The organism is Bradyrhizobium sp. ISRA442 (assembly GCF_038085055.1).
Taxonomy (GTDB): Bacteria; Pseudomonadota; Alphaproteobacteria; order Rhizobiales; family Xanthobacteraceae; genus Bradyrhizobium.
Map to the genome: position 1 here is coordinate 55,225 of NZ_JALGCN010000016.1, position 110,943 is coordinate 166,167.

The following is a 110,943-nucleotide window of genomic DNA, read 5'->3' on the forward strand; positions in this document are numbered from 1 at the left end:
CACCGCTTTTGGCAGGTTGCCACCAGCGTAACATTTGAGCAATTCCCGTGCCATCAGGGCCACAGTTTTTGCAGTGCGGCCAAGACGTCTCACGAACCGCGCCGCTCACACGCACAGTCATTCCGGGGCGATGCGCAAGCATCTCGAGATTCCGGGTTCGCGTCTTCGACACGCGCCGGAATGACGAAATCACTCCAGCGTCGCCAGCAGCCCCGCCATCAGGCGACCGCGTTCGACCAGGCTGTCGACCTCGATATACTCCTCCAGCGTGTGGCCGTTGCCACCACGCACGCCCAGGCCGTCGAGCGTGGGAATTCCCATGGCCCCGGTGAAGTTGCCATCGGAGCCGCCGCCGGCGCTCGCATGCGGCAATTCTGCCCCGAGCGCCTTTGCGATGCCGCGCGCTTTCTCATAGAGCGCCATGGTGCCGGCGTCCGGTTCCCAGACCGGCCGCGTCACGCCGCGCGTCACCTTGAAGGTGACATCATTGGTTGTACCCGAGAGCGCCAGCATCCTCTCGACGCCGCGGTCGAGATCAGCCTGGCGCTTGGCCATCGAGAGCGCTTCGCCGGTGCAGGTCGTGGCGACGCAGTTGACCCATTGTCCGCCATGCACGACGCCGACCGAATAGGTACAATCGTCCGTCGTCATCGCGTCGATGGCCAGGATCTGGCGCGCCATCTCGCGGATCGCCGAGCGCCCCGCCGACAGCGTCGCGCCGGCGTGACTGGGCCGGCCCGTTGCTTCCAGGTTAAAGCGCGCGATCGCATAGCGACCGGTGGTCACGCCGTTGTCGGCGCGGCCAGGCTCCGGCACCAGCACGTATTTGTTGCGGGCGGCCTCCGCCTCGATGATGTCGCGCGTCGAGGGCGTGCCGACTTCCTCGTCGGGCGTGAACAGCACGGTGATCGGCAGCGGGGTCGTGACGGAAGCGCGCAGTAGCTGCCGGATCGCCTCCAGCGACAGATAATTGCCGCCCTTCATGTCGTAGATGCCGGGGCCGTAGCACCTCGCCCCGTCGCGCCGCCACTTCAGCTTCTCGATGGTACCGACGGGATGGACGGTGTCCATGTGCCCGGCGATCAGGATGCCCGGCTGGCCCTGCTTGGGGTGCGGAAAACGGGCGCGGATGACGCCGCCGAAGCCCTGCCGGCCGGCGATGCGCTCGATCGTCGCACCCATGATCGCCATCTCCCGCGCTGCAAGATCGAGCATGCTATTCACGGCTTCCGCGTCCCAGGTCGGGCTTTCGCATTCCACCCAGCGGCGCAGACCCTGGAGCATGGCCTCGGAATCAAAGGGAAGATTGGCTGGATTCATCATCGGGATCTCTCAAGCTTCGAAAGATGGAACGCGCATTGCATCGGCGCAGGCGGGATGAGCGGTTAGAGTTGTAGAGCCAAACCGAAGTTTGTGGAGCCCGTGCGCGCGCCGCCATGGGCTGCAGCGAAACCGGATTGACGCGCTCAAGGCTGTCTGCAAGTCTCGAAAAGATAAAGGCAATTGCATGAGGTTCGTACGCTCAAAGAACGATCCGAATGCTCAACCAATAATCTGCCTTTGAACAGTTTCACGTCAGGAGAAACTTTCCATGTTCCACTTGATGCGCCGGGGGTGTCGCGCGTTCGCCTCCAAGCTTGCGTTGTCGGTCGTCGCGCTTTCGACGGCGCTGGCTTCGCCGGTGCTCGCGGCCGGCAAGACCATCACGGCGGTGATGCATTCCGACCTTCGCATCATCGATCCGATCTTCACCACCGCCTACATCACGCGCGACCATGGCTACATGGTCTACGACACGCTGATCGCGACGGATTCGAACTTCAAGATCCAGCCGCAGATGGCGGACTGGAAGATCTCCGACGACAAGCTCACCTACACCTTCACGCTGCGCGACGGTCTGAAGTGGCATGACGGAGCGCCGGTGACGGCGGAAGACTGCGTCGCCTCGCTGAAGCGCTGGGCCGCGGTCGACGGCATGGGCCAGAAACTCCTGGACTTCACCGCGAGCATCGAGGCGACCGATGCCAAGACCATCACGCTGAAGCTGAAGGAGCCCTACGGCCTGGTGCTCGATTCAATCGGCAAGCCGTCCTCGCGCGTGGCCTTCATGATGCCGAAGCGCCTCGCCGAGACGCCCCCGGACAAGCAGATTCCCGAACAGATCGGCTCCGGTCCCTTCAAGTTCGTGCAGGGCGAATTCCAGCCCGGCGTGAAGGCGGTCTATGTCAAAAACACCGATTACGTGCCGCGCAAGGAGCCGGCGAGTTGGACCGCCGGCGGCAAGGTGGTGAAGGTCGATCGCGTCGAGTGGATCACCATGCCGGACTCGCAGACCGCGGTGAACGCGCTGCAATCAGGCGATATCGACTTCATGGAAGTGCCGCCGTGGGACATGCTGCCGGTTCTTGAAGGCAATTCCGACCTCAAGGTCGAAGTGCTGAACAAGTTCGGCTACCAGACGCTCGGCCGCATGAACTTCCTCTATCCGCCCTTCGACAATCCGAAGATCCGTCGCGCGGCGCTGCTGGCGATGAACCAGAAGGACGTGCTCGACGCGCTCGTCGGCAATCCCAAGTACTACAAGATCTGCGGTGCTTTCTTCATCTGCGACACGCCGTTCGCGACCGACGTCGGCTCCGAAACGCTGGTCAAGGGCAACGGCATGGCGGAAGCCAAGAAGCTGCTCGCCGAGTCCGGCTATGACGGCACGCCCGTGGTGGTCATGGTGCCCGGCGACGTCGTGACGCTGAAGGCGCAGCCGACAGTCGGAGTCCAACTCCTCCGTGAGGCCGGCTTCAAGGTCGACGCGCAGGCGACCGACTGGCAGACGGTCGTGAGCCGCCGCGCCAGCCAGAAGCCGCCGAAGGAGGGCGGCTGGAACATGTTCTTCACCAACTGGGTCAGCGCCGACGTGTCCAACCCGATCGCCAATCTCTCGATCGGCGGTCAGGGCAAGAAGGGCGGCTGGTTCGGCTGGGCGGAAGATCTCAAAATCGAGCAGCTCAAGGACAAATTCGTCCGTGCCACCTCGCTCGACGATCAGAAGAAGATCGCGGCCGAGATCCAGAAGGAAGCCTATGACCAGGTGATCTACATCCCGCTTGGCCAGTATCTGGCGCCGAGCGCGTGGCGGAAATCGCTGACCGGCGTGCTCGACGGCGCGGCGACGCCAATCTTCTGGAACATCGACAAGACGGAATAGGCGCTTCCGCGTCTCTCATCCGCTCCTGGACTTCGAAGGCGCCGCTGTGGTCAGCGGCGCCTTCTCATTTGTCGTTCCCGCTTGGCTGAAAAGGCGTGGAGCTTTTAACCCTTCCAGTTTCCGATCATTGCTATTTGTTTCCATCCTGAAATAAATGTGCCGTCTTCGCGCATTACTTTCCTTGCCTCGATTTGATTCACGTGCCGGTCGATTTTGCATTCCAGGCGATGGCCGCACGGTCGGATCGCTCGCCGACGCGGTGGCGCCGGCCTTTCCTGCGCTGGCTCGATGCCGTCGAGACGGGTTGGGCCGTGCCGCTGCTCCTGGTCTGTTTCGTCGCGATCTGGACGCTGTATCTGGTCGTCGCTTATGCCGGCAGCGGCCTGCACCCCGATACGCTCGAGACATGGACGCAGGGGCGGCATTTCGCGTGGGGCTATCATAAGCATCCGCCGCTGATGGGCTGGGTTGCTGCGGCCTGGACTTCCGTCTTCCCGGTGAGCGACTGGTCGCTCCGATTGATGGCGATGGCGAATGCGGGGCTTGCGTTGTTCTTCGTCGACTTGGTCTCGCGGCAGTTCGTGACCGGGCACAAGCGTATCCTAGTGCTGCTGCTTCTGATGCTCACGCCGGCCTACCAATTCCACGCCCAGCGCTTCAACGCCAATGCGGTGCTGCTCGCGGTTTGGCCGCTGGCGACCTGGTGTTTCCTGCGCGCGTTCGAGACCCGTGCCGCGTTCTGGGCGATTGCCGTAGGCTGCACGACGGCGCTGGCGATGGTCGGCAAATATTATTCCGTCTTCCTCGTCGCGAGCTTTGCATTTGCAGCGCTGGCGCACCCGGCGCGACGAGCCTATTTCACCTCCGCTTCTCCATGGATATCGGTTGTCACCGGGCTCGCAGTCCTGTCGCCGCACATCTACTGGCTCGCGACGACCGGCGCTTCGACCTTCACCTATGCGTTGGCCCACGCCAATGGCAACGCCGCGACCTCGCTCGGCGAGGTCAGGAATTTTCTGCTGGGGCTGGCAGCGGCCATGAGCGTCTCGGCTGCGCTTTGGGTGTTCATCGCCGGCACGCGGCTGAGACAATTTCCAGCCGACTTCGCCGCGATGAGCCCGAGCCTGCGGCTTCTCTTCTACATCGCAATCGGCACCATCGTGCTGCCGGTCCTGACGTCGCTGGCGATGGGCACGGATCTTCCGTCGCTGTGGGCGCTGCAGGGGCTGTTCTTGTTTGCCGTGCTCGTGGTCTGCGGCACGCGCTACCCGATCGAGCGGTTCCATACTGTGAACCTCGCGATCGCCACGGCCGGTGTCGCGCTCGTTGCTGTTCTCGTCGCTGCGCCGATCCATGCCGTCTACCGCAACATTCATGGCTATGAGGAGGGGCGGAATTTCTACGCCCAGGCAGCGAATGAGCTGACGCGCCAATGGCGCGAACTGACCGGCGAGCCGCTCGGCGCCGTGAGCGGCGACGATGCGCTGGCCTTCGCGACGGCGTTCTACAGTCCGGACCATCCGTATTACGCGCGGCCCTTCCAATATCAGTACACCTGGGGTCTGCCGCGCAAGATGACGCTGGATCGCGGTTGGGCCGCGCTCTGCTTCCGCGGCCAAGCCAGTTGCGGCGCGTGGATGGACTGGGTGTCCGCGCGTGCCGGGCACTTCGTCAAGCGCGAATTCACTGTGCAGGCCACGGTATGGGGCGAAGCCGGCATCACGCGAGAGGTTGTCGTGCTCATGGTGCCGCGTACGGTGCCCGAAAGCGCGGCCGACGATTTCAGTGCCAGCAGACGCGGGGCCGAGTAGGGCCCTCGTTCAGCAGTGGCTGTCGCGTATCCGTTCGAGGCCATCGGTCGCGAAGGGTGGAACGAAAACGGTCTGCTCGGGACTGGACGACGAACGCTCCGCTTCCGTGCGTTCAGGAGCGCCGCGGTCTTCGTTGCGTTCCAGTTCCATTAAGCCGACCCTCTCGAATTGCTGCAACACAACATCGAGGGCGCGGGGAAGTTCCCTGCGTCTCGGTTTTACGCGACCGGAAGAACCGTTGTGTTCCACCCTATAATTGCGATCGCCACGAGCGTCGAGCTTGGCCGTGGAGTGTCAGAGGGACTGACGGATGCTCGATCACGTCATCGCCCGTTTCAACGTTTGATTGAAAACATCGGCCTGTCGCCGTAATATGCGAGTGCAATTGCTTTTTCGATATTCATTTTGATTGGGAGGTTGCGATGAATTTGATTACGCGCGCCGGTGCCTGGTGCAACGGTGAGGTCGGATACATTGCGTGGGACAGCAAGGCGAAGATCGAAAACTGCGCCGGCTTCATGGTGACGCGCGTCCATGAGACAGGAGAGGACGCCGGCCAGCGCCGCATCCTGCCGACCTGGATCGCCTTCACCGATCAGAACAATCCCAACTGGAACGAGCAGGATTCCTCGGTCTGGCCGATCCAGCGCTTCGAGTGGCGCGACCTGACGCTGCGCAAGTCGCGCGACACGACGAAGGTGCGACCGATCGATTTCAGGGTTCACTACGAGATCGTGCCGGTCGGATTGACTGACGGTCCGGGTCGAAAGCCCGTCCCGCCGTCTCCCACCGCGCCCGCGACCGATGCGCACGGGCTGCCGAGCTTCGAGGGGCCCAAGCATCAGCTCTACCAGATCGGCGAACCGGCCAGGACCAATTCGATCGACGTGACGCACACCTATGGCGAGGGGATCTCCGCCACCTTCACCAACGGTATCCTCTCGACACAGAACCTGGTCCGGCAGCTCAGCTCCGTCGGCAAGGCCCCACCGAAGAAGGCCATGAGCGAGGCGGCCTCGCCGAACGCGAAGACGCGCGTTCAGGGTGCGAAGAAGAAGGAGGATCATCTGCTGGCGGTGCTGAAGCGGGAGATCGTCAATCCCAAATCGCAGATCCGCGCCTTTCTCACCGGTGACGTGTTCGCATTCGTAACGAAATTGCTCGACCGCGCCAGGAAGGAAGACGGCGAGGTCTATCTCGCCCTCTACGAGTTGCACGACAAGCCGCTGATCGACCTCCTTGTCGACGGCATGAAGAGCGGGCAGGTCCACATCATCCTCACGACCGCCGGAAACGAAAACCCGAACCCGAAGGGCACGCCGAAGGAGAAGCGCAAGCCTGTCGTCTGGGACACCGAGAACAATGATCCGAGAGCCAAACTGCACGCCGCGGCCGGCAAGAAGTACAGGGATCGCGTGATCGACCGCATGTTCAACTCGTCGGCGCGGATCGGCCACAACAAATTCGCGGTCTACGTCAAGGGCGGCAAGCCGCTCGCCGTCATGACCGGCAGCACGAACTGGACCGAGACCGGGCTCTGCACCCAGTCCAACAACACGATCATCGTCGAGGACGAGGCGATCGCCGCCGACTATTTCGCCAACTGGACTCGCATGAAGAACGAGAAGCTTGCTCCGCGAGAGGCACTCACGGTCAAGAAAGGCACCAAGACGATCGTCGGCGCCAAGCCGAACAACAACAAGCAGGGCGCCGGCATCAGGACACAGAACCAGGCGATACCGAAGCGGCGGCAGCTCCACGGTGGCGGAATCGGCAAGGTCTGGTTCTCGCCGAACACCGATCAGTCGGCCGTCCCCAAGAAGAATCCCGTGCGGCCGGTCGATCTGCAGGAGGTCTATCAGCGCATGGATGCCGCCAAAAAGGCGATCCTGTTCCTGACCTTCCTGCCGAGCCGCGGCGGGGTCAACAGCGTCGTCGGCGAAGCCGCGCAGCTCGCCGAGAAGGCCGGCGCGCTCGCCGACAAGGGGCTGTTCGTCATGGGTGCGATCAGCGATCCCACTGCGCTTCCAGGCTACACCGCCCCTGTAAAAGACGCGCCCAAGCCGAAGGGGATCAAGCTGCCGCCGCCGGCGATCTGGTGGCCGAAGGGCGACAAGAGCCGGATCGCGATGATCCGCGCGGCCGCCGTGCGCATTCCCTTCGGCAATCTTCGTCCCGAGCTGCTCACGGCCGGCCACGCCATCATCCACGACAAGATCATCGTCATCGATCCTCTCGATGAAGAGCACTGCACGGTGATCACGGGCAGCCACAACCTCGGCTACAAGGCCTCGTACTGCAATGACGAGAACCTGCTGATCATCGAGCGCAATCGCGAGCTTGCGATCTCCTACGCCGTGCACGTGATCGATCTCTACGACCACTACGTGATGCGGGCGCGGCTCGAGGAGAAGATCCGCAAGGACATCATCGCCGGCAAGCTGAAGTCCTATGAAGCAGCAGCAGCGGAAGCCGAGCCGCGTGGCTTGCTGACGCTCGGATCGGACTGGCAGGACCGGCATTTCGAGAAGCGGCCGATGTCGAGTCTCGACTACTTCCTCGACGGTACGAAGGCGGCCGCGCCTGCAAACAAGGCCACGGCGGCATAGAGCCAGTCCCAACTCGCCCCGCTTGCGGGGCGAGTCCCGAATGCGCAGCCAGGACGGTCGATGAGGCTACTGCGGGGCTGTTTGCGTCGGCCCCGCGGCAGCGGCTCAGATACCCTGGTCCTGTCCAGCAGCGTTCCGATGATGCGGCCTGAACAGCCGGCCCTTCTCGACGATCAGCACGATCGCCAATGCAAACAGCGTCGACAGGAAGAAGCCGGTCGAGAACGGCAGCAGCGTGCCGTCAAAGCTCTGGCCGATAATCATGCCGACGACGATGCCGATCAAGGTCGTGATCGAGCCGTAGAGCGAGGACGCGGTGCCGGCGATCTGGCCCTGCGGCTCCATCGCGAGCGCCGTGAAGTTGGCGATCATCATGCCGAAGGAGAACATCATCAGTGCCGACAGTGCCATGAACAACGGCAGCGGCAATGCATCGAGGCTCACCGTAAGCAGCATCACGCCCGCCACCGCCGCATAGAGCACCAGCGCGCCGTGCGAGATCACGCGCATGCCGAGGCTGCCGACCAGCCTGGCGTTGAGGAAGGCGGCAATGGCGGTGCCGGCCGCGATCGCGGCGAAGGCGAGGGGGAAGTAGTGGCCGAGATGATAGATGCCGGTGAAGACCTGCTGGGCCGAGAAGACAAAGGCGAACAGCGCGCCGATGACACTGCCGGCGGCGATCGCATAGCCGATGGTCTGACGGTTGGTGACGGTCTGGCCGAAGGCCGCGAGCACCTCGCTCGGTGCGAGCGATCTGCGCTCCGAGGCGGGCAGGGTCTCCGGCAGCCGCAGCACGCTCCAGGCCAGCGCGAGCAATCCGTAGAGCATCAGCACGACGAAGATGCCGCGCCATTCGGTCACCAGCAGCACCGCCTGTCCGAACGAGGGCGCGATCACGGGCACCGCGATGAACACCATCATGGCGAGCGACATCACGCTCGCCATGCGCCGCCCGACATAGCAGTCGCGCACGATCGAGGTCGCGATCACGCGCGTTGCCGAGGTGCCGAGACCCTGAAGCGCGCGCGCCAATAGCAGCGTCTCGAAGGAGGGCGCGGCGACCGCCAGCACGCTCGCCACCGCGTAGACGGCCATGCCGCCGAGCAACACCGGCCGCCGGCCGAAACGGTCGGACAGTGGCCCCATCACGAACTGTCCCGCGCCGAAGCCGATCAGGAAGGTCGACAGCACGAGCTGGAGATGGTTGGCGACGGGAATCTTGAAAGCTGCCCCGATATTGGGCAGCGCCGGCAGCATCATGTCCATCGCAAGCGGATTGAGCGCCATGATGGACGCGATCACGATGACGAATTCGGGAAAACCCATCGGGCGGTGTCCCGAGGACACCCAACTGTCGGCGTTGACGTCGGACAAGGAAGCTTACCTCTGATTTCAGAGGCGGTTGTACCGGGAATGCTGCGCTGCACAACCCATGTTTCGGGATGGGTGGTAGGCGTACGGACAAGAATTGGTGAGTAGGATCTCTCTCGATTGGCGTGGCCTGTCCGCACGCGCGAACCAGCGCAAACTCCATTAGCGACGAGTGCCGACCGTCCGGTCGCGCCATGGAAACCATGGATTCACCATGCTCGCCTAAAGGTAGACCTCTGGCGGAGTCTGTCCGCTGGGCAGGGTGAATCTGAAACGCATCCTCTTCACTGTGGCGGCCGACCGATAAGGCGACGCGCGTTGGCGGCGCCAGGAAACCAGGACAGGCAAGGCATCCGCAGGTGTCCGACGTCTCAAATGCAGCACGATGGTTGGAACCGTCAGCCGATCTCGGCTCGCCGCGGGCGACCTGGCTTGCCTGCCTGATCGCGCTGGTCGCGCTTCTGGTGTTCGGCAATCTCGCCAATGACGCGACGCTCGATGTGAAATACGGCTGGGATGTCCGCGTCAATTGCGCGGCGGTCGAGGCCCATGTCGACGGGCTCGATCCCTATTTCGTCCGGAACTTGAAGGGCACCAGGCTCTCCTATCCCTATCTGCCGGTGACGCTGGACGCCTTCCGCCCGCTCTGCGCGGGCGGCGTCCTCGCCGGTCACTACAGGAGCATCTATCTCGTCCTCGCCGTGCTCTGCGGCCTAGTGCTGCCGGGTCTCGCCGGAAGGCGCACAAGCCTGCGCGAGGTTGCGCTCAAAATTCTCTGCGCGCTCGGTGCGTTCGTCGGCTTCGAATGGGTTTCGGCCTCCGGCAATTTTGCGATCCTCGGCGGCCTGCTGAGCGCGGTTGCGCTGGCGCTGCTGTTTCGCCCCGGCGCGCCCGGGCGGCCCGGCGATCAACGCCTCGGCTCGCGCATCGCGGGCGCCGCGCTGCTCGGCGTCATCATGTCGTTCAAGCTGGTGTTCTGTCCCGTGCTTGCGGCGCTCTATTTCGTGCCGCTGCCGCGCCGTCAAAAGTTCACTCTGATCGCGGGCGCGGGCCTCGGTTTCGTATTGCCGATCCTGATCTCGATGCTGCTGTACCCGGATCTGTTTTCGAGCTGGCTGCTTGCGATCAAGGGACAGATCCCCAACCAGCACTCGGTCTATATCGAGGAAGCCAACCCGTCGCTGCTCTTGCTGGCGCGGAGCCTGATGGACCATGTCGGGCTCGCCGACAGCAAGCCGGCCGTGTTCGCGCTCTACGCTTTCGCCGCGGCCGCGCTCGTGCTCGCACCGTTCGCCCTTACGGTGCTGCGCACCGTTGCGAATGGACAGATATCCGGTGAGGAATCGTTTCTGGCACGCATGGACCGCTGGCTGATGGATCACCCGCAAGCGGCCATGCGGATCACCATGCTTGCCATGTACGCCTTGTATCTTTGCTCGCCGCGCCTCAAGGAATACGCCTTCTTCGAGCTGGCGCTCTATGTCGCCGTTCTCATCGCCGATCTTCCGGCCGCCGCGCTCGCCGCCGTGCTGACGGTCGCGATCGTCGCACCCACATTGGCCTCGATCTCCGGCAATGCCTTCATGGACGGCTTCGGCCAGCTCGCGACCGCGTTGGTCTGCTTCTGGATCCTGCTTGCCCGGCAGCTCGTGCCGTCGGACCTCGTGGTGCGGGCAGCCGGGGTCGAACCGGCACAGCGCTTGCGCACCGAGGGATTTTAAGTCCCTTGCGTCTACCAATTCCGCCATGCCCGCTTGATCCAACGAGATCAAACACTTAAAGCCCCTTCGGCCGTCTGGAATTGGCGCTTCGTAAGGCCGGATGGGCGCTTCTTCCTTAAGCGAGGCGGCCGCGCAAGGCAAAGCCTCAATCCGGACATCTGTTGTTGCTTTAGGCATTCTCAATCCAAGGGGACTATTGATCCGGCATGCCTGCTTCGATCCTAAATTGCCTGCGCGCCTGCAGTGCGCTCGCCGCGCTGGTCGCGGCCGGCTTCGCGCTGTCCGGCTGCGCCGGCATGAGCGACACGGTCTCACCGGCCTTCGCCGATCCCGGCAAGTACGAATTGTACGATTGCAAGCAGCTCGAGACCGAACGCAAGACGCTCGCCAGCCGCACCGTCGCGTTGCAGAAGCTGATGGACAAGGCGGAGACGGGGGCCGGCGGCGCGGTCGTGTCCGAGCTTGCCTATCGCAATGATTACATCGCCGCGCGCGGGCAGGCGCATTTTGCGGAAGAGGCCTGGCGCCGCAACAAGTGCCGGGAAACGCCGCCGGACGCCACGCCGTCCGTGTCTACTCCGCAGCGACCGGTCATTAAGCCCGCCCCCAAAATTCAATAGCGCGGTCCGCTGAGACGCGGCGGCCCTGCGCGTTGGCCTCAGTGGCGCCAGCCGTAGATCCAGTCCTGCCGCGCCAGCATGCGCTCCGGCCCGAGCGCGCGGATCGCAAGATCGCGCGCGATCGCGAGCGGGCCGGTGAAATGATAGATGCGACCCTGCTGCCGCGCGGTCCGCTGCACGCGGCGGACGCGGGCCTGCCGTGCCCGCCCGTATTGCTTCAGCGCAGCGGCGATGCCGGCCGCGCTCTCGGCAGCCTCGCCAGTCAGATGCTGGGCGAGCACGGCAGCATCCTCGATCGCCATGCCGGCGCCTTGGGCCGCAAATGGCAGCATCGCGTGCACGGCGTCGCCGAGCAGCGCAATCGGTCCTTTGCTCCAGCCACAGCCCTCGGGAAGAGTGAATAACGCCCATTTGCGCCAGCTATCGACCGCGCCGAGCATCATCCGCGCAGAGGCTGGCCAGCGCGGCGCGGCGAAGGCATCCATCACTTCGGACGGATCGCCCGGTGTACTCCAGCCGGGCCTGTTCCATGTTCCCGGCAGCACCGCGACCACGTTGATCTGGCGTCCGCCCGCAATCGGATAGGCGACCAGATGGGCGTTCGGGCCCATCCAGAGCTGGACCCGGCGCGCGGTGTATTCCCTGGGGAGCTGCGTGGCCTCGAAAGTGCCGCGCCAAGCGATCAGTCCGGAGAAGCGCGGCTGGACGTCGGGAAAGAGCTGTTTGCGCACCGTCGACCAGACGCCGTCGGCGCCGATCAGCGCGCTCGCCAAATCGTTGCGACGAATCGTGCCGCTGCGGTGGACGATGGTCAGCCCCTTGGCATGGGGCGCCACGTCCTCGAAGGTCGCGCCCAGCTTCAGCTCGACGTCCGGATGGTCGGAGACTGCTCCGGCGAGGGCCGATTGCAGATCGGCACGGTGCACCACCCAATAGGGGGCGCCGGCGCGCGTCGATGCGGCTTCACCAAGCGGCATGCGCAGCAATTCGCCGCCGGCGCGCGCGCTCATCACGCAGACCGCATCCGGAGTCACGGCCCGCAGCTTCAGCCGGTCCTCAAGGCCGAGCTCGACCAGTACCCGGCTCGCATTGGGTGAGAGCTGCAGACCGGCGCCGACTTCCTCGAGCCGCTCAGCCTTTTCCAGTACGACGACGCGAAAGCCCCTGGCCGCGAGCGCGAGCGCAGCCGTCAACCCTCCGATTCCGGCACCGGCGATGGCGATCGTTCGGGAGCGGGCCACCCCTGACCGATGAAACGGTCAGGCCACCTTGTCTTTCAGGACGCATTCCGGCGGCCGGGCCTCGCCGGCCTTCAGGTCGGCCGCGAAGCGATACAGCGTCGAGCAATAGGGGCAGATGATCTCGTTGTCGTTGCCGAGGTCGAGGAAGACGTGCGGATGATCGAACGGCGGGTTGGCGCCCACGCACATGAACTCCTGCGAGCCGATCTCGATGACGGGGACACCGGCATCGTTATGGAAGTGCGGGACGACATGGTCGGACATCGTAGTTCATCCTGGAGTGGCAATGGCGGCGGACACAATCACTGGTCACACAGCGCTTTTTAACGCGGCGGACCATACTGGGGGGTGCAGATGATTGCTAGTCCAGCGGAACCGAAAGGTTCGCAACTGCCCCATGCTCATTTGCTCATGCAAATTCGACACAATCTTGTCGCCTCGGAGAAGCCCTTCTTTCGTCGGGGACGTTGTGTCGCAAATTTGGCATACTATTTCTGTGGACGGGCACATTTCCGACGAAAGACGAACGATCAGGCGAGCGACCAGGTTGTGCGCATGAGGTGGCTACGAATCAGCACTGCGTTGACCGGCATCGCGGCATGCAGCTTCATGCTCGTGCAGGTGGTGCCGCATGCCCGCGAGGCCGGCGCGATCTTGATCGCAAAGGACGATCCGGCGGTGCTGTCCGAGCTCAAGCTCAACGATGTTCTGCGACAGAATGAGCGTCTGGTTCAGGATAACATCGAGGCCGCGCTTGCAGCGAATGATGCCGATCTTGCCAATAGCTTCGTCGAGCTCGCGCGTGACCGCAACATCGCGCTTCCCGACGACCTCCTGAACCGGGTGAGCGATGCGGTCACGGATGAAAATTCCACCTCGCATTTCGCAAGGCGGTTCGCCACCGGCCTGATCACCGGCAGCGCCGATGATGTCGCGAGCTTGTCGGGAACGGTCGCCGGCGATCTCTTCGTGATCGGCGACATCAGGGATGTGGTGCGCGAGGGCAAGCATCTCGCCATGGGCGAGGATACCGATCGCCTCGTGCTCGGACTTGCTGCCGTGGGCCTTGCAGTGACGGCCGCGACCTACGTGTCCGTGGGCGGCGCAGCGCCGGTGCGCGCCGGGCTGACGCTGGTCAAGGACGCCCGCAAAGTAGGGCGGCTCAGCGAGGGACTGGCGGCATGGGCCGGCCGGTCAGCACGTGAGGTGGTCGACACGCCGATGCTCCAGAACGCGGTTGCCTCGGGATCGGTGCTCCGGCCGCGCGAGACCGCGAGCGCGATCAAGGCCGCGTTCCGTGCCGAGAAGGCCGGCGCGCTGGTCCGGTTCGGCAAGGATGTCACACGCGTTGCTGAAAAAACCGGCACGCGCGGCGCCATGGACACGCTGCGCATCGCTGAAGGCCCGAAGGATGTCGCGCGCGCAGCCCGGCTTGCCGAAGCGCAGGGCAGCAAGACGCGCGCGATCATCAAGCTCCTCGGCCGCGGCGCGCTGCTGCTCGCCGGCGGCGCGTTCGATCTTGCGCTGTGGCTGTTCGGCGCGGCGATGACACTGTTCGGCCTGTTATCCTCGATCAAGGCGACGACCGAGCGCCTCACGCAAGGCTGGTGCGATCGCAGACGGCGGCGGAGATTGCGCCAGGCACAGATCGCGGCTGAGGCCGCTCTGGCGGGCGCGGCCATCAAGGCCTAAAATCAACCTTTCCCCTCACAACGCGGAATATGTGATGCCGAGCTTCCACAACGGCGCTGTCGAAATTGCCTATCTCGACGAAGGCGAGGGCGATCCGATCTTCCTGCTGCACGGCTTTGCCTCCAGCAAGAACGTGAACTGGGTCTATCCGACCTGGGTCTCGGAATTGCGCAAGAACGGCCGTCGTGTGATCGCGCTCGACAATCGCGGCCATGGCGAAAGCTCAAAGCTCTACGAGCCCGCGCAGTATTCGATCCCGACCATGGCCGGGGATGTGCTCGCACTTATGGATCATCTTGGCATCCCGCAGGCCGACATCATGGGCTACTCGATGGGTGGGCGCATGACGGCCTGGCTCGGGCTCAACGAGCCGCAGCGCCTGCGCTCGGCGATCCTCGGCGGTATCGGCATCGGCGGTCTGATCGAAGGTACCGGGCCTGGGGAGAACGTGGCCAAGGCGCTGGAAGCGCCGTCGCTCGACGACGTCACCGATCCGGTCGGGCGCACCTTCCGCGCCTTCGCCGATCAGACCCGCTCCGACCACCGTGCGCTCGCAGCCTGCCTGCGCGGTACCCGTGAGCTCATGACGAGGGGTGAAGCTGGGCGCATCGACGTGCCTGTGCTGATCGCAGTCGGCAGCAATGACGAGGTCGCAGGCTCGGCCAGCGCGCTCGGCGCGATCATTCCCGGCTCGGAAGTGCTCGACATTCCTGGCCGCGATCACATGCGCGCGGTCGGCGACAAGGTGTACAAGACCGGCGTGCTCGACTTCCTCTCACGCCGCGGCTGACGTCCCCTCTGCCGGCTCCTCGTCGCCGAAGTGGCGCGCCAGCGCCATCAGCACCACGAAGGTCGCAAGCCACACCATCCGTGCGCCGTAGCGGTCGTGCGGGCCCGAGATCACGCCGCAGATGAAGGCGTTGCCGAGCAGCGCCAGCGTCACCGTTGCTCCGAGCAGCGTCAGATCGTCGAGCCGGCGGTTCGCCAGCGCGTGCGCGAGCAGGCCGAGCAGCGCCAGCATCGAGAAAAGCGCAACCGGCACGTGCAACCAATTGACGTAGTCGAAATCGACGCCCCAATGCTGCTGGCGCGCGGCGCGCATCGGCTTGACCTGCGCCGGGATGTAGCGCTCGATGATGCCGTAGGTGTGCGGAATCCAGCCATTGGTGCCTTCGCCGGTCGCCACATGCAGCAATTGCTGGCCCATTGCCCTCAATGCCGCGCCGGCCTGCCAGGCCGGATAGTCGGCGAGCGAGTGCACGACGATATAGCCCATCTCGTCGTTCATCCCCTCGAACCGGCCGAGCGTGTTGAACATGCTCTTGCCCCACAAGAACTCGTCGGCGGTCGCCGGCAGCTCGTTGCGATAGGGACAGAGCTTGAAGCTTTCGCGCGGGCAGTGGTCGTTGAGATAGCGTGCGACGATGCCGTCCTGCATCATGCGGCCGAAGGCGACGCCATAGCCGCCGGGCGTCCACGCCCATTTGCCCGACAACGCATGATTCGCCGACACCAGCATCAGGCCGCCCACGATGATGGTGAGGCTCGCCTGAGCCAGTCCCGACCGCGGAAGACGGCACTTGAGGAACGGCCGCGCCATCCAGCCGACGGCGCAGAGCCCGAACAGCACGCCGAGCGTAGCGCTGTGTGTCGCGGCGGCAAAAGCGGTGAAGCCGAACAGCGAGAGTCGTTCGAGGCCCGAGATCCGATCTCCTCCGACGATTAGAAGGAACAGTGACAGCACCGACAGCCCCGCGAAGATGTCGGTGAGCAGCATGCTGGCGAGCCAGGGCAGCGCAGTCGACAGGATCAGGAGCAGGCTGATCGCGACGAAGCGGGACGTCTGCATCAGGCCGAGCACGCGCAGGGTAAGCTGCAACAGCCACAGCGTTGCCAGCGACTGGAGGGCGAGATTGATCCAGAAGCCAAAGCCCTCGCCGTAGTGCAGATACAGTCCGAACACCGTGGAGCGGCTCGGGACGAGGTAACCCTCGTACCAGCGCGCGAGGTAGCCGCCTGTATCCCATTGAAGCAGGGGATAGCCGTTCCAGAATGCCGGCGCGATCATGAGGAGGGGCAGCGCGACCGCGGCCAGCCGGAGCCAAAGCGATCCTGCGGCGCGGGCGCGCGATATTTCGGTGGTGATACTCAAGTCCGGTCCCCGTTCCGTCGGAGAATGCCCGCAATAACCGTTGAGGCGGAATTCACCAATAGTTTGACGCGGCCCGGCTTGAATTTGACGAAACTCTGACCACCTTGAGCCGACACTGCTACCTGGGGGCGTCAGAATAAGTTGTTTTGATTCAAGGCTTTGGCGAGCTTTCGTGGGTCAAGGCGCTGTTCACTCTCAGGCAAGCCGGTCAGGACTTTGTCGCCTAAGCTGTGCTATAGACCCAGTAAAACGAGCCAATTCGAAAGAGCAGATCCCATGGCAGTGCATCAGGTCAATCCGGGTGGAAAGCTCGCATCCCTCGATCCGATCTGGGATCGGGTGCGGAGCGAAGCCGAGGACATCGTGCATCGCGAGCCGGAGCTTGCGACCTTCATCTATTCGACGGTGCTGCATCACAGCCGCCTGGAGGATTCGGTGGTGCACCGTCTCGCCGACCGGCTCGATCACTCCGCGCTCTCGGGCGACCTCGTGCGCCAGACCTATGACGAAGCGCTGCGCGAGGATCCCGATCTCGGCAACGCCTTCCGCGCCGACCTCGTCGCCGTCTACGACCGCGATCCGGCGACCTCGCGCTTCATCGATCCCTTGCTCTACTTCAAGGGCTTCCATGCGATCCAGACCCATCGTCTCGCGCACTGGCTCTATCTGAAGGGCCGCAAGGATTTCGCTTTCTATCTCCAGAGCCGCGCCTCGGCGGTGTTCCAGACCGACATCAATCCCGCCGCGCGCATCGGCCGCGGCATCTTCCTCGACCACGCCACCGGCTTCGTCTGCGGCGAGACCGCTGTCATCGAGGACGACGTCTCGATCCTGCACGGCGTCACGCTTGGCGGCACCGGCAAGGAGAACGAGGACCGTCATCCAAAAATCCGCCACGGCGTCATGATCGGCGCGGGTGCAAAAATCCTCGGCAACATCGAGGTCGGGCATTGCGCGCGCATTGCTGCGGGCTCGGTCGTGGTGAAGCCGGTGCCGCACAACGTCACCGTCGCCGGCGTGCCCGCCAAGATCGTCGGCGAGGCCGGCTGCGCCGAGCCGTCGCGCACCATGGACCAGATGATCAACGCGATGGGGCTTTGATTTTCACAAGGGGCGGGATTTTCCGCCCCGATCGTCCCCAAAATTCTCGGGAATTCATGCTGGCGGTTCGTCGCGTCTCGTCCTAAAACCCCGCCAACTCAGATTTCGATTGGAGACTTGCCGTGGACGTTAAGGAAGTGAGGAAGCTCGACGCGTATTTGAAGCGCGTATTCGGCAATCCCAAGATCCGCGTCGTGCCGCGGCCGAAGAAGGACGACTCCGCCGAGGTCTATATCGGCGAGGAGTTCATCGGCGTGCTCTTCGTCGACGACGAGGACGACGACCGCTCGTTCCAGTTCCAGATGGCGATCCTCGAAGACGATCTCGTCGATCAGGAGTAGCGACGACCGCGTCGTTCAGTCGGGGCCGCGCGGCGCGCGACCCCGTCATTCTATTTCTTTGCAAGAATGCGAGCCGCTCGACGCCAAGCGGCTCTCGCTCGTGACGGAGTTCATCGACGCATCGGTCGAGCGCGATTTCACGGTCGAGGATCTGGCGTCCGTGGCGCGCATGAGGCCGGCGATTTCTCCCGCAGCTTCAAGGCGGCGATGGGCGCGGCGCCGCTCGAATATGTCAGCCGTCAGCGTCTCGATCTCGCCAAGCGGCTATTGTCCACCAGCGATCGCCCGCTGGTCGACATCGCCTATGCCGCGGGATTCTACTCGCAGGCCAATTTCAATCGCGCCTTCCGCAATGCCGTTGGAACGACGCCAAGCCCTTACCGCGCGCAGAAGCTTCGCGACTGACGCGCTGGGTTGGTGATCTGGGGCGCGTGTTCATAAGCTTCGGTCATGTCGGCTTTGCTCCGGTAGCGGCGACTTTTGTGCAGGCGCGGCAAATGACGCGATAGGCCACAAGGCAACATCTGCGAAAACCCAAACTACGGTGATTCGCCAGAAAACCCGACGGATCGCGTCCGGCGCTAGATCTAGACATCGCCCAGTGCGTCTAAAACGAACTTAGTTGGCTCGGGGCGGGGAGCGTGATCAGCCGCGAATGACTTCTTGATCCAGCCTTTCTCTCCATTCACCAGTATCGGCGGGAAGGCGGGAACGTCGAAATGCGCAGCTTCCCAGAATGAAACGAGCTGGTCGCCTTCCTCGGAAACGAGCCTAAGCTCAAGAGTGTCGCCGGCATATACCTTTCCGCCGCTTTGGTGATGGGACGGAGCGGCGGCATCGGTCAGCAAGCGCAAATGTGGCTCTGCGATTTGCGGCGTGGCAGCGAATCGCCGTCCGAGTTTCGTAGCGGAAACGCATGCGGTTGATTCGCGCGCTTCATCCTGTCGATGAAGCGAGAGCGCATCGTAATGAGGCTCAGCGCATACCGACCCCGGTATTCGTTCAAAAGAGTACCAATCGTCGCCAATCAAGCCGTAGGCTTTCTCAAAACGACCAAGTCCAACCAGCGTCTTTGCTATTGAGCCGCCGCTGTTTCCCAATGTCGTAATGAACGTACGAGGCTTGTTATCGCGAGTAATACGCATCCGTTGCCAAGATTCCACCTCGGCTTTACGCGCGATAGGAGCGACGAACCGCGCTTCCACAAACGAATAAAGGTAACTCCCAAACGGAAGAACGGCTATCGCCGCGAGGAAGAGCGCGAACAGATACTGACGACGGTTGATCGCGAGCCAAGAGCCGTAAGCGGCCCCAATGATGAGTCCATAGAGCGGAAGCTGAAAAAGTAGAATCTCGATATAGACATTCATCATCGGCGCGGATCGATCCACCTTTCGATGACCACCAAAACGTAACTTTCTTAATATGAAGCTATTCCAATAGAACGATTGATTGCATTGGGGTTTGAGATCGAAATTGTCCGCTATGGCTGATCCGGTGCGACAGGCCCGAGGTTCGCGATGATGCCATCTTGCCCCTGTTTTGCCCGACGCATCAAGTCTTATTCGAAAAATACGAAATGCATCGTGCCGGCGCCCGGCCACTTTGCATGGGGTTGTTTTCGATATTTTCGGCGGGCGGCTCCGCCCCGTCCTGCAAAGCTGATCTCACGGCAGGGCAGAGAGGCCGCGCTCAGCCCTTCGGCCCGCGGAGCTGCACCGTCAGCCTGTCCATAGCCGACGCCACCTCGCGCCATTGCGACAGCCAGCTCCGCGGAAAGCGGAAGGTGAGATCGGCGCCGTCGGCGCGGCGTTCCGCGAGACACATGCCCGGGGTTGCGGCATCGCGCGTGCAGCGCGCGGTCAAGGCCGGGTTCACGCCGGAAAACAGATCCTCGCTGCCATAGGGGGTCTCGCTGCGGAACATTCGCATCGTCAGCCCATCTTCGGGCATCGTCGTCGCCTGGTCGAGATAGCGCGGATAGATCGTGCTGACGCGCAGTTCAGGCGCCAGCGCATCGTGGTGCGCCGCGATCGACAGGAAGATGCGGTCGATCGGCTGCATCGCCTCGTCCACGGTGTCGGCCGTGACGTGCTTCGGTGCGCCCGGGGGCTCTAGCGAGGGATAGAGGAAGTCGAGATCGATGCGCTCCTGCGGTCCGGAGTGTCGCTGGATCTTCATCCGGATCGCGGCGATCGGCACGTTGAACAGCGTGCCGCCGACGCTCACCGGCAATTTGTCGGGCGCGTTCACCCCGCCAGCGCCCCAGGTCGGCCACAGGAGATAGGCGACCAGCGCGACCGCACTCGCCGCCACGGTGCCGCTGAGCACGATCGGGACGAGATGCGCCCGCGTGCGCATCCTGTGGGAGCGAGGGGAGGCTGCCGAAAACACCGTCATGAACTTGCGCGCGTGAGCCGGGGAAGTCGGCCGATGGCCGACGAATCAGTCGCGACTATGCCATGCGACAGCGGTTTCGCGGAGCATTCCCGGCTGCTGGCAGGCGCGAGGGGGCTCTGCGTACGCCGCCCGGCGCCGTTAACCGTCCCTTAAGGATAATGTAGCGTTAAGGCGCGCTTTTTGTCACAGGAAGGTGCCCGGCGTTGCGTAAGTGCGGAACCGTTCCGATGACACCTGAGACCCTGAATACGTTCTTCTCGATCTGCATCGGATTTGCGCTCGCGGGCGCGCTCGTCAACGGATACCAGGCGATCGCGCAGCGGCCCGCAGGTTTCGGGTTGCTGCAGGAGGGCGTAGCCCCGAAGACCTTCGCAGCGGTGCCGTTCCTGGTGTTCGCCGCCCCCTTCATCATTATGCGCAACACGCTGCGCGGGATGCGGGTGGAAAGCCGCCGCTTTGAATTCGTGATGATGGCGACCGTCATCGCCGGCTTCTGGAGCATGATGAGCGGCACCTTCTTCCTGATGACGCTGCGCGCGGCCGGTGTCCTGGCCTGATAGCCGCGTTCCAGGGGCTGCCGGCACGGCGGCCCTTTGCTTCAAGCCCGCCGTTTCGCTATGCCAGGGTCAGCGTGACAGGAGACCCTCAATGGCGATCTACGAGCTCGACGGGCAGGCGCCCGATCTTCCCGCCGACGGCAATTACTTCATCGCGGAGACCGCGACCGTGATCGGCCGCGTGCGCCTGAAGCCGGGCGCAAGCGTCTGGTTCGGCGCCGTGCTGCGCGGCGACAACGAGTGGATCGAGATTGGCGAGGGCTCCAACTTGCAGGACGGCTCGACCTGCCACACCGATCTCGGGTTTCCGCTCGTCATCGGCAAGAACTGCACCGTCGGTCATAACGTCATTCTGCACGGCTGCACGATCGAGGACGGCGCGCTTGTCGGCATGGGTTCGATCGTGATGAATGGCGCGAAGATCGGTCGCAACAGCATCGTCGGCGCGGGCTCCGTCATCACCGAGGGCAAGGAATTTGCCGAACGTTCGCTGATCATCGGCTCGCCCGCGCGCGCGATCCGCACGCTGGATGATGCCCAGGTCCAGAAAATGGGAAGTGCGGCGAAGTTCTACGTCGCCAACGGTCCGCGCTTCAACAAGGGGCTGAAGCGGATCGGCTGAGGCCCGGCGGTCGCCTTCGGAGCGCGAGCGTGACCACGCACCGCGCGGTTCCGGACCGTAAAAATACCGGTCGGAGTTTTAAGTTCTCACTAGCGTGATCGTGCCTACCCTGGAGCGTTTTCAACCAGGGGGGTGGCGCCATGGATGCTGCGGCGCTCGGATCCGGGATCGATGCCGGAACCAAACTATTGGGCAAGTTCGTTCGTTTCGCGCGCGGTGCAGACACGCTGAGCGTCGCGGAAAAGGTCTACAGCATCGCCGGTTTTCTCGCGATCGTCACCACCTTCCTGCTGGTGATGTCGATCCAGTCCGTGCGGTTGCAGACGACCTATCGACACATGCATGCGTCCTCGGCCGAAGCGGCCATCAACATCGGCCGCATCAACGCGCTGATCTATGCAGTCGTGATGGAATCGCGGGGCATCTACATGTCCGCCGATCGCGGGCGGGCGAAACCGTTCGCCGATGCGCTGCTGCAGCGCAATCGTGAGCTTGCCGAGGTGGTGAAAGGCATGGAGGCAACCATCGGCGACGACGACGCCGAACTGTTCTCCACTTTCCGGCAGCGCATCGCGCAGTTCATCGATTTCCGCCAGGAGCTGGTGCGACGCGGACTGGAGATCAGCACGGCCGCGGCACGCGAATGGGGTGACAACGACGCCAACCGGACGCTGCGCAGCAAACTCAACAGCGATATCGAGGCGCTCGCACGTATCTACAGGGAGCGCGCCCGCGAGGCGGACGAGCTCGCGAACGAGAACCGCTATGCTGCCGCCTATCTGTTCGCGCTTGGACTCGCGGCGCTGCTCCTCGCGGGGCTGAACGTCGTCGTCATGCGTGGCTCGGTGGTGGGCGCGCTGTCCGACATCACGCAGGCGACCGACCGGATCGCCGCCGGCGACGTCAAGAGCGAGGTGCCGCATCTGCGACGCCACGACGAGATCGGTCACCTCGCACGCGCGGTCCAGAACTTCCGCGACGCCGTCGCCCGTATCTTCGAGCTCGAGGAGCTCGAGCTCGGCACCGCGCAGGCGCGCGACGCGGCGATGACCGAGCGCGACAAGTTCAACGACAAGTACCAGGCCAAGAAATGGCAGCTCTCGGCCGCAATCACCAGTATGCCGCAGGGACTGATCATGCTCGACGGCAAGACCAGCGTGGTCGCGATGAACAGCAATTACCGGCGCATCTACAATCTGCCCGAGACGATCCAGGCCGGATCGACGCTCGAGGAGATTCTGCAGCATCGGGTTAGAAGCGGATTGTTCAGCGGCGACGTCACGAAATATGTTGCGGCGGTCCGCGACCGCATCGCCAGGCGCGAGCCGGCGGCCTATGAAATCAACCTGAACGACGGTCGCACCATCAAGATCTACGAGCGTCCGATGGACGGTGGCGGCTGGGTCTCGGTGCAGGAGGACGTCACCGAACAGCGGCAGCAGCAGCGTATCCTCGAGCGGATGGAGCGCTTCCTCGCCACCATCATCGAGAACGTCGCCGAAGGCATCATCGCCAAGGACGCGCGCAACCTGCGCTACGTCTTCGTCAACAGGGCCGCCGAGAAGATGATCGGCATGTCGCGGGCCGAGATCATCGGCAAGACCGCGCGGGAATTGTTCTCCGCGGAGGCAGCCGAATTGATCGAGCGGCGCGACCAGCAGCTTCTCGCGCAGAAGCAGCAGCTCGAGCCGATCGTCGACACCATCGACAATCCCGTTCGCGGGCGCCGCGTGATCTGCGCCCGCCGGATCCAGATCGGCGGGGCCGGCGAGGAGTCCCACATGTTCGTGACCATGGTCGAGGACCGGACCGAGAAGATGGTGGCGGCCGCATAGCGATCGGCGCCTTATCTGATCAGCGGTGACGTGTCAGCTTCCCTCGGACCCGGGTGTCTCTTTTGAGGTCGCCACCTTCTCGTGACCCGCGGCCCACAGCGCATGCTCGTCGCTGCCTTCCTGGTATGGGTTGGTTTCGGCTGGAATGTTTTCGCGCGCGGCGCGTTCGCCTTCCGCAAAGGGATCGCGATCTGTCATCGTGATTTCGCCTTTCTGGCTTTGGGGCGCGCGGTTAGCTTGCTCGATTCACTGTCGAGCCTGGCGCTCTTGCGCAATGCGTCCCTGAGGTCGATGGGAATGCCGTGCTTCTTCAACAGATCGGCAAAGGCTTCATCCGCGAGTTCCTGAAACGTCGCCATCCTGTCGCGCCCCAGTTGCTTCAGCTTGTCGAACGTATCCTCGTCGAACGCGATCAGTTTGCGCATGATCGTGGTTGCCTCCCTGCGTCAAGCGGACGTGACGGGATTTGTTCCGGAACGGGTCCGCGCCGGCATCGTTGACCGGCAAAGGAGAATTTCCGATGACCAGGTCGTCCGCAACCGTTTCAGGCAAAGCCTTGATCGTGATCTGCGGCATCGCTGCAATGCCGGTCGCGTCGCTCGCGCAGGGCACGGGCGGCACCGGATCGGGCGGCGGCGTTGCCAACGCACCGGCGCCGCCGCCCGGCACCAACAGTCTCGGCACAGCCCAATCCTCGGGCCCGAACGCAGCGCGCGGCGTCACGACGGGTACGGGCGAGGGTGCAGATGCTGCGGTCAAGACCGAGAACGAGAAGCTCGACAAGAAGATGAAGAGCATCTGCCGCGGCTGCTGACCCTCGCGTGGAAGTGAGCCAGTACGCCTGTCCCAAAGCTCCAAGGGACATTAGCTTGCCCTTGCTTTGAAGTGTGGACGGTTTCCACACGGAGGGTTGAGCGATGTTACGCAAGATGATCATGGCCGCCCTGGCCGTTGCGGCGGTCGGACTGTCGGCGCCTCAGGCGGCGCAGGCGCGGGGTGGTTTCGGGGGCTTCCATGGCGGCGCTTTCCACGGTGGCGGATTTCACGGCGGCGGCTGGGGCCATGGTTGGCACGGCGGCGGTTTCTGGCCCGGTGTCGCAATCGGTGCGGGTCTCGCCGGCGCAGGGTTTTACGGCGGCTATTACGGTTACGGCTACCCCTATTACGGCGATCCCTATTATTACGGCGCCGGCTATGACGACGGCGGGTACGGCGGCTGCTACGTCGCGCGGCAGCGCGTCATGACGCCCGCAGGATGGCGGATCCGCCGCGTCGATGTCTGCGATTAGGACAGGACGGCCCGTCGCGGCGTAAAAAATAAAAAACAAGGCCGTTGACGCAGTATACCGTCAACGACCTTGCCAGCCCCGGATATTGAAATTGGCTCACGCCATCCGGTACCGGCAAGCATGACGCGGAATCATACGGGCGAATGTGATCCAGTTCACAACTGGCGAAATTTAGGTCGGGGCATTCCGCCGCCGAATCAGCCGCGTGACCTGCGGGACCGGGCGCTCGCATGCGCCCGGCGGGCCGGCTTGCGCCGGGTGACCGTCGGCGTGTCGGCCTCGCTGGCCCGGGTGCTGGCGAAGGACTGCCGCAGCCCATCGACGGACTCGGTTAGGCCCGTGACCTGCTCCGACAGGCGCTTGGTCTCGGCCTGCTGCGCCGCCAGAAGCCGCTTCACGGTCTGGAGCTGATCCTGCACGACCTGTAGCTGATCGATCGACTCCTGCTGGGTGGCTTCCAGCCCCTTGGTCTTCTCGACGAGCTGTTCGGAGGCCTGTGCGGCGCGGGCCTGGAGCTGCCGGGACATCACCACCCGATCGGTCTCCGGCGCGTGGCCAGTGTAGACGCGCCAGATCGCGATCGAAGTGACACCGGCGATCAGCAGCAGAAGGGTTGCGGCAGTCAGCGCGATTGGCTGAGGGCCGAGACGAAGGAGGGGATTGGTCGGTCTATCCTCTGCGAGATCGATCATCGCTGACGACATCCAAATTGAAACTTGGAGGCGAAGACCGGCAACCTGTGGCCGCCGGGAGGTCCCGAAAACGTTACATTTCGGCAAGGAATGGGACGAAAAGGAGGCCGCAGGCCAAAAACGCAATTGTTCCAGTGCCGAAGGGATCGCCTGTTCTGAAAATCGAGACCGGCTTACCCAAAAAAGAACTCCCCGCCCATGCCGGATCCGGCGTAGACGAGGAGCAGGTCGTGTCGTGACGGGGCCAGATCCGGGCCGTCACATGAAGCTTGTCACGTCGTCCGCTACGGGCGGGCGGCCTTCATCGAAGGCTGGATGGTCATGCGGTAGGCAATGAATGCTTGACCGTCGAACCTCTCCACGACCTCGTCGCAGGCCGGGCATCGATACTCGCCTTGGCTTGCCGGCGGCGTCGCCAGTTCAAGCCGGCGAAAACCGGCGCCACACGCGGAACACGTGACATCGTTCTTTTTCATAGAAACCCCGTAGAAATACTGGTGCGGCCTCTTAACACAGGTTAGGGCGAAACTTGGGTCGCTTGGTTGTCGCGTGTCAAAAAAGATTCATGAACCGGGTCGTCCGCACAGGCGTTACGGCTGAAACGGTGAAAACGGTCCGGAATAGGTCTTTACGCGCGGCGCCGCATAGGGTCCGAGTCGCGAGGTTTTGAGCCCGAGCCGGACCAGCGATTCCGCCAGCGTCACCGCTGCGGCAACGCCGTCGATCACGGGGAGGCCGTGTGCGCCGGCTAGCTCAGCCGCCAGGTCCGCCATGCCGGCACAGCCGAGCACGATCGCCTCCGCGCGATCGTCGCGGATCGCGGCCGTGATCTCCGCGGAGATTTTTGCGAGCGCGTCAGCATTGCGCTCCTCGAGCGCGAGCACCGGCACCTCCGCGGCGCGGACGCGGGCGCAGCGCGCGGCGAGGCCGTACTTCATCAGATTATGCTCGATCGGCACGATGGAGACACTGAGCGTCGTCACCACGGCAAAGCGTGCGGCGATCAGGCTCGCCATGTGGAAGCCTGCTTCGCCGATGCCGATCACCGGCGCACGTGCGGCCGCGCGCGCGGCATCGAGGCCGGTGTCGTCGAAGCAGGCGATGATGTGGGCGTCAGCGCCGTCGCGATCGGCCTCGCGGATGCAGCCGAGCATGCCGGGCACGGCGAAGGCCTCGTCGTAAAAGCCCTCGATCGAGGCTGGGCCCATCGTCGGCTGGCGTGCATCGATCACCGTATCGGGCAACGCGGAAGCGCGCGCGGCGGCGGCAATCTTCGCCGTCATCGTCGCCGTGGTGTTGGGATTGACGACGTGAAGTCGCATCAGATCAGACAAGTCCCTTGCCGGCGTCCGAACCCTTCGCCGCCTGCCGCTTGTTCAACATATGGATGGTGCCGAGCGCAAGCGTGATCACGGCAAAGGACACCGGCGAGATCACCGTGCCGAGCGCATAGATGTCGGGTTTCGTCACCGTCGTGGTGAGCCCCTGGAGATCGAGCGGCAGCGTGTTCACCGGCCCGATCGCCTGGCTGGAGCGTGCGAGTTCATCCCAAGACAGCGTGAAGCCGAACAGACCGATGCCGATCACCGAAGGCAGGATGATCGGCAGCACGACGTGGCGGAAGGTCTGCCAGGGCGTCGCGCCGAGATCGCGCGCGGCTTCCTCCAGCCTGGGATCGAAGCGGTTGAAGATCGCGAACATGATCAAGAGCCCGAACGGTAGCGTCCAGGTCAGGTGCGCGCCAAGGCCAGAGGTGAGCAGGCCCATCGAGGTCTCGAAATTCTCGTTGAAGTAGCGCTTGATCAGATCGTCGACGATGCGGAATTCGAGGGAGATGCCGAGCGAGGTGATGATCGAGGGAACGATGAGGCTCGCGATCGCCGAATAGAACAGAATGCTCTGCGCCCTGAACCTGCGGCGGAAGGCCATGCCGGCGGCGACCGACAGCACGACGGTGACGGCCATCACCACGAGGCCGAGCAGCAGCGAGCGGCGGAAGGCGGCGCCGAGATCGACGATGCCTGTGCCCTCGAACAGTTTTGCCAGCCAGAAGGTCGATATCCCGTTCATCGGAAAGGTGAGGCCGCCCTGCGGCCCCTGGAACGACAGGATGTAGATCGCGATCATCGGCCCGTACAGAAACAGCACATAGGCCGCGAAGAAGATCGCGAGAACATAGAAGCTGCGCGGACGTCCCTCCTTCATTGCTCACAGCTCCTTCCGGATGTCGACGATGCGCGACATCATGGTGATGATCAGGAAGGTGATCGCGAGCAGGATGACCGCGTTTGCGGCGGCTGCCGGGAATTGCAGCGCGTTCAGCCGCGTCTCGATGATCTTGCCGGCGGCGGCGATCTGCTGGCCGCCCATCACGCCGATGGTGATGAAATCGCCCATCACGATGGTGATGACGAAGATCGAGCCGATCACGATGCCGGGTTTGGCCAAGGGAATGACGACGTTGACGAGGGTCTGGAAGCCGGTGGCGCCGGCGTCATAGGCGGCCTCGATCAGCGACTTGTCGATGCGCACCATCGAATTGAAGATCGGCACCACCATGAAGAAGGTGAAGAGGTGGACGAGCGCCAGCACCACCGAGAATTCGGAATAGAGCAGCCATTCGACCGGCTGATTGATCAGCCCGGTCTTGACCAGTCCCGAATTGACCAGACCGTTGCGGCCGAGCAGCGGGATCCAGGCAATCATGCGGATGACGTTGGAGGTCCAGAACGGGATCGTGCAGAGCAGCGACAGTCCCATCTGCCAGGTCTTCGACTTGACGTGGAAGGCGAGGAAATAGGCGACCCAGAATCCGATGAAGAGCGTGATCGCCCAGACCAGGAAGCAGAGTTTCAGTGTCTTCAGATAAGTCTTGCCGATGGTGCAGAGATCGGGGAGTTGTGCGATGCAGCCCTCGAACGTGTCGGTGTAGCCGCGGCCCGAGAACGCCGGCAGGAGCTGGTATTCGTTGTAGTCCCAGAAGGAGACGATGACGACGAAGACCAGCGGGATCAGAAAGAAGGCGAGAAACACCAGCATCATCGGTCCGGCCTGGAGCCAGGAGATGAAGGACGGCGACAGGCGCGCCGCCTTCGCGGCACGTGCTGTGTCCGATCCCCGGGCAAAGCCCGGGGAAGCCTGCTGCAGGATGTTTTCGGAGGTGTCCATCACGCGGCGATGAACTCGTTCCACTTGCGGACCATGTAATCGTTCTCGTCCATCACCGCGTTCCAGCACGCGACCGCGCCCATGCGGTCCTCGTAGGAGCCGCCGTCACGCACGGCGCCGGCCTTCTCCAGCAGCGAGCCGTCGGGCGCCTTGATGTCCTTCTCGGCCGGCTTGCCTTCCATCCAGTACGCCCACTCGTAGGGCTCCATGTGCGCCTTCGCGGTGGAGAGCACGGCGGAGTAGTAGCCCTGGCGGTTGAGATAGGCGCCGGCATAGCCGGACAGGAACCAGTTGACGAACTCATAGGCCCAGTCGAGCTTTGCGCCCGATACGCCCTTGGACACGCAGAAGCCCGAGGCCCAGGAACGGTAGCCTTCCTTCAGCGGCTGGAAGGTGCAGGCGATGCCCATCGAGCGCACCTTCGTCACCGCCGGCGACCACATCGACTGGATCACGGTCTCGCCCGAGGCCATCAGGTTGACGCTCTCGTTGAAGTCTTTCCAGAACGCGCGGAACTGGCCGGCCTTCTTGGCTTCCGTCATCACCTTCATGGTGAGATCGATCTCCTCCTTGGTCATGTTGCCCTTGTCGGCATATTTGTACTTGCCGGTGGCCTCCACGACCATCGCGGCATCCATGATGCCGATCGAGGGGATGTTGAGGATCGAGGCCTTGCCCTTGAACTCGGGATTGAGCAGCTCGGACCACGAGCTGATCGGCCGCTTGATCAGGTCGGGCCGGATACCGAGCGTGTCGGCGTTGTAGACGGTCGGGATCAGCGTGACGAATTCGGTCGCGGTCTTGGCGAAGGTCTTGGAGTCCTTGCCTTCGAGATAGAGCACCTTCCAGGGCGCGGTGCCCTGATTGCCGATCTTCTTACCGCCGGGCGTCTCGCCCTTGGTGAAGACAGGCGTGATGTTGTCGAATTCCTTGATCTTCTTGGCATCGAGCGCAAGGATGTTGCCCGACGGCACGAGCTTCTTCAGCGAGAAATATTCGGTGTCCAGCACGTCGAACGAGTTCGGCTGGGTCATCACGCGCTTGGTGACGTCGTCGGTGGTGGCCGTGATGTATTCGATCTTGATGCCTGTGTCCTTCAGGCATTGTTTCGAAATGTCGTCGCCTTCGTTCACGGCGGTGCCGAGATAGCGCAGCACCTTCGGCTCGGCCGACATCACGTAGGGGAAACCGGTGATGGCGCCGGAGCCGGCGGCAAGGCCGGCAAGACCCGCGGTGCCCTTGAGTAGCGTGCGGCGGCTGACGCCGGTCGTCCTGGTGGTCTCGGTCATATCAGTCACTCCTCTGTTGCGCATTGTCACGAACGATTGGCGCTATTGCAGGCGCTGCGCCTTGGCGGGGTCCCAGGTGGCGAGCACGCGATCGCCCGGACGGAACGGGTGCACGTCGAAGGTGGCTTCGGGAATATGGGAGAACAGGGCGGTGCCATCGTCGAGCGTGAGCGAGACGGCGACATAGGAGCCCTGGTATTCGGTCTGGGTCAGCAGCGCCGGCGCGCCGAACGCGCCGTCGGCGAACGGCACGATGCCGAGCTGATCGGCGCGCACGGCGATCCTCCGGCCGGCGTCGCTGAGCACGTTGTGACCGCCGATGAAGCGTGCCACGAATTCGGTGTGGGGATGGTGGAAGATGTCGCGGGCCGTGCCCTGCTGCTCGATGCGGCCATGGTTCATCACCACGATGTGGTCGGCGAGCGCCATCGCCTCTTCCTGGCCGTGGGTGACCTGGATGAAGCTGATGCCGAGTTCGCGCTGCAGCCGCTTCAATTCGCCGCGCATCTTCACCCGCAGGAACGGGTCGAGCGCGGAGAGCGGCTCGTCGAGCAAAAGGATCTGCGGCTCGGTGATGAGCGCGCGGGCAAGCGCGACGCGCTGCTGCTGGCCGCCGGAGAGCTGCGCCGGGAGCCGGCCCGCATAGGGGCTCATTGCCACGAGCTCGAGCAACTCGCCGGCGCGTCTGTGCCGGTTCGCGCGGTCGACGCCGCGCATCTTCAGCGCAAAGGCGACGTTGTCGAGCACGGTCAGATGCGGAAACAGCGCGTAGGACTGGAACATCATCGCCGTGCCGCGCTTGGCGGGCGCGAGGTCCGTGACGTTCTGTGCGCCCAGGATGATGTCGCCCGCGCTGACCGCCTCATGGCCCGCGATCATGCGCAAGGTCGAGGTTTTGCCGCAGCCGGAGGGGCCGAGCAGGCAGCAATAGGTGCCCGCCGGGATCTTCAGGTTGACGTTGTCGACCGCCAGCGTCGTATCGTAGCGCTTGGTGACGGCGACCAGTTCGAGGGCTGCGGGAGTGGCCATGACGTGTCCGCGTGGAGAGGGCGATGCTCCGCCTCTCTCCGCAAGGTCCATGCCAACAGCCCTTGGCCGGCCGAATTGCAAAACTGTGCAGCAGAGTCAGATCGTTAGATCGAATCCTGTGCGCCGGGGCGGCGCGCCGCGTTTGCGGGCGTCTGCACACAAAAAGGGCGAAGATTGTATAAAGTTTCGCCTGTGATTGGATACAGCTCGTCGACTAACATTCGTCGTGACCTTTGCCGACCGAGCCTCTCGTCCATGGCTGCCAAAACCCGCTCCAAGCCTGACACGCCGGACGCGAGCGATCGCGTCAGCCGGATCCGGGAGGGCGTGACCGCGGCGATCCTCGAGCATCGTTTGCTGCCCGGCACGAAGCTCGGCGAGGACGAGATCGGCGAGATCTACGGCGCGAGCCGTACGCTGGTCCGCACCGCGCTGCAGCAGCTTGCGCATGAGGGCATCGTCAGCATCGAGAAGAACCGCGGCGCCTTCGTCGCGCGTCCGAGTCCCGCCGATGCGCGAGAAGTGTTCGAAGCGCGCCGCCTGATCGAGCCCACCATCGTCGATCACGCCATCGATGCAGTGTCACCGGCCTGGCTCGATCGGCTCGGTCGGCATCTCGCTGAAGAGCGCGAGGCGGAGCGGCGCGGCGATGCGCGCGCCTCGGTCCGACTCTCCGGCGAGTTTCATCGTCTCGTCGCCGAGATGTCCGGTCACAGCATCTATCTCGGATTCCTCAAGGAACTGATCGCGCGCTCCTCGCTCATCATCCTGCTCTACCGCCGTCACGATACGCCCGCCTGCGGCACCGATCATCACGCCGAAATCGTCACCGCGATCCGCAAGCGCGACAGGGAGGCGGCGCGCGCGCAGATGCTATCGCACCTTCGCAAGATCGAGGCCGAGCTGTTCTTGAAGGACCCCGCCGCCGACGAGCTGCGGCTCGCGGACGTGCTTGGTGCGTGAACGCCCCGCGTCTGCCAGCCTGACGTTACTCACGGCGACATCTCTTTGATTCAATTGCAGTCGATCGCTCCGACCTCTCATCAAAGCAGATGCCAGGACCGCACAATGCCGCCGCGGTTGTAAGTTGACGAAGGCTAAACGTCGGCGTCAACTGGCGGCCAGACGTTGCTTGCCTGTCATCACCCCTCGCGTAGTCCTCCACCTCTGCGGAAGACCGAATATGTTGGGTTTGAGGATGCCGGCCAGAGTGTCCGGAGTCGCCGCATTGCTTGCGGCGATTGGAATGGTTCTCGGCAACCTGTCTTCCGCGCAGGCCCAGCAGGACTCCATGGTCCTGTTCCGCAATGTCCGGATCTTCGACGGCAAATCCAGCACGCTCTCCGCACCGTCCAGCGTGCTCGTCAGGAACAAGACCATCGAGAAGATCTCGACCGGCGACATCGCGGTCACGGGTCAAACCGTCGATGGTGGCGGCCGCGTGCTGATGCCCGGGCTGATCGACGCGCATTGGCACGCGATGCTGGTGCGGCCGACGCCGGCGGCGGCACTCGCAGGCGATGTCGGCTACAACAATCTTCTGGCCGCAGCCGAAGCGACAGCCACGCTGATGCGCGGCTTCACCACCGTGCGCGATATGGGCGGGCCGAGCTTTGGCTTGAAGCAGGCCATCGACGAGGATCTCGTCGCAGGTCCCCGCATCTATCCGTCCGGCGCCATGATCACCATCACCGGCGGCCATGGCGACTTCCGGCAACTCTCCGATCTGCCGCGAACGATCGGAGGAATGCTGAGCCGTATGGAGCGGATTGGCGGTGCCATGGTCGCCGACAGTCCCGACGAGGTCCGCGTGCGTGCGCGCGAGCAGCTCATGCAGGGCGCTTCGCAGGTCAAGCTGACGGCGGGCGGCGGGGTGGCTTCGCCCTTCAGCCCGCTTGATGTCTCGACTTTCACCGAGCCCGAACTGCGCGCGGCGGTCGAAGCCGCTGAGAACTGGGGTACCTATGTCGCGACGCACGCCTACACCCCGGTCGCGATCCAGCGCTCGATCGCGGCCGGCGTCAAATGCATCGAGCATGGTCATCTCATGGACGAGGCGAGCGCCAAGTTGATGGCAGAGAAGGGGATCTGGTTGAGCACGCAGCCGTTCCTGGATCTCGGCGGCGCCGCTGCGCTCGGACCTGCCGAGCAGGACAAGAAGCGGCAGGTCGTCGCCGGAACGGATAGGGTCTATGCGTTGGCCAGGAAATACAAGATCAAGACCGCGTTCGGCACCGACGTTCTGTTCTCGAAAGCGCTGGCGGATCAGCAAGGCGCCATGCTGGCTGCGCTCGCGCACTGGTACACGCCGGCCGAAGCACTGACGATGGCGACATCGACCAACGCGGAACTATTGAGCCTATCGGGCGCGCGAAATCCCTATCCAGGTAAGCTCGGCGTGGTCAAGGAGGGCGCGTTCGCCGATCTCTTGCTGGTCGACGGCAATCCGCTCGACAACATCAGGCTCGTCGAGGATCCCGCGAAGAATTTTGTGGTGATCATGAAGGACGGGAAGATCTACAAGAACAGTCTTGCACACTGATAAAGGCGTGCATCGATTGCGTCCTGCACGCGCGCGAAGGCGTGATGCGCTGAAATTGTTGACCAATCCTAGTCCCGATCGTCCGCAATCGGCTTTCTACGCCGCAGCCTGGTTGCGATATGAGCGATTGCGATGGTCCTTGAAGAACTTGTCACAATCTCGGGCCTGTCATCCAAGGCGTGACTTCTCAGCGTCTCCAGGACCAGGAAGAATTTTTCCGCTAGCATGAGTCAAGCTCGCTGACGAATTGATCTCCGTATTGAAGTGACCGGATTGTTGATGATTCAATCACTTGCGACGCTGAGCCGCAAACGAATTCAGCTCAGGAACCGTCCCGACTGTTTGATGCCGCTTTCCTAGCGAACGGTGACCGGTATATGTTATCGAACTGTCATTGAAACGTCATGTCACCGGAAATGTTGAAGCGCGACGCAACGTCGGCCCGTAAGAATCCGAACGGGCTGGAGGGGAGTCCTGTCCCGCAGGACAATAAGAGGGCGGCGCAATCCGCCGTCTTCTCCAGTCAACAACTTGCAGAACCCGGCGCCGCGCCGACGCTCATCGAAGACGTTGCGCTGCATGAGGCGCCGTCCCGCAGCGAGACGGCAACACCGGAGCGGCCTCTGCCAAACGGCGCCGCGCACGCCGGCGAAATCGAGCTCAAGCTTCTCGTCGATGCCGATCGCATGGCGCATTTCAATGCCGCTCCGATCATCGCAGCGAACGCGCGCAACAGGGGCGCACGCAAGCATCTCAAGTCCGTCTACTATGATACGCCGGAGCGGGCGCTTCGGCGTGGCGGCTTGAGCTTGCGCGTTCGTCAGAGTGGCGCGCGCTTCGTCCAGACGGTGAAGACCGAAGCCGCAGACGATCCGCTGCGCCGTGGCGAATGGGAGGCGAGCGTCCGGTCGCTTGCGCCCGATCTCACCCTGGCGATGCCCTTCATCCCGGCCAAGCTTCGCGATGAAGTCGAAAGCCAGCCGCTCGAAGCGGTCTTCACGGCCGACATCCATCGCCATGCACGCATCATTGACCTGCCGTCCGGGACGGTCGAGGTCGCCTTCGACCAGGGCATCTTGAAGGCGGGCGATCGATCGATGCCGGTGAGCGAAATCGAGCTGGAGTTCAAGAGCGGCAGCGCGAGCACGATCTACGAGGTCGCGCTGCGACTTGCGGAGCATGGGGCAGTGACACCCTCGATCCGCAGCAAATCGGCGCGGGGCTTCGACCTTGCCGCCGGCACGCCGCCACAGGCAAGACGGCCGCGAAAGCTTCGCCTCGACACGTCAGTTGCCCTCGACGACGCCTTCGCAACGATTCTGCGCTCCTGCTTCCATCATCTTCTTCAGTCGCTGCCGGCTGCCGAGGACGGTCGCAATCCGGAAGGCGTGCATCAGCTTCGCGTCTCGCTACGCCGCCTGCGATCGGCGCTGGACCTGATGCGATCGGTGGGTTCGCTCAGCAACCTCGACGCGCTGCGGTCGGAAGTAAAATGGCTGGCGCAAAGTCTTTCCGCCGCGCGCGACTGGGATGTCTTCCAGCTTCAGACATTGCCGGCGATCGCAGAGGCCTGTCCCTCGGTCGCCGGCTTCGATGCGCTGGAACAGGTCGCGGCCAGGCGCCAGTCGGACGCCTATCGAACGGCACACCAGGCGCTTGATGGCCGTCGCTGCGCGAACTTCGTGATCGGCCTCGGCGGCTGGATCGAGGCGCGCGGCTGGCGCAACGACGTCGTCGCGGAGGATCTCGGTCGCCTCGCCGAGCCCGCCGTCAGCTTTGCAGAGCGCATCCTGTCGGCGCAGCATGCGAAGGTGCTCAAGCGCGGCCGGCGCTTCAAGTTGCTCGAAGCGGAAGAACTGCACCGCTTGCGGCTGGCGACGAAGCGACTGCGTTATCTCAGCGAGTTCCTGCTGCCGCTGTTCGAGGACCGCAAGTCCGCGAGGCGTTTCTCGCGCAGGCTTGCCGATCTGCAGGAGGAACTCGGCGCCTTCAACGACATGGCGATCACCGCATCGCTGCTCGACGGCGTCGCTGCCGAGACGCCCGACAGCGGCACCGCGGTGGCCGCGATCGCCGGCTGGCAAGCCCGCGCGTCGATCGGCGTCGCGCCATCCTTGCGCAGCGCGTGGCGGGATTTCACGGCCGCGCGCGTGCCTTGGTCGCGGCAAGCCCGGCAGGACTGATCGCTCTCGCGTCCAAAAAGGTTGCGGCCAGGCTTTGGGGGAAGCCTGGCCGCGCGCGAACCGGTCTGGGACGGGGAGGGGTGGGGATGTGACCGGGTCGCGTAACTTGTCCTCTCGTAACTACTGGTCTTTGGCGCTGGCGGTGGAGACCGCCGGCCTGGTATCGCCGAGCGAGACCCAGACGTTGGGATCACTCTGCGACTGACGCTTGACGAAGCGGTAGCCGGTCTCCGTCCAGGCAACGACGTTCTCGTTCTGATTGTCGAGAACGAACTCGCCCTTGTCGGTCTTCACCGTCAGCACCGCGTGCCCTTCGCCCTTCTTGTCGCGCACGACGGTGATGAGCAGGGCCTCGCGCGGCCACCCGGCGTCGATCAGCATCTTGCGCTTCAACAGCACGTAGTCTTCACAGTCGCCGTAACCGTCAGTCGGCAGCGACCACTTCTCGATCACGCCCCAGTGCTCCTGGTCGGTCAAAGGCTTGACGGTCTCGTTGACCCAGCGATTGACCTTGACGAGGTCGCGCCACGCCGCCTGCGACATCACGATGTCGCGCGGCTGCGAAGGACCGCCTTGGCATTGGGCGGTATTCTCCGCACAGAACTCGACCCAGCCGATCGGCGCACGGGTGGTGTCGCCGAGGCTTGCGTAGAGCAGACGGCTTTCACCAGCCTGCACTGTCGCGCTGATCCCGAAGAGCATGGCGGCGAACGCTAGCCCTTTCCCCTGTCCCGTGAAGTCGAACATCATGGCCCCCGTTTCTTGTTGGGACCACGATTGCACCGAGCTTTTGAGTTGCCGCTAAGTCGTCCAAGTCAAGTCGAGACGAATACAAGTAAAACGCCCCGCGAATTCGATCTATACTTGAATAGAATTCGCATAAAATGCGAAATTACTGCAATTGATTCAAATTGTAGGGATTAACGTGGAAACGCTGGCGGAACCGGCGTTTCAGCGCGCTGAGGGACCGCGTGTTAACCGCTTTCTAGCGCCGCCCGCGGATACGAAAAAGGCGGCGTCCGCATCACGGAGGCCGCCTTCGAGGCTGGAAAACCAGGGTTTTAGCGCGACTGCGCTTTACCGTGCGGTAACGCTCTCTTCGAGTGTCTCGGCCGGCTGCTCGTGGATGAACTCCAGCGCGAAGCCGTCCTCGAGGTTTCGCACCACGCGGCCCTGGACCCGGCCGAGCATGACCATCGATTTCAGCGACGGCCGGTTTTCCGCGGCGATGGCGGCGCCGGACAGCGACAGGTCGATGATGCGGCAGGTCATCTTGGTGCCGTCCTCGAGCGTCAGCACCGCGATCGGGTTGCGCGGCACGATACGGTCGTGGCGGCGATCCTCCGGCAGGTTGAGGATGTCGCGGTTTGCGAGCCAGGTGAGTTGGGCGGCGAGCTTGTCCCGCTTGCGCGGCGTCGCCCCGATCGTCATGGCGAAGCCGTTGTCGATGATCCGGGTGATCTTGCCCTCGACGCGGCCGATATGGTCGAGATAGGCGACCACGCGGTCGCCGACATTGCCGATGCCCGGGGCCAAAAGCGCGAGCCCGCCCGGCGACATATTGATCACCTGGCAGGGGAATTCACGGCGGTCCGGCAGCATGTAGCGGCCGAGCAGGTGCACTTTCACCCGCTGGAATCGCCGACGCTCCTCGGCGGCCGGAAGAAATTTCTTGTTCGCCAACGCCATTTTCGCTACCCGACCCCCGCCCGGGCGGAGTCCGCACGACCCTAAAGCGCATAGGGTTAACGCGCCGTTATGATTAGCGTGCCGCTGCTGGATTGGTTGGGCCGGCCTGGCGTCGGAGCGCAGCGAAATCCGGGACCGCCGGCCCCGCATTCCGCCTCGCTGCCGCAGCGCGCATCGTAAGATTCGGAATCCAAACGTGAGTTGCGACTCCCATTGCCGGCTCCCACTCTGCGCCCGGCTGGGAAGGGCACAATGACCAGGGCGATCATTTTCGATTTTGACGGCGTCATCGCCGACAGCGAAGTGCTGTCCAACACCGTATTGGCCGAGATCGTGACCGAGCTGGGCGTGCCGACCACGCTCGAGGATGCCTATCGCGACTACATGGGCAAGCGATTTCACGAGGTGATCGCCGCTATCGAGACCGCGGTCGGTCGAACGCTGCCGCCGTCGTTCGGCGAGCACTACCAGGGTCGCACCCTGACGCGGTTCAGGCAGGAGCTTGCGCCGGTCGCGGGCGTGCGGGAGTTCATCACGCGATTCACTGGCCTGTCCCGCTGCATCGCCTCGTCCTCCTCGCCGGACCGCCTCGCCGTGTGTCTCGAGGTCCTGGACATGGCTTCGCTGTTCGAGGGGCGGGTGTTCAGCGCCTCCAATGTCGCGCGAGGCAAGCCGCATCCGGACATCTTCCTGCACGCCGCCGCCGGGATAGACGTACCGCCGCGCGACTGCATCGTCATCGAGGACAGCGCGAGCGGCGTCATCGCCGGGCGCGCGGCTGGTGCAACGGTGATCGGGCTGCTTGCTGCGGGACACATCCGTCAGGGCCACGCCGCCACGCTCAGGGACGCCGGCGCACACTACATTGCAGCGGACTATGTTGAGGTCGAACGGATCGTCGGATGTCTGCTCGCGAGCCAGAATTGACCCGCCGTAGCACGGATGCGCAGCGATATCCGGGTCTAGGTCCTTCCCGGATTCCGCTTCGATTCGTGCCACCTACGAACTTGCTTGGGACGCCTCCTCCAATACAATCGCTCTCATGGAACAGAACAGCCTCTACGATCGGCCCGACCTTTATGACCTAGTGGCTCCGCGAGACCTGACCCTGGAGCGCTTCTATGTCGAGACGGCCCGCGAACGAGGTGGCCGCGTTCTGGATCTTGCGTGTGGAAGCGGCCGCTTGACCATTCCACTGGCGCAGGCAGGCCTGCAGGTCATTGGAGGCGACATCTCTCCCGAGATGCTGGAGCGCGCGGGGAGCCATGCCAAAGCGCAGGCGGTCGAGCTCGATCTGGTTCAACTGGACATGCGCGACTTCGATCTCGGCGGGCGGACCTTCGACACCATCATTGTCGCCATGAACTCGGTTCTGCACCTTCATAGTCCGGACGATTTCAGCGGCTTTTTCCGTTCGGTCGCGCAACACCTTTCGCAGAATGGCAGGCTCGTGTTCGACGCGTTCATGCCGAACGTCGCCATGCTCAACTGCGATCCCGAGAAGCGTCAATTGGTCGGCACAGTGGTCCACGGCACGCTCGGCCCGGTCATTGTCGAGGAGACCGCGAGGTACGATCCGCTGACCCAAGTCCGTCACGTGGATTGGTATTGGTCGACGGAGGCAGAGAAGGATTTCTGGAAAGTCCCTTTGCAGATGCGCAACATCTTCCCGCAGGAGATGCCATTGCTCATCGCATCGGGTGGCCTGCGCCTCATCGAGCGCTTTGGTGATTTTGATCGCAGTCCCTTGGTTGCAGGAAGCCTTCGACAGATATGCGTGTGTGGTCCTAGACTAGCGTCTTGATGGAGACTGAGTGGGATAGTCACGCAGCATCGGCGTTGTTCCGACCGTAGCCCCGATGGAGCGCAGCGGGGGCAGCCGATCCCGCATTCCGCGTTGCTTGATGCGGGCTACGAACAACCGCGGCTTGGCACGATCGCGCATCTCACTTAGGCTTCACCTCAGCCCGCACCATCAATCATAACAAGCGGGCATCGAAGGAAACAGCCATGGAGCAAATCCGCGTCTGCACCCACGCCGGGCCGGGCACTGAACCCATCATTCGCACCGTGCCGTGGCCGAAGGTCGGCCGGAAGGGGGCGCTGATCAAGATCGGCGCCTGCGGCGTCTGCGGCACCGACCTGCACATCCTGAAAGGCCATTGGCCGAAGCCGTTGCCCTGGCCGTTCACGCTTGGACACGAGCTCGGCGGCGTCATCGTCGAATGCGGCGACGAGTTCACCGAAGACTTCATGAGCAGGCCGTTGAAGGTTGGGTCGAAGGTGATGATCCCGCCGCTGATGCCCTGCGGCCGCTGCTACTACTGCATCCACTATCCGCAGACCGCTAACAAATGCCTGACGCCGGTCTATTACGGCCGCTATCTCGGCTTCGACAAGGTGCCGCATCTGTGGGGCGGCTGGGCCGAATATGTCTATGTCGATCTCGACATGCTGCCGGGCACCAAGATCTACAAGCTGCCCGACGACATGTCGCTGCGCTTGGGCGCGCTGTCGGAGCCTCTCACCTCCTGCATCCGCGCCTTCAACCGCGCCGCGCGTGCCGGCGGCTTCACCTGGGGCGACACGGTGGTGATCCAGGGATCGGGCCCGATCGGCATTCTGGCCGTCGCCGCCGCGCAGGAGATGGGGGCAGGGCGGGTGATCTGCGTCGGCGCGCCCGAAGAGCCCAGGCTCAGGCTCGCGCGCGAATTCGGCGCGGAAGCGACCGTCAACATCGAAGAGTTCGGGACTACCGAGGCGCGCATCAGGGCGGTGCGCGATATCGTCGGCGGCTTCGGCGCCGATCTCGTGATGGATTGCTCGGGCCATCCCACCGCCGGCCCCGAAGGCATCGAGATGCTGCGCGACGGCGGCACCTATGTCGAGATGGGCCAGTTCACCGATGCGGGCTCGATCGAGACGTCCTGGCACCGCATCTGCACCAAGGACCTCAACGTGCTGGGATCCTGGGGTTTCACCGGCAACGACCTGCCGCTCGGCGTCGACATGCTCTACCGCACCCGCGACAAATATCCGTGGCTGAAGATGCAGACGATCTATCCGTTCACGGAAGCGGGCGTTGCGCAGGCGGTCAACGATGCAATGGCGATGAAGACGGTGAAGTCGACCATCGTGCCGTGGCCGGAGCTGGTGGGATGATGGCGGCCAAAACGCGCAGAAGCGGGACGATGTCCAAAAAGTTCCATCGGGAATCCGCGAGTTATTCACGCTGAGGTGAAACTTAGGCCCAAGTTCCGGCTTTCACTTCGCGGGAGAGGTGCCGTGAAGCGAATTCTGAAACCCGTCACTTACATCCTGGCCGTTATCTACTTCCTGGTGGATGCGGTGTTCATGGCCGTGGCCCGGCCAATATCGCGCTGGCTTGGGCGGCATCTCGAATTCAAGCGATTGCGGGCCTGGATCAGATCACTGCCGCCTTATCCCTCGCTCGCCTTGTTTTCCGTGCCTGTGATTATCCTGGAGCCGATCAAGCCGGTGGCCGCATACCTCGCCGCTACGGGCCAGGTCCTGAGCGGCGCGGTGACTTTCATCATCGGCGAACTGCTCAAGCTCGTGCTGGTCGAGCGCCTGTTTCACCTCACGCGCGACAAGCTGATGAGGATTCCGGCTTTCGCCTGGGCCTATACGAAGTTCTCAGAGGCGAAAGCCTGGCTGCAAGCAACCGAGGCCTGGCGGGTCGTTCGCGCCTTGATCCGCACGGCACGGGACTGGGTTGCGCAGGCAAGAGCAAGGCTCATCGGCAGCTTCAGCAAGCTGGTGACCTCCAGGGATTAAGGACCGATAGAGTCCTACGCTTCAGACGAGCTTGCGTGCTGCGGCGGTTGCCTTGTCGCCGGTGTTCGGCGTGCCGGTCGGCTCGATCAGCAGAAGATGAACCTCCTCGCGTGCCACCGGGCGATGTTCAACACCTCTGGGCACGACGTAGAGCTCGCCCGGACCGAGCGTCACCGTGCGATCCCGCAATTCGATGTCCAAATTGCCTTTCAGGACGAGAAAGAAATCGTCAGTGTCCTCGTGCTTGTGCCAGGTGAACTCTCCCTTCACCTTCACCACCATCACGTCGCAATCGTTGAAGGTCGTGATCGTGCGCGGAGACCAGAGCTCCTGAAAGGTCGCGAGTTTGTCGGCAAGCGATATGCTGTCGCCCATGTGTCACCCGTATCTTACTCTCGTGAGGCACGATTTGGGATCAAATTGCCGACGCGACAAGGCTGGTATCGCTCAACCGGGCGATCTTTAGCCTCCTCACGATATCGGGTGAGCTCAACCTCCGCCGCCACCGCTGCCGACATCGCGCATTGGGCACACCATAGGCATGGTGATTTGTCTCCGCTTGGCGTAAAGCGACCGGATCAAATCGCCATATGCGGCTGGCCGCTTGCCGGGCACGCAGTTTCAGGCCCCCCGGCTCGCCGTTCTGCGCCTGAATTAACCAAGGTTTTCCATCTCGTGTCATTCCCGACCATGAGTCCGCCGCTCGCCCGAGCTTTGGCCGAGCGGAACTACGATCGTCCGACCCCCGTTCAACTGGCTGTGCTCGCCGGCGAAGCGGTCGACCGCGACCTTCTGGTTTCGGCCCAAACCGGCTCCGGCAAGACCGTTGCCTACGGACTGGCCATCGCCAAAGATCTGCTGGGCAGCGCCGAGCGGTTTGAGCCGGCCACCGCTCCGCTTGCCTTGATCGTGGCGCCGACCCGCGAGCTCGCCTTGCAGGTCCATCGCGAACTTGCCTGGCTTTATCAACATGCGGACGGGCGCGTCGTCTCCTGCGTGGGTGGCATGGATCCGCGCCGCGAGCAGCGCGAACTCGCCGCGGGCGCTCACATCGTCGTCGGTACGCCCGGCCGATTGTGCGATCATTTGCGGCGCGGCCGTCTCGACATCTCGGAATTGACGGCTGTCGTCCTCGACGAGGCCGACGAAATGCTCAATCTCGGTTTTCGCGAGGACATGGAATTCATCCTCGAGACCACGCCGGATACGCGCCGCACCTTGTTGTTCTCAGCGACGTTTCCGCGTGGCATCGTTGCACTGGCCAAGCAGTATCAACAGCAGGCCTTTCGGATCGAGGTCGCGGGCGATGAAGGTGGTCATGCCGATATCGAGTACCGCGTCATCCGGATCGCCCCCGGCGATGTCGAGCACGCGGTCGTCAACGTGCTGCGTTTTTTCGAGTCGCCGAGCGCTCTGGTGTTTTGCAGCACAAGGGATGCCGTCAGGCATTTGCAGGCAGCGCTCCTGGAGCGGGGCTTCTCCGTCGTCGCTCTGTCCGGCGAGTTGACGCAGAACGAGCGAGCCCTGGCGCTCCAGGCGTTGCGGGATGGACGTTCCCGCGTCTGCGTGGCGACCGATGTCGCGGCGCGCGGCATCGACCTGCCCAGCCTCGACCTCGTCATTCACGCGGATCTGCCCAAGGACGCTGAGGTCATGCAGCATCGCTCAGGGCGCACCGGACGTGCGGGGCGAAAGGGCGTCAGCGTCCTCTTGGTGCCGCCCGCGCGACGACGGCGTGCCGAACTGCTGCTGAATCTGTCCGGCATCGACGCTGTCTGGGGGACGGCACCCCAGGCGGATGAAATCCGCAAGCTCGATCATGAGCGCCTGCTGAGGGACGCCGTGTTCACGGAAGACGCAACCTCCGAGGATCTGATCCTGGCGCAGGCATTGTTGGCTGAGCGTTCGCCCGAGGATATCGCCGCGGCGCTGGCGCGGCTTTATCGCGCACGACTGCCGTCACCCGAGGACATCATCGATCCGGGCGAGCGCAGCGGCCGCCCGCGCGACGATCGCGGTCGTGACAAATTTCAAGCCGCGGATGGCGACGATCGCCCGGCAAGGGCCCGATCGAAATCGGGAAAATCATCGTCGCGTCACGGCATGGCGGAGGCCAGCGTCTGGTTCCGTGCCGCCATCGGGCGAAGAAAGAACGCGGAGGCACGCTGGCTGTTGCCGATGATCTGCCGTCGCGGCGGCATCGACAAACGTGACATCGGCACCATCCGGATCATGGACACGACCACCGAGTTCGAAATTTCCGAGCGGGTCGCGGAATCCTTCGCCGTCAAGATCCGGCGACCGGACAAGGAAGACAGCATCCGCATCGAGCCGATGGGGGACGCGCGCCAAGGGCAAGCGCATTCGGAGGAGCGGTCCCGCGCGCCTCGGCGCGAGGGCGGCGACAGTGATCATCGTGAACGTCGCGACGATCGCGCGCGCGACGCAGGTGGATTCAAACCACGCGGCAAGGCTCACGGCGAGCGCGGGCCGAAATTCGACCATGCTCCGACGTTCGGACAAAAAAAGAGGCATCGGAACAAGCCAGGCCACGCAGAGCCGCCTTCGGTCACACCGTGGCCCGTGAAGGGCGCGCCGGGAAAGAAGGCGAGGAAGAAGCGCCGAGGCTGAACTGCCGCCGTTCAGCGCAGACAGGTTCGGGGCGTGGCTTCACACCCGCGTGAGCAGTGGTGGAGATCACGTTCCGGCGCTGCCGGAGCGGGCGAGCTCGCGGAGCATGTAGGTCGCGCGCTCGCCGTAAGGCGCGAGCTTCCTGCGCAACGAGACATCGGCTGCGACCGCGCGGAAGCCGAGGCGCTCCCACAGCGATCGCGTGCGGTAGACCGAAACGAGCGCGAGCGTCGCGATGCCTGACGATCGCGCCAGGCTTTCGGTTGCCGCAACATAGGCGCGCGCCGCGCCACCGCCGCGATACGCAGGCAGCATGGCGACATCGTGTACATAGAGACAGTCCGCATCGTCGGGCAGCCTTTCCAGGAAGCCGTCGAGCGGCGGAATCAGGTGCTGCATCCAGGGGTGCGCGAGACCGTAGCCGACAATTTCGTCCTCCGCGACGAGCACCAGGCAGCCGTCCGGGCAGAGCCGCATTTTTTCTGCGAGCACCTCCGGCCGCTCGGGAAGATCGGGATGAATACGCGCGGCGATCGCGCTGATCGCCGGCAGGTCGGACGCGCGCGCGTAGCGCCAATGCGGCTTGTTCATGTTGATCGGTCGCCCCGTCTTGTCGATTCCAATTTATTCCGTTGTGCCGCCACACACAGCGAAAAAAATCCTTGCCGTCATCGCAGGAATACGACGCACCGTGCGGCGTCCTACTCATGCAAGCCATTTGCATGACAGGAGACACCATGACGACATCCTCGATCCGCCTCGCACTCACGCTCGCAGCATCGCTCGCGATTGCTCCCGCCGCGTTCGCTGCGCCGCCGACCAAGACCGGAAAGACGGACAAGGGCACCGTGCTCACCGATGCCAAGGGTATGACGCTCTACACCTTCGACAAGGACTCGGACGGCAAGTCGGCCTGCAACGGGCCGTGTGCGACAAATTGGCCGGTGCTGAAGGCGGGGGCGAGCGACACGCCGGGCGAAGGCTACACCATCATCACGCGCGACGACGGCTCCAAGCAATGGGCTTACAAGGGCAAGCCGCTCTATACCTTCGCCAAGGACCAGAAGCCCGGCGACATCACCGGCGACGGCTTCTTGAACGGCGCCTGGCATCTGGCGATGCCGTGAGCGCTCTGCTGCAAGACGCCAGAGGCACGGTGATGCCTGATCCTTGAGAGCGGACGCGTGCTGCTGGACGCAGCGCAGCGCCTTGCGATGCGAAGCATCGTCCAATGCGCTGCGCTGGTCCCTGCGGCCGGGTGCACACCTCGCACAATAATTCCGGATGGAGCTCAAACGGCGCCAAGGATTGACGCCTTTGCACCGCGCGCCGTCAGTAATCTGAAGTTGGTGCAAGCGATGACAGCAACTTCAAAGAAGCAAGATGTTTGTTTGCGCTGCGTCATCACATGATTCGAATAAAATCAAGCCGAGAGTCAGAAAGCGAACAGAAATCTCGAGTCTCCCTGCTCATAGTTGCTTCCGGCAGGGGGCGAGGGCGGCACATCCGCAGCAGCATCCCACCATCTTGAAAGTAGGGGCACTGGTTTCCCGGTGCGGCACGCACCTGGGAGCGTCGGGGAGCTTCAATCCACTATCTAGTTTCGCTTGAAAGGATGAATGCCCGTGAGTGATGCCAATGTGAAAGCCGAGACGAATGCCGCCCCGCTGAATGGGACGGCGAATGGAAGTGCAAAGCTCAACTTCGACTTACCTTTTTTCAACATCCGGACCATCTTCGGCGATCTCGCCGAGCAGAGCGCCACACGGGCCAAGGCAAATTTCGAGCAGATGAAGGCGGCTTCCGAGGAGATCACCGGAGCCCTCTGCGACGCCTGTTCGACCAATGCCAAGCGTGCCGCCGACTACAACACCAAGGTTATCGAAATATCCAATGCCAATACCACCTCCACGCTGGAATTCCTCTCCCAGCTTGCGGACGCGAGGTCGTTTGCGGATCTCGTGAACCTCTCCACCGCCCACAGCCGCAAGGCGTTTGACGCGGCTTCCGCTCAAAACCGGGAGCTTTGGGACCTCGCCCAGAAAGTCGCGACCGAGACGGCCGAGCCGATCAAGAAGAGCTTCAACCGGGTTCTGCGTAGGGCTGCTTGAATCGAAGCTACTGGCCGCGTGGGTCGGCTGGACGAGCGTCTTCGCAAAAAGAGACGCCGTCCAGCCGGTGCCGGCCTCCCTCACTGTTGAGGTGATGCCAAGCTGGAGGAAATCGGGATGGGTATGGTGATGATCAGGTGCCCGGAAACGGGAAACGCGATTCCGACGGGCATCGAGATGGATCGCGAAAGGTTTCGGTGCAGTGCGGTCTTCTTTTCGCGCACCTATTGCCGGATGTGCGCGGCGACGCACGAATGGTTCGCCAGAGAGGCCTGGGTCTACGAGTCGGTCTTGGCGAACGGGAAGTCCGGAGGCGGGCAGCCGTTCCGCGCCGGCGCGGCGTGAAGGAGCCTTGCGGCATCCTGCGAAACGATCCGATCGATCCGGCGGCTCATCACCTTGTAGCACTCGCAGGCGGCGACCTCGAGCCGTTGCCTGTCGATCTCGAGTTGGCCGCGCCGATTGGATTTCACGGCCCTTGATGCTCGAAGTGCGCGCACGACGTGCGTGACCGTGGTGCGCCGTACCCCGAGCAATTCCGACAATGTCTCTTGCGTCAGGTGCAGGACGTCGCCGCCGTCCGTCCGATCGTGAATGTGAAGCAGCCAGCGGGCGAGTCGCGCTTCGACGGAGTGCAGCGCATTGCAGGCCGCGACGTGCTGGACCTGCGTTAGCATCGCCCTGATGAGAATCTGGACCGCACCTGCGAGGGCGGGACTTCGCTCGAGCGCCGCCTGAAATCGCGCGGGCGAGATTTGCAGTGCGGTCCCCGCCACGCGGACGACCGCTGTCACCGGCGAGCGGAGGGGGCCGAGCGCCGTCATAAGTCCCACGGCGCCGTCGTTGCCGATCACGGCGGTTGCGGCGGTCTGTCCGTTCGGTAACTCCATGATGAGAGCGATTGCACCGCTGCAGGGGAAGTAGAGGTGGTCGATCCGATCACCCGCCCTAATCAGGACCTGATCGTGCTGGAGTGGTACTTTGCGCAAATGGGGTGCAAGCAACGCGAAGTCGGCAGGCGGCAACGCAGCTAACAAGCGATTACCAACTCTGGTCGCGTGCTCCATCATGGGAATCTTCCCTCGACGGAGGCCCGGCGGCTAACAAACGCATCCGGCCGAGCCGCGTTGCCGCATAGACGTTTGCCGCGGCAAACCGGCAACGTCCTCTAGCAGGTAAGGTTCCAGCAGAGGATCGCAAGCCGTCCGCGCCGACGCGGGAGCGGCTATCTCGGGTATTCGAGCTGCATCGCGACGAAATCGGCCGTGTGCTGTCCGTAGCGCGCGTCGATCGCCAGCAGCGTCTGGTCCAGCGCCTGTGCCGGCGGCAATGCGACGGCGGCCGGCGGTGTCTGCGTCGCCGGCCAGTCGGCTGCGATCTTGTCCGGCAGGATGCCGAGGCCGCCGCGGCTCGTCCGCGCGTCGGCCGTCGCCGCGAAGGTGAGGACGCGCGAGCGATAGGTCCGCGACCACGCGTCGGCGATCAGCGCGAGCGACACCTCGTCGATGCCGGGCGTCAGATTGATCCCGAGGTGCTCGCGCTTCCAGAATGTGAGCGCGTTGGCGATGGCGGAGCGAAGGGGCGCGTGAACTGGAACGCATCGCTGCGGTGACGTGCGTCCCATTCCGCAAGGCCGATGTCGCGGGCGACCGCCTCGGCCTTGCCGCGCCCGGCGATGGCCTCGATCAAGGTGACCGCCATCGGCATGGATGCGGTGATTCCGGTCGTCGTCGCGACACCGTGGTCGACGACCAGCCTGCGGTCTGCCACATAGCGGATCGCAGAATGCTTTTGCAGGTCGCGCACGGAATACCAGTGGGTCGTGGCCCGCTTGCCGTCGAGTAGCCCGGTGTTGGCGACCACTTTGGCGCCGACGCAGACGCCGATGACGATTGCGCCCTTGCCGGCCTGGGCCCTGATCCATTGCAGAGCCACCGGATCATCCTCGCGCGTCATCGCGGGCACGATGACGTAGTCGGCGCCATCCGGGTGCGCGGCGTCGAATTCAGTGATCGTCGTGTGCGGCTGCACCTTCAGCGCAGGATAGAGCGTGACCGGCCCCGGCTGTGTTGCCAGCGTGAGCACATCGGCGACATCGGCACGCGCGAGGATGCCATACGGCATCAGGTAATCGGTGGTCTCGCTCATGTCGTTGATGCCCACGATGGCGATCAGGGGACGCCGCCGCTTCGGCGGCTTCAGCGCCGCAAGCGTCGCCTCGGATTCGTCCCTGGATATTACAGGCGCAGCTCCGCGCGCCGGCGAGCCGGGCAGCATGAACAGCCAGGTTCCGCCGATCGCCAGCAGCAACGCCGCGCAGCCGAGGCCGCTCCACGCCAGAATGCGCCAGCTCATGTTGATGTCATCCGGTCTTCGCCGCTTCACGTGGCGCGGAAGCTACCCGGTCGGGGCGGCATCGGAAATGACGCAAATCCGGCAAAAACGGCCAAGCCGCAGGCGCGATCATTTGTCGCGCGGCGAGCTCTGCGCGAGATGTCTTGCGCCTAGCTTTCGAAGACTACCTCAGCCCCTCATACACCATCAGTCCGCGTGCGATTTGCAGCTTGCGGATGGCACGCGGCAGGAGTTTCTCCGGCTGGTGCAGATAGCGCCAGGAGGTGAGGGTGAACGCGCCGAGCGGGCCGCATTCGTCGTCGAACGGTGCGAGCACGCCGGTGATGCTCACCGGCGTGTGCGGGCGGGCGTTGAAGGGCAGGAGCAGAAGCTCGAGATGCGCTTTGCTGTCGTCCTCGCGCGCGGCGGTGAGGCCGGCGATCGCGCCGAGCGTCTCGTCGGCGACGACCGTAACGATCTCCTCGATCTCGCCGCGGCTTGCCGCGGTGAACCGTGCGGCAAAGCTCTGGTCCTTGAGGTCGCTGCCGGCGAGCGCGCAGACGCGGGTGCCGGCGACGCGGAACGGAAAGCCGAGATTCGGCTCGCAGGACAGGACGAAGATGTCCCCGAGCAGGCCGCGTACGGCGGCCGGATCGATATCGGCCCGGTCCGGCGCCCGGGCAGCGCCGCGCTTTTCGTTCCAATACGCGAAGAATTCGCGGCTCGACGGATGTTTCATGTTTGAACGCTTACCCCCGGGCGCGACCTCGCGGGACACACCTGTCCCGCTTCAGTGCACCCGCGATCCCTTTCGTTGTTGTGCAGGAGGGGATTTGCAGCGTCCATGCCGCGGGCACGTTTTCGGCCGCGTGGGGACCGGTTTTGCGTCGTTAACGTTAAATTAACGATGAGCTTTGCGCATCGGGCGCGGCTGGTATGGTGATCCCGATCGCAAGCCGCGCCGCTTTCAACCAGGTTCTCGGCGGGGCTGTACACAGGGCGTCAAACAGTTTGGTCACTGGCCGCGGGGAGGGGTGGGGATACTCCTTATTCCTCCAGGTGCCGGAAGGCCGACACGGACAGGGAGGGCTTTTCGCAGGGCCCTCCCTTTTCCTTTTGTGCACTTGCACCAGGTGGGCAAAGGCGACTATCTCCAAGCCTGTCGCTCCGTTCGCGCCTGAAAGCGAAGTACCCTTGGACTCCCCGCCAAATCTTCCACCAGACCAACCGGCTGCCATCGAGGAGGCTCCGCGCGAGCCTGTCCTGACGCTGCCGACGGCGCTGACCGTCTATATCGTCCTCTTGGCCTTCATCCATTTGCGGATGCTGCTGCCGGCGGACCTGGAGAACTGGACCATCGACGTCTTCGGCTTTATCCCGAAGCGCTACGATTCCTCGCTGCTCAACCTGCAGATCCCCGGCGGCACCGGGGCAAAGGTCTGGACCTTCGTCACCTATTCGCTGCTGCACGCCAATCTCACCCATCTTGGCTTCAACGTGCTGTGGCTGCTGCCGTTCGGCAGTGCGCTGGCACGGCGCTTTGGCGCGATCCGGTTCTTCATCTTCATGGCGGTGACCGCGGCGGCCGGCGCGCTCGCCCATCTCGTCACCCACGAGCATGCGGTGGCGCCGATGATCGGCGCCTCGGCCTCGGTGTCGGGCGCGATGGCGGCAGCGATCCGCTTTGCTTTCGCGCGCGGCAGCTTCCTGTCGTTCAACCGCGCGGATGCCGAAACTGCAGCAAAGGTTCCGGCGCTGCCGCTGTCGCGGGCGCTGCGCGATGGACGGGTGCTCGCGTTCCTCGCGGTGTGGTTCGGCGTCAACATCATCTTCGGCGTCGGGGCGCTCGGGATCGAGACCGAAGGCGCGAGCGTGGCCTGGCAGGCCCATATCGGCGGCTTCTTCACGGGGCTCTTGCTGTTTGCGCTGTTCGATCCTGTGCCGCGTGCGCGAAGCGATGCTGCGGATGCGTCATCACAGGACATTTCAAACCGTATTTGAAGCGGCGCTTGCGGCGCCGCCCGAATTCATCCATCATCGCAACGAAGAATGTTCCGAAGCAACAAGCCGCTAGCGGCGGTGCTTCGACAGGCGCCTGAAGCATGAACCGGCGCTGTAACTGTTAGTTGAAGACTCGCGAACAAGTCCGGGCCGCGCAAGCGGACGGACGGGATTCAGGGAGGCGACAATGACGGTACGTTCCATTCTTAGCGCCAAGGGCCATCAGATCATGAGCGTCGAGCCCGATGCCAAGCTCGCGACCGTGGTGAAACTGCTCGGCGAGAAGAAGATCGGCGCGGTGCTGGTGATGAATCAGAGCCGGCTGGAAGGCATCCTGTCCGAGCGTGACATCGTGCGCGTGCTCGGCGACCGAGGCGCAGGCGTGCTGGAGGAGCCCGTGAGCCAAGTCATGACCCGCAAGGTCGTGACCTGCAAGGAAACCGACACGGTGGCCGAGCTCATGGAGACGATGACCACCGGCAAGTTCCGCCATCTGCCCGTGGTCGACAACGGCAAGGTGGTCGGCATCATCTCGATCGGCGACATCGTCAAGCGCCGCGTGCAGGAATACGAAACCGAGCAGGAAGCCCTGCGCGACTACATCAAGACCGCCTGAACCGGGCTCAATCGCCGGCCTTCGGCGCGGTGCCGTCGGGCGCCGGCGCCAGAACTTGGATAGCCTCCTGAATCGAATCCAGCGCGCGCTCGGTGGCGCGCGTGCCGAACGCGATCAGATCGTCGGCGCGATGGAAGTCGAACCAGCCGATCTGGCCGACCCGCGGCGTGATCAGCATGTCCGGCGGGTCGCCGGCTAATCTGGCACGGGTGATGCGGTCTTGCATGATGTTGAAGGCATCCACCATCACCGCCGAGATGCCGGGCCGTCCGCCGCCGCCGAAGAACTCGCGCTTCACCGTGCGCTCCGGCGAGAAGAAGCGCGGAAAGCGCCGCTTCGTCGCGGGCTCTTCGGTCACAGGCGCGATCGGCTCGGGTACCGCACCATGCGAATAGATCGTCGTGGAATGGGTGAAAATGTCGCTTGAAAGGTTCGCCGCGATGACGATTTCCGCGCCGAGCGCCCGTGCGGCCGAGACCGGCACCGGGTTCACCAGCGCGCCGTCGACCAGCCAGCGGTCGCCAACCAGCACGGGCGAGAAGATGCCGGGCAGGGCGTAGGAGGCGCGCATCGCGTCGACCACACGGCCATGGGTCAGCCAGATCTCGTGACCGGTACGGACCTCGGTCGCAACGGACGCGAATTTCACGCCGAGGTCCTCGATCAGGGTCGGGCCGATCGATGCCTCGAGCCGGGTTGCGAGCTTCTCGCCCCCGATCAGGCCGGAGCCGTTGAGGCGGATGTCGAGATAGCCGAGGATGTTGCGCACGCCTTGCAGGCTGCGCGCCCAGTCCTCCAGCGTGTCGAGCTGCCCGGTCGCGTAGGCGCCGCCGACCACCGCGCCGATCGAGGTACCGACCACGACGTTGGGCACGATGCCGTTCGCGAGCAGCGTTCTCAGGATACCGATATGGGCAAATCCGCGGGCCGCCCCGCCGCCAAGGGCAAGGCCGATAACCGGTCGGCGAATGCTGCCGAGCCCGATCTTCTCGCCGTTCGAGACGCTTGCGCCCCGACCTTTCAACATGTCCAGCACCGAAACTCTCCTACGCCGGGGCCAGCCGCATCACCAGACTAGGCGCCACACTGCCGCGCCGCCAGAACCAGGACGAAGCATGGTTTATGCCGCTTTGGGAAGGGCACTGGGCAGGAGTATGGCGATGGGCTGTTGTCTTAAGTCTAATCACGCAGGCGTCAATCGGGTTCCAGATGACCGTATTTCCTGGGGTTCCTGAGGCTTGAATTTGCCGCGTTTTCGGTCAAAAGCAGGTGACATGATTAGTGGGGGTGACGGCATCATCAGATGGCGGCGCAGCGTTCGGCTGCTGCCGGCTGTAAGCCTTGCCGCATGCCTCTTGTTTTTCGGCCAAAACGCCGTGCAAGCGCAGCTTTTCTCCGATCGCCCGCCCCCGGTGCCACCGGCCTCGGTGCCAGACCCCGGCGGCGCGGTGAGCCTGGCGCCGCCTTCGGGACCGGGCGCCGCACCGCCCAGCCTGCCGCCGACCCTGACGCAGCCGACTTCCCCGACGATTCCGCCCGCGCTTACGACGGTGCCGCCGTCCGCGCCGCTCAACGTCGCCGCCCCCGGACAGGCCGTGCTCTCGCTGACCGCGAAATACGGCAAGGACCTGCCGGCGATCAGCAGCGGGCTGGTGTGGCGGGTGTTTGCCGACCGGCCGGACGAGAACGGCACCTTCAAGCTGATCCGCGAGGATCGCAACGCCACGCCCAATATCGTGCTGCCGCCCGGCAATTATGTCGTGCACGTCGCCTTCGGTCTCGTCAGCGCCGTGCGCACGGTCAGCCTGAAGGCGGAGACCGACCGTGAATCCTTCGTGCTGCCCGCGGGCGGCCTGCGCATCGAAGGCCGCGTCGGCACCAGCCGCATTCCGCAGAACCAGATCTCGTTCGCGATCTACAAGGGCAGCCAGTTCGAGTCCGGTGAGCGCGCCTCGCTGGTGCCGAACGTCGCGGCCGGCGACGTCGTGCTGCTGCCGGAGGGCACCTACTACATCATCTCCAACTACGGCGACGCCAACTCGGTGGTGCGCTCGGACATTCGCGTCCAGGCCGGCAAGCTCACCGACGTCACCATCACCCACCGCGCCGCCGTGATCACGCTCAAACTCGTCAGCGACAAGGGCGGCGAGGCGCTCGCCAATACCGCCTGGTCGGTGCTGACGCCAGGCGGCGACGTCATCAAGGAATCGATCGGCGCCTTCCCGCGCGTCGTGCTCTCCGAAGGCGAATACCGCGCCATCGCCAAGAACGAAGGCAAGGTCTACGAGCGCGGCTTCAACGTCGTGAACGGCGTCGACGGCGAGGTCGAAGTCGTCGCCCGCTAAGCTGAACGCGGGATACCGCCGGGCGCAACTCGCTGCGCACCCTTTTCCTGCTGATCGTCCGGATGGCCGTGACTGGGCTGATTCCGATCCTGCAGACTTCCGCAATATCGTACCGCACTTCTCATTCAGCGCACCAAATCCAGTTGTGGTGCGGCGAAGCGGCCGCGCAAGGCGATCACTGTTCCTTGTCGCCTGCTGACGCCCGTCATTCCCCGTCATTCATAGCGGTGAGCGGATGCTCACCATCATGTTTTTTGCGTTCTGATGTGAATACGAAACCGCGCGCAACACCTATCGCTGCAGCGCATTCCCAGAGCTGTGCATTCGTCACAGCCGGCCTGCGGCTACGCAATTTCGACAATCAATTTTATTCTCTTTCCGCTCCGCTGCGCTATATGTCGGGCATCGGTCCAAGGGAGCCCGGAGCGCAGAGCATCGACGCCTGCGCCGCCGGCAGTGAGCAGAAGGCCCAGCCCGTCGAGATGTTCGAAGTGGTCCTAACGAGGCGCAAGCGGTTTGGCTGGCGATGGCAAGTCAGCGACCAGTCCGGCAAGATATTTGCGGACGGGTTCGAGCGCACGCGTCCGGCCGCCAAGTATCATGGCGAGCGTGCGCTGTTCTTTCTCCTGTCACAGGCCTATCTGACCAACCGCTCCGCAGCCTCCAGCGAAGACTGATTGCGCGCCCTACGCTGTTCGGTGCGCGGCAGCAGCCGCTATCCCGCAGCCCGGATCGAGCGCATCGAAAGCCGGAATAGTCTCGTAGGGTGGGTTTGCCGACCGCGTCCGCCGTAGCTCAACCAGCGAAGGCGGAAGGCGTAACCCACCACGTCTCGCGACGGGAAGCTAAAGTGGTGGGTTACGCTTCGCTAACCCACCCTACAAGTCCTTGCGCTGCCCGTCGGGCAAAACACGCCAGCGATAGGTCAATTCGCTAGACGAAAATATTCGTCTTTACAGAAATTCTGTTTTGCCGTAGTTTTCGCTCACTCCGGCCCAAGGAAGAGGGGCGTATCGCGATCGTCACGACACGCGGGCCGGGCGGCGGTGGATGCAGGTCACGTCGGCGCGAAGGGCTTTGCAGGGCGGGCGACCGTGAGCGAAGGCATCGCGCACACGACCGGTGTGATCAGCGTACGGCAAAATCGTGTGGTCCTGGCGCCCGGAGTCTGTGCGTCAAGTCTTGCGGAGATGTGGCGGCCCGACCGGACCGCGCGCATCAGCCATCTGCAAGGCGACGGGGGCAATAGTGCATCGCTCCCCGGGGAGAGCGCGACATAAGCCGTTCCAACCACTGCGCAGGGAAGGCCGGGATGTTTTCCGGTTGCCCCGCGGTTTTTCCCGCTGTGCATTGTAGCGCAAACTACTCTTGCGCATGGCGGGCCATGGGAGCCAGCCGGCTCCCGGTCTTCCCTGCGCCCTCTTTCATTGGTGAGGGTGAAGCGACGAAGCAAGCTCGGGCGAAACAAGCCGCGAGAATGCGAAGCTATTTCCGAGACCGACATGCGAATTGAGAAAGCGATGCGTGTCCCCACACTTCGTCATTGCGAGCGCAGCGAAGCAATCCAGAATCCTTCCGCGGCGGCAGCCTGGATTGCTTCGCTGCGCTCGCAATGACGAGGTTGAGGCAGTTGCGTGCAATGCGCCCCACCGTCGTCCTGGCGAAAGCCAGGATCCATTACCCCGGTCAGCGTTATTGAAACGACGGCTGTGGCCACCATCGTGCCGAACAATAACCGCCTGTGGTTACGGGTCCTGGCTTTCGCCAGGACGACGAGGATGCGGCAACGTTTTCATCAGTCTCACAGCGCGTGAAAAGAAACTGTCATAGTCTCTAACGCGCACTAACCAACGCCTGACTTAAAACTGTCATAATCGCCCTTTGCGCGGAACGATCGCACGCTTTTTACATGCCGTTAAGTGGGCCTGCATTGGATGCGGCGGGAAGTTGCGTTGGGGACGATGATGAGTGCCGCAAAGAAAGCGCCGGGGAAATCGGCCACCGAGATGTTCGACGACATGCCGGTGCTTCAGCGCAAATGGCGTGCTGCGCTGCGCCCGGGCGAGCGGCTTCCGCGCTACGAGGATGTGATGCTCGGCAGCCTTGGGCGGCTCGCCGACCATATCGCACTCCTGAAGGGCGACGGCGCGCTCGAACTGTCGCGCAGCGGACGCTACGTGCAGAAATGGCTCGGCGACGAGCGCTGGGACATTCCGGTCACGGAGCTGGCGCCGGACTGCGCCACCGCACTGTCGGAAGCGGTGGCGAGCGCGCTCGAGAACGGGCGGCCGTATCAGGCAAGCGCGCATTGTGTCCGCGACGGCATGGTCAGGACCTACGACGTGCTGGCGCTGCCGACCGCCTCGCGCTGGGGCGCGACGTTGGTCGGTGCCTATGTCAACGAGCGCGGCGCTCAATACAATCTTCTCGACGCGATCTTCTCGTCGACCGACGACGCGGTGGTGTCGCTGGCGACGCTGCGCGACGCTCATGGCCAGCCGTTCGATCTGCAGGTCGTCCATCACAACAGGAGCGCGGAGCTGCTGCTGAACGTCGCGAACCGCGGCCTGTTGTGGCGCCGTATCAAGGAGAGCGGAACGCTGCTGGCCTCAAGCGAGATCATGGCAATCCTGTTTGCGGCGGTCTCCGGCGGCCGCAGCGAGCAGCTCGAGATCGAGGCGGATGGCCGCCATCTGCGCCTGAGCGCCACTGCCTTCGCCGATATCGTCTCGCTGACGATCTCCGACGTCACGGCGCTGAAGCGGCGCGACGCCTCGTTCCGCTTGCTGTTCGACAACAACCCGATGCCGATGTGGGTGTTCGACGCGGAGACGAAGAAATTTCTCGGCGTCAACGACGCCGCGGTCCAACACTACGGCTACAGCCGCGCCACCTTCCTGCGCATGACGCTGCCCGAGATCTGGCCGCAGGACGAGTGGGACAGCCACGCCGAAGCGCTCGAACGCATCGGCGATGCCTATCACTCCTCGCGCAACTGGCGGCATCTCCGCGCCGACGGCAGCGAGATCGAGGTCCTGACCTTCGGCCGCCGCGTCACCTTCAATGATCGCGATGGCTATCTGGTCGCGGTGGTCGATATCACCGAGCGGCGCAAGGCCGAGGCTCGCATCGCCCACATGGCGCACCATGACGGACTCACGGACCTGCCGAACCGCGAATATTTCCAGGACCGCTTGCGGCAGGCGCTCGACCAGTCCGGCGGCAAGCGGGTCGGCGTGCTCTGCATCGATCTCGACCTGTTCAAGAACGTCAACGATTCCTTCGGCCATCCCGTCGGCGACCGCCTGCTGAAGCAGGTCGCCGAGCGGCTCGCAACGGCGATCCGCGGCCCCAACCTTGCCGCGCGGCTCGGTGGTGACGAGTTCGCGGTGATCTTGGCGGCGGACGTCTCGCCGAACGAGGCCAGCGCCTGCGCCACGCTGCTGATCGAGATGCTGAGCGCGCCCTATGACGTCGACGGGCTCGAGACGGTGATCGGCGCGAGCATCGGCATCGCGTTGTCGCCGGGTGACGGCGCGACGTCGGAGGAATTGCTGCGCAATGCCGACATGGCGCTGTACCGCGCAAAGTCGGACGGCGGCGGCGTACACCATTTCTTCGAGCGGGAGATGGACCTCCAGGCGCAGAAGCGGCGAGATATGGAAGTCGATCTGCGCCGTGCCTTCGCCAATGGCGAGTTCGAGCTGCACTACCAGCCGCTGGTGTCGATCGCATCCGATCGCATCTCCGGCTTCGAGTCGCTCCTGCGCTGGCGCCATCCGGACAAGGGCATGATCTCGCCGGCGGAATTCATCCCCGTCGCCGAGGACATCGGCCTGATCACCCAGCTCGGCGAATGGGTGCTGCGCGAAGCCTGCGCCGAGGCGGTGAAATGGCCTGTTGACGTCAAGGTCGCCGTCAATCTGTCGCCCGCGCAATTCCGCAGCCGCAATCTGGTTCAGGTCGTGATCTCGGCCTTGGCGCAGTCCGGCCTGTCGCCGCGGCGGCTCGAGCTCGAGATCACCGAGTCGATCTTCCTCGCCGAGACCGATGCCAATCTCGCGATCCTGCACCAGTTGCGCGAGCTCGGCGTCGGCATCTCCATGGACGATTTCGGCACCGGCTATTCGAGCCTCAGCTACCTGCGCAGCTTCCCCTTCGACAAGATCAAGATCGACCGCTCCTTCGTCAAAGACCTCGCGCAGCGTCCCGATTGCGGTGCGATCGTGCGCGCCATCTCGGGACTCGGACGCAGCCTCAACATCACGACGACCGCCGAAGGCGTCGAGACCGAGGACCAGCTCGACTGGCTGCGCGCGGAAGGCTGCAACGAGGTGCAGGGTTTTCTGTTCAGCGCGGCGCGGCCTGCCGCCGAAATCGCCAAGCTGCTCACCGAGTTCGGCCAGCGCGCCTCACGGGCGGCGTAGTTCGGGAGGATAACAGTCGTAGACGAGGGCCTTGAAGGCAGGCGTGATGCGGCCGCGCTCGTTCTGGGTCTGCTGCATCATGATGTAGACCATGTCGAGCTTGGGATCGACGCCGAAATAGGTGCCGCTGCCCGAGTCCCACTTCAATTCGCCGATCGAGCCCGGCGGCGGCGGCTTCGCGTTGCCGGGATCGGTGCGCACCGCAAGGCCGTAGCCGTAGCCGAAACCGTCGCCCGGGAAATAGAAATAGTCGCGCCCGACGCCGGAGCCCGGCCCGATGTGATCGGTCGTCATGTCCTTGAACGCAGCCGGGCTCAGGTAGCGCTTGCTCTCGAACTCGCCGCCGTTGAGCAGCATCTGCGCGAAGCGCTGATAGTCGGTGATGGTCGAGAGCAGGCCGCCGCCGCCGGATTGCCATTCGGGATGGTCGAGGCGTTCGCGCTCGGCGGCGAGCAGGATGTGGTCGCTCGGCAGCGGACGCGCCATCCGCGCAAGCTCCTCCTCTGTCGCCAGCACGAACTTGGTGCTGCTCATGCCGAGCGGATCCAAGATGTGCTGCTTCAGGAAGTCGTAGAGCCTCTGTCCGGAAATCACCTCGATGACGCGGCCGAGCACGTCGGTCGAGTGACCGTAGCGCCACAGCGTCCCTGGCTGGCGCGCCAGCGGCAGGCGCGCGATGCGCTCGGCGAATTCCCTATTGTCGAACTGGCCCTCGAAGATATTGGCCGCCTTATAGGCCTGCTCGACCCATTTGCCGCCGATATAGTCGTAGCTGATCCCCGAGGTGTGCCGCATCAGATCCTGGATGCTCACGGGACGGTTCGGCGGCACGAGATCCAGCGCCAGCTTGCCGTCGGGCTTGGTGACCTCCAGCCCCACTTTGGTATCGGCAAAGGACGGGATGTATTTCGACACGGGATCGGCGAGCGCGAGCTTGCCGGCATCGATCAGCATCATCGCCCCGAGGCTCGTGATCGGCTTGGTCATCGAGTGGATGGCGAAGATCGTGTCGGTCGTCATGGCAAGACCGGTCCGGACATCGCGCACGCCAAATGTCTTCAGATAGACCGGCTTGCCATGCTGCTGGACCAGGATCACGGCGCCCGGCAGCCGGCCGCTCGTCACCTCATTGTCGAAGAACGCCGTGATACGGTCGAGCTGTTCGGGAGCAGGGGAGGGGACGCTGGAGGCGCGCCCGCGCGCCATCGTGCCGGCCAGCAGTGCCGCTCCGACGAGAAATTCACGCCGCTTCATCCGGGCTTCCTCCCTCGCCGGGATCAAAGCCGCAAGACGCTCAAGGCGTCAACAAGACATCGATTAGAATCGGGTCACGATCTCCGACAGGGCGGGGCGAGGGCGGTCCTCGCTCGGCTTGGTCGGCTTGCCGATATGCACGAAGCCGATGAGCTTTTCGTCCGGCTTGAGGCCAAGCCCGTCCATCACGTCGCGATCGAAGGCGAACCAGCCAGTCAGCCAGCAGGCGCCGTAGCCGAGCGCCGTCGCCGCCGTGAGAATGTTCATGGCGCTGGCGCCCGCTGACAATTCCTGCTCCCACCCCGGCACCTTCGGATGCGGCTTGGTGAAGCTGACGATGCCGATCACCAGCGGGGCGTCTGTGAGCCGCTTCCGCTCGATCTCGATGTCGGCCGCCGCCGCCCCGGGATTCTTCCGGGCGAAAACCTTGGCAATCACCTCGCCGGCGCGCGCACGTGCGTCGCCCTCGAAGATGATGAAGCGCCACGGCGCGAGCTTGCCGTGGTCGGGCACGCGCGCACCGATGGTCAAGATGGTCTCGAGCTCGGCCGGCGAGGGGCCGGGCCCTATCATCTCGCGCGGCTTGACCGAGCGGCGGGTCTTCAGGAGTTCGATGGCGTCCGGCACTTGCGGTATCCTCTTCGGCTGGTCGTCGGGCGTGCAATCCCGAGATAGGCATGCACGCCCGCAACCGAAAGCCGGTTTAGATCGATTAAAGGGATCAGACCGCACCCCGCGCCCGCCGGACGTCCGGCGGGGTCGCCTCGTCGAGGAGCGCGGCGAGCGCCTCCTGCGTCGTCATCACCTTCTGTCCCTCGCTGCCGAGCCGGCGGACGGAGACCGAGTGCGTCTCGGCCTCTTTCTTGCCGACCACGAGCAGCGCCGGGATCTTGGCCAGCGAGTGCTCGCGGACCTTGTAGTTGATCTTCTCGTTGCGCAGATCGATCTCGACCCGCAAGCCAGCGCGCCGCGCCTGTTCCACCACCTGCTTGGCGTATTCGTCGGCCTCGGAGGTGATGGTGGTGACCACCACCTGCACCGGCGACAGCCAGAGCGGGAAGTTGCCGGCATAGTGCTCGATCAGGATGCCGATGTAGCGCTCCATCGAGCCGCAGATCGCGCGATGCACCATCACCGGCGGTTTCTTGCCGCCGTCATGGTCGATGTAGAACGCGCCGAACCGCTCCGGCAGGTTGAAGTCGACCTGCGTGGTGCCGCACTGCCAGTCGCGGCCAATGGCGTCGCGCAGCACGTATTCGAACTTCGGCCCGTAGAAGGCGCCTTCGCCCGGATTGATCTCGGTCTTGATGTGGTTGTTCTGCGACTGGATCTCGCGCAGCACGGTGGCCATCACGCGCTCGGCGTGGTCCCACATCGCGTCCGTGCCGACGCGCTTGTCCGGCCGGGTCGACAGCTTGACGGTGAGATCGCCGGTGAAGCCGAAGTCCGCATAGGTCGACAGGATGAGATCGTTGATCTTCAGGCATTCGTCGGCGAGCTGATCCTCGGTGCAGAAGATGTGCGCGTCGTCCTGGGTGAAGCCGCGCACGCGCATCAACCCGTGCATGGCGCCCGACGGCTCGTAGCGGTGTACCACGCCGAACTCGGCGAGGCGCAGGGGCAGGTCGCGGTAGCTCTTCAGTCCATGCTTGAAGATCTGCACGTGGCCGGGACAGTTCATCGGCTTCAGCGCGAACCAGCGCTTGTCCTCGGCTTCGTCGCCGGCGGACTGCGCCGCGAACATGTTCTCGCGGTACCAGCCCCAGTGGCCGGAGGTCTCCCACAGGACCTTGTCGAGGATCTGCGGCGCGTTGACCTCGCTGTAGTCGCCGGTCAGGCGTCGGCGCATATAGGCGATGAGCTGCTGGAAGATGGTCCAGCCCTTGGGGTGCCAGAACACGACGCCCGGACCTTCCTCCTGGAAGTGGAAGAGATCGAGCTCGCGTCCGAGCTTGCGATGGTCGCGCTTCTCGGCCTCCTCGATCTGCCTGAGGTAGGCGTCGAGATCCTCCTGCTTGGCAAACGCCGTGCCGTAGATGCGGGTCAGCATCGGATTGTTGGAATCGCCGCGCCAATAAGCGCCGGCCACCTTCATCAATTTGAAGGCGTTTCCGATCTTGCCGGTCGAGGTCATGTGCGGGCCGCGACACAGATCGAACCAGTCGCCCTGGAAATAGATCTTGATCGGCTCGTCGCCGGGAATGGCGTCGACCAGCTCGACCTTGAAGGCCTCGCCCTTGTCGCGGAACACCTGCTTGGTCTTCTCGCGATCCCAGACCTCCTTGGTGAAGGGTTTGTCGCGCGCGATGATCTCGCGCATCTTCTTCTCGATCGCCGCGAAGTCTTCAGGAGTGAACGGCTCGTTGCGGAAGAAGTCGTAATAGAAGCCGTTCTCGATCACCGGGCCGATCGTGACCTGGGTGCCCGGCCACAGCGATTGCACGGCCTCCGCCAGCACGTGTGCGCAGTCGTGGCGGATCAGCTCGAGCGCGCGGGGATCCTCACGGCCGATCAGCTCGATCCTGGCATCCTCCTCGATTGGATCGTTGAGGTCGGCGAGCTCGCCGTCGAGCGCCATCGCCACCGTGCGCTTGGCCAGCGACGGCGAGATGCCCTTGGCGATATCGAGGCCGGTGATGCTCTTCTCGAATTGGCGCTGGGCGCCGTCAGGAAAGGTGAGGGTGACTTTGGCAGCGGGGGTCACGGGCTTCAGGTTGCTGAGGCTGTACTGGAAGCCGGATTCGGACTTGTGCTGGTCGGACATTGCTTTTCTCCTGAGGCTCACTCCTGCGAACGAGCGCAGGTAAGCGGGAACGAGCGATATATCAGGCGATTCGGCCCGTGCAATCGGGCATTTCCAAGAAAATGGACGCGTGAACCGTGGGTCTTGCACCAACTATTTCGCGGCACGCCCTTTAACTCGCTGCTGGCGTCCGCTACATGCACCTGCATGCAAAGTGCCCCCGCCGCCCGCCGTTTCGCGCCGACCGCCCTGATGCTTGGAAATATCGTCACCGGCTGCTCGGTGCTGGCGCCGGCGGGGATGCTGCCGGAATTGGCGGCGGGGCTTGACGTCAGTGTCCATGCGGCCGGCCTTCTGATCACCTTCGGTGCGATCACGCTGTGCATCGGCTCGCCGCTGACGGCCTGGCTGACCAGCCGCATCGAACGGCGAATGCTGCTCACCCTGACACTTGCGCTGCTTGCCGCGGGCAATCTGGCCTCGGCGTTTGCCTCCGACTATGCGAGCCTGCTCGCCATCCGCCTGGTGATGCTCGCGGTCGGCGCGCTCTATACGCCGCAGGCCGCCGGCACCGCCGCACTGATCGTGCCGGTCGAAAAGCGCGGCAGCACCATCGCATACGTCTTTCTCGGCTGGTCGCTTGCCGCCGCCGTTGGTCTGCCGCTGATCACCTTCATCGCCAGCCGCTACGGCTGGCGCGCGGCCTATGGCGAGATCGGCGTGCTCGGCTGTGTCAGCTTCCTGTTGTTGCTGCTGCGCCTGCCCGCAGGCTTAAGAGGCGCGCGGGTGGACCTGAAGACCTGGAGTGAGGTCGGCCGCAACCGGACGATCGTGCTGCTGCTTGCGATCACCATGCTGCAGATGTCCGGGCAGTTCGTAGTGTTCACCTTCATGGGACCGCTGCTCACAAAGATGACCGGTGCAAGCCCTGATGCGATCGGCCTGGTGTTTGCTCTCTACGGCGTCTGCGGTTTCCTCGGTGTCGCCGTCGCCAGCCGGATTGTCGACACTTGGGGGCCCTATCGAACTTCGGTGTTGTTCACCTGCCTGCTGCTCACGGGCATTGCGGGATGGGCGTTGAGTGCCGGCAGCTATGTGATGATGGCCATTTCGGTCGCGATCTGGGGACTGGGCTTTGCCTCGACCAATTCGATGCAGCAGGTGCGGCTGGTTGCGGCAGCGCCGCCGCTCGCCTCGGCAACCGTCGCGCTCAACACCTCGGTCCTCTACATCGGCCAGGCCATCGGCTCCGCCGTCGGCGGGCTCCTGTTTGCCGGCGAACTGCTGCACACGCTCGGCTTCGTGGCCGTCGGCTTCGTCGGCCTGGCGCTGAGCCTGGTCGCGCTGACCCGGCCACGGCCCGCCGCTGCGCCGGCCTAGTCCTTGCGTTTTCGTGTGCGCAAGGCGCTTGGCAAACCGCGCGGGAGAGCGCTAGAAGGCGAGGCATGGGGACCAAAGAGGGTTGACTGAGATGAGGATGATTTTGGCGGTTGCCGCGGTGCTCTATTCAGCGTCCGCGTTTGCGCAAACCGACAAGCCACCGATGGTCGGGGACAAGCCACTGGTGCAGGTCCAGTCCAAGGGGACCAAGCCGGCGGCCACCACCGCGGCGGCGCCGAAGGGCAAGCCGCAGTCGGTCGCGGTGCGGCTCCAGGCCTGCCTCGACATCGACGACGGCACCAAGGACCGCCTCAACTGCTACGACGCGGTGATCCCGCCGGTGCCGAAGCCGAAGCCCGCGAAGGCCAAGGGCGTCGCCGATTGCCGCTTCCTCAAGGAAGAGGACGAGCGGCTGGCCTGCTTCAACGGTTTTGCCGAGAGCATTCCGAAGCTGCCCAAGACCTAAGGTTCACGAGACCTGAGTTTCAAGAGACCTGATGCCGGCGCTCAGTCGCTCAGCCGGCTCAGCACCGCCCGGAAGGCAACGCCCGGCACTTGCAGTGCGCTGCCTTCGAACTCGGCCGTGTCGCCGTCCTCACGGCCGGTGAGCGTCAGGGTGATCCTGTCGGTCCCGAACAGCGGCTTGAAAGACGGATCGTCGTTGTAGCGCTCGGTCGAGATCTTGACCTTGATGCCGTCGCCTTCGCCCGTATAGGTGCCGATGAAGGCGAAGGCGGAATTGCCGCCCCGCATCTTGCCGTCGCTTACATAGACTACGCCACAGCCGGTGCCGTGAACCGTATGGAAGTCGACCTTATAGAGCCCCTGACGCACTGTCCGTCCCCGCAGCATTCCAGTTCCGATTCCGGGCGCACGTTATGGCCGCCGTTGGCGGAAACAATCCGGAGAAGCGCTGATAGGTTCGCCCATCAACATCACACTTTGATCAACGCGTGGAGGAATCGAAGACAGCGCAGCAGGACACTGGCGCTGGCGCTGTGCGGCCTAGCGGCTCGATGCGGATGAATTGGTCGCTACAACACGTGTCAGCGCCAGCGATGGCGTTTCGGACATCTTGACCAGCACGTCCTTGAGCGGATTGCGTGTCCAGGCGTGGGTCACATAATCGCGATGGGTGATGCCGTCGCCGGTTTCGACGAATATCACGCTGCCGGGACGCAGCGGACCGTCCATGGCCTCGGAGACGCTGATGCCCTTCTGACGCAGCATGCTCATCAGCTCGCGGTCGCGCCGGGCGGTGTAATGGGTGTAGGAGCTGACGAAGAAGCCGGAGCGATGGCTCTCGATCCACGACGCGAACTTGTCGAGCTCGCCATAGACGGCATCGAGCAGCACGACGCCGCGAACGCGGTCGCTGATGCCGCCCACCTCGAGGCTCCAGGCGGTGGGCAGGAAACCGCCGCTGTAGCCGACGATGACGATTGGCATGTTGGCGAAGGCGCGTGCGCTGCTGGGATCGCCGGTGAGGCGGGCAAGATGCTCGGCCGACTCCGCGATGAAGCGCTTGAGACCGCCGGGCTGCCAGAACTTGCCGGCGCTGGAGTCGGCGGCATCGACGGCCATCTGCGGTGCGAGGAGCACGGCGTTGGCGCCGGAATCGGTGATCTGCTGCGGCACAAGCTGCCGGTCGCGCACGTCGCGCGCCAACGTCGCGCCGTTGCCATGGAAGAACACCACGATCACGCCCGGCCTGCGCACGTCGAAATGCTCGGGGACATGCACCAGCACGCGGCTGTCGCTGTAGGTCTCGTCCTGCCAGTAGACCCGTCCCGAATAGCTGCGATGGCCGCGCCGGTCGCCCTTGGAGATGTTCAGGAACGGTGCGTCAGAGGCGGGGTTGTTGCCGAAATACGGAAAGGCCGACGATTTCATGCTGACCAGCGTCGTCAAGTCTTCGCGCTGTGGACGCTGATACGGAACCTGCGGCTCGAGCGACGCCACCTTGTAGGGCGGCTGCTCCGGCTCTTGCTGTACGGCGCGCTTGGGCGAGAAGTCCGACATCTGCCGCTGCAGGAAACTCTCGCTCACGGACGGGAAGCGATCCCTGAACTGCGGGCCAGGGAAGCGATCGTCGAACGTGTCGCCGCTTGCGACCTTGGTCTTGGCGACAACCTGTGGGTTGGCCTGCGAGTTCGCCGCGAGCGCCGCGGGATTGGGCGCGTTGCCGCATTGAACCAGCGTCAGCGAAAGCGTTGTCAAGGCTGAGATCAGGCCGATCCGGAGCGCACGAGCGTACACACCGGACGTCGTCCGGTGCGCACGCGCGTCAACTCTCAGTTTCGGAACGGCCCCGACCATCCACCCATGACCCCGATCCAGCGGCTTGAGGCTAATTGAGCCGACTGGCGTTTAGGTGACGTTAAGTGTCCGGAGAAACTTTCCCCACATCCGGAACGCCGCAAAGGACCATGCAATCGTGTCGTGATTGTGGGAGGGAAAGGCTGATTTGGCGGGCCTCAGGCGCGTTATTGCCCGGAAAGGTGCATGAAAGGTGGTTGGATACCGAGTTGGGCCGCCTCATTTAACCCTTGTTAACCCTGCTTGAATTGACTGGACCGGACTGCACGATGCGCCCACGAGGGCGACGCCTGAGGTTAAGAACCCCGATGACGGCATCAGATGCGGGAACTGCGCCCTGGACTGGCCGCCTGACTGAAGGTGGGGCCGGGGTGTCCGCGCTGGTCGCGACCGCCATCGTCGTTGCGGACATGGTCGGGGTCGGCGTCTTCACCAGTCTCGGCTTCCAGGTCAAGGACATCCCGTCCGGCTTCTCGATCCTGCTGCTGTGGACCGTCGGCGGCATCGTCGCGTTGTGTGGCGTATTCTCCTACAGCGAGCTCGGCGCGATGTTTCCGCGCTCGAGCGGCGAATACAACTTCCTCGGCCGCGCCTATCATCCCGCCTTCGGCTTTCTCGCGGGCTGGGTCTCGGCGACGGTGGGCTTTGCGGCACCGGTCGCGCTTGCGGCCATGGCCTTCGGCGAATATGCGAAATCGGTCTTCCCCGATCTGCCGCCGATGCCGCTCGCCATCGGCGTGGTTTGGCTGGTCTCGATCGTACAGCTCACCGGCGTCAGGCATTCCTCGACCTTTCAGTTGATCGCGACCATCCTGAAGGTCGTGCTGATCGTCGCGTTCCTGGTCGCCGGTTTCGTCATCGGCGCGCCGCAGCCGATCTCCTTCACGCCGCAAGCAGGCGACCTTGCCCATATCGTCAGCGCGCCCTTCGCGATCGGGCTCGTGTTCGTGATGTATTCGTTCTCGGGCTGGAATGCCGCGACCTACATCATCGGCGAGATGCGCACGCCGCAGCAGAGCCTGCCGCGTGCGCTGCTCGCGGGCACGCTGATCGTGTTGCTGCTGTATGTCGCGCTCAACGCCGTGTTTCTCTATTCAACGCCAATCGATGCGCTTGCGGGCCAGCTCGACGTCGCGAGCGTTGCCGGCAGCGCCATCTTCGGCAGCATCGGCGGCCGGATCGTCGGCGCGATGATCTGCGTCGGCCTGATCTCCTCCATCAGCGCGATGATGTGGATCGGCCCGCGCGTGATGATGACGATGGGTGAGGACATCCCGGCCTTGCGCGTGTTCTCGCGGCGGTCAGTGAGCGGCGCACCGGCCTATGCCATCCTGTTTCAGCTCGCGGTCGCCAACCTGCTCCTGTTCACGCGCAGCTTCGAGGTCGTGCTGGACTTCATCCAGTTCGCGCTGCTGTTCTGTTCGTTCTTCACCGTCGCAGGCGTCATCAAGCTGCGCATCACCGATCCCGACCTGCCGCGCCCCTATCGCGCCTGGGGATACCCGTTCACGCCGCTGCTTTTCCTGCTCGTGACCGCCTTCATGATGTACTACCTGTCGATGGAGCGGCCGCTACAGTCGCTTTCGGGGATGCTCGTCATGCTCGCGGGCCTGTTGATTTACGCTGTTTTCCGCAGGCGGCCGGCCGCCGCTGCCCCTTCATCACATCGCGAATAGACATGTTTCGATCCTTCAAGATTGCGGCCGTTGCTCTTGCTCTGTCGTTCGCGGGCGCTCCCTTCGCGCGCGCCGCCGACGTGACCTTTGACGACACGGCGCGTTTCCTCGCAGGCGTGCAGCCTTCGGCGGACTCGCCCCTTCTGCCATTGACGAGGGATCCTGTCTGGCAGCACCACGCAAAATTCTTCGACGGTGCCTTCGCCCAGCTCGAGCAGCGGCAATTGTCGAGGATCCGCAACTGGGCCGAGGTCAATCTTGCCGCGCCGAGGCCGACCATGTTCTACATGTTCAGCGGCCCGGACTTCCTCTACGCCGACGCCTTCTATTCCAAGGCGAGCACCTATGTGCTCGGCGCGCTCGAGCCGGTCGGCGCGGTGCCCGATCTGGCGAAACTGCCGCGCGGTTCGGTCGGTGCCGCGCTCTACAGCGTCGAGCGCTCGCTGAGCTCGATCCTGAGCTTTTCCTTCTTCATCACCAAGCACATGAAGGTCGACCTGCACGCCAACCAGGTCCACGGCACCTTGCCGATCCTCTACGTCTTCCTCGCACGCTCGGGCAAGACCATTCGCAACGTCGAGATGGTGGTGCTCGACGACAAGGGCGGGATGCATACGGGCAACGACAATCCGGGACCTAAGGCCACCCGCGGCATCCGCATCACCTTCGTCGGCAGCGACGGCGAGGTCCGCACGCTCTATTATTTCTCGACCGATCTCTCCAATCCCAGCGCGCGCGCAACGGGATTCCTGAAATTCTGCCAGACGCTCGGGCCCGGCAACAGCCTGCTCAAGAGCGCGTCCTATCTCCTGCATTCCGGCAACTTCACCACGGTGCGCGACTGGCTGCTCGCCAACAGCGCGACCATCATCCAGGACGATTCCGGGATACCGCTTGCGAACTACAATGCGCGGCAATGGCGGTTCTTCCCGTTCGGCGGGTATCTCGGACCGATCGACGAATTTCCCGGCCGCTACCAGGAGCGCTACGCCGAATTGTTCACGCGCGCCCAGCCGATCGATTTCGGCATCGGCTATCGCTGGCGCACGCATGAATCAAACTTGCTGCTGTCGGTGAAGGTGCCGGGAGGTGAGGCCGTGCCGGCGGCGGAGGCGACGTCATCCGCAGAGCCGTCCCCGAAGCCGCCGCGCCCGAAGCGGCTGCGTCCACCCGAGCCGATCCCGCCGCCTGGTCGCTTCTTCTGGTTCCGTTAGTCGCTACCAGTGCACGCTCTGGCTCGGCACGATGAACGCCGTTGTGCTCGGCGGCATGGAAAAGCTCGTCGCCAAGTACCAGCCTGAGCCCAGCACGAGCGCCAAAAGCGCGATGATGGCGAGCAGGTCGATGGTTCTGGGATCGTGGCCCCTCGGGCTAATTCGAAGATGCGAACCAAGGTTGAAATGAAAATGAGGGCTGATTTTCCAGCGCATTGTTGTTTCCTCCCGTGGGAGTATCAAAACAACGCGAGCGGAAAGTTCCGGTTCCGGTCGGGGCAGCGATGCACAAAGCACCGCAATAAAATCAGGAGGCATTGACGCCGCGCCAGCGGCCGTAGCGCCAGGGCAGGTACCAACGCGCGCCTTCGGGTGCGGTGAGCGGCACGCGATCGATGCCTGAAGTGCCGAAGGGATGGCAGCGCAACAAACGCGCGATCGTCATCCAGCCACCGGCCCAGAGTCCGAAGCGTTCAATCGCCTCGTCGCCGTAGACGGAGCAGGTCGGCAGGTGCCGGCAATTGTAACCGACCAATGGCGACAGCGTGTGCCGGTAAAGCCAGATCAGCGCACGCCAAAAATTGCGTGGGAGTCGCAGGAACGAACCGGCAATTGTGGAACCGACCTCTGATGCTGAATGCTTCATGATGATGTGCGGCCTGCCGCAAACCTATGCCTCGAGCTGCGCGGTTCCTATGCACGGAACAGCAACATGTTGCGCGCGTGCCATATTTTGCCTGTTTTTAGGGAGCAGTGCAGCAAGTCCATATGGACGATCTGTATTCCCCCGGATACCATTTTTGTGACAGCCGTGGGATAGGACATACGTCTGTATGATGGACTCATCGGGCGCGAAGCGGGGATAACTCGCGCAATATCGGGGCTTGGGGAAGGAACCATTTTGAGACTCCTGAAGTCGCTTGATCTTCGCGGTTGGTTGGTCGTGGGAACCGCTGCTTGTTGCGTCGCGCTGGCGGGCGCGGTCGCGACCTTCACCTCTACTGCAAACGCCGGCGCTGCGCTTGAAGAGCGCAAGCTGCCGATGAAGTTCAATTGGGTCGCATGCGAGCCGAACTGTCGCGGCTGGGTCAGCGCGGTCGGCATCATCACGGCGGATACGCCGAAGGCCTTCGAGGATTTCGCGCGCGGGCGCCAGCTTGGCGGGATGACCGTCGTCCTCGACTCCAGCGGTGGTTCGGTCAATGACGCGATCACGCTCGGCCGACGTTTCCGCAACCTCGGCGTCATGACCACTGTCGGCATCACGCAGCAGAACCGTGGCGGGCAGGGGGCTCGTCCGGCGGTCGCGCCCGAGGCCTACTGCGAATCCATGTGCGTGTTCCTGCTGCTGGCCGGCAAGAAGCGTTACGTGCCCGAGACTGCGCATGTACGAGTCCATCAGATCTGGATGGGCGATCGCGCCGACGACGCCAAGGCGGCGAGCTACAGCGCGCAGGATCTTATGATCGTGGAGCGCGACATCGGCCGGCTCGCCAAATACACCTTCGACATGGGCGGCGCGGGCGATTTGCTGTCGCTCGCATTGAACGTGCCGCCGTGGGAAGACCTGCACGAGCTCGACGCTGGCGAGCTGAAGCTCACCAATCTCGTGACGACTGACCTGGTGGCCGACGTGCTGCCGAACGTCAACGTCTCGGCGCCCGCGATGGCCGACCTTGCACCAAAGTCGCAGGAGAGGTTCGGCGAGGAACCGGGGCAGCCGCATCCGGCCAAGTCGACCAAGACGGCGGAAGCGTCGGTGCCGACCGGCGCCGCGCCGGTGGCGGCGTCGCAGAAGTAAGATTCTCCTGGTCATTCCGGGGCGTCGCGAAGCGGCGAACCCGGAATCCGGAGATTGCGGCGCGAGATTCCGGGCGTCGCGCTGGTGCGCCCGGAATGACATCAAGAGAGACTCAGCCCTGCGCGGCGGCCGGCTGCTTGGCTTTGGCCTCGATCTGGCCGATGGCATCGACGACGGCATCGAAGGTCAGCAGCGTCGAAGCGTGACGCGCCTTGTAGTCGCGGACCGGCTCGAGGAACTTGATCTCGGCCCATTTTCCGTCCGGCGGCGCGCCGTTCTCCTTCAGCATCTTGCGAACGGTTTCGCGTAACTCACGGAGTTCGCTCGCAGTCGAGCCGACGACGTGACTTGCCATGATGGATGAGGAGGCTTGGCCGAGCGCACAGGCCTTCACGTCGTGGGCGAAGTCGGTGACGGTGTCGCCATCCATCTTCAGGTCTACCTTGACGGTCGAGCCGCAAAGTTTGGAGTGCGCGGTGGCGGTCGCATCGGGGTCCGAAAGTCGCCCCAGGCGCGGAATATTTCCGGCCAGCTCGATGATCCGTTTGTTATAGATGTCGTTCAGCATGTGATGGAGTCCAGCACTTCCTCACCGGATCGGCCTTGGCGGGCGCCGTCCACGGTCCTATATAGGGGCGGAACTGGCGGAAAAACAGTCCAGCGGTTCGGCGGCGGCGATCCAGAATTCCGTGATCGACGTTAGGGCCGAGGACCTTTTGCGCCAAGATCGGTTGTTCTCTTCAGGCGTCCGGCGGTCCTGCCGCCCCGTCTGCCGGTGACACTCCGGCCGCAGGGCCGTCGAACGGAGTTGACATGGACGCATTGATCAAACCCATCCGCCCCAACAAGCCCGCCGACAAGCAGCCCGAGAGTCGCCCCGCGGAGCTCGATCCTTCCGAATTCCTCGCGGCCGCCGTCCGTGCCGACCAGCCGCGCCCCGCGCGCGCCGAGGCCGAGCAGGCGGTGAAGACGCTGCTCGCCTATATCGGCGAGAACACCCAGCGCGAGGGTCTGCTGGACACGCCGCGACGCGTGGTCGAGGCCTTCGACGAGCTCTATCAGGGTTATCACCAGTGCCCGGCCGAGGTGCTCGACCGCACCTTCGGCGAGACCGCCGGCTATGACGACTTCGTGCTGGTGCGCGACATCGAGTTCACCTCGCAGTGTGAGCATCACATGATGCCGTTCTATGGCAAGGCGCACATCGCCTACACGCCGGTGGAGCGCGTCGTCGGCCTGTCGAAACTCGCGCGGCTCACCGACATCTTCGCGCGCCGGCTCCAGACCCAGGAGCACCTGACCGCCCAGATCGCGGCAGCGATCGACGAGATCCTCAAGCCCCGCGGCGTTGCCGTGCTGATCGAAGCCGAGCATACCTGCATGTCGGTGCGTGGCGTCGCCAAGCATGGCGCGATGACGTTCACCAGCCGCTTCACCGGCATGTTCCGCGACAATCCGGCGGAGCAGGCCCGCTTCCTATCCCTGGTGCGAGGCACGCAACGCTGAGCCTCGCGCGTAACTGGCGAGGGCTTCGTGTCCACCCACTCCCATGAGATTGAGGAAGGGCTCTCCTTCCAGCCCCGGTTCGACGCGGCCGGCCTCGTCACCTGTGTGGCGACGGACGCCGCGACCGGCGACGTGCTGATGGTCGCCCACATGAACGACGAGGCGCTCCGCAAGACGATAGCGACCGGCGAGGCCTGGTACTTCAGCCGCTCGCGCAACGCCTTATGGCGAAAAGGTGAGACATCGGGTCAGACCCAGCGCGTGGTCGAGATGCGGACCGATTGCGACCAGGACGCGGTCTGGCTTCGTGTCGAGCAGGTGGGCGCGGCCTGCCACACCGGCCGCAGGTCCTGCTTCTACCGCAAGGTCGAGGCCGAGCGGGCAGGCGCGAAGCTCGTCTTCGTTGAAGCCGAGCGGCTGTTCGATCCGAACGACGTCTATAAGAAATAGCTCTCCGGTCATTCCGAGGCGATGCGCCAGCATCGAACCCGGAATCCATCGCTAGACATTACGCGCGGCTGAGTGGATTCCGGGTTCATCGTTACGCGATGCCCCGGAATGACCGAGAGAGGTCTATTAACTCCGCATTAACCATACCTGTCCCACGGTGAGACGACAGGGCGCCGAATTGCCGGCGCTGCTAAACGCCGCGCGGAGCGGGCACTCCATCATGTCGGTCGACAACTCCAGTGCCATGCAGACGGCCGGTATCGATCCGTCGCGGGCGCGCATCGCCGGCGCGATCAAGCAGGCCTCCAATCTCTCTGGCGTCAGCTTCGAATACATGCTGACCACCGCCAAGATGGAGTCGGATTTCAATCCGACCGCGGGCGCCACCACCTCGTCCGCGCATGGGCTCTATCAGTTCATCGACCAGACCTGGCTCGGCACGGTGAAGGAGGCTGGCGCCCAGCTCGGCTATGGCAGCTACGCCGACGCCATCACCAAGACCTTGTCCGGCAGCTACACCGTCGATGATCCCGTTCTGAAGCGGTCGATCATGGAGCTGCGCGATGATCCGGAGGCCGCTTCAAGCATGGCTGCGGCGCTGACGCAGTCCAACAGCTTCAAGCTCACCGGCCTGCTCGGGCGCCGGCCGTCCGACAGCGAACTCTACATGGCGCATTTCATGGGGGTCGGCGGTGCCGCCAAGCTGATCGCAAATGCCGAGGACAATCCGCAAGCGGTCGGCGCGCGCCTGTTCCCGAATGCGGCCGCCGCCAACCGCTCGATCTTCTACGCCCAAGACGGCCGCGCGCGCAGCATCTCCGAAGTCTATTCGGTGCTGAACTCGCGCTATGCGAGCGCGGCGAATTCAAAGGCGACGCGGAGCGCGATGGCGATGTATGGCGACACGCCGTCGATGACGCTGGTTGCGAGCACAAACGGTGTGCAGGCCACGCCCGTGATCGACAACGCTGCCTATCTCCAGACTTTCCCGGACACGCGCGCAGTGACGCCGGTCAGCGCAACATCGACAACGACGGTGGCTGACAATGCGCCGACCGCACCGGCGTTTCGCTCGATCTATCAGCCCGGCGACGCGACGCAGCCGGTCTCGACGACGGTGCAGAAATTGTGGGGCAACAATACCTCGCCGACCTCCGTTGCCTCGGCGATGCTGGAGGTGCGACCGCCGCAGCCGCTCGATCTCTTCAGCGATCGCAGCGGCACATTCTCAAGCTAGCATCTACTCTCATGTGCCGGACAAGGCGCAGCGCGCAAGCGATGCGCCGCCGAGCCGGACCCAGCTCGCGCGCGGAGAGTGGTGACAGGCGGTCTTTGTTCCCTTAACAAAACGTCAATAAAACCAGCCAGTTATGGTGAACGCTTTGTTAAGCGTCGTGGTTTATTTTGTCTTGCGGGTGACAAGCCGTCACCATTTTTCGTTGGTTGCGTAAGCCGGAAGGACCATGATCGTTCGGCAGTTCATCAGTTGGATCAGGACGGCGCCCGCTGGCGAGCGGGCAGAGGCAACGCGGGCCTTGGCCCGCGCCTGGTTGATTTCAGACCTTTCCCACGACGACCGCATTGCCGCCGAAGGCGCGCTGTTGATGCTGCTCGACGACCCGTCGCCCCTGGTACGCCGGGCGATGGCGGAAGCCTTCGCGCGCAGCGCCGAGGCGCCGGCGGCGATCGTGCGGGCGCTGTCGGCGGACCAACCGTCCGTCGCGCTGCCGGTGCTCGAACATTCCCCGCTGCTGATCGATGCCGATCTCGTCGACATCGTCGCCACCGGCAATGACGAGGTGCAATGCGCGATCGCGCGCCGCATCGCGCTGCCGGCCTCGGTCTGCGCCGCGATCGCCGAAGTCGGCTGCGCTGCCGCGGCCCTCGAGCTGATCGAAAACCCTTGTGCCGACCTCGCGCCGTTCTCCTGGGATCGCATCGTCGAGCGCCACGGCCATCTCGCCGCGATCCGCGAGGCGATGCTGGTGCTGGAGGATCTGCCGGCCGCGACGCGCGCAGCGCTCGTCGCAAAGCTGTCCGAGACGCTGGCGCAGTTCGTCGTGGCACGGAACTGGATCAGCGCCGACCGCGCCGGTCGCATGGCGACTGAGGCGCGCGACCGCTCCACCATGAACATCGCGGCGCGCTCGCGCGGCGAGGACATGCAGGGCCTGGTGCGGCATCTGCGCGTCACGGGGCAGCTTACGGCGGGCCTGATCCTGCGCGCGCTGTTGTCGAGCAATCTCGAACTGTTCGACGCGGCGCTCGCCGAATTGTCCGATCTGCCGCTGGCACGCGTCTCCGCGCTCCTGCACGACCGTCGCGGCAGCAGCCTGCACGCACTGCTCCGCCGCGCGGGCCTGCCGGAGGCGACCTTCGCGGCCTTCCATGCCGCGCTAGAGGCCTGCCACGAGAATGGCTTCGTCGATACCGACGCCGGAGCCGTGCGGCTCCGCCGGCGCATGGTCGAGCGCGTGCTCACCCATTGCGCGACGGATCGCGGTGCCACCGGGCCACTGCTGATCCTGCTGCGCCGCTTCGCAACCGAGTCGGCGCGCGAAGAAGCGCGGCTGTTCTGCGACGAGCTCGTCGCGGACGAGGCGATCGCGCCGATTTATGATGATCCGATCGCGGCGTAGTTCAACGCTGGCGATGGAGCCGGGCGGGACCCTCGAACTCCGTCATTGCGAGCGCAGCGAAGCAATCCAGACTGTTCCCGCGGAGGGATTCTGGATTGCTTCGCTGCGCTCGCAATGACGAGGGGAGAGTTAATCTCCCGGCACGATGCTCGGCGCCAGGATCGCTTCGAGATGCTCGGGACGATCGCGATTGACGTGGGTGAGATATTCGTCGGCGACCTTGCGCAGGCGGCGGCTGAGCTCGCCGGAGACGCTGAGGCTGTCGAGCCTGGTGTTCTCGTGCACGATCGCCGCGATGGCATTGATGTGGTGCGCGAACAGCTCCGCGGGGACCTTGGCGAGATCGGGCGCATGCTCGATGACCCGACACAGGCTCTCGGCGATTCCGGCCGCCGACGGGAAGCCGAACGTCGCGGCATCGCCCTTGATGTCGTGAGCAGCGCGGAACAGCTCTCCGCGCCGGGCGTCATCGAAGCCGTCTTGCTGGATGGCGGCCCAGGCGGCAGACAGCCGGTTGACCTCGCTCGTCATCCAGTCCTTGAACTCGCCGGAGAGGCCGGCCAGCGCCTGCTCGGCGCGCCCGACCGGATCGTCCATGTCCTTGGCCTCGACCCGACGCAGCACCTTGCGCAGCGGATTGGGCTGCGTGATCACGTGATGGGTGGCGAAGGCCTTGACCTCGATGTCCCTTGCGCTGTTCTTCGCCATGATCCCTGCCTCGCCTGAGACGTTGCGCTAGATGGAGGAGCGGGCCTTGTCGAGCAGCGAGGGCTGCTGGAGCACCTCGTGCTTCTCGCCGACGCGGCGCTCGGGACCCATATAGGCGGAGTTGATGTTGCGGCGGCGGTCGGGCCCGAAATAGGTCTTGGTCTTGATGAAGGGCCGGGGATTGGCGACCACGTTGAGGATGCGTTGATAGAGGGCCTTGGCCGAGATCGGCTTGGCAAGGAATTCGGTGACCCCGGCATCGCGCGCGACCGTGACCCGGCGCTTCTCTGAATGTCCCGTCAGCATGATGATCGGCGCGTAGGGGTTACCCTTGGACTCCGGCTGCCGGATCATCTGCGCAAGCTCGAGCCCGTCGAAGATCGGCATCGCCCAGTCGGTGATGACGATGTCGGGTACGTAATGGCTGTACATTTCGAGCGCGGTCGCGCCGTCCTCGGCCTCGTAGACTTCACGCGCGCCAAAGGAATGCAGCAGCGTCCGCAGGATGCGGCGCATGTGCGGATTGTCGTCACAGACGAGGAAGCGCAGCTTGTTGAAGTCGATGCGGAACATGACGCCCGGGCCAAAGCGGTCAACCTTCGTTAACCATATCGTGCCGGGGGTTAACGAAGGGTTGCGACCGGGGCTGGGGCGAGCTCAGGGCGAGGCGGCTTAGTAGCCGAACTGTTCGCGCAAAATGCGCTCTTCCAGGCTGTGGCCGGGATCGAACAGCATGCGCATCGAGATCGTCCTGTCGGCGAGCACCTCGACGCGGCGGACGTCGCGCACCTCGTCATGGTCGGCCACCGCCGCGACCGGGCGCTTCTCGCCTTCCAGCACCTCGATCACGACATAGGCCGTGTTGGGCAGGAGAGCTCCGCGCCAGCGGCGTGGGCGGAAGGCGCTGATCGGCGTCAGCGCCAGGAGCGCGGCATTGATCGGCAGGATCGGCCCCTGGGCGGAGAGATTGTAGGCGGTTGAACCCGCCGGCGTCGCCACCATGATGCCGTCGGCGATCAGCTCGGACATGCGCTCACGCTCGTCGATCAGGATGCGCAGGCGCGCCGCCTGGAAGGTCTGCCGGAACAGGGCGACCTCGTTGATGGCGTGGTGGAGATGCACACGGTCGCGCACGTCGGTCGCGCGCATCAGGAGCGGATTGATTTCGGATTCATGCGCCGCCTCGAGCCGCGTGCGCAAATCATGTGTCGAATATTCGTTCATCAGGAAGCCGACCGTGCCGCGGTGCATGCCGTAGATCGGCTTTCCCGTGTGCATGTTCTGGTGCAGCGTCTGGAGCATGAGCCCGTCGCCGCCGAGCGCGACCACGACGTCGGCATCCTTGGGATCGCAATTGCCGTAGCGTTCGGTGAGCTGGTTGAAGGCGGTCTGTGCCTCGCTGCTCGGGCTGGCGACGAAAGCGATCCGATCGTAGGGCTTGCTCATGATCTTCCGGGCGGATGCCGCTGGCTCGAGGGGGGTGCGCCAGGGTCGTCTATACGACCTGGGCCACCATTGTCGAGGATGACCACCTCGCAAGGCAAGTGGAGGGCGGCCGGCGCGGCGGCCCGTCGCGATTCAGGGTAAAGCCACCTGGATTTGCCCCCGGCCGGCACCTGCGGCGCCGCCGGAGCTCGTGATCCCCCAAACCGTCGCAATTCCTCGCTAGTATTGCGGCAGTCACCGGCACACGACCGATGGGCGCGTATTGCCGGGCAGGGAGACGATCATGGTCATGAGTTTGCCGGCGCTGCGCCGCACGGGGCTGGTGCTGGCGTTCTCGGCTTTCGTACTTGCAGGATCTGCACATGCGGACGATCCGCCGCAGCCGCGTCCCGAGGCGACCGCGCCCGCGGGACAGAAGGGCGGCCGTGGCGGCGGTGCGCAGTCCGCAGCACAGCCTTCGCCCTCCGCCGCCGAACAGCATCGCCTTCCCGCGGATGCGACGACGAAGCAGACGCTCGAGCTGCCCGGGCGAACGCTCGCCTTCACCGCGATCGCCGGCTCGATCCGTTTGTTCGACGACAAGCGCGAGCCGCAGGCCGATATCGCCTACACCTCCTATGAGCTCGACGGCGCCGACCGCGCTACGCGCCCGGTCACCTTCCTGTTCAATGGCGGGCCCGGCGCATCCTCGGCATGGCTCCAGTTCGGCAGCGCCGGGCCGTGGCGGCTGCCGTTCGATGGCGAAGCTCTCTCGCCGTCGGCCTCGCCCGAGGTGAGGCCGAACGCGGAGACCTGGCTCGACTTCACCGATCTCGTCTTCATCGACCCCGTCGGCACCGGCTACAGCCGCTTCGCCGCGAGCGGCGAGGATGCGCGCAAACGGTTCTATTCGATCGACGGCGACGTCAATTCGATCGCGCTGGTGATCCGCCGCTGGCTCGAGAAGCATGACCGGTTGCTCTCACCGAAATACGTCGCCGGCGAAAGCTATGGCGGCATTCGCGGGCCGAAGGTCGTGCGTCAGTTGCAGCTCCAGTACGGAGTGGGCGTCAGAGGATTGATCCTGCTGTCGCCGCTGTTCGACTTCCGCGAGTTCACCGGCACGAGCCTTCTGCAATATGTCGCGACGCTGCCGAGCTATGCGGCGGTCGCGCGCGAAGCCAAGGCGCCCGTGACGCGCGCCGATCTCGCCGACGTCGAAGCCTATGCGCGCGGCGAGTTCCTGGCCGACCTCATCAAAGGCGAAGCGGACAAGGAGGCCACCAATCGTCTCGCCGACAGGGTCGCTGCCCTGACCGGCATCGACCAGGCGGTGAGCCGCAGGCTCGCGGGCCGCTTCGATGTCGGTGAATTTCGCCGCGAGTTCGACCGCAAGAACGGCAAGGTGACCGGCCGGTACGACGGATCCGTGCGCGGCTTCGATCCGTTTCCGGATTCGGGCAGCTCTCGTTTCGGCGATCCCTCCGGCGACGCGCTTCGAGCGCCGCTCACCAGCGCCGCGGTCGATGTCCTGACACGCAAGCTCAACTGGCGCCCCGACGGCTCCTATGAAGTGCTGAACGGCTCGGTCGAGCGCGCCTGGGACTTCGGTCACGGCATCACCCCGCCGCAGTCGGTGTCGGAGCTGCGCCAGATCCTTGCGACCGATCCGAAGCTCAACGTGCTGGTCGGGCACGGGCTGTTCGATCTCGCCACGCCCTATTTCGGATCGCAGAGGGTGCTCGACCAGTTGCCGGCCTTCGCGACGTCGCGGATCAAGTTCGTCGTCTATCCCGGCGGCCACATGTTCTATTCCCGCGACGGCTCGCGGCAGGCGTTTCGCGGCGAGGTCGAGGCGCTGGTCAGACAGTAGGCCGGCGTTTGCGCGGCGGATATCGGCGCGCGATCTCGCGCGCCACGACGGCCTGTGATTTGACGTTGGCACCGGCGAGCCAGATGTCGCTGACCTTGCCGCGGCCATCGCGAATGCGCCGCACCGGCTCGCCATGGCTGGCATAGCCGGCGGCCGAGGCGAGCTTGCCGGTGTCGCGGCCGGTCACCTCGATCTCGGCGGCGTCCATGAACGGGTTGTTGAACTGCGGATTGGCGACGAGCACGCGGTTGCCCATCGGCACCAGATCGGTCGCGCCCCAGATCGTCCACCAGCGGCCGGTCCAGTCGCGCACACGCCGATGAGGGGCACCACGCGTCTGGAAGGTGCGCAGGATCTGCATCGCGCCATCCATCCAGATCGGCGCCGCGCCATCGATGGAGTTGCTCAAAATGCTGATCGCGACCTCGCACCCTGGGATCGAGCAGGTGCGGGAGATGTAGCCCTGGAAGGCGCCGCCATGGCCGAACCAGTCCCAGCCGTCGGTCTTGCCGGCGTTGACGCCGAGACCGTAATAGCCCTCCAGGCTTTGCGGAATGCGCCAATGATGTCGCGTCATCTCGCGGCGGCTCGCAACCGACAGCACGCTCTTTCTGGCATTGGGCGCGAGCTGCGCGAAGAATCGTGCCGTGTCGGCTGCGGTGGCGACAAAGCCGGCGGCAGACGTCATCGCGTGGCCGGGATTGTCGCCGGGGATCACGCATCGCTCGCCCAGCGGCAGTTTTCGCGTGTGGCCGCGAGCAAACGGCGCGCTTTTCGGAAGCGGCGCGTTCGGCTCGGTCTCATGCAGGCCCGCGGCCTCGATGATCTCACGCTTGATCCAGACGGGGTAGGGCTCCCTCGTCACCGACTCGATCACGAGACCGATCAGCCCAAAACCATGATTGGAATATTTGAAGCGCGTACCGGCTTCGATCGCGGTGGGCAGTTTCAGCTCTGCGCGCAGCTCCTTCTCGTTGAGGTAGGAGCGGCTGTCGATGAACTGGCCGGAATCGGCGCCGTCTCGCGTCAGCCCGGCGCTGTGCGACAGCACCTGCGCCAGCGTCGTCTCGGCGATTCGTGGATGCAGGCCGGTGACATATTGGCCGACGGGATCGTCGAGCCGCAATCGGCGCTGCTCGCGCAGCTTCAGGATGCCGGCTGAGGTAAAACTCTTCGAATGCGAGGCGATACGGAAGCGATGGCGCGGCGTGAGCTTCTCGCCGGTGTCGAGGTTGGCGCAGCCGAAGGCATGCTCGGCGACGACCTCACCGCGATGCGTGATGGCGATGATGACGCCTGGCTGTTGCGATCCGATCAGTTGAAATTCGATCCAGGAGCCGATGTAGTCGATCGCGGATCGTAGCCACGCGTCCATTGCACACCAATTGCGAGGGAGGGAGAATTGGTGCGCGAAAGCTAGCCGAAAAAGCAGAACCGGCACAACCCCGAGGGGTGTGCCGGTTCGTTTGCCTTCCGACGTCGGGAATATCTCAGTAGACGAGCGTCGTGCCGGTCGGCTTGTCCAGCGCGGCTGCGAGCGAGCGATACTCGCTGCTGTCGGTGCCGGCGAGCGAGGCGATCTTGTTCAGATGATACTGCGCCTGTTCGCGGTTGCCTTGCTCGAGCTGCCAGAGGCCGTAATACTGCCAGGTGCGGACGTGGTTCGGATCGTCCTTCAGCGCCAGCTCGTAATAGGTCTTCGACTGCTGGTAGTCGCCGAGCTTGCGGTAGGAGTAGCCGATCAGATTGGCGACATCGGCGACGTCCTCGCGCTTGAGCGACTTCAACTGGTCGATCGCGCTCGCATAATCGTGGCGGTCATAGATCGTGGCGTAGGCGGTGCGATAGGCGGCAAGGAATTTGGGATCGCTGATAGAGGAGCTCTTCCTCTTCGACTTCTTGCTCGACGAGTCCGACTTCGGCGGCGGCGAGGGGTCGTCGCTGCCCGCGGCGTAAGCGCTCGTCAGCACCGGTCCGGCCGCCAGCGCCATCGAGACGAGTCCCGGTACCAGAAGCATTGAAAGTCTGCGCATCTATCTTCTCCCGTATGGAACGAGGCGATCCTACACGAATGCCTGCTGACGGGAACACCCGGGTCGCGAAAACATTCCCGACCGCCCGGCTCCTCGCTCCGCCGAGCAGATGACAAACTTGTCATCCAGATGAACGGAAGCCTGCGATGCGCTTCAGGATGGGTTCAGCGCGCTCCGCCTAGGCTCTTTCCTACGATCGAAGGGTCGGCGAGAGGGCGCCGCCTCAAGATCCTTCCAAAGGAGACCACCATGCTGAAGACCATTTCCGCAGCTTTGCTCGCAGCCTCCGTGATCGCAGCCCCGGCCTTCGCCGCCGAAGCAGGCAAGACCACCACCCCCGCACCTGTGATCAAAGCGGACCAGACCCAGACCAAGGTGTCGAACACCGCCGCCAAGCCAAACGCCGGCAACAAGGCCGACACGAAGAAGGCCGCTGACGTCAAGGCGGATTCCAAGGCGAAGGCGATGAACGCCAACGCCGCGATCGCGCCCGCCGAGCACAAGTCCGTGCGCACGCATCGCCATCACCACAAGCAGGTGTCGGCGAAGAAGTCGCTGAAGACGCAGCCGGATGTCACCAAGCCGGCGGACACCGACAAGCGTAGCTGACGACTGATCCCGCGAGGCGGCATCCCCCGCATTGCCCGCCGCCTCGCGCGGAGTTCAGGCCGGCCCGTTTCGTCATGGCGTCCACGCGAAAGCGTGAACGCCGTCGCGGCGGGCCGGTGTGCTGTTCTAGCCGGCCGATAAGACCAGCGAATTCCCTTAGGCCAACCTTGGCGCTAGAACATCTCCGAGTCGGATTGGTCGGAGACGTGGATTGTGGGGCGATTGGCAAAACGTGCGGCGGTCCTCGTGCTGCCGCTGGCGCTTGCGGCATGTTTTGGCAGCGAAGGTGATCGCCCGTCGCTGATCGACGCGGGGCCGCAGCCGTTTCCCGACAATATCCGCAGCGACACGCTGGCGCTCATGCGCACCTACCTGAACAATCCGGTCGGCGTCCGCGACGCCAGCATGGCCGAGCCGGTGCTGCGGGAGGTCGGCGGCCGTCCGTTCTATGTGAGTTGCCTGCACTTTACGCCGCGCGAGACCGACGGCAGCTACAAGGCGATGCGCGAGCGGGCCGTCGTCTACGTCAACGGACGGGCGGACCGCGTCTTGGAGCGCGCCAACGAGCTCTGCGCCGGCGCGGTTTACACACCCTTTCCGGAACTGGAAAAGATGACGCGATAGTGCAAAGCGCGCCTTCATCGCTACATGGTAGGACGAGAACCGCCGGAGCCGCTGGATCACATTTTGGCGAGCTTTGAACGGGTGGTTGGGCTTTGCGACAAACTGTTACGGCACTGCTTGCGCGGACGATAGAATCTGTCGGCCGCAAGGAAACGCGACGGAACAAAAAACGCATCGTTGCCGCCCCGCCATAGTAACGGACGATCAACGTTCCGGCATCGTCGCGAGGCAACCAAATTCACGCCACGTTGTTTGCTGAGGGTCGAATTTGAAAGAACGGGGATGATCATGAAGACGATTTTGCTCGGCGCGGCAGCTCTGCTCGCGCTGGCAACGCCAGTGGCGGCAGCCGACATCCCGGCGCGCACCTACACCAAGGCGCCGCCGCCGGTCACCGCACCGCAGGTAGTCTACAACTGGACTGGTTTTTACATCGGCGGCCATGTCGGCGGCGCGTTCGCCGGGGACAACAGCTTCCAGTCGAGCGACGCCCGCTTCCTGGGCGGCGTGCAGGGCGGCTTCGATTACCAGTTCGCGCCCAACTGGGTTGTGGGTGTCGAGGCCCAGTATTCCTGGCTGCCGACCAACAACAACGGCGTGCTATTCCCGGGCGGCACGCAGGTGACGTCCAACACCGACCAGATCGGCTCGGTGACCGGCCGTGTCGGCTACACTTGGGGTCCCACGCTGCTCTACGCCAAGGGTGGCTACGCCTGGCGTAACAACAACCTCGGTGTCAGCGTCGCCGGTGTGCCGCAAAGCTTTACCACCAGTGGCAACAGCAAGGACGGTTATACCGTCGGCGCCGGCCTGGAATACATGTTCGCGCCGAACTGGTCGGCCAAGGCCGAGTACCAGTACTATAACTTCGGCAGCACCACCTTCACCTCCGGCCCGGCCGACATCGCCGGCGTTCGCGGTCGGGAGGACGAGCATACCGTCAAGGTCGGCGTGAACTACCGCTTCGGCTGGGGCGGCCCGTCGGGTGCACGCTACTGATCTGCCAGCGGCAACTGCGTCTGAAAAAGGCCGGCTTTGCCGGCCTTTGGTTTGCGGGCCGCCCGTCTGGCGCGAGCCTTGCACGCGATCTTTCCGCCAAGCGACCTTTCGACGCGCGCCTTCTCACGCGCGTCATGGGGCTGCGGTAAAGCAAAAATAATTTTTGCGACTTACGGAACTCGCGCTCCGGAGCGCGTTAATATGAAAATTCCCGGGCTGGTGGGACAACGAACATGCGTATCTTGGCGTCGGTGGTGATCTCGTTCCTCGTCGCGTTGCCGTGCTCTGCGCAGACCGTCCTCAAGTCCGAACCTTTGATGCTGGCCCCCTACGAGGTGGCTTTTGTCCGGGACAGCTCCTGTCCCTCCGGCAAGGTGCTGAAGGTCACCGGCGCGATCCGCGGGCTGCATCGCCGCAAGGCCTGCGTGGCTCTGACGGGCGAGCAGGCGTCTCTGGCGACCGCGACGCCATGAGCTGCCGCTGGCCGGCCGCCGGATTCCTTACGTGTTGAACTCGAGCTCCATTCGCGATTGCTGCTCGGCGTCCGCCTTGTTTTTGGCGGGGTCTTCGCCTTGGGCGGGCCGGCAGGGCTTGATTTCGTAGTCATTGTCGAGCACCCGGCGCGGCCCGGGCCGCTCATCGTCGTTGGCCACGTCCACGACCAGCCCGCTGAGCTGTGCGAGCTTCCAGACGTCGGCTTCAGCCGGATAGACCTTGCTGATTTGGGCGTCGTTGCAGAACAGGGCGTAGGGCATTCTTCCCGCTCCAATAATGCCCATTAACGGCTTCGCCGGGGACGGGGTTCCGAACCGGCTCCTGATCACGGCGCCGTGATCGGGACATGGGTGCCTGAGTCGTAAACGAGTCCTGAATCCCGGGAAAAAGAATCCCTGGGACTCTTCGCTCGGAATCAGCGGATGCTCCCGCCCATGACGACCGACCTGAAAACCTCCTGCGGGCACATGCTCCTGCCGCTGACGCTGGCACTGTTCGGCGCCTGCGCGGCCAATCTCGTCCTGGTGTGGTCGTGGCTGTGACCGGCTGAGGCGCCGCGTCTCACTTTCTGACCGGCGGGCGAGGTGGGACGTCGCGCATGGCCGCGCGGAGCTTGCTCAGGGTGGCCGCACAATATTCCTCGCGTTCGCGTTCGAACCGCTCCTGATGCCTGCGGAAATTGGCGATGCGGGCCTGCATTTCGCTCCGGAAATCGCCGCTCGTCCGCGGTGGCGGCGTGACCTCGAGGGGCTGGGGCGGCAGGACAGGCGGTGGCGGCTCGATCTCGGGTGCGGCCACCGGCGGCTGGACGGAGACGATTTCGGTGGGAACGGGCGGCGCAACCGCCGGCGCGTCCGGCCGGCGGAGCCCAGCCGCCTTGCCGGTCACTGATTGGACGAAGGCCATTGTCTGCGCGATCAGGGCGTCGCGCTCCGCGATCCACTTCATGATCCACCTCAGCGAAGCCATTCCAGCAAAGCGGCTGTGACGAATCAAGCTCGTTCGGAAGGGATTGCATATTTTTCCCTATAGCCTGACACTATGCGAATGGTTGCTCAGGACGAACAGTTGGACGAAGCGCTGGGTTTGAGGCTCGTGCGTGCCTTCCTCTCGCTACCGCCCGAGAAGCGGGCCAAGGTGATCGCGTTCGTCGAGGCCTTGGTGCGCGCCCACGGCCGGCCCGAGGATGGCAAGGAAGTGTCTCCAACCTGAAGCGTTTCGCTCGCGCGGGCACCGCCACCGAGCGGGTCAGCGAGCTCTCGGTCGCGGCGACACGGATCGGCGACGTCGTCAAGCTGATCAATACGATCGCCGGCCAGACCAATCTGCTCGCGCTCAACGCCATGGTCGAGGCCGCGCGCGCCGGTGAGGCCGGCCGCGGCTTCGCGGTCGTCGCGTCCGAGGTGAAGACGCTCGCCGAGCAGACGGCGAAGGCGACCGGCGAAATCAGCCAGCAGATTGCCGGCATCCAGAATGCGACCCAGGACTCCGTGAACGCAATCCGGGACATCTCCGCGACGATCGAGCGGTTGTCCGAAGTTCGCGCGGCGGCGTTTCTCCGCCGCATTTCGGCCTATCGCGCCAGCAGAACACCAAGCGCGAGTGCGAACAGCACGGCCGTCATTACGACGGCCGCGACCGCGCCGGCGGCGATCCTGGCTTTCTCTCGGGCGGTGGCAGGGCGCATGCGACGCGCACGTTAGCTCATGTTGAACTTCGATCCAACGTGTGGTTAGTGGCCGTCCCCGCGATGCAAGCGGCCATCATCCATGTCCGAAGGTCGATCCATGAGCGACGATGTCAGCGACGGCTGGGCCGATTCCGCGTCTGCATGGATCCTGGAGCAGGGTGAGGATGGCGACTACGGCCGCCGCTTCGTGCTGGACGCGCCGATGCGGGCGCGGATCGAGGGACGCGGCTTCGGCCGCGCGCTTGATGTCGGCTGCGGTGAGGGGCGCTTCTGCCGCATCATGCAGCGCGCCGGCATCGCCACTACCGGCATCGATCCGACCGAGGCGCTGCTCGCCCGCGCCAGGCAGATGGACCCGCATGGCGACTATCGTCAGGGGCGCGCCGAGACGATGGATGTCGATGCATCCTTCGATCTGGTCGCCAGCTATCTCAGTCTGATCGACATGCCGGATCTCAGGCCTGCGATCGCGAACATGGTGGCGGCGCTGCGCCCGGGCGGCACACTCCTGATCGCCAACCTGACGAGCTTCAACACCGCAGGTCAGCCGGACGGCTGGACGCGCGACGGCGAGGGCGTCCAGCGCTTCTCGATCGATCACTACATGGACGAACGGCCGATCTGGGTCGCCTGGCGCGGCATCCGGGTCCAGAACTGGCACCGTCCGCTCAGCACTTATATGACGCTGCTGCTCGATCACGGCCTCCAGTTGCGCCTGTTCACTGAGCCCGAGCCTACCGGCGGCGCGCCCGACCAAGTCGCCCGCCATCGCCGCGTGCCGTACTTCCACATCATGGAGTGGCAGAAGCCGGTTTGAGTGACGCGATTGCGGCAAACGAGCGTTGCGAGGAGGACGGAGGCGGCCGGTGCGACAAGAGTCTAGGGCTCTGACGGCTGGATGAACTGCCCGGTGAGAGCGGCATTGCGAAGGCCGTGTGACAAGGGCGGGCGGATCGCCCGTTGCTTCAATGATCGGCCTCGCGTTAAACTTTAGGTCGTGTGAAGCGGGCTCGCATTGCGGTGACGATGTCGGAGCAGGTCATGAGACTGATCGCTGTCGTGGCTGCCCTGCTGATCTGGTGTTGCGCGCCGGCGCGCGCGCAACAGGAAGGCGCGGCCCTCTACGCGAGGCATTGCGCGCAATGTCACGATGCCGCTGACCCCCAGAGTCGTGTGCCGGCGCGGAGCGCGATGCAGGCGATGTCGTTCGAGCACGTGCTGGGGACGCTTGCGACCGGCAGCATGGCAACAATCGCGAAGGAGCGCAGCGACGACGAGCGCCGCGCGATTGCCGCCTTCGTCACCGGCAAGGCCGCAACGAACAGTGCCGCGGCCAATGCGCAAGGCCGCTGCACGCAGCAGACCAGCGGCTTTCCGCAGGCGCTCGACGGTCCGCGCTGGAACGGCTGGGGCGTCGATGCCAGCAACAGCCGCTTCCAGCCGGCGGAGATGGCGGGCCTCACCGCCGAGCAGGTGCCGCGCCTGCGGCTGAGATGGGCCTATGCCTTTCCCGGAGCTTCGCTGTCCTTTGCGCCGCCGACGGTCGTTGGTGGACTCCTGTTCATCGGTGGCACCGATCGCAAGGTGCATGCGCTCGACGCGAAGAGCGGCTGCACGCTGTGGACCTTTGCGACCGATGCCGCGGTGCGCGCCGCCATCAGCTTCGCGCCGATCGCAGGCACGGATCAGTTCGCGATCTTCTTCGGCGATCTCAAGGCCAACGCCTATGCCGTGAATGCCCTGACCGGCGCACAGATCTGGAAGGTGAAGGTCGAGGAGCATCCGGCAGCCCGGATCACGGGCGCGCCGACGCTTCATTCGGGCGTGCTCTATGTCCCGGTGTCCTCGATCGAGGAGGTGGCCGGATCGCAGCCGAGCTACGAATGCTGCACCTTCCGCGGCAGCGTGGTGGCGCTTGACGCTGCGACCGGCAAGACGGTGTGGCAGGCCTATACAATCCCCGAGGTGCCGCATCCGACCGAGAAGAATACCAGAGGCACGCAGCTCTATGGACCGTCCGGCGCTTCGGTCTGGTCAGCACCGACGATCGATGCGAAGCGCAACGTCGTCTATATCGCGACCAGCAATGCCTACTCGAACCCGCCTGCAACGACCGCCGATGCGATCCTCGCTCTCGATCTTGCGACGGGAAAGCTGCTCTGGAAGCAGCAGGCGACGCCGAAGGACGCCTACGTCGTAGCCTGCTACAGTGCCGACAAGACCAACTGTCCCGAGGATCACGGCCCCGACCACGATTTTGGCCAGTCGCCGATCCTGGTCAGCTTACAGGACGGCAAGCGCATGCTCGTGATCGCGCAAAAGTCCGGCGTCGTGCACGCGCTCGATCCCGATGATGGCGGCAAGATCCTGTGGCAGACGCGGATCGGGAAGGGCGGCGCGCTCGGCGGCAGCGAATGGGGCTCGGCCGCCGACGGGGCTCGCATCTATGTCGCCAACTCCGACGTGCGCTTCCTTCGCGATGGCACGCGGCGCCTCGACGCCACGCAGGGTGGTGGCCTGTTCGGACTCGATCTCGCCAGCGGCAAGATCGCGATGGAGGTGCCGCCGGTCCCTTGCGGCGATCGTGCGCAATGCAGCCCCGCGCTCTCGGCCGCCGTCAGCGTGATCCCCGGCGTCGTGTTCTCCGGCAGCGTCAGCGGTTTCCTGCGCGCCTACGCAACGGGCGACGGCAAGCTGCTGTGGGAATTCGACACCGCGCAAGACTACACCGCCGTGAACGGCGCCCCCGCCCACGGCGGCGCGATCGACGGCCCCGGTCCGGTCGTCGCTGATGGCATGCTCTACAGCAATTCCGGCTACGGCCAGTGGAGCGGCGTCCCCGGCAACGTGCTGCTGGCGTTCGATGTGGGGAAGGAGTGAAGGCGAGGGGCGCGATTGTATTGGGGGCAGGGAAGCACACTGCTGCAACGTTCTCGTCATTGCGAGCGCAGCGAAGCAATCCAGAATCCTTCCGCGGACGCATTTCTGGATTGCTTCGCTGCGCTCGCAATGACGGAGTGTCGTGATAGCCCTCATCCGGAGGAGCGCGGCACGCGCGTCTCGAAGGATGAAGGCCCGCCTGGTTGCCTCGCCCCTTCGAGACGCCGCTACGCGATTCCTCGGGATGAGGATCGGCTGCGCTTACCCGCGCTACAAGACAGGAGGGGAAGTATCTCCGATGATAAATGCCAGATGCAGTTGCGGCGCTGTCGTGCTGTCGCTTCCGGGGCGATCCAGCCAGGTCGTTGCCTGTCACTGCATTGAGTGCCAGCGCCGGACCGGCGCGCCGTTTGGCGTAGGTGCCTTTTATTCCGTTGACCTCATCACGATCTCAGGAGCCCCAAAAGAATACGTGCGCGCCGCCGCAAGCGGCGGCATGGTCCGCTCCTATTTTTGTCCCGACTGCGGCTCAACGGTCTATTGGAAGGCCGACAACATGCCTGCGATGATCGGAGTTGCCGTCGGAGCAATGGCGGACACAGAATATCCGGCGCCCTTCAAATCGGTCTTCGAGCAGTCGAAACATCGCTGGGTCGAAATCAATGCCGCTGCCGTTGAGCGCTTCCAACAAAGCAGCGTGCCGAAGAATTCAAACTGACGCGCACCAAGCGCTGGTGCCGGCTGAGGGGATTGAACCCCCGACCTTCGGTTTACAAAACCGCTGCTCTACCGCTGAGCTAAGCCGGCTAGGCTGATGAAGCGGGGCGGGGCCCGACAATGCGCCGGAGCTGTCCGCCCGCCCGCGCGTCGCAATACCAGAGTTGGCCGGAAAGTGCCAGAACCCGCGCGGACATGAAACAGGCGGCCTTTGGGCCGCCTGTTTCATGTCGCGCTCAACCTAGACTGGCTTACTGGCAGCGATGCCGGAGCCCGTCATCGCCCTTGAAGTAGGTGCCGGGCGTGCAGACGAAACCGTTGCGCTGGGCGTAGGTGCGGGTATCCCAGCCGCGATAGCCAGTTTCAGGCTCGTCATGGCATTTGCTCCACGGATCTGGGACCGTTGCTAAGCGTGGCCGCGACGGAGTCGTTCCGCGGTTTCGCGGGAGCAGGGTCACATCGACATGATCCCGCAGGGGATGTGCTTTTGTGCCATGCAACCCGGCTGGTTCGGGCAGACTGGCGTGGCGCGTGGGCCCGTGCGCGGCGTTAACGCTTCGATACTGCGCTCGCTGGCATTTGCGCGACGCGCAATCCTTGCGCGTTAGGCTTACCGGAATTTGGCCGAACGGCCTTAACACTCTCTGCGCGGCGATCGGATAGGTTGCGGGCCGATAAATCGGGGCCCCTTCATGCGCGTTTTGGCGCTCGCAGCCTTTCTGATCGGATTGCCCGCGACGGCGCTTGCCGGCGAAGGCTTCGACGTCGTCATTCCCGGCCGTCCCGGTGTGCCCATCATCATCAACGGCATCGACGCGTCCTATGCCGTCGTCGAAGGGACCTGGGGCCTCGGCAAGAACGTCCAGGTGCAGCCGACGATCTATGGCGGACGCTATATCGGCGAGCGGCAGCCCTCCGACGTCGGCCATTACTATCCGACTCTGGGCTTGCGGCCGGGCTATGGCCGCCTCGAGGTCGAGCCGCCCGCCAATCGCAAGCTGCCGCGGCCGGCAGAGAGCTATCACCAGAGCTGGGGTGCGCAGTCCGCGCCACTACCGCCGCAGATGGATATTCCTGCTGATCCGCCGCCGGTGATCCTCGCACCGGAGATCAACGTCAATCCGCAGCACCGTCGACTTTCGCCTCACGCGGAAGGGCCCGGCAGGCCACTGAGGTAACGACCCAAGCAAACAAAGAACGTCAAATCCAACGAACGAAAATCGACAGGAGAGAGTAATGCGTCAAATGATTTCCGGACTGGTCGCGGCGGCTGCCGTGATGATTGCGGGGGCCGCGCCCGCCATGGCCTGCGGCTTTGCGACCTGCGCACCGGTTGCGCCGGTCTATACCGGCTGCAACACCGGCTGCGGTGGCTGGGGCTATGGCGCCGGCTTTGGCGGCTGGGGCTTTGAGTACCTCGCCGAGCCGATCACGCAGTACTACTACGTCAATCAGGGCCCGACCTATACCGGCCCCGGCGCGTTCGCGCCGTATCCGACCTATCGTGAGGACGCGGTGGTCGCGCCGGCCAACTACGGTTACGGCTATGGCTATCGCGCCGCTGCCTATCCCTACCAGCGTCCGTACTACCGTCCGTATCGCTACGGCTACGGTCCGCGCTACGGCTATCTGCCGCGCGTGCACTACGGCTACGGCCCGCGCTATGGCTATCGCCGCGCGCCGTACTACTACGGCGGCCACCGCGTGCTGCGTCGCTATTACTGATCGCTCAATCGGTTGACTTAGCGAAACGCCCGTCCGCGTGATGCGGACGGGCGTTTTGTCTTTCGTGCGGAACGGGGCGAGGGAGAGCACCTTTGTGGTGGCGCAACTTACCCCTTCATCAATCCCAGCCGGCTCGCACCGACATAGAGCGAGAGCACGGCGGCGTTGGAGACGTTGAGGCTCTTGATCTCGCCGGGCATGTCGAGCCGCGCCACGACGCTGCAGGTTTCGCGCGTCAACTGCCGCAGGCCCTTGCCTTCCGCGCCCAGCACGAGCGCGAGCGGCTCGCGCAAGGCGACCTCGCTGAGGTCCACGCTGCCCTGGCTGTCGAGGCCCACGGTCTGGAAGCCACGCTCGTTCAGCGCCGTGAGGGCGCGCGCGAGGTTTTGCACCGTGACCATCGGCACAAGCTCCAGCGCGCCGGAGGCGGCCTTCGCCATCACGCCGGTCGCTTCCGGACTGTGGCGCGCGGTGGTGACGATCGCCTTCACCGCGAAGGCCGCGGCCGAGCGCAGGATCGCGCCGACATTATGGGGATCGGTGATCTGGTCGAGCACCAGCACCATGCCTTCCTGTTTCAATGTCTCGATGTCAGGCGAGGGCAGGGGATCTGCCTCCGCCAAAAGGCCCTGGTGCACGGCATCGGGCGACAGCAGGCGGTCGATTTCCTGGGGCCGGACGATCTCGGGCGCCACGCGGGTCTCGATGTTTTCTTCCGCGAGCCGCCGGGCGGCGTTCTCGGTCAGCGTCAGCTTGCGGATCCGCCGGCGGGGGTTTTGCAGCGCCATGGTGACGGTGTGCCAGCCATAGAGAATGACCGGACCGTCGGGGTGCGAATCGCGGTCGCGCCAGGTCGGCCGGGGAGACGATTTACCCGGTCTGTTGAAGGGCTTAGCCCCGCCGCGGGGACCCTTGGGGACGAATTTTCGATCCTTCATGGGCTCGCTTGTGTCACGGGTTCCGGAATATGGCAATTTGGCCGTCCATCGGTGCGATTTTAGCTGTTCGCCTCGGTTGACTTTGCCCCACCGCATCGCCCATAAACGCGCCCGGCCGTTGCCCCGATACCGGGTTGTCCGCGGTCTTCACGTCTCCATGGCCGTATTCGGTCCGCCGGCAAGGTCCGGCCCGATTGTGCTGCCGTCGAGCGGGGGAGTGTCCCGAGTGGCAAAGGGAGCTGACTGTAAATCAGCCGCCTCATGGCTTCGAAGGTTCGAGTCCTTCCTCCCCCACCATCCTGCTTCGCGCTAACGCGCTACGCAGGATTGCAGCCCGCCAAAGCGAGAAAAGCGCTACTACCCCATCATCTCTCTGACCATCGGCACCACCTTGCTCCCGTAGAGCTCGATGCTCCGCATCAGCTTGTCGTGTGGCAAGGGACCCGCCGAATATTTCAACTGAAAGCGCGCGATGCCGAGGGCCTTTGCGGTCGCGGCGATCTTGCGCGCGACGGTCTCGGGCGAGCCGACATAGAGCGAGCCGTGCTCGGCCTCACTCACGAACTCGTCGCGCCCCATCGGCGGCCAGCCACGTTCCCTGCCGATGCGGTCGCGCATGGCCTTGTAATCGGGCCACAGCTCCTCGCGCGCCTGCGCATCGGTTTCGGCGACATAGCCGGGCGAATGCACGCCGATCGGTTTTGCCGGGCGGCCGAATTCCTTGAAGGCGCGGTGATAGAGATCGACATAAGGTGCAAAGCGCGCGGGATCGCCGCCGATGATCGCCAGCATCAGGGGCAGGTCATAATGTGCGGCGCGCACCACTGATTGCGGGCTGCCGCCGACGCCGATCCAGGTCTTGAGCTCGCCATTCTCGACCGGCGGATAGACGAGCTGGTCCCTCAGGGGCGGACGCAGCTTGCCTTCCCAGCTCACCGGTTTCTGCGACAACAGCGCGGCGAACAGGTCGAGCTTCTCCTCGAACAGCTCTTCATAGCGACGCAGGTCGAAGCCGAACAGCGGAAAGGATTCGGTGAACGAGCCGCGGCCGAGGATCACCTCGGCGCGCCCGCCTGAGAGCGCGTCCAACGTCGCAAAGCGCTGGAAGACGCGAATGGGATCGTCCGAGCTCAAGACCGTCACGGCCGAGCCGAGATGAATGCGCTTGGTGCGCGACGCGATCGCGGCCAGCACGGTTTCGGGCGAGGAGATCGCGAAGTCGCCGCGGTGATGCTCGCCAAGGCCAATGAAGTCGAGGCCGAGCTCGTCGGCCAGCACCGCCTCGTCGACGACGTTGCGGATCACCTGCGCATGCGCATGCATGGCGCCGGAGGCGTCCTTGGTGACGTCGCCAAAGGTATCCAGTCCGAATTCTAGCGGTGCGGTCATCGATCAGGTCTCTGCGGGGAGGATCGCCGAGACTTAAGGGATGACCGCGACGTCACAAGGCCGCGTTTTGGAAATGCTCGGTTTCCGTTCTTTCGACGGCTACCGCCACATCCCCCGCATCCGCGCGCCGATGTCGATCTTCGGGCCTTGCGCGGCGGCGCGCGCTTGGCCTGTGGCAGCGCGCGGCCAGGCGGTGCGCTCGAACAGCGGGACCAGCGACTCCGGGATGAAGCGGGTGCGCGAGGCGTAGACGTGGCGGTCGCCCTTGGCGGCCTGGCCGTGGGTGAAGAAGCGCTGCGGCATGACGAGGTGCAGATCGTCCTTGGCACGCGTCATCGCGACGTAGAGCAGGCGGCGCTCCTCCTCGAGCTCGGCGCTGGTGCCGGCGCCGAGATCGGAGGGCATGCAGCCGTCGACGACGTTGAGCACGAACACCGATTTCCACTCCTGGCCCTTGGCGGAGTGGATGGTGGAGAGGATCAGATAGTCCTCGTCGCGCAGGGGCGGGCCGGATTTGTCACTGGTCGCATCCGGCGGATCGAGCGTGAGCTCGGTCAAAAATTTTTCGCGCGAGACATAGCCGCTCGCGATCTGCTCGAGCTGCATGAGGTCGGCGCGGCGGGTCTCGGAATCCTCGTGGATGCGGTCGAGATGCGGCTCGTACCAGAGCCGCACGCGTTCGAGATCAGCCGGCCATTCCGAATAGCGCAGGTTTTCGACGGTGCGGACGAAGTCGGTCCAGTCCTCACCGGTGCGCGGCGGCACAGGAAGCTGGCCGAGCGCGTGCAGCGGGTCGGTGCTCTCCGCCATCTGGTCGAGCACGCGCTGCGCGGTCGCCGGCCCCACGCCCGGGAGCAGATGCAGGATGCGGAAGCCCGCGACGCGGTCGCGCGGATTTTCGGCAAAGCGCAGCAGCGCCAGCACGTCCTTGACGTGCGCGGCATCGAGGAATTTCAGCCCGCCGAACTTGACGAAGGGAATGTTGCGGCGGGTCAGCTCGATCTCCAGCGGACCGGAGTGCGAGGAGGTGCGGAACAGGACCGCCTGATGCTTGAGCAGTGCGCCTTGCTCGCGGTTGGCCAGCACCTCTTCGACGATGTAGCGGGCCTGGTCGGCCTCGTCGTGCACGGTCACGAGCTGCGGCTTCTGCGCGGAGGTGCGGTCGGTCCAGAGATTCTTGGTGAAGCGCTCGCGGGCGAGGCCAATGACGCCGTTGGCCGCCGACAGCACCGCCTGCGTCGAGCGGTAGTTGCGGTCGAGCGTGATCATTTCCGCGCGGGGTGAGAAGCTCTGTGGAAACTCCAGGATGTTGCGTACGGTCGCCGCGCGGAACGAATAGATCGACTGCGCGTCGTCGCCGACGACGGTGAGCCCGCGGCCATCGGGCTTCAGCGCCAGCAGGATCGAGGATTGCAGGCGGTTGGTGTCCTGATATTCGTCGACCAGGACGTGATCGAAGCGGCCGCCGATTTCTTCGGCGATCAGCGCATCGCTCATCATCTGCGACCAGTAGAGCAGCAGGTCGTCGTAGTCGAGCACGTGCTGGGCCTGCTTGGCCTCGACATAGGCTGCGAACAGGCCTTTCAGCTCGGTGGCCCAGCCGGCGCACCAGGGATAGTGCTGGCCGAGCACCTTCTCGATCTCCATCTCCGCGTTGACGCAGCGGGAATAGATCGACAGGCACGTGCCCTTGGCCGGAAAGCGGCTCTCGGTCTTCGACAGGCCGCGCTCGTGCCGGACCAGGTTCATCAGGTCGGCGGAATCCTCGCGATCGTGGATAGTGAAGGCGGGATCGACGCCGATGCGTTCGGCATATTCGCGCAGCAGCCGCGCGCCGATGCCGTGGAAGGTGCCGGCCCAGGTCAACGCGTCGCGCATGATCGCGGCGTTGTTCTCGCCCAGCACCTTTCGGGCGATGCGCTCGACGCGGCCGGCCATCTCGGCCGCGGCCCGGCGGGAGAACGTCATCAGCAGGATGCGGCGCGGATCGGCACCGGCGACGATCAGATGCGCGACGCGGTGGGCGAGCGTATTGGTCTTGCCGGAGCCCGCGCCGGCGATGACGAGCAGGGGGCCGCCCACGGTCGCGCCATCGGCCACGCCATGCTCGACGGCGCGGCGCTGCTCCGCATTGAGCGTGTCCAGATATGTCGCCACGAATCGCCCCGGTGAAAGCGTCAGACTCGGCGATCCCAACGCGAATCGCAATGCGGCTGGACGGAACCGGAATTAGGACCTAGGGACAAGGTAGGCAGAAGTTCCAGTCCCGAAAAACGCGTGCCGGCATGACCGAGCTCAAGCCCGACCAGTTCGAGATGCGGCGGCTGGAGTCGCTCAGCAACACCATTTTCGGTGTCGCCATGACGCTATTGGCCTATGACCTGCCCAAGGCCGCGGTGTTCGCTAGCGCCCCTGACTGGAGCGATCTCGCCCAGGCCTATTCCGGCAAGCTCGCCGGCTTTGTGCTCAGCTTCATCATCGCCGGCGTGTTCTGGATCAGCCACCAGCGGCGGCTCGCGCGCCAGCCCATCGGCAGCCGCGGCGTGGTGATCCTCAACCTGTTCTTCCTGCTCTCGATCGTGCTGCTGCCGGTGACCAACGGCCTCTACACCAATTACGGCATGAGCAGCGCGGTCGCCGTGCTCTACGGCCTGAACCTGACCGCGATCGCAGGCTTCAATGTCGGGCTGTGGTGGACGATTTTGGGCGGCTGGCACCGCGAAATCATGGCCTCGCTGTTTCCGCTGCTGGTGTTCATGCCGGGCACGGCGGTTGCGGCGGTCGCGCCGCGGGCCGCGCAGTTCGTGTGGCTCATCGCCTTCGGCGGGCTGCTGATCCAGCGCTTCTACTCCGCGCCGGCGGACAAGGGGCCATAGCCGGCTCACCCGTCGGCCGCTGTCGCGCCAAACCCGTCTGCGGGAAGGAAAAGCTTGATCGGGCGGATCTCGTAGACCGCGCTCGGATTGGCCTTGCGCAGCTCGCGCGCCGCGGCGATCGCGCCGTCCTCGCTGTCGAATTCCATAATGTAGAAGCCGAGAAGCTGCTCCTTGGTCTCAGCGAAGGGCCCGTCGAGCACGAGTCCCGCGCCGGGCCCGCGCAGGGTGCGGGCCTTGCGGGTTTCATCGAGCCGGGCGGCCGGCCCGAAATGGCCCTTGGCCCGCAACGGCTCCTGGACGGTCTTCAAATTGGTCATGACGGTCGCGTCCTCTTCCGGCGTCCAGGACAGGACCTCGTCTTCCACGTGATAGGCCAGGATGGCGTAGAGCATCGTCACCTCGTCTGTTTTGGCTGCGCGCGGTTCAAAGGACGTATCACCGCGGCCGCTGCCGACAATCCCAATGCATAAAAAATTGCGTCGGGGGCTTGCGGCGAAACCGTCCCGAAACCCGATTGCGGCCTTACGCGGTGAACGCCGCCGGAAGCGGTCGCGACTGATGACCACAAAGAACACAGGTCAATGCTGGAGGCGGCAATGTCGGGTCAGACCATCAGGATCATCTGCGACGCGCGGCGGGCGGGACAATCGCAGCCTGCCGATTTGCACGACCAGACCGGCCATCACCGCTACTACGGCAGCTCCGCCGAAAAATAGCGGCGAGCGCATCGTCGAAAGCCGCAGGGGAAAGCGCCCGCGCGGGCAGAACGTCTGCGGCTTCTAGACCTTCGCGACGCGCCGACGCACCACATGAGCGCCTTACAAATATCGATCGCCGCGCCGCCGTTCGGCTGCGCATCCCTTCAAAAAGAAAAGGCGCGGCGGGCAAGTAGCCCGTCGCGCCCGATTTCTTGTCTCGCTGGTCCAGGGCTGAGACCGCCCCGTGGCCAAGCTTCTCGTCAAAGCTCAGCGGGCGATCCCAGCGAGGTGACAGCGCTTGAGATAAGACACTGGATCACCTCCTTTCGTTGGTTTCGGGAGACACAGATATAGACGGCGAGGGCGCCCCTGTTAAGGGGCGGCCGGTCGGGGCGGGAACAAGCCCTGTTCGCAACACCGGAAAGCCGCCTTGAGGGCAGTTGAGACCGCCGCCCGACCGTGTTAGGGAGCGACTTGCGCGGGTGTAGCTCAATGGTAGAGCAGCAGCCTTCCAAGCTGAATACGAGGGTTCGATTCCCTTCACCCGCTCCAATCATTTCGGGCGCTTGGCGCGTTCTCAGGTTTCCATTGGGACAAGCAGGCTGCGCCGTGCCGACGCGGAGCGCAACGACGGTCGCGTTGAGCTCTTAGCCGGTGTTCCTGACCGCCTCGGCTAGAATGGCGTAAAGCTGCCGCTTGCTGAATTCCTGAGGCTGCTGCTTCTCTGCTGTGTTACGCGACACCTTCTTTGCCACTGGGCGGGCACAGGCGGCCGACGACGCCGGCCTCAGCTTCGGGGCCGGCCTTATCTTGGGTCTTGCTGTTGGTGGCTTGTGGCCACGCTTCAGGCCCAAACGGGTGAGCATGCCGCAGACCGCGTTGCGGCTACACCCGAGACGGCGCGCGATCTGCGCCGCGCTCTGTCCTGCGGCCCAGAGCCCTTTGAGCCGTGCTACGTCTTTCGCATCCCAACCCATGGGAGATATTATAGCGCGGATTGCCAGACACGGGCCAGTCTAGTCTTCGTCCGGCTCGCGCACGACCGCCGGGTCGTCGGCGTCATCGAATATGCCTGACGAAGGACTGCGGATGCCCAGGGCACGATCGCTCCAACGCGACGGCGCGTCGGCATCAGCAGGGGGCGGCCCTCACGCAACTGGCGGCGTCTGCGAAGAGCCTATGCTCGGGGACGCATCACGTTCTATGTTCATCAAAACTTCGCCGGTAATGATTTCGGGATCGCCAAGATTGAGGTCAAGCAGGCTTGCTTGAACAAACTCCAGCACTTTAGCGTTTGCTGCAGTGGCGCTTTCGCAGTCCTCGAATATCATCACGGCGACACCAACGCCGTGGCCCCCATCCAGCACATAGTAAGATCTAAATCCGGGTGATTGCCTCAGGATCTGACCGAGCCCGCTCTTGGCGCGGCGAGCAGCGTCCGCAACCGAACGAACCTTGGTATATTTGCGAATGACCATGTACATGAGGCCACCACGCGTCGCAGTTTCCGGCCTCACGCATCAAAGCATATCGGGCCCCTGCTGGACTAGGGCCTACTTCCAGGGGGCGTCATGGCGCTGGGGGACGGCTGGTGTCCCGGACCGGTTCGGTTGCGGGGCGTTGACGAGAACTCGCGGGGAGAGCAGGTCGTGGCGCAAAGCGGGCTCTCTCCAAATCGTGGTGTCGTTTGGTTGGCGGGCCGCTAGACGCGCCTTTCTCGAATGAGCCATCCTCGCCCCGCAAGCGGGGCGAGGTGCCGAGGCTCAGGAGCCCTCGAACTTGAACGATACGTTGAGCTTGGCGCGATAGGCCTCTACTTTTCCTTTGGCATCCAGTTGCATATCGAGTTTGACGACCTCTGCAACGCGAAGATCTCGGAGAGATTTTGCAGCTTGCTCGACCGCATTGGCGGCGGCCTTCTCCCAGGAGTCGTTGCTGGTACCGACCAGTTCAATGACCTTGTAGACGCTATCAGGCATGTCGTCCTCCTGTTCGGTATGAAGCAGGAAGCAGGTGCTCCCTGCCGTTGTGGAAGCTAGCATCAGATATCGGCGCTGATACGACGCGATACGGTCTCAGGGACATCGCCGGAGCCAGGAAGGGGCAGACTGCATTTGGCGGGGAAGGTGCCCCGCGGCCCTTAGCCGAAATCTGACCGGACATCGGGTCGGGTCTGTCAGTGACGCATAACCGACCAATGGGACGTCACCCGCGGCAGCCGGGCTCTGAGGGCAAGCTGAGGAGACTTTTGAACCTCCGGTTCGCCGCATCGACCTATGTCTTGAGTCATTCGTGCACCGCCGTGAGTGGGTATCGTTTCGCCGGGAGGAGACGATAGCCACTCCGCGCCGCATCCGCGATCAGCCGAACTCCGGGAGGAGAAGGGATGAGCAAAGTCCTGATTTGCGGCGGAGGCGTGATCGGATTATGCGCAGCGACGATGCTTGGTCGCGACGGCCACCGCGTCACAGTCCTGGAGGTTGATCCGGCAGGTCACCCTACGGCGCCCGCCGAGGGATGGGATTCGTGGGAACGCCCCGGAGTTGCCCAATTCAGGCAACCTCATAACCTCAGTTCGCGATTTCGGATGATCAGCGATCAGGAGTTGCCGGGGCTGAAGGCTGATCTGCTTCGAGCCGGTTGCGTCTGGGTGGACTATCTCGACAGTCTTCCCCCAACCATAACGGACCGAACCCCACGTCCCGGCGACGAGGCCATACGCTTCGTCACTGGCCGCAGGCCCATCATAGAATGGGCCGTAGCTGCAATGGCGCAAGCTGCGCCTAACGTGACCATCCGTCGGGGGACCAAGGTTCGCGAATTGATCACAGGTGCATCGGCAATTCCCGGCGTGCCGCACGTTGCAGGGGTACGCACGACATCCGGCGAGGAGATTCGCGCCGATCTGGTTATCGACGCGATGGGACGGCGAAGCGCGGCATGCGATTGGATCGTCAGCGCGGGTGCCCGCAGGCCGATTGAGGAAGCCGAAGATAGCAACTTCGCTTATTTTACGCGATATTTCGCCGGGCAACAGCGGCCTCGCAGGATGGGACGCGCGCTCACGCCAATGGGCTTGTTCTCGATCCTGACCCTGGATGGGGACAATGGCACTTGGTCGATCACCTTGTATACTTCGTCCAAGAACAAGGCGATGCGAGCCTTGCGTGATACGGCGACGTTCCATCGCATTGTCTCCGCGTGCCCGCGGCAAGCCCATTGGCTCGATGGCGAGCCAATCACGCCCGTCCTTCTGATGGCGGGAGTTGTCGACCGGTACCGGCGGTTTGTCGTCGATGGTCAGCCCGTCATCACGGGGTTCGCCGCTGTAGGTGATGCATGGGCGTGCACCAACCCGTCCGCCGGACGGGGCTTGAGTGTCGGCCTTCTGCACGCCCAGGTGCTCCGCAATGTTGCCCGCCTGCACATCAACGATCCAGTAGCGTTCTCCCGGCAATACGACGCTGAGACAGAAAAACAGGTCGGCCCGTTTTATCGAAACCAGATCGCCGCGGACCGCGCGCGGATCGCTGAGATGAACGCTCTGGAAGAGGGCGTGCCGGTGCCCGCACCTAACCCGGTCATGGCTAAGCTTCTCGTTGCATCTTCCCAGGACGCAGACGCGCTTCGTGGAATGATTGAAATCGCGATGTGCCTTGCGCTGCCTCAGGATGTCATTGCCAGACCGCAGGTAGCTGCAAAACTTGCCGAATTGGACGGCTATGAATTGCCGCAAGACCCCAACATCATCGATCGACATCGGCTGGCAGCGCTACTGGATGGCTGACTTTGAGTAAGCCAGACCATCCTTCCCGCGTCGGCGCTGCGCGCTGCCAGCCTGCTCCGCTCAATCGATCTTGATCGCGGCTTTCTCGATCACGCTCTTCCAGCGCGTCGTCTCCGAGGCGACGTAGGCGGAGAATTCCCGCGGGTCCTTCGCGGTCGCATCACGAGATTTCCTCCCTTGGCCTGCGGCAGCACGACCTAACATGATGTTAGGTTTCTCGCATAACAGGGTAATTGTGTTAGCTCGCGGAAAGCCTATTGTCGCGCCGAACCAGACAGGTCTCGGCAGTCGAACAGACGCGTGCGGAAAGTCCGCCGCGCTTTCCGACATTGCTGCCCAACACATCCATGAAGCCCGGTCACGGGACGCCAGCAAACAGGTTGGAGGAAACTTGCAGATGACCACGGCTCGGGCGATCCATGAGGTCGGTCAGTCCAAGAAAGCTGCTGCGAGCGGCTGGATCGGATCGGCGCTTGAATATTATGACTTCTTCATCTACGCGACCGCAGCGTCGCTGATCTTCCCGCAAATCTTCTTCCCGTCGGACAATCCCACCGTTGCCATCGTCGCATCACTGGCGACGTACGGTGTTGGATACGTGGCCCGGCCGATTGGTGCCTTCGTTCTCGGCCACTGGGGCGATACCCATGGCCGCAAAACAGTTCTTATCGTCTGCATGTTCCTGATGGGCATCTCGACGATGGCCGTCGGCATCCTGCCGACGTACCAAGAGGTCGGCATCCTGGCGCCGATCCTTCTGGTCATCCTGCGTCTCGTGCAGGGCTTTGCCGTTGCCGGCGAAATCTCCGGCGCGAGCTCGATGATCCTGGAGCATGCGCCATTCGGGCGGCGCGGATTCTATGCAAGCTTCGCGCTTCAGGGCGTGCAGGCCGGACAGATCCTTGCGGCGGCGGTCTTCCTGCCGCTGGCAGCCTACATGCCCACCGAAGCGTTCAATAGCTGGGGCTGGCGGATTCCCTTCCTGCTCAGCTTCTTCGTCATCGTCGCGGGCTACGTCATTCGCCGCGAAGTCGAAGAGACCCCCGCCTTTGCCAGGGAAGATGAGCGGGGAGAAACTCCGCGGGCTCCGATCATTCAGGCCATCAAGCTGAATTGGAAAGACATGCTCAGGGTTGTCTGCATGGCACTGATGAATGTCATTCCGGTCGTCGCGACGATCTTCGGCGCAGCTTATGCCGTCCAGTCTGCCTACGGCATCGGTTTCGCGAAGGACGTTTATTTGTGGATCCCGGTTCTCGGAAACATGCTGGCGGTATTCGTCATTCCCTTCGTCGGCAATCTGTCCGACAAGGTCGGTCGCAAGCCTCCGATCATCGTCGGCGCGCTCTGCTCCGGCTTGCTCGCATTCGGCTACCTCTATGCAATCAGCATCAAGAATGTGCCATTGGCGATCCTGTTGTCGCTCCTGATGTGGGGTGTCGTCTATCAGGGCTACAACGCGATCTTCCCAAGCTTCTATCCCGAGCTGTTTCCGACGCGAACCCGGGTTTCGGCGATGGCCATCTCGCAGAACATCGGAACGACTATCACGGCGCTGCTTCCCGCCCTGTTTGCGATTGTGGCGCCTCCCGGCTCGGCCAATATTCCGCTCACGGTGGGAGCGATCGCCTTCGGCATCACGGTCATTGCAGCCCTCGCAGCCGTAACTGCCAGGGAAACGTACCGGATCAGCATTGATGATCTCGGCGATCCGGGTGCAGTTCCAATGCCAAGGGCAGACTACGAGCGCAGGCGTGCGGAGACCGCAAACGCAAACGCGACTGCCATTTCGCCGGCATGATCGCGATCGTCGCCCGGCTGCATATCGCTGACCCAAGGAGTTGAAGGATGACCCCTGTTGTTGTTGCTGTCGCGATTACCGGTTCCGTTCCGCGCAAGAAAGACAATCCGGCAGTGCCGATCGCGCCGTCCGAGCAGATCGAGTCGACGCACGAGGCCTTCGAGGCCGGCGCGACCCTCGCGCATATTCACGTTCGAAATGACGACGAAACGCCATCCTCGAATCCCCAGCGCTTTGCGGAGGTGCAGGAGGGTATCAAGAAGCATTGTCCGGGCATGATCGTTCAGTTCTCGACTGGAGGGCGCGGCCGCGATCCGTCGGCGCGCGGGTCGGCGCTCTATCTAAAGCCCGACATGGCGTCTCTGTCGACCGGATCGGTGAACTTTCCGACCATTGTCTACGAAAACAGCGCTGCCCTGGTCGAGCAGCTCGCCACCGGCATGAAGGCAGGCGGCATCCGTCCCGAGATCGAGATCTTCGATCTGTCGCACCTGCATGGCGCCCGCCGCCTGATCGAGGCGGGACTGATCGATGAGCATCCCCACGTGCAGTTCGTGATGGGCGTCAAGAACGCAATGCCGGCGGACGAGCATGTCCTCGACATTCTTCTGGGGGAGCTCAAGCGGCTGATGCCGAAATCGACCTGGACCGCGGCGGGGATCGGGCGCCACCAGGCTGAAGTCATGGGCTGGGCGTTGTCGCGGGGAGCCGATGCGGTTCGCACCGGGCTCGAGGACAATATCAGGATCGACAAGGATCGCCTGGCCAGAAGCAACGCGGAGCTCGTGGCCCTTGCTTGGGAGGCGGTCGCGCGTCACGGCCGACACGTCGCCACCCCGGCCGAGGCGCGATCGGCGCTCAGAATTGCAGGGTAGGGCGCGCGGCGAGGGCAACGATCAGGTTCGCTGTTCGCCGCCCGCGAGGGCTTGAGGCGCTCCAGTTGCGCATTGTCATGCGCACTGGCTGGAGGCTACGACAGCCGACGCTGCCGAGCACCTCCAATCAATCCAGTTTGATCGCAGCCTTCTCGATCACGCTCTTCCAGCGCGTCGTTTCCGACGCGATGTAGGCGGAGAATTCCTGCGGGTCCTTTGCGACCGCGATGGCGCCGAGCTCGGCCATCTTTGCCACCGTTTCCGGCTGCTTCATGAACGTGCGGATTTCCTCCGCGAGCTTGTCGACGACCGGCTTCGGCGTGCCTGCCGGCACCAGGAAGCCGTGCCAAGCCACCGCTTCGAAGCCCGGCAGGAATTCGCTCATTGCGGGTAGCTGTGGATCGAAGGCGGCGCGCTCCGGCGTTGCGGTCGCCAGCATCACGAGATGTCCTTCCTTGGCCTGCGGCAGTAGCAGCGGCACGTTGTCGAAGGCGAGGTCGATCTGGCCGCTCAAAAGATCGGTCAGCATCTGGCTCGATCCCTTGTAGGGCACGTGAACCATCTGCGTTCCCGTCATCTGCTGGAACAGCTCGCCGGCGAGATGCTGCGAGGTGCCGACGCCGGCCGAGCCGAACGAGACCTTGTTCGGATTGGCCTTGAGATAGGCGATCAATTCCGGCACCGACTTCACCTTGAGCTTGGCCGGATTGACGACGAGAACGTTGGGCACGACGCTGATCTGCGCGACCGGGATCAGGTCCTTGTCGGGCCGGTACGACAGCTTCTCGCCATAGAGCGTCGGGTTGATCGACAGCGCCGAGGTGCTGGCAAGGCCGATCGTCGCGCCGTCAGGCGCCGCACGCGCCAGCCGCGTCACGCCGAGGATGCTTCCGGCGCCGCCGACATTCTCGACTACGAACGTGCCGCCCCAGGTCTTTTGCAGATGCGATGACACCATGCGTGCGAAGATGTCGGCGGTCCCGCCCGCGGAAAACGGCACGATGACCGAAACGGGCTTGCTCGGATAGTTGTCCTGCGCCTGCACCGGTGCAATCGCCGTCACGGCGCATAGCGCGGCCGCCGCCAGAAATGCTCTGCGTTTCATAGTCTCTCCCTTGTCTTGATGGTTGGAAAACCTCGCGCGCGAGCCGTTCAGAACGCGGCTTCGTACATGGCTAGAATCTCGTCCTTGCCGAGATCGCGCGGATTGTTGTCGAGCAGGCGGCGAATGGCGTGCGCTTCGGTTGCCATCGACGTGAGGTCCTCGCGCGGCACGCCGACCGCGGAGAGCCGCATCTCGATGCCGAGGCCGGCGCAGTAGCGGTAGGTGGCATCGAACGCCGCACGCGGATCGTCGGTCGCTTCCAGCCCGAGCGCCTTCAGCACCTCGCACGTCTTGTCGCGCACCGCCGGCATGTTGAAGGCAAGCGTATGCGGAAAGATCAGCGCGCAGGCGAGGCCATGGGCGATGTGGTGGCGCGTGCCGAGCGGATAGGCGACCGCGTGCCCGGCCGTAGTGTTGACCGGACCGAGGCAGAAGCCGCCATAGAGCGAGGCCAGCGACAGGCCCGCGCGCGCCTCGCGGTCCGAACCGTCCGTGACGGCGCGGCGGAGAAAGCGGCCGACGAGACGGATGCCTTCGATGGCGTAGAGATCGATGGCGGGATGTGCCTTGCGGCTGGTGAAGGCCTCGACGCAATGCGCCAGCGCATCGACGCCGGTCGCCGCGGTGACCTGCGGCGGAACGGTCATGGTGAGATCCGGATCGACCACTGCGAGATCGGCAAGCATGAAGCGGCTTTGCACCGCGAGCTTGTTCTCGGTGGCGGGGTCGGTGACCAGCGCACGGATGCCGCCCTCGCTGCCGGTGCCCGACGTGGTCGGCACCTGCACCAGGAAGACGTCACGGGACGCGACCTTGTCGGGACCGACGACATCGACGAGCTTCTGCCGGCCGCCTCCGAGCACGGCGACGAGCTTGGCAACATCCATCGCACTGCCGCCGCCGAAGCCGACCACGAGATCAGGGCTGGCCGTCTTTGCGACCGCCAGCGCCTTCTCCAGGTTCGGAATGTCCGGCTCCGGCTTGACCTCGCCGAACACGCTGACCTCGCCGGGTAGGCCGAGCACGTCGACACGCGCGGCGTTGAAGGCGTCGGCGATGACGAGCGGGCGTCTCGCGCCGTTCTCACGCGCGAACTGCGCCACGCGCGCGATCGTTCCGGAGCCGAACGCGACGATCTCGGGCTGGATCAGCTCGATGGGGGCGGCAAGCGTGGTCATGGTGTCTCGTTCCAAAGCTGTGATGATGGCCGCGCGCGATCACGCTCGCACGGTGCCGGCGGCAAGCCGCTCGGCATATTCGATCGCCTCGATCAGGCTGCGCTCGTTGGCGATGCCCTTGCCGGCAATGTCGAAGGCGGTGCCGTGATCGACGGAGGTACGGATGATCGGCAGGCCGAGCGTGATGTTCACGCCGGAGAGTTCCTGCCAGCGGCCGGTGGCGGGATCGACTTCGAAGCCGAGCAGCTTGACCGGGATGTGGCCCTGGTCGTGGTACATCGCGATGACGGCATCATACTGGCCGGCGCGCAGCTTGACGAAGACGGTGTCGCCCGGAACCGGCCCGAGCACATTGAGCCCGTCGGCGACGGCCTTGGCGATGGTTGGCTCGGACACATCGATGTCCTGCCGGCCGAACAGCCCGCCTTCGCCGGCGTGCGGATTGAGCGCGGCCACCGCGATCTTCGGCTGCTTCAGGCCAAGCCCACGCAGCGCCTTGTCGGTGAGATCGATGACGTAGCGCAGCCGCTCCGGCGTCAGCCGCTTCGGCACGTCCTGCAATGCGACGTGGGTGGAGACATGGCTGACGCGCATGTTGCCGTGCGCCAGCATCATCACCGAGCCCTTCACGCCGGTCAACTCGGCCAGCATCTCGGTGTGACCGGGATAGTGATAGCCCGCCTTGTTGAGCGCTTCCTTGTTCAGCGGTGCAGTGACGATGCCGCCGATGCGGCCGGCCTGAGCAAAGCGCACGCCGTGCTCGACCGCCTTGAATGCGAAACGGCCGCCATCCGCCGATAGCACGCCCGGCCGGATCGGCTCACCCTCGGCGTCGGCCTGGAGAAAACAGAGATTGGGCCAATCGGCATCATCGGCACGAACCTCGGGAATGTCGATGTTGGCCTGCAGATGAAGAACCGCGTTCTTCAGCGCACCCCCGCTGCCGATGATGATGAGGCGCAGGTCGCCGGCATCGATGCGCGCGCGCAGGCGCTGGCAGGCCTTGATGATGATTTCCGGCCCGATCCCGGCGGGATCGCCCATGGTAATGGCAAGATGGCGAGCGGCGGTCATGAGGCGTGTCTCTCGATGAGCAGATGATTTTCCTGGAGCAGATGTCGCCAGAGGTCTGGCGCACCGAAGGCGCCCGACTTCGATATCACCTCGACGCCGTCCCAGCGCCCGCCTTGAAGCAGCGAGCGGGGCAGGCCGGGAACGATACGCCCGGTGACCTTGAGCGCGCCCGCGCCGAGCGCAAGGCAGACGGCCTTCAAGGTCTCGCCGCCCGCCACGATCAGCGTGCCCGGCGGGTCGAGCGCGGATGTCAGTGCGGTCAGTTCGCGCGCGATCCGCTTTGCCGCTTCGCCGCGGGACAGGTTTGGCGCGAGGTCGAAGCGCACCATGGCCACGCGATCATGCGCCAGCTTGCGGCGGACGATGTCGGCACTGTCGGTGTCCCGATCGCTGAGCGCCACGACGGCGGGACCGCAGGCGTCGAGCTGCGCTGCCGTCGCTCGCTGATCCGAGCCGAACAATCCCAGCACCGGCGTGCGCAATGTCTGCGATGCGACGGCGGAATGGCCGCGCGTGAGCGCGCCGGCAAGACCGCCGCTGCCGCACCAGAGGACCGGAAAGGGCGCCTGCCGGCCGATCGCGGCCACCCGGTCGAGATCGGCATCGCTCTCGGCGTCGAAGACATGGATGCCTTCCGTCAACGGCGCATCGCGCCGCCCGGTGCGGGCCTGCAAGCCTTGCGCCGCGAGCTGCGCCAGAAGGCTGTCGCCGACGGGAGACCAGCGGCCATCCGGCCCCAGTGCGAACTGCTGGCCGCCTTTCGTGCGCCGCCCCTGATAGGCGAAAGCGGGCGCAACGATGCAGGCTGTCCAGCTTCCAGCGCGCAATGTTGCGGCGAGCTCGGCCGCCCATGCGCCGCGCAACAGGCTGTCGACCTTCTTGTAGGCGATCCCGGCTCCGCCAAGAATCGGCGCTAGCCGCTCGACGATCGCAACGCTGTCGGCAAGGTTGCGCTCGCGGGTTCCGCTGTCGATCGCGAGGCATGAGGGCAGGGCGCTCGGCGGCGCATCGGCCCAGATCACATCGAACGGCCCGCACAGGCCGACGAACTCGGCGGCCGTATCCAGCGCGCCGGTAAGGTCGTCGGCAAGGAGGCGTAAGGATGTCATGTTGGACGACATGAGCGGTTCCGGCATCTGTAGTCTAACCGTCCGCGAAGATCTTGCCAGGGTTCATGATATCGGCGGGATCGAGCAGGGCCTTGATCTCTTTCATCAGCTCGATCTCGAGTGGATCGGTCACCCGCGCGAGCCGGCTGCGATTGGTGATGCCGATGCCGTGCTCGGCGCTGATCGCGCCGCCTTGCGCGGCGGTCTCGTCGTCGACGATTTCGTTGATCTCGCGCACCAGCGCCGCGGTCTGCTCGGCGTTTTCGCAGCGGGTGCGATCGAGGATCGCGATGATATGGATGTTGCCGTCGCCGATATGGCCGTGCATGACGACGCGGGCGTGCGGCACCGCCGCCACGATCCGCCGCTCGACATTGGTGGCAAACGCGGCCTGCCGTTCCAGCGGAACGGCGCTGTCATGCGACACCACGTAGCCGCTGCGCTTGTTGCCCTCGGAGACACTGTGCCGCACCGCCCAGATCGCCTTGGCCTGCGCTTCGCTGGATGCCACGATGGCGTCCTGGATCAGGCCGTCGTCGAACGCCTGCGCCAGGACGGCCTCCAGCGGCGTATGCAGGTCGACGCCGGCAAGCGAGTCCGTGAGCTCGATGATGAGATACCAGGGCGTGTCGAGCGCGAACGGGACGGTGACGTCAGGCACGGTCTCGGCGATCACCTCGATCTGACTGCGCGACATGATCTCGAGGCTGCCGAGCCGGTCGCCGACGGTGCCCCGCAGCCGTTGCATCACCTGCAACGCCTGCTCGACGTCCTGCAGCTTCAACAGCGCCAGCGCCGAGCTGCGCCGCGGCGCGAACAGTTTCAGCACGGCCGCGGTGATGATGCCGAGCGTGCCCTCCGCGCCGATGAAGAGCTGCTTGAGGTCGTAGCCGGTGTTGTCCTTGCGCAGCGCGCGCAAGCCGTTGAACACCCGGCCATCGGGCAGCACGGCCTCGAGCCCGAGCACCAGCTCGCGGGTCGGGCCATAGCGCAGCACCGCGGTGCCGCCGGCATTGGTCGAAATGTTGCCGCCGATCTGGCAGCTCCCTTCCGCGCCGAGGCTCAGGGGAAAGTAGCGGTCGGCCGCGGCGGCTGCAGCCTGAATCTCCGCAAGGATGCAGCCGGCTTCGACCGTGATGGAATTGGCGAGCGGGCTGACCTTGCGGATGCGGCGCATCCGGTCGAGCCTGATCACGACGTTTCGCGGGCTGGAATCCGGCGTCGCAGCGCCGCACATGCCGGTATTGCCGCCCTGCGGGACGATGGCGATACCGCGCTCGGCGCATAGTTTCACGACGCCGGCGACTTCCTGTGTCGAGCCCGGCTTGACCACGGCGAGGGCTTTGCCGCGATAGCGGCCGCGCCAATCGACGACATAGGGGTCCTGGTCGTGGCCGGGCGCGATGACGTGACGGTCGCCGACCACCGCTGCGAGATCATCCAGCAAGCGATCGTCGGTCACATCCATCAGACGGATTCCGTGAGCGCGGTGCCGGCCGCGAGCAGCTTGTCGATATTCTCCTGCGGCAGCGGCAACAGCGGCGGCCGAACCCTGCGCCAGCCGTCACGGCCGGTTCTCTGGGCGAGGAGCACCTTGAGCGAAGCGATCTGCGGAAACAGCGATGCACGCTCGCGCGCCTTGATGATGCGGTTTTGTGCGGCCTCCAGTGCCGCATCGCCGTCGTTGAAATGACGCAACACGTAGGCGAGATCGCGCGCGACCAGGTTAGAGGTCGCGGTGATGCAGCCCGCGCCGCCATTCCTGAGCAGCGGAAGCAGCAGCGGATCGGCACCGGCGAGGACGGCGAGGCCGGGGAATTTCTCGATCATCGCCGTCATGTTGGTGAAGTCGCCGGAGGAGTCCTTGATGCCGACGAAGACCGCCGGATACTGCGCGCGCAGCCGCGCGATCACGGCGTGCGAGATGGGTTGATGTGACATCTGCGGAATGTGATAGAGCACGACCTTGAGCCGCGGATCGGCGATACGCTGCACGATCTCGCTGTAGGAGGCATAGACGCCGTCGTCGGAAACGTCCTTGTAGTAGAAGGGTGGCAGCATCACGACGGTGCCGACCCCGAGCGACAAGGCGTGGCGGGTCAGATCGATGGTCTCGGTCAGCGCCGCAACGCCGGTCCCCGGCAGTAGTTGCGAGGGCGTAATGCCGGCCTTGACGGCGCTTTCGAGCAGCGCCCGCCGCTCCGCGCCCGAGAATGAATTGGCTTCCCCGGTGGTACCGAGCAGCGCAATGCCGTCGCAGCCTTCGTCGAGCAGATGGCGGCAATGACCGGCGAAAGCGCCGAGGTCCGGAGTCAGATCCGCATTGAGCGGCGTCAGCGCCGCGCAGAATACGCCTTTGGGCTGAAGGTCCACGGGGGCTCCTCCGATGCGCCGCTTCCGTTCTTGTGTTGATCGGAATGCGAACAATTGTTGCTGATTTCGCTTTTTGTAGGGCGATCGCCACCTTGCGTCAAGCGAGGGAGAATTCCATTTCGCAGGTATCGTTGCGTCTGCTACCAATGCCGGTCGCGGCGGGAGCGCGGGATCTGCCTCGCATCTACTCCAGCGCACCGTCCGAACAACGTGAGTTTGCAGAATTGGCCAAGACCGCGGCCCCGGCCGACAATCCCAAGAACTTCGTCAATTCGGTGGGCAAGGCCTTTGCGGTCCTCAAGAGCTTCACGCCCGAAGAATTCGAGCTGACCATCACCGAGATTGCATCGCGCGCTGGCATGGATCGCGGCACCACGTTCCGCCTGGTGCAGACGCTGGTCAAGCTCGGCTACCTCCATGCAATCGAAGAGACGCGCCGCTATCGGCTGAGCCTGGCCTGCCTCGATCTCGGCTACACTGCGCTCTCCGCCGGTAATCTGCGAGGGCAGGCGGAGCCGCTGCTGCGCGAGCTGGTGCCCGCCTTCGGCGATGCCGCTTCGCTGGGCGTGCTTGATGGCAGCGACGTCGTCTATCTTGCGCGCGTGACCGCCGGGCTCGACCGGCACAAGATCGATCGCCGGCCCGGCAGCCGGATCAAGGCCTATGCGTCGGCGTTGGGGCATGTGATGCTGGCCGGCCTGCCGAAGGAAGAGCAGATCAAGCGTCTGGAGGCCAGCGAACGGATCAAGCTGTCGGAGCGCACCTTGACCGGGTTGAAACCGCTGCTTGCGCGGCTGGAGCAAGTCCGCAAGCAGGGCTTTGCGGTCTCTGATGGCGAGAATGCCTATGGCTTGCGGACGATCGCTGCGCCGGTTTTTGACAAGGGCAGGTCTGTGGCCGCTGGCATCAGTTTGACCGTCGATGCCAATCGTATGGACATCAAGTCGTTCGAAAAGACCGGTCTGCCGGAGGTGCTGAAGATCGCGCGCGTGCTGAGCGAGACGGCCCTGAAGAGCGGTTAGAGCGAACCGCCGCCCCGGGATCATAAGCCGGCGGCCGATGGTCGCCGTCAGTCGCCTGATTCGCGTCATTGTTATGGGGCTTGGGAACAGACCCGATTGCTGCCGTATTGGGTTGACCCCGGCGGTCGATATGTCAAAGAAGGGCGGATCTTCAAGTGCAAGTGGAAGGCAGCGCCCGTCGGGGAGCTGTCGCGGGAGCAAGTGCAGACATGCGTGAGCGCATCGCTTTGATCACCGGCGTGACCGGCCAGGACGGCGCCTACCTCGCCGAACATCTGCTGTCGCTCGGCTATGTCGTGCACGGCATCAAGCGGCGGTCGTCGTCGTTCAACACCGCGCGGGTCGATCATCTGTATCAGGACCCGCATGTCGGCAATGTGCCGTTCATGATGCATTACGGCGACATGACCGACTCGACCAATCTGATCCGCCTGGTGCAGCAGATCCGGCCGACCGAGATCTACAATCTCGCCGCCCAGAGCCACGTCGCCGTCAGCTTCGAGAGCCCCGAATACACCGCCAATGCCGACGCCGTCGGC

The 110,943-nt window shown here is 64.2% G+C and carries 110 protein-coding genes, 4 tRNA genes and 2 pseudogenes; 58 read left to right on the forward strand and 58 right to left on the reverse strand.

What is annotated here, in order from left to right; genetic code table 11:
- Positions 1 to 189: 189 nt before the first annotated feature.
- A complete protein-coding gene (locus MTR72_RS27955) occupies positions 190 to 1,320 on the reverse strand; it encodes a M20/M25/M40 family metallo-hydrolase (RefSeq protein WP_280970939.1) in 1,131 nt (376 codons plus the stop codon).
- A 271-nt stretch (positions 1,321 to 1,591) separates the two neighbouring features.
- Here MTR72_RS27955 and MTR72_RS27960 point away from each other — a divergent pair, with 271 nt between their 5' ends.
- From MTR72_RS27960 to MTR72_RS27970, 3 genes are all read left to right on the forward strand, one after another.
- The gene (locus tag MTR72_RS27960) at positions 1,592 to 3,202 is read left to right on the forward strand and encodes an ABC transporter substrate-binding protein (RefSeq protein ID WP_280970092.1); all 1,611 of its coding nucleotides are present in this window, start codon (positions 1,592 to 1,594) and stop codon (positions 3,200 to 3,202) included.
- A gap of 227 nt (positions 3,203 to 3,429) precedes the next feature.
- On the forward strand, positions 3,430 to 5,013 hold the full coding sequence (locus tag MTR72_RS27965; protein WP_280970940.1) for a glycosyltransferase family 39 protein: 1,584 nt from the start codon (positions 3,430 to 3,432) through the stop codon (positions 5,011 to 5,013).
- 422 nt (positions 5,014 to 5,435) lie between these two features.
- A complete protein-coding gene (locus tag MTR72_RS27970; RefSeq protein ID WP_341511584.1) occupies positions 5,436 to 7,622 on the forward strand; it encodes a phospholipase D-like domain-containing protein in 2,187 nt (728 codons plus the stop codon).
- 105 nt (positions 7,623 to 7,727) lie between these two features.
- Here the strand turns inward: MTR72_RS27970 and MTR72_RS27975 are convergent, their stop codons facing one another.
- The 5 genes from MTR72_RS27975 to MTR72_RS27995 form a co-directional block, all read right to left on the reverse strand.
- Complete coding sequence (locus MTR72_RS27975) at positions 7,728 to 8,996, reverse strand: multidrug effflux MFS transporter (protein WP_280970094.1); 1,269 nt, start codon at positions 8,994 to 8,996, stop codon at positions 7,728 to 7,730.
- Between the two features lie 395 nt (positions 8,997 to 9,391).
- Positions 9,392 to 9,667, reverse strand: a complete 276-nt coding sequence (locus MTR72_RS27980) for a hypothetical protein (protein ID WP_280970095.1) — start codon at positions 9,665 to 9,667, stop codon at positions 9,392 to 9,394.
- Positions 9,668 to 9,706: 39 nt separating this feature from the next.
- Positions 9,707 to 10,381 (reverse strand): hypothetical protein, encoded by a 675-nt coding sequence (locus tag MTR72_RS27985; RefSeq protein ID WP_341511585.1) that lies wholly within the window; start codon positions 10,379 to 10,381, stop codon positions 9,707 to 9,709.
- A gap of 89 nt (positions 10,382 to 10,470) precedes the next feature.
- A complete protein-coding gene (locus MTR72_RS27990) occupies positions 10,471 to 10,701 on the reverse strand; it encodes a hypothetical protein (RefSeq protein WP_341511586.1) in 231 nt (76 codons plus the stop codon).
- Positions 10,659 to 10,747: transfer RNA gene (locus MTR72_RS27995), tRNA-Leu, on the reverse strand. Before MTR72_RS27995 ends, MTR72_RS27990 begins: the two co-directional genes overlap by 43 nt.
- Before the next feature lie 173 nt (positions 10,748 to 10,920).
- On the opposite strand from MTR72_RS27995, the gene MTR72_RS28000 reads away from it, so the two are divergent.
- Complete coding sequence (locus MTR72_RS28000; RefSeq protein WP_341511587.1) at positions 10,921 to 11,334, forward strand: twin-arginine translocation pathway signal; 414 nt, start codon at positions 10,921 to 10,923, stop codon at positions 11,332 to 11,334.
- 38 nt (positions 11,335 to 11,372) lie between these two features.
- Here the strand turns inward: MTR72_RS28000 and MTR72_RS28005 are convergent, their stop codons facing one another.
- Both MTR72_RS28005 and MTR72_RS28010 read right to left on the reverse strand, forming a co-directional pair.
- Positions 11,373 to 12,575 carry an FAD-dependent monooxygenase gene (locus tag MTR72_RS28005; RefSeq protein WP_341511588.1) on the reverse strand — a complete coding sequence of 401 codons (1,203 nt, stop codon included), beginning with the start codon at positions 12,573 to 12,575 and terminating at the stop codon, positions 11,373 to 11,375.
- A gap of 18 nt (positions 12,576 to 12,593) precedes the next feature.
- Entirely contained in the window at positions 12,594 to 12,839 is a 246-nt protein-coding gene (locus tag MTR72_RS28010; protein WP_007602543.1) for a zinc-finger domain-containing protein, read from the reverse strand.
- Between the two features lie 291 nt (positions 12,840 to 13,130).
- Between MTR72_RS28010 and MTR72_RS28015 the strand changes: the two genes are divergently transcribed.
- A complete protein-coding gene (locus tag MTR72_RS28015) occupies positions 13,131 to 14,267 on the forward strand; it encodes a hypothetical protein (protein ID WP_341511589.1) in 1,137 nt (378 codons plus the stop codon).
- A gap of 34 nt (positions 14,268 to 14,301) precedes the next feature.
- Positions 14,302 to 15,057: an alpha/beta fold hydrolase gene (locus MTR72_RS28020; protein WP_280970101.1), complete on the forward strand. Its 756-nt coding sequence runs from the start codon at positions 14,302 to 14,304 to the stop codon at positions 15,055 to 15,057.
- On the opposite strand, the gene MTR72_RS28025 is transcribed toward MTR72_RS28020, so the two are convergent.
- On the reverse strand, positions 15,043 to 16,419 hold the full coding sequence (locus MTR72_RS28025; protein WP_341511590.1) for a hypothetical protein: 1,377 nt from the start codon (positions 16,417 to 16,419) through the stop codon (positions 15,043 to 15,045). The two genes, MTR72_RS28020 and MTR72_RS28025, sit on opposite strands and share 15 nt — an antisense overlap.
- A 276-nt stretch (positions 16,420 to 16,695) precedes the next feature.
- Between MTR72_RS28025 and cysE the strand changes: the two genes are divergently transcribed.
- From cysE to MTR72_RS28040, 3 genes are all read left to right on the forward strand, one after another.
- On the forward strand, positions 16,696 to 17,520 hold the full coding sequence (gene cysE, locus MTR72_RS28030) for a serine O-acetyltransferase (RefSeq protein ID WP_280970103.1): 825 nt from the start codon (positions 16,696 to 16,698) through the stop codon (positions 17,518 to 17,520).
- A 122-nt stretch (positions 17,521 to 17,642) separates the two neighbouring features.
- Positions 17,643 to 17,861: a DUF3126 family protein gene (locus tag MTR72_RS28035; RefSeq protein ID WP_007602550.1), complete on the forward strand. Its 219-nt coding sequence runs from the start codon at positions 17,643 to 17,645 to the stop codon at positions 17,859 to 17,861.
- A 207-nt stretch (positions 17,862 to 18,068) separates the two neighbouring features.
- Positions 18,069 to 18,266, forward strand: coding sequence for a helix-turn-helix transcriptional regulator (locus MTR72_RS28040; protein WP_280970104.1), 198 nt, complete (start codon positions 18,069 to 18,071; stop codon positions 18,264 to 18,266).
- A gap of 182 nt (positions 18,267 to 18,448) precedes the next feature.
- Here MTR72_RS28040 and MTR72_RS28045 read toward each other — a convergent pair whose 3' ends face one another.
- Entirely contained in the window at positions 18,449 to 19,234 is a 786-nt protein-coding gene (locus tag MTR72_RS28045; RefSeq protein WP_280970105.1) for a hypothetical protein, read from the reverse strand.
- A 319-nt stretch (positions 19,235 to 19,553) separates the two neighbouring features.
- Positions 19,554 to 20,261: a hypothetical protein gene (locus MTR72_RS28050; protein ID WP_280970106.1), complete on the reverse strand. Its 708-nt coding sequence runs from the start codon at positions 20,259 to 20,261 to the stop codon at positions 19,554 to 19,556.
- A 227-nt stretch (positions 20,262 to 20,488) separates the two neighbouring features.
- Here MTR72_RS28050 and MTR72_RS28055 point away from each other — a divergent pair, with 227 nt between their 5' ends.
- The 3 genes from MTR72_RS28055 to MTR72_RS28065 all read left to right on the forward strand — a co-directional run bounded on the left by MTR72_RS28055 (position 20,489) and on the right by MTR72_RS28065 (position 23,275).
- Positions 20,489 to 20,818: a DUF6949 family protein gene (locus MTR72_RS28055; protein WP_280970107.1), complete on the forward strand. Its 330-nt coding sequence runs from the start codon at positions 20,489 to 20,491 to the stop codon at positions 20,816 to 20,818.
- Between the two features lie 91 nt (positions 20,819 to 20,909).
- Positions 20,910 to 21,440: a gamma carbonic anhydrase family protein gene (locus tag MTR72_RS28060; RefSeq protein ID WP_280970108.1), complete on the forward strand. Its 531-nt coding sequence runs from the start codon at positions 20,910 to 20,912 to the stop codon at positions 21,438 to 21,440.
- A 140-nt stretch (positions 21,441 to 21,580) separates the two neighbouring features.
- The gene (locus tag MTR72_RS28065; RefSeq protein ID WP_280970109.1) at positions 21,581 to 23,275 is read left to right on the forward strand and encodes a PAS-domain containing protein; all 1,695 of its coding nucleotides are present in this window, start codon (positions 21,581 to 21,583) and stop codon (positions 23,273 to 23,275) included.
- 33 nt (positions 23,276 to 23,308) lie between these two features.
- Here the strand turns inward: MTR72_RS28065 and MTR72_RS28070 are convergent, their stop codons facing one another.
- A complete protein-coding gene (locus MTR72_RS28070; protein ID WP_280970110.1) occupies positions 23,309 to 23,473 on the reverse strand; it encodes a hypothetical protein in 165 nt (54 codons plus the stop codon).
- Entirely contained in the window at positions 23,470 to 23,700 is a 231-nt protein-coding gene (locus MTR72_RS28075; protein ID WP_280970111.1) for a hypothetical protein, read from the reverse strand. Before MTR72_RS28075 ends, MTR72_RS28070 begins: the two co-directional genes overlap by 4 nt.
- Positions 23,701 to 23,795: 95 nt before the next feature.
- Between MTR72_RS28075 and MTR72_RS28080 the strand changes: the two genes are divergently transcribed.
- Together MTR72_RS28080 and MTR72_RS28085 are read left to right on the forward strand one after the other, a co-directional pair.
- On the forward strand, positions 23,796 to 24,089 hold the full coding sequence (locus tag MTR72_RS28080) for a hypothetical protein (protein ID WP_280970112.1): 294 nt from the start codon (positions 23,796 to 23,798) through the stop codon (positions 24,087 to 24,089).
- Positions 24,090 to 24,192: 103 nt separating this feature from the next.
- The gene (locus tag MTR72_RS28085; RefSeq protein ID WP_280970113.1) at positions 24,193 to 24,564 is read left to right on the forward strand and encodes a hypothetical protein; all 372 of its coding nucleotides are present in this window, start codon (positions 24,193 to 24,195) and stop codon (positions 24,562 to 24,564) included.
- A 197-nt stretch (positions 24,565 to 24,761) separates the two neighbouring features.
- On the opposite strand, the gene MTR72_RS28090 is transcribed toward MTR72_RS28085, so the two are convergent.
- The 7 genes from MTR72_RS28090 to MTR72_RS28120 all read right to left on the reverse strand — a co-directional run bounded on the left by MTR72_RS28090 (position 24,762) and on the right by MTR72_RS28120 (position 30,742).
- Positions 24,762 to 25,256 (reverse strand): hypothetical protein, encoded by a 495-nt coding sequence (locus MTR72_RS28090; RefSeq protein ID WP_280970114.1) that lies wholly within the window; start codon positions 25,254 to 25,256, stop codon positions 24,762 to 24,764.
- Positions 25,257 to 25,540: 284 nt separating this feature from the next.
- Complete coding sequence (locus tag MTR72_RS28095) at positions 25,541 to 25,732, reverse strand: hypothetical protein (protein ID WP_280970115.1); 192 nt, start codon at positions 25,730 to 25,732, stop codon at positions 25,541 to 25,543.
- A 114-nt stretch (positions 25,733 to 25,846) separates the two neighbouring features.
- Positions 25,847 to 26,578: an aspartate/glutamate racemase family protein gene (locus MTR72_RS28100; protein WP_280970116.1), complete on the reverse strand. Its 732-nt coding sequence runs from the start codon at positions 26,576 to 26,578 to the stop codon at positions 25,847 to 25,849.
- Positions 26,579 to 26,582: 4 nt separating this feature from the next.
- Positions 26,583 to 27,461, reverse strand: a complete 879-nt coding sequence (locus MTR72_RS28105; protein ID WP_341511591.1) for an ABC transporter permease — start codon at positions 27,459 to 27,461, stop codon at positions 26,583 to 26,585.
- Between the two features lie 3 nt (positions 27,462 to 27,464).
- Positions 27,465 to 28,424: an ABC transporter permease gene (locus MTR72_RS28110; RefSeq protein ID WP_280970118.1), complete on the reverse strand. Its 960-nt coding sequence runs from the start codon at positions 28,422 to 28,424 to the stop codon at positions 27,465 to 27,467.
- Entirely contained in the window at positions 28,424 to 29,713 is a 1,290-nt protein-coding gene (locus MTR72_RS28115) for an ABC transporter substrate-binding protein (protein WP_280970119.1), read from the reverse strand. The genes MTR72_RS28110 and MTR72_RS28115 overlap by 1 nt, the downstream gene beginning before the upstream one ends.
- A gap of 42 nt (positions 29,714 to 29,755) precedes the next feature.
- A complete protein-coding gene (locus tag MTR72_RS28120) occupies positions 29,756 to 30,742 on the reverse strand; it encodes an ABC transporter ATP-binding protein (RefSeq protein ID WP_280970120.1) in 987 nt (328 codons plus the stop codon).
- Between the two features lie 255 nt (positions 30,743 to 30,997).
- Here MTR72_RS28120 and MTR72_RS28125 point away from each other — a divergent pair, with 255 nt between their 5' ends.
- From MTR72_RS28125 to MTR72_RS28135, 3 genes are all read left to right on the forward strand, one after another.
- The gene (locus tag MTR72_RS28125) at positions 30,998 to 31,705 is read left to right on the forward strand and encodes a GntR family transcriptional regulator (RefSeq protein ID WP_280970121.1); all 708 of its coding nucleotides are present in this window, start codon (positions 30,998 to 31,000) and stop codon (positions 31,703 to 31,705) included.
- Between the two features lie 283 nt (positions 31,706 to 31,988).
- Positions 31,989 to 33,284: an amidohydrolase family protein gene (locus MTR72_RS28130; RefSeq protein ID WP_445819646.1), complete on the forward strand. Its 1,296-nt coding sequence runs from the start codon at positions 31,989 to 31,991 to the stop codon at positions 33,282 to 33,284.
- A gap of 404 nt (positions 33,285 to 33,688) precedes the next feature.
- The gene (locus MTR72_RS28135) at positions 33,689 to 35,467 is read left to right on the forward strand and encodes a CYTH and CHAD domain-containing protein (RefSeq protein WP_445819644.1); all 1,779 of its coding nucleotides are present in this window, start codon (positions 33,689 to 33,691) and stop codon (positions 35,465 to 35,467) included.
- A gap of 120 nt (positions 35,468 to 35,587) precedes the next feature.
- On the opposite strand, the gene MTR72_RS28140 is transcribed toward MTR72_RS28135, so the two are convergent.
- Positions 35,588 to 36,214 carry a transglutaminase-like cysteine peptidase gene (locus MTR72_RS28140; RefSeq protein ID WP_280970942.1) on the reverse strand — a complete coding sequence of 209 codons (627 nt, stop codon included), beginning with the start codon at positions 36,212 to 36,214 and terminating at the stop codon, positions 35,588 to 35,590.
- Between the two features lie 330 nt (positions 36,215 to 36,544).
- Positions 36,545 to 37,156 (reverse strand): PilZ domain-containing protein, encoded by a 612-nt coding sequence (locus tag MTR72_RS28145; protein WP_027554554.1) that lies wholly within the window; start codon positions 37,154 to 37,156, stop codon positions 36,545 to 36,547.
- A gap of 252 nt (positions 37,157 to 37,408) precedes the next feature.
- Between MTR72_RS28145 and MTR72_RS28150 the strand changes: the two genes are divergently transcribed.
- From MTR72_RS28150 to MTR72_RS28165, 4 genes are all read left to right on the forward strand, one after another.
- Positions 37,409 to 38,083 (forward strand): HAD family hydrolase, encoded by a 675-nt coding sequence (locus MTR72_RS28150; RefSeq protein WP_280970123.1) that lies wholly within the window; start codon positions 37,409 to 37,411, stop codon positions 38,081 to 38,083.
- A 115-nt stretch (positions 38,084 to 38,198) separates the two neighbouring features.
- Positions 38,199 to 38,960 (forward strand): class I SAM-dependent methyltransferase, encoded by a 762-nt coding sequence (locus tag MTR72_RS28155; RefSeq protein ID WP_280970124.1) that lies wholly within the window; start codon positions 38,199 to 38,201, stop codon positions 38,958 to 38,960.
- 206 nt (positions 38,961 to 39,166) lie between these two features.
- Complete coding sequence (locus MTR72_RS28160; RefSeq protein ID WP_280970125.1) at positions 39,167 to 40,318, forward strand: zinc-binding dehydrogenase; 1,152 nt, start codon at positions 39,167 to 39,169, stop codon at positions 40,316 to 40,318.
- 123 nt (positions 40,319 to 40,441) lie between these two features.
- Positions 40,442 to 40,954, forward strand: a complete 513-nt coding sequence (locus MTR72_RS28165) for a hypothetical protein (protein ID WP_280970126.1) — start codon at positions 40,442 to 40,444, stop codon at positions 40,952 to 40,954.
- A 21-nt stretch (positions 40,955 to 40,975) separates the two neighbouring features.
- On the opposite strand, the gene MTR72_RS28170 is transcribed toward MTR72_RS28165, so the two are convergent.
- Positions 40,976 to 41,329, reverse strand: a complete 354-nt coding sequence (locus MTR72_RS28170; RefSeq protein WP_280970127.1) for a cupin domain-containing protein — start codon at positions 41,327 to 41,329, stop codon at positions 40,976 to 40,978.
- Positions 41,330 to 41,644: 315 nt separating this feature from the next.
- Between MTR72_RS28170 and MTR72_RS28175 the strand changes: the two genes are divergently transcribed.
- Positions 41,645 to 43,585, forward strand: coding sequence for a DEAD/DEAH box helicase (locus MTR72_RS28175; protein ID WP_280970943.1), 1,941 nt, complete (start codon positions 41,645 to 41,647; stop codon positions 43,583 to 43,585).
- Between the two features lie 66 nt (positions 43,586 to 43,651).
- On the opposite strand, the gene MTR72_RS28180 is transcribed toward MTR72_RS28175, so the two are convergent.
- Positions 43,652 to 44,176, reverse strand: a complete 525-nt coding sequence (locus MTR72_RS28180) for a GNAT family N-acetyltransferase (RefSeq protein ID WP_280970128.1) — start codon at positions 44,174 to 44,176, stop codon at positions 43,652 to 43,654.
- 146 nt (positions 44,177 to 44,322) lie between these two features.
- Here MTR72_RS28180 and MTR72_RS28185 point away from each other — a divergent pair, with 146 nt between their 5' ends.
- Both MTR72_RS28185 and MTR72_RS28190 read left to right on the forward strand, forming a co-directional pair.
- Complete coding sequence (locus tag MTR72_RS28185) at positions 44,323 to 44,712, forward strand: COG4315 family predicted lipoprotein (RefSeq protein WP_280970129.1); 390 nt, start codon at positions 44,323 to 44,325, stop codon at positions 44,710 to 44,712.
- A 492-nt stretch (positions 44,713 to 45,204) separates the two neighbouring features.
- A complete protein-coding gene (locus MTR72_RS28190) occupies positions 45,205 to 45,696 on the forward strand; it encodes a phasin (protein WP_280970130.1) in 492 nt (163 codons plus the stop codon).
- Positions 45,697 to 45,974: 278 nt separating this feature from the next.
- Here the strand turns inward: MTR72_RS28190 and MTR72_RS28200 are convergent, their stop codons facing one another.
- The 3 genes and pseudogenes from MTR72_RS28200 to MTR72_RS28210 all read right to left on the reverse strand — a co-directional run bounded on the left by MTR72_RS28200 (position 45,975) and on the right by MTR72_RS28210 (position 48,769).
- Positions 45,975 to 46,766 carry a Crp/Fnr family transcriptional regulator gene (locus MTR72_RS28200; RefSeq protein ID WP_445819645.1) on the reverse strand — a complete coding sequence of 264 codons (792 nt, stop codon included), beginning with the start codon at positions 46,764 to 46,766 and terminating at the stop codon, positions 45,975 to 45,977.
- Positions 46,767 to 46,921: 155 nt separating this feature from the next.
- Positions 46,922 to 48,051 (reverse strand): annotated as a pseudogene (locus MTR72_RS28205) (DJ-1/PfpI family protein).
- A gap of 163 nt (positions 48,052 to 48,214) precedes the next feature.
- The gene (locus tag MTR72_RS28210) at positions 48,215 to 48,769 is read right to left on the reverse strand and encodes a PAS domain-containing protein (protein ID WP_280970133.1); all 555 of its coding nucleotides are present in this window, start codon (positions 48,767 to 48,769) and stop codon (positions 48,215 to 48,217) included.
- A 455-nt stretch (positions 48,770 to 49,224) separates the two neighbouring features.
- Here MTR72_RS28210 and MTR72_RS28215 point away from each other — a divergent pair, with 455 nt between their 5' ends.
- The gene (locus MTR72_RS28215) at positions 49,225 to 50,031 is read left to right on the forward strand and encodes a rhomboid family intramembrane serine protease (protein WP_280970134.1); all 807 of its coding nucleotides are present in this window, start codon (positions 49,225 to 49,227) and stop codon (positions 50,029 to 50,031) included.
- 187 nt (positions 50,032 to 50,218) lie between these two features.
- Complete coding sequence (locus tag MTR72_RS28220) at positions 50,219 to 50,647, forward strand: CBS domain-containing protein (RefSeq protein ID WP_280970135.1); 429 nt, start codon at positions 50,219 to 50,221, stop codon at positions 50,645 to 50,647.
- Positions 50,648 to 50,654: 7 nt separating this feature from the next.
- Here MTR72_RS28220 and MTR72_RS28225 read toward each other — a convergent pair whose 3' ends face one another.
- Positions 50,655 to 51,683, reverse strand: a complete 1,029-nt coding sequence (locus tag MTR72_RS28225; protein WP_280970136.1) for a patatin-like phospholipase family protein — start codon at positions 51,681 to 51,683, stop codon at positions 50,655 to 50,657.
- Positions 51,684 to 51,921: 238 nt separating this feature from the next.
- On the opposite strand from MTR72_RS28225, the gene MTR72_RS28230 reads away from it, so the two are divergent.
- The 3 genes from MTR72_RS28230 to MTR72_RS28240 all read left to right on the forward strand — a co-directional run bounded on the left by MTR72_RS28230 (position 51,922) and on the right by MTR72_RS28240 (position 57,419).
- Positions 51,922 to 52,992, forward strand: coding sequence for a hypothetical protein (locus tag MTR72_RS28230; protein ID WP_280970137.1), 1,071 nt, complete (start codon positions 51,922 to 51,924; stop codon positions 52,990 to 52,992).
- Positions 52,993 to 53,054: 62 nt separating this feature from the next.
- On the forward strand, positions 53,055 to 53,669 hold the full coding sequence (locus MTR72_RS28235) for a hypothetical protein (RefSeq protein ID WP_280970138.1): 615 nt from the start codon (positions 53,055 to 53,057) through the stop codon (positions 53,667 to 53,669).
- 1,287 nt (positions 53,670 to 54,956) lie between these two features.
- On the forward strand, positions 54,957 to 57,419 hold the full coding sequence (locus tag MTR72_RS28240) for a putative bifunctional diguanylate cyclase/phosphodiesterase (protein ID WP_280970139.1): 2,463 nt from the start codon (positions 54,957 to 54,959) through the stop codon (positions 57,417 to 57,419).
- Here the strand turns inward: MTR72_RS28240 and MTR72_RS28245 are convergent.
- From MTR72_RS28245 to thrS, 3 genes are all read right to left on the reverse strand, one after another.
- On the reverse strand, positions 57,405 to 58,673 hold the full coding sequence (locus MTR72_RS28245) for a serine hydrolase domain-containing protein (protein ID WP_280970140.1): 1,269 nt from the start codon (positions 58,671 to 58,673) through the stop codon (positions 57,405 to 57,407). The two genes, MTR72_RS28240 and MTR72_RS28245, sit on opposite strands and share 15 nt — an antisense overlap.
- A gap of 63 nt (positions 58,674 to 58,736) precedes the next feature.
- The gene (locus MTR72_RS28250) at positions 58,737 to 59,300 is read right to left on the reverse strand and encodes a nitroreductase family protein (RefSeq protein WP_280970141.1); all 564 of its coding nucleotides are present in this window, start codon (positions 59,298 to 59,300) and stop codon (positions 58,737 to 58,739) included.
- Between the two features lie 94 nt (positions 59,301 to 59,394).
- Complete coding sequence (gene thrS, locus MTR72_RS28255; RefSeq protein ID WP_280970142.1) at positions 59,395 to 61,437, reverse strand: threonine--tRNA ligase; 2,043 nt, start codon at positions 61,435 to 61,437, stop codon at positions 59,395 to 59,397.
- A gap of 186 nt (positions 61,438 to 61,623) precedes the next feature.
- Here thrS and MTR72_RS28260 point away from each other — a divergent pair, with 186 nt between their 5' ends.
- Both MTR72_RS28260 and MTR72_RS28265 read left to right on the forward strand, forming a co-directional pair.
- Positions 61,624 to 62,796, forward strand: coding sequence for an MFS transporter (locus tag MTR72_RS28260; protein ID WP_341511592.1), 1,173 nt, complete (start codon positions 61,624 to 61,626; stop codon positions 62,794 to 62,796).
- Between the two features lie 91 nt (positions 62,797 to 62,887).
- A complete protein-coding gene (locus MTR72_RS28265) occupies positions 62,888 to 63,262 on the forward strand; it encodes a hypothetical protein (protein ID WP_280970144.1) in 375 nt (124 codons plus the stop codon).
- Between the two features lie 41 nt (positions 63,263 to 63,303).
- On the opposite strand, the gene MTR72_RS28270 is transcribed toward MTR72_RS28265, so the two are convergent.
- Both MTR72_RS28270 and MTR72_RS28275 read right to left on the reverse strand, forming a co-directional pair.
- Complete coding sequence (locus tag MTR72_RS28270; RefSeq protein WP_280970145.1) at positions 63,304 to 63,648, reverse strand: GrlR family regulatory protein; 345 nt, start codon at positions 63,646 to 63,648, stop codon at positions 63,304 to 63,306.
- Between the two features lie 153 nt (positions 63,649 to 63,801).
- Entirely contained in the window at positions 63,802 to 65,115 is a 1,314-nt protein-coding gene (locus tag MTR72_RS28275; RefSeq protein ID WP_280970146.1) for an alpha/beta hydrolase, read from the reverse strand.
- Positions 65,116 to 65,423: 308 nt separating this feature from the next.
- On the opposite strand from MTR72_RS28275, the gene MTR72_RS28280 reads away from it, so the two are divergent.
- Together MTR72_RS28280 and MTR72_RS28285 are read left to right on the forward strand one after the other, a co-directional pair.
- Entirely contained in the window at positions 65,424 to 66,791 is a 1,368-nt protein-coding gene (locus MTR72_RS28280; protein WP_341511593.1) for an APC family permease, read from the forward strand.
- 2 nt (positions 66,792 to 66,793) lie between these two features.
- Entirely contained in the window at positions 66,794 to 68,005 is a 1,212-nt protein-coding gene (locus MTR72_RS28285; protein WP_341511594.1) for a hypothetical protein, read from the forward strand.
- Between the two features lie 3 nt (positions 68,006 to 68,008).
- Here MTR72_RS28285 and MTR72_RS28290 read toward each other — a convergent pair whose 3' ends face one another.
- Positions 68,009 to 68,221 (reverse strand): hypothetical protein, encoded by a 213-nt coding sequence (locus MTR72_RS28290; protein WP_341511595.1) that lies wholly within the window; start codon positions 68,219 to 68,221, stop codon positions 68,009 to 68,011.
- A 91-nt stretch (positions 68,222 to 68,312) separates the two neighbouring features.
- Complete coding sequence (yidD, locus tag MTR72_RS28295; protein ID WP_341511596.1) at positions 68,313 to 68,651, reverse strand: membrane protein insertion efficiency factor YidD; 339 nt, start codon at positions 68,649 to 68,651, stop codon at positions 68,313 to 68,315.
- A gap of 255 nt (positions 68,652 to 68,906) precedes the next feature.
- Between yidD and MTR72_RS28300 the strand changes: the two genes are divergently transcribed.
- Positions 68,907 to 69,806 carry a COG3904 family protein gene (locus MTR72_RS28300; protein ID WP_280970151.1) on the forward strand — a complete coding sequence of 300 codons (900 nt, stop codon included), beginning with the start codon at positions 68,907 to 68,909 and terminating at the stop codon, positions 69,804 to 69,806.
- Between the two features lie 112 nt (positions 69,807 to 69,918).
- Here MTR72_RS28300 and MTR72_RS28305 read toward each other — a convergent pair whose 3' ends face one another.
- Positions 69,919 to 70,374, reverse strand: a complete 456-nt coding sequence (locus MTR72_RS28305; protein WP_063702939.1) for an iron-sulfur cluster assembly scaffold protein — start codon at positions 70,372 to 70,374, stop codon at positions 69,919 to 69,921.
- 245 nt (positions 70,375 to 70,619) lie between these two features.
- Between MTR72_RS28305 and folE the strand changes: the two genes are divergently transcribed.
- The 4 genes from folE (at position 70,620) to MTR72_RS28325 (ending at position 74,401) form a co-directional block, all read left to right on the forward strand.
- Positions 70,620 to 71,312 (forward strand): GTP cyclohydrolase I FolE, encoded by a 693-nt coding sequence (gene folE, locus MTR72_RS28310; RefSeq protein WP_280970152.1) that lies wholly within the window; start codon positions 70,620 to 70,622, stop codon positions 71,310 to 71,312.
- 27 nt (positions 71,313 to 71,339) lie between these two features.
- A complete protein-coding gene (hisI, locus tag MTR72_RS28315; RefSeq protein ID WP_280970153.1) occupies positions 71,340 to 71,762 on the forward strand; it encodes a phosphoribosyl-AMP cyclohydrolase in 423 nt (140 codons plus the stop codon).
- Between the two features lie 220 nt (positions 71,763 to 71,982).
- A complete protein-coding gene (locus MTR72_RS28320; protein ID WP_341511597.1) occupies positions 71,983 to 72,999 on the forward strand; it encodes a lytic transglycosylase domain-containing protein in 1,017 nt (338 codons plus the stop codon).
- A 226-nt stretch (positions 73,000 to 73,225) separates the two neighbouring features.
- Positions 73,226 to 74,401, forward strand: a complete 1,176-nt coding sequence (locus MTR72_RS28325; protein WP_280970155.1) for a DUF2336 domain-containing protein — start codon at positions 73,226 to 73,228, stop codon at positions 74,399 to 74,401.
- A 129-nt stretch (positions 74,402 to 74,530) separates the two neighbouring features.
- Here MTR72_RS28325 and MTR72_RS28330 read toward each other — a convergent pair whose 3' ends face one another.
- The 3 genes from MTR72_RS28330 to MTR72_RS28340 form a co-directional block, all read right to left on the reverse strand.
- Positions 74,531 to 75,109: an Hpt domain-containing protein gene (locus MTR72_RS28330; protein WP_280970156.1), complete on the reverse strand. Its 579-nt coding sequence runs from the start codon at positions 75,107 to 75,109 to the stop codon at positions 74,531 to 74,533.
- Positions 75,110 to 75,136: 27 nt separating this feature from the next.
- Entirely contained in the window at positions 75,137 to 75,682 is a 546-nt protein-coding gene (locus tag MTR72_RS28335; protein WP_280970157.1) for a response regulator, read from the reverse strand.
- Between the two features lie 99 nt (positions 75,683 to 75,781).
- On the reverse strand, positions 75,782 to 76,555 hold the full coding sequence (locus MTR72_RS28340) for an NAD kinase (protein ID WP_280970158.1): 774 nt from the start codon (positions 76,553 to 76,555) through the stop codon (positions 75,782 to 75,784).
- A gap of 283 nt (positions 76,556 to 76,838) precedes the next feature.
- Here MTR72_RS28340 and MTR72_RS28345 point away from each other — a divergent pair, with 283 nt between their 5' ends.
- On the forward strand, positions 76,839 to 78,407 hold the full coding sequence (locus MTR72_RS28345) for a S10 family peptidase (RefSeq protein ID WP_341511598.1): 1,569 nt from the start codon (positions 76,839 to 76,841) through the stop codon (positions 78,405 to 78,407).
- On the opposite strand, the gene MTR72_RS28350 is transcribed toward MTR72_RS28345, so the two are convergent.
- Both MTR72_RS28350 and MTR72_RS28355 read right to left on the reverse strand, forming a co-directional pair.
- Complete coding sequence (locus tag MTR72_RS28350; RefSeq protein WP_341511599.1) at positions 78,397 to 79,782, reverse strand: serine hydrolase domain-containing protein; 1,386 nt, start codon at positions 79,780 to 79,782, stop codon at positions 78,397 to 78,399. The genes MTR72_RS28345 and MTR72_RS28350 overlap by 11 nt on opposite strands.
- 115 nt (positions 79,783 to 79,897) lie before the next feature.
- Positions 79,898 to 80,440: a tetratricopeptide repeat protein gene (locus MTR72_RS28355; protein ID WP_280970161.1), complete on the reverse strand. Its 543-nt coding sequence runs from the start codon at positions 80,438 to 80,440 to the stop codon at positions 79,898 to 79,900.
- A 249-nt stretch (positions 80,441 to 80,689) separates the two neighbouring features.
- Between MTR72_RS28355 and MTR72_RS28360 the strand changes: the two genes are divergently transcribed.
- The 4 genes from MTR72_RS28360 (at position 80,690) to MTR72_RS28375 (ending at position 83,145) form a co-directional block, all read left to right on the forward strand.
- Positions 80,690 to 81,049 (forward strand): His-rich protein BRANT, encoded by a 360-nt coding sequence (locus MTR72_RS28360; protein ID WP_280970162.1) that lies wholly within the window; start codon positions 80,690 to 80,692, stop codon positions 81,047 to 81,049.
- A gap of 213 nt (positions 81,050 to 81,262) precedes the next feature.
- Complete coding sequence (locus tag MTR72_RS28365) at positions 81,263 to 81,673, forward strand: hypothetical protein (RefSeq protein ID WP_280970163.1); 411 nt, start codon at positions 81,263 to 81,265, stop codon at positions 81,671 to 81,673.
- 288 nt (positions 81,674 to 81,961) lie between these two features.
- Positions 81,962 to 82,672 carry an outer membrane protein gene (locus MTR72_RS28370; protein WP_280970164.1) on the forward strand — a complete coding sequence of 237 codons (711 nt, stop codon included), beginning with the start codon at positions 81,962 to 81,964 and terminating at the stop codon, positions 82,670 to 82,672.
- A 233-nt stretch (positions 82,673 to 82,905) separates the two neighbouring features.
- Complete coding sequence (locus MTR72_RS28375; protein WP_280970165.1) at positions 82,906 to 83,145, forward strand: DUF6719 family protein; 240 nt, start codon at positions 82,906 to 82,908, stop codon at positions 83,143 to 83,145.
- A 27-nt stretch (positions 83,146 to 83,172) separates the two neighbouring features.
- Here MTR72_RS28375 and MTR72_RS28380 read toward each other — a convergent pair whose 3' ends face one another.
- Together MTR72_RS28380 and MTR72_RS28385 are read right to left on the reverse strand one after the other, a co-directional pair.
- Positions 83,173 to 83,427: a hypothetical protein gene (locus MTR72_RS28380; protein WP_280970166.1), complete on the reverse strand. Its 255-nt coding sequence runs from the start codon at positions 83,425 to 83,427 to the stop codon at positions 83,173 to 83,175.
- Between the two features lie 301 nt (positions 83,428 to 83,728).
- Positions 83,729 to 84,115, reverse strand: a complete 387-nt coding sequence (locus MTR72_RS28385) for a hypothetical protein (RefSeq protein ID WP_280970167.1) — start codon at positions 84,113 to 84,115, stop codon at positions 83,729 to 83,731.
- 120 nt (positions 84,116 to 84,235) lie between these two features.
- Between MTR72_RS28385 and MTR72_RS28390 the strand changes: the two genes are divergently transcribed.
- The 5 genes and pseudogenes from MTR72_RS28390 to MTR72_RS28410 all read left to right on the forward strand — a co-directional run bounded on the left by MTR72_RS28390 (position 84,236) and on the right by MTR72_RS28410 (position 88,455).
- Positions 84,236 to 84,379 (forward strand): hypothetical protein, encoded by a 144-nt coding sequence (locus MTR72_RS28390; RefSeq protein ID WP_280970168.1) that lies wholly within the window; start codon positions 84,236 to 84,238, stop codon positions 84,377 to 84,379.
- An 11-nt stretch (positions 84,380 to 84,390) separates the two neighbouring features.
- Positions 84,391 to 84,870, forward strand: a pseudogene (locus MTR72_RS28395) (methyl-accepting chemotaxis protein); the annotation flags it as partial.
- Between the two features lie 84 nt (positions 84,871 to 84,954).
- The gene (locus MTR72_RS28400; RefSeq protein WP_341511600.1) at positions 84,955 to 85,674 is read left to right on the forward strand and encodes a class I SAM-dependent methyltransferase; all 720 of its coding nucleotides are present in this window, start codon (positions 84,955 to 84,957) and stop codon (positions 85,672 to 85,674) included.
- 224 nt (positions 85,675 to 85,898) lie between these two features.
- The gene (locus tag MTR72_RS28405) at positions 85,899 to 87,737 is read left to right on the forward strand and encodes an outer membrane protein assembly factor BamB family protein (protein ID WP_341511601.1); all 1,839 of its coding nucleotides are present in this window, start codon (positions 85,899 to 85,901) and stop codon (positions 87,735 to 87,737) included.
- Positions 87,738 to 88,035: 298 nt separating this feature from the next.
- Complete coding sequence (locus tag MTR72_RS28410; protein ID WP_341511617.1) at positions 88,036 to 88,455, forward strand: GFA family protein; 420 nt, start codon at positions 88,036 to 88,038, stop codon at positions 88,453 to 88,455.
- Positions 88,456 to 88,469: 14 nt separating this feature from the next.
- Here MTR72_RS28410 and MTR72_RS28415 read toward each other — a convergent pair.
- Positions 88,470 to 88,544 (reverse strand) — tRNA-Thr (locus MTR72_RS28415).
- Between the two features lie 602 nt (positions 88,545 to 89,146).
- On the opposite strand from MTR72_RS28415, the gene MTR72_RS28420 reads away from it, so the two are divergent.
- Together MTR72_RS28420 and MTR72_RS28425 are read left to right on the forward strand one after the other, a co-directional pair.
- Positions 89,147 to 89,632 (forward strand): hypothetical protein, encoded by a 486-nt coding sequence (locus tag MTR72_RS28420; protein ID WP_341511602.1) that lies wholly within the window; start codon positions 89,147 to 89,149, stop codon positions 89,630 to 89,632.
- A 58-nt stretch (positions 89,633 to 89,690) separates the two neighbouring features.
- A complete protein-coding gene (locus tag MTR72_RS28425) occupies positions 89,691 to 90,179 on the forward strand; it encodes a hypothetical protein (protein ID WP_341511603.1) in 489 nt (162 codons plus the stop codon).
- A gap of 107 nt (positions 90,180 to 90,286) precedes the next feature.
- Here MTR72_RS28425 and rlmB read toward each other — a convergent pair whose 3' ends face one another.
- Entirely contained in the window at positions 90,287 to 91,117 is an 831-nt protein-coding gene (rlmB, locus tag MTR72_RS28430; RefSeq protein ID WP_341511604.1) for a 23S rRNA (guanosine(2251)-2'-O)-methyltransferase RlmB, read from the reverse strand.
- 211 nt (positions 91,118 to 91,328) lie between these two features.
- Here rlmB and MTR72_RS28435 point away from each other — a divergent pair.
- Positions 91,329 to 91,414: transfer RNA gene (locus tag MTR72_RS28435), tRNA-Tyr, on the forward strand.
- 60 nt (positions 91,415 to 91,474) lie between these two features.
- Here MTR72_RS28435 and MTR72_RS28440 read toward each other — a convergent pair.
- Together MTR72_RS28440 and MTR72_RS28445 are read right to left on the reverse strand one after the other, a co-directional pair.
- Entirely contained in the window at positions 91,475 to 92,506 is a 1,032-nt protein-coding gene (locus MTR72_RS28440; protein ID WP_341511605.1) for an LLM class flavin-dependent oxidoreductase, read from the reverse strand.
- A gap of 99 nt (positions 92,507 to 92,605) precedes the next feature.
- Positions 92,606 to 94,663, reverse strand: coding sequence for an ATP-dependent helicase (locus MTR72_RS28445; RefSeq protein ID WP_341511606.1), 2,058 nt, complete (start codon positions 94,661 to 94,663; stop codon positions 92,606 to 92,608).
- Between the two features lie 128 nt (positions 94,664 to 94,791).
- Between MTR72_RS28445 and MTR72_RS28450 the strand changes: the two genes are divergently transcribed.
- Positions 94,792 to 95,382: a TMEM175 family protein gene (locus MTR72_RS28450; protein ID WP_341511607.1), complete on the forward strand. Its 591-nt coding sequence runs from the start codon at positions 94,792 to 94,794 to the stop codon at positions 95,380 to 95,382.
- Between the two features lie 5 nt (positions 95,383 to 95,387).
- On the opposite strand, the gene MTR72_RS28455 is transcribed toward MTR72_RS28450, so the two are convergent.
- Entirely contained in the window at positions 95,388 to 95,774 is a 387-nt protein-coding gene (locus MTR72_RS28455; RefSeq protein ID WP_341511618.1) for a YciI family protein, read from the reverse strand.
- 784 nt (positions 95,775 to 96,558) lie between these two features.
- On the opposite strand from MTR72_RS28455, the gene MTR72_RS28460 reads away from it, so the two are divergent.
- Positions 96,559 to 96,632: transfer RNA gene (locus MTR72_RS28460), tRNA-Gly, on the forward strand.
- A gap of 95 nt (positions 96,633 to 96,727) precedes the next feature.
- Here the strand turns inward: MTR72_RS28460 and MTR72_RS28465 are convergent.
- The 3 genes from MTR72_RS28465 to MTR72_RS28475 form a co-directional block, all read right to left on the reverse strand.
- Entirely contained in the window at positions 96,728 to 97,057 is a 330-nt protein-coding gene (locus MTR72_RS28465; protein ID WP_341511608.1) for a GcrA family cell cycle regulator, read from the reverse strand.
- A 171-nt stretch (positions 97,058 to 97,228) separates the two neighbouring features.
- Positions 97,229 to 97,564 carry a hypothetical protein gene (locus tag MTR72_RS28470; protein ID WP_341511609.1) on the reverse strand — a complete coding sequence of 112 codons (336 nt, stop codon included), beginning with the start codon at positions 97,562 to 97,564 and terminating at the stop codon, positions 97,229 to 97,231.
- A gap of 279 nt (positions 97,565 to 97,843) precedes the next feature.
- Positions 97,844 to 98,059 (reverse strand): dodecin family protein, encoded by a 216-nt coding sequence (locus tag MTR72_RS28475; RefSeq protein ID WP_280970254.1) that lies wholly within the window; start codon positions 98,057 to 98,059, stop codon positions 97,844 to 97,846.
- Between the two features lie 407 nt (positions 98,060 to 98,466).
- On the opposite strand from MTR72_RS28475, the gene MTR72_RS28480 reads away from it, so the two are divergent.
- Positions 98,467 to 99,867 (forward strand): FAD-dependent oxidoreductase, encoded by a 1,401-nt coding sequence (locus MTR72_RS28480; protein WP_341511610.1) that lies wholly within the window; start codon positions 98,467 to 98,469, stop codon positions 99,865 to 99,867.
- A 60-nt stretch (positions 99,868 to 99,927) separates the two neighbouring features.
- Here MTR72_RS28480 and MTR72_RS28485 read toward each other — a convergent pair whose 3' ends face one another.
- The gene (locus tag MTR72_RS28485; protein ID WP_341511611.1) at positions 99,928 to 100,071 is read right to left on the reverse strand and encodes a hypothetical protein; all 144 of its coding nucleotides are present in this window, start codon (positions 100,069 to 100,071) and stop codon (positions 99,928 to 99,930) included.
- Positions 100,072 to 100,264: 193 nt separating this feature from the next.
- Here MTR72_RS28485 and MTR72_RS28490 point away from each other — a divergent pair, with 193 nt between their 5' ends.
- Positions 100,265 to 101,668 carry an MFS transporter gene (locus MTR72_RS28490; protein WP_341511612.1) on the forward strand — a complete coding sequence of 468 codons (1,404 nt, stop codon included), beginning with the start codon at positions 100,265 to 100,267 and terminating at the stop codon, positions 101,666 to 101,668.
- Positions 101,669 to 101,715: 47 nt separating this feature from the next.
- Entirely contained in the window at positions 101,716 to 102,543 is an 828-nt protein-coding gene (locus MTR72_RS28495) for a BKACE family enzyme (protein ID WP_341511613.1), read from the forward strand.
- Between the two features lie 127 nt (positions 102,544 to 102,670).
- On the opposite strand, the gene MTR72_RS28500 is transcribed toward MTR72_RS28495, so the two are convergent.
- From MTR72_RS28500 to MTR72_RS28525, 6 genes are read right to left on the reverse strand one after another with little or no spacing between them, the layout of a single operon-like run.
- Positions 102,671 to 103,648: a Bug family tripartite tricarboxylate transporter substrate binding protein gene (locus MTR72_RS28500; RefSeq protein WP_280970258.1), complete on the reverse strand. Its 978-nt coding sequence runs from the start codon at positions 103,646 to 103,648 to the stop codon at positions 102,671 to 102,673.
- 47 nt (positions 103,649 to 103,695) lie between these two features.
- Positions 103,696 to 104,826 carry an iron-containing alcohol dehydrogenase gene (locus MTR72_RS28505; RefSeq protein WP_280970259.1) on the reverse strand — a complete coding sequence of 377 codons (1,131 nt, stop codon included), beginning with the start codon at positions 104,824 to 104,826 and terminating at the stop codon, positions 103,696 to 103,698.
- A gap of 39 nt (positions 104,827 to 104,865) precedes the next feature.
- Positions 104,866 to 105,900: a 4-hydroxythreonine-4-phosphate dehydrogenase PdxA gene (gene pdxA / locus MTR72_RS28510; RefSeq protein ID WP_280970261.1), complete on the reverse strand. Its 1,035-nt coding sequence runs from the start codon at positions 105,898 to 105,900 to the stop codon at positions 104,866 to 104,868.
- Entirely contained in the window at positions 105,897 to 107,009 is a 1,113-nt protein-coding gene (locus MTR72_RS28515) for a four-carbon acid sugar kinase family protein (protein ID WP_280970946.1), read from the reverse strand. The genes pdxA and MTR72_RS28515 overlap by 4 nt, the downstream gene beginning before the upstream one ends.
- A gap of 34 nt (positions 107,010 to 107,043) precedes the next feature.
- Positions 107,044 to 108,477, reverse strand: coding sequence for an FAD-binding oxidoreductase (locus MTR72_RS28520; protein WP_341511614.1), 1,434 nt, complete (start codon positions 108,475 to 108,477; stop codon positions 107,044 to 107,046).
- A complete protein-coding gene (locus MTR72_RS28525) occupies positions 108,477 to 109,382 on the reverse strand; it encodes a dihydrodipicolinate synthase family protein (protein ID WP_280970263.1) in 906 nt (301 codons plus the stop codon). Before MTR72_RS28525 ends, MTR72_RS28520 begins: the two co-directional genes overlap by 1 nt.
- A gap of 224 nt (positions 109,383 to 109,606) precedes the next feature.
- On the opposite strand from MTR72_RS28525, the gene MTR72_RS28530 reads away from it, so the two are divergent.
- Both MTR72_RS28530 and MTR72_RS28535 read left to right on the forward strand, forming a co-directional pair.
- Positions 109,607 to 110,404, forward strand: coding sequence for an IclR family transcriptional regulator (locus MTR72_RS28530; protein WP_280970264.1), 798 nt, complete (start codon positions 109,607 to 109,609; stop codon positions 110,402 to 110,404).
- Between the two features lie 209 nt (positions 110,405 to 110,613).
- On the forward strand, positions 110,614 to 110,943 hold a 330-nt coding region (locus tag MTR72_RS28535), incomplete at its 3' end, for a GDP-mannose 4,6-dehydratase (protein WP_341511615.1).

Coding starts and splice junctions, on each gene's coding strand:
- MTR72_RS28105 (WP_341511591.1), bottom strand. CDS start 27,461: ATGAAGGAGGGACGTCCGCGCAGCTTCTATGTTCTCGCGATCTTCTTC.
- MTR72_RS28000 (WP_341511587.1), top strand. CDS start 10,921: ATGCCTGCTTCGATCCTAAATTGCCTGCGCGCCTGCAGTGCGCTCGCC.
- MTR72_RS28070 (WP_280970110.1), bottom strand. CDS start 23,473: ATGACAGATCGCGATCCCTTTGCGGAAGGCGAACGCGCCGCGCGCGAA.
- MTR72_RS28055 (WP_280970107.1), top strand. CDS start 20,489: ATGACACCTGAGACCCTGAATACGTTCTTCTCGATCTGCATCGGATTT.
- MTR72_RS28045 (WP_280970105.1), bottom strand. CDS start 19,234: ATGATGAATGTCTATATCGAGATTCTACTTTTTCAGCTTCCGCTCTAT.
- folE (WP_280970152.1), top strand. CDS start 70,620: ATGGACGCATTGATCAAACCCATCCGCCCCAACAAGCCCGCCGACAAG.
- MTR72_RS28190 (WP_280970130.1), top strand. CDS start 45,205: ATGCCCGTGAGTGATGCCAATGTGAAAGCCGAGACGAATGCCGCCCCG.
- MTR72_RS28320 (WP_341511597.1), top strand. CDS start 71,983: ATGTCGGTCGACAACTCCAGTGCCATGCAGACGGCCGGTATCGATCCG.
- MTR72_RS28200 (WP_445819645.1), bottom strand. CDS start 46,766: ATGATGGAGCACGCGACCAGAGTTGGTAATCGCTTGTTAGCTGCGTTG.
- MTR72_RS28280 (WP_341511593.1), top strand. CDS start 65,424: ATGACGGCATCAGATGCGGGAACTGCGCCCTGGACTGGCCGCCTGACT.
- MTR72_RS28375 (WP_280970165.1), top strand. CDS start 82,906: ATGCGTATCTTGGCGTCGGTGGTGATCTCGTTCCTCGTCGCGTTGCCG.
- MTR72_RS28230 (WP_280970137.1), top strand. CDS start 51,922: ATGATTAGTGGGGGTGACGGCATCATCAGATGGCGGCGCAGCGTTCGG.
- MTR72_RS27960 (WP_280970092.1), top strand. CDS start 1,592: ATGTTCCACTTGATGCGCCGGGGGTGTCGCGCGTTCGCCTCCAAGCTT.
- MTR72_RS28085 (WP_280970113.1), top strand. CDS start 24,193: ATGTTACGCAAGATGATCATGGCCGCCCTGGCCGTTGCGGCGGTCGGA.
- MTR72_RS28120 (WP_280970120.1), bottom strand. CDS start 30,742: ATGGCCACTCCCGCAGCCCTCGAACTGGTCGCCGTCACCAAGCGCTAC.
- MTR72_RS28410 (WP_341511617.1), top strand. CDS start 88,036: ATGATAAATGCCAGATGCAGTTGCGGCGCTGTCGTGCTGTCGCTTCCG.
- MTR72_RS28360 (WP_280970162.1), top strand. CDS start 80,690: ATGCTGAAGACCATTTCCGCAGCTTTGCTCGCAGCCTCCGTGATCGCA.
- MTR72_RS28475 (WP_280970254.1), bottom strand. CDS start 98,059: ATGCCTGATAGCGTCTACAAGGTCATTGAACTGGTCGGTACCAGCAAC.
- MTR72_RS28355 (WP_280970161.1), bottom strand. CDS start 80,440: ATGCGCAGACTTTCAATGCTTCTGGTACCGGGACTCGTCTCGATGGCG.
- MTR72_RS28020 (WP_280970101.1), top strand. CDS start 14,302: ATGCCGAGCTTCCACAACGGCGCTGTCGAAATTGCCTATCTCGACGAA.
- MTR72_RS28330 (WP_280970156.1), bottom strand. CDS start 75,109: ATGGCGAAGAACAGCGCAAGGGACATCGAGGTCAAGGCCTTCGCCACC.
- MTR72_RS28335 (WP_280970157.1), bottom strand. CDS start 75,682: ATGTTCCGCATCGACTTCAACAAGCTGCGCTTCCTCGTCTGTGACGAC.
- MTR72_RS28400 (WP_341511600.1), top strand. CDS start 84,955: ATGAGCGACGATGTCAGCGACGGCTGGGCCGATTCCGCGTCTGCATGG.
- MTR72_RS28145 (WP_027554554.1), bottom strand. CDS start 37,156: ATGGCGTTGGCGAACAAGAAATTTCTTCCGGCCGCCGAGGAGCGTCGG.
- MTR72_RS28470 (WP_341511609.1), bottom strand. CDS start 97,564: ATGTACATGGTCATTCGCAAATATACCAAGGTTCGTTCGGTTGCGGAC.
- MTR72_RS28440 (WP_341511605.1), bottom strand. CDS start 92,506: ATGACCGCACCGCTAGAATTCGGACTGGATACCTTTGGCGACGTCACC.
- MTR72_RS28140 (WP_280970942.1), bottom strand. CDS start 36,214: ATGTTCGACTTCACGGGACAGGGGAAAGGGCTAGCGTTCGCCGCCATG.
- MTR72_RS28100 (WP_280970116.1), bottom strand. CDS start 26,578: ATGCGACTTCACGTCGTCAATCCCAACACCACGGCGACGATGACGGCG.
- cysE (WP_280970103.1), top strand. CDS start 16,696: ATGGCAGTGCATCAGGTCAATCCGGGTGGAAAGCTCGCATCCCTCGAT.
- rlmB (WP_341511604.1), bottom strand. CDS start 91,117: ATGAAGGATCGAAAATTCGTCCCCAAGGGTCCCCGCGGCGGGGCTAAG.
- MTR72_RS28520 (WP_341511614.1), bottom strand. CDS start 108,477: ATGGATGTGACCGACGATCGCTTGCTGGATGATCTCGCAGCGGTGGTC.
- MTR72_RS28115 (WP_280970119.1), bottom strand. CDS start 29,713: ATGACCGAGACCACCAGGACGACCGGCGTCAGCCGCCGCACGCTACTC.
- MTR72_RS28350 (WP_341511599.1), bottom strand. CDS start 79,782: ATGGACGCGTGGCTACGATCCGCGATCGACTACATCGGCTCCTGGATC.
- MTR72_RS28180 (WP_280970128.1), bottom strand. CDS start 44,176: ATGAACAAGCCGCATTGGCGCTACGCGCGCGCGTCCGACCTGCCGGCG.
- MTR72_RS28425 (WP_341511603.1), top strand. CDS start 89,691: ATGCGTCAAATGATTTCCGGACTGGTCGCGGCGGCTGCCGTGATGATT.
- MTR72_RS28495 (WP_341511613.1), top strand. CDS start 101,716: ATGACCCCTGTTGTTGTTGCTGTCGCGATTACCGGTTCCGTTCCGCGC.
- MTR72_RS28160 (WP_280970125.1), top strand. CDS start 39,167: ATGGAGCAAATCCGCGTCTGCACCCACGCCGGGCCGGGCACTGAACCC.
- MTR72_RS27970 (WP_341511584.1), top strand. CDS start 5,436: ATGAATTTGATTACGCGCGCCGGTGCCTGGTGCAACGGTGAGGTCGGA.
- MTR72_RS28420 (WP_341511602.1), top strand. CDS start 89,147: ATGCGCGTTTTGGCGCTCGCAGCCTTTCTGATCGGATTGCCCGCGACG.
- MTR72_RS28060 (WP_280970108.1), top strand. CDS start 20,910: ATGGCGATCTACGAGCTCGACGGGCAGGCGCCCGATCTTCCCGCCGAC.
- MTR72_RS28125 (WP_280970121.1), top strand. CDS start 30,998: ATGGCTGCCAAAACCCGCTCCAAGCCTGACACGCCGGACGCGAGCGAT.
- MTR72_RS28040 (WP_280970104.1), top strand. CDS start 18,069: ATGGGCGCGGCGCCGCTCGAATATGTCAGCCGTCAGCGTCTCGATCTC.
- MTR72_RS28485 (WP_341511611.1), bottom strand. CDS start 100,071: ATGTTAGGTCGTGCTGCCGCAGGCCAAGGGAGGAAATCTCGTGATGCG.
- MTR72_RS28340 (WP_280970158.1), bottom strand. CDS start 76,555: ATGAGCAAGCCCTACGATCGGATCGCTTTCGTCGCCAGCCCGAGCAGC.
- MTR72_RS28490 (WP_341511612.1), top strand. CDS start 100,265: ATGACCACGGCTCGGGCGATCCATGAGGTCGGTCAGTCCAAGAAAGCT.
- MTR72_RS28010 (WP_007602543.1), bottom strand. CDS start 12,839: ATGTCCGACCATGTCGTCCCGCACTTCCATAACGATGCCGGTGTCCCC.
- MTR72_RS28235 (WP_280970138.1), top strand. CDS start 53,055: ATGGCCGTGACTGGGCTGATTCCGATCCTGCAGACTTCCGCAATATCG.
- MTR72_RS28325 (WP_280970155.1), top strand. CDS start 73,226: ATGATCGTTCGGCAGTTCATCAGTTGGATCAGGACGGCGCCCGCTGGC.
- MTR72_RS28505 (WP_280970259.1), bottom strand. CDS start 104,826: ATGACCACGCTTGCCGCCCCCATCGAGCTGATCCAGCCCGAGATCGTC.
- MTR72_RS28385 (WP_280970167.1), bottom strand. CDS start 84,115: ATGAAGTGGATCGCGGAGCGCGACGCCCTGATCGCGCAGACAATGGCC.
- MTR72_RS28210 (WP_280970133.1), bottom strand. CDS start 48,769: ATGAAACATCCGTCGAGCCGCGAATTCTTCGCGTATTGGAACGAAAAG.
- MTR72_RS28065 (WP_280970109.1), top strand. CDS start 21,581: ATGGATGCTGCGGCGCTCGGATCCGGGATCGATGCCGGAACCAAACTA.
- MTR72_RS28305 (WP_063702939.1), bottom strand. CDS start 70,374: ATGCTGAACGACATCTATAACAAACGGATCATCGAGCTGGCCGGAAAT.
- MTR72_RS28345 (WP_341511598.1), top strand. CDS start 76,839: ATGGTCATGAGTTTGCCGGCGCTGCGCCGCACGGGGCTGGTGCTGGCG.
- MTR72_RS28090 (WP_280970114.1), bottom strand. CDS start 25,256: ATGATCGATCTCGCAGAGGATAGACCGACCAATCCCCTCCTTCGTCTC.
- MTR72_RS28150 (WP_280970123.1), top strand. CDS start 37,409: ATGACCAGGGCGATCATTTTCGATTTTGACGGCGTCATCGCCGACAGC.
- MTR72_RS28155 (WP_280970124.1), top strand. CDS start 38,199: ATGGAACAGAACAGCCTCTACGATCGGCCCGACCTTTATGACCTAGTG.
- MTR72_RS28080 (WP_280970112.1), top strand. CDS start 23,796: ATGACCAGGTCGTCCGCAACCGTTTCAGGCAAAGCCTTGATCGTGATC.
- MTR72_RS28175 (WP_280970943.1), top strand. CDS start 41,645: ATGAGTCCGCCGCTCGCCCGAGCTTTGGCCGAGCGGAACTACGATCGT.
- MTR72_RS28275 (WP_280970146.1), bottom strand. CDS start 65,115: ATGGTCGGGGCCGTTCCGAAACTGAGAGTTGACGCGCGTGCGCACCGG.
- MTR72_RS28240 (WP_280970139.1), top strand. CDS start 54,957: ATGAGTGCCGCAAAGAAAGCGCCGGGGAAATCGGCCACCGAGATGTTC.
- pdxA (WP_280970261.1), bottom strand. CDS start 105,900: ATGACCGCCGCTCGCCATCTTGCCATTACCATGGGCGATCCCGCCGGG.
- MTR72_RS28185 (WP_280970129.1), top strand. CDS start 44,323: ATGACGACATCCTCGATCCGCCTCGCACTCACGCTCGCAGCATCGCTC.
- MTR72_RS28500 (WP_280970258.1), bottom strand. CDS start 103,648: ATGAAACGCAGAGCATTTCTGGCGGCGGCCGCGCTATGCGCCGTGACG.
- MTR72_RS28135 (WP_445819644.1), top strand. CDS start 33,689: ATGTCACCGGAAATGTTGAAGCGCGACGCAACGTCGGCCCGTAAGAAT.
- MTR72_RS28095 (WP_280970115.1), bottom strand. CDS start 25,732: ATGAAAAAGAACGATGTCACGTGTTCCGCGTGTGGCGCCGGTTTTCGC.
- MTR72_RS28465 (WP_341511608.1), bottom strand. CDS start 97,057: ATGGGTTGGGATGCGAAAGACGTAGCACGGCTCAAAGGGCTCTGGGCC.
- MTR72_RS28455 (WP_341511618.1), bottom strand. CDS start 95,774: ATGCTCTACGCCATCCTGGCCTATCACGTGGAAGACGAGGTCCTGTCC.
- MTR72_RS28075 (WP_280970111.1), bottom strand. CDS start 23,700: ATGCGCAAACTGATCGCGTTCGACGAGGATACGTTCGACAAGCTGAAG.
- MTR72_RS28290 (WP_341511595.1), bottom strand. CDS start 68,221: ATGCGCTGGAAAATCAGCCCTCATTTTCATTTCAACCTTGGTTCGCAT.
- MTR72_RS28050 (WP_280970106.1), bottom strand. CDS start 20,261: ATGACGGTGTTTTCGGCAGCCTCCCCTCGCTCCCACAGGATGCGCACG.
- MTR72_RS28245 (WP_280970140.1), bottom strand. CDS start 58,673: ATGAAGCGGCGTGAATTTCTCGTCGGAGCGGCACTGCTGGCCGGCACG.
- MTR72_RS28285 (WP_341511594.1), top strand. CDS start 66,794: ATGTTTCGATCCTTCAAGATTGCGGCCGTTGCTCTTGCTCTGTCGTTC.
- MTR72_RS28265 (WP_280970144.1), top strand. CDS start 62,888: ATGAGGATGATTTTGGCGGTTGCCGCGGTGCTCTATTCAGCGTCCGCG.
- MTR72_RS28450 (WP_341511607.1), top strand. CDS start 94,792: ATGACCGAGCTCAAGCCCGACCAGTTCGAGATGCGGCGGCTGGAGTCG.
- MTR72_RS28405 (WP_341511601.1), top strand. CDS start 85,899: ATGAGACTGATCGCTGTCGTGGCTGCCCTGCTGATCTGGTGTTGCGCG.
- MTR72_RS27955 (WP_280970939.1), bottom strand. CDS start 1,320: ATGAATCCAGCCAATCTTCCCTTTGATTCCGAGGCCATGCTCCAGGGT.
- yidD (WP_341511596.1), bottom strand. CDS start 68,651: ATGAAGCATTCAGCATCAGAGGTCGGTTCCACAATTGCCGGTTCGTTC.
- MTR72_RS28370 (WP_280970164.1), top strand. CDS start 81,962: ATGAAGACGATTTTGCTCGGCGCGGCAGCTCTGCTCGCGCTGGCAACG.
- MTR72_RS28480 (WP_341511610.1), top strand. CDS start 98,467: ATGAGCAAAGTCCTGATTTGCGGCGGAGGCGTGATCGGATTATGCGCA.
- MTR72_RS28260 (WP_341511592.1), top strand. CDS start 61,624: ATGCAAAGTGCCCCCGCCGCCCGCCGTTTCGCGCCGACCGCCCTGATG.
- MTR72_RS28015 (WP_341511589.1), top strand. CDS start 13,131: ATGAGGTGGCTACGAATCAGCACTGCGTTGACCGGCATCGCGGCATGC.
- MTR72_RS28110 (WP_280970118.1), bottom strand. CDS start 28,424: ATGGACACCTCCGAAAACATCCTGCAGCAGGCTTCCCCGGGCTTTGCC.
- MTR72_RS28170 (WP_280970127.1), bottom strand. CDS start 41,329: ATGGGCGACAGCATATCGCTTGCCGACAAACTCGCGACCTTTCAGGAG.
- MTR72_RS28270 (WP_280970145.1), bottom strand. CDS start 63,648: ATGCTGCGGGGACGGACAGTGCGTCAGGGGCTCTATAAGGTCGACTTC.
- thrS (WP_280970142.1), bottom strand. CDS start 61,437: ATGTCCGACCAGCACAAGTCCGAATCCGGCTTCCAGTACAGCCTCAGC.
- MTR72_RS28380 (WP_280970166.1), bottom strand. CDS start 83,427: ATGCCCTACGCCCTGTTCTGCAACGACGCCCAAATCAGCAAGGTCTAT.
- MTR72_RS28220 (WP_280970135.1), top strand. CDS start 50,219: ATGACGGTACGTTCCATTCTTAGCGCCAAGGGCCATCAGATCATGAGC.
- MTR72_RS28515 (WP_280970946.1), bottom strand. CDS start 107,009: ATGACATCCTTACGCCTCCTTGCCGACGACCTTACCGGCGCGCTGGAT.
- MTR72_RS28130 (WP_445819646.1), top strand. CDS start 31,989: ATGGTTCTCGGCAACCTGTCTTCCGCGCAGGCCCAGCAGGACTCCATG.
- MTR72_RS27965 (WP_280970940.1), top strand. CDS start 3,430: ATGGCCGCACGGTCGGATCGCTCGCCGACGCGGTGGCGCCGGCCTTTC.